The organism is Cytobacillus citreus (genome assembly GCF_018343665.1).
Lineage (GTDB): Bacteria > Bacillota > Bacilli > Bacillales > Cytobacillaceae > Cytobacillus > Cytobacillus citreus.
The window spans coordinates 57,672-173,014 of record NZ_JAGYPM010000005.1; the positions used below are offsets into that span (position 1 = coordinate 57,672).

The window sequence follows — 115,343 nt, forward strand, 5'->3', positions numbered from 1 at the left end:
TTCCTTTTCCTCAAGAATAGAAGTCCATGCTCTTGTTTCCCTTAGGCTTGCTCCATAGGCTGCATCAATGATAGCAAGGTAGTAAGCGAGTTTTGGTTTATCTCCTTTTACAATGCCAATCCCGATGGAATCTTGAATTTTCACTTTACATTCAGTAACGAAAACCTCTCCTAGATAAAACAAGCTTTTCTTTGCCGTTTCTCGAACCTTTAACATGACTAGACCATTTTCTGGCTCTTGGACAACCTTTAATAAATAAATTTGTTCAATTTCTTTTGCCAATTCCTCGGCTAATTCATCTGGGCTATTGATTAATATTTCTGTTCTTCGCTTTCTTTTCATCTATAGACCTCCAATTTGTTTTGGTCACCTTTAAGATATCTTGTTGCCAACCTGCTGAATGTTAAAAAGATGTAAAAACCAATCATAATTTGTAAAGTTTTTTTTCCTTTTAAATCACATAGGTGAAGCGATCACTTCTATATAGAATTCTTGAATATTCAAGAACCTTGCCAGATTTTACATCTATGCAGCCAGCCTCTAACTGTAAAAGAGGAATTAGACTTGAACAATTTAATAAGTTTCTTTCATATACACTAGGAAAAATAATGCTTAAAGAGCTTTCTGTTGATGTGAATTTTTCAAATCCACTGCTGCGATAGTATTGAAAAATAGAGGTAATCTGATGACCGTCTGTTTCAATCTCACGAAATATGGATTGGGGCAAATAAGAAATATGAATAGCTATTGGGCAATTATCCAGCATTCTTAATCGGCCAATTTTATAAACGACATCATGTTTATCAATTCCAAGGGCTTGAAAAATCTTTTGGTTATAAGAAATTTCTTCACAAAAAACATTCTTTGTGATTAATTCATATTGAAGTTCTTTCATTTTTTCAGTGAAGCTTACGTCCCCAGTAAGAATAAGAGGAATTCGAAGTTTGCTTTCTTGCACATAGCTGCCTTTGCCTTGTCTAGCGTATACAAGACCTTGCTCCTGGAGCTGTTCATATGCTTTTCGTACAACCATTCTCGGTACTTTAAATTGATCAGCAAGCTCGTTTTCTGAAGGAAGCTTATCGTTCGGTTTATATAATCCACCATGAATAGCTGAGGTGAGCACATCAATTAATGCAGCTTTATCACACATAAAACTCAACTTCCTTTCTAGTGAAAGTGAAACTTTATTCAGCGGTGTCTTTCTTACTGTCCGTTAATCAGCAATAAAATCTTTAAACAAAATGAGCCCTAATCATCTGACTAGGACTTTTGTTCATTACAAAATAGACTTCACGATCGGTTTTATTCTCGTTTTTAAAGCATTCACACACTCGATTCCAGGACTTTTGCTTCCGATTAATACTTCTTTTTCTCCGTATGCTCCATGGAAATCTGAGCCGCCTGTCATGATAAGATGATAATGCTCCGCAAATTGCATGGCCATTCCCTCATCCTCTTTCGTATGGAGAGGATGCCATACTTCAATTCCCTGCAGGCCTAATTCAACAAGTTCAGGAATCATTTCGAAATTTCTATATTGTCCTGGATGCGCAAGCACAGGTACACCGCCAGCATCAATAATGGCTTTGACAGCCAATTTAGCATCTACATATTCAATTGGAACAAAAGCAATTCCAGGCTGCTCACCGTTTCCTCCGCGATTAAATAGCTTTTTATAAAGATCTCCATAAATAGAATCTGTGTAGCCTGCCTCTATTAAAGCCTGCATAATATGCTGCTTATACACACCTGTACCGCCTTTAGCAATGGCTTTACAGCGCTCCCAAGTTATGCTATATCCAGCTGCAATTAAGCGTGTGACCATTTCCATTGATGCAAAGCTGCGTTTTTCAGAAAATGGCTGACATAGATGAAGAAGTGAAGCATGATCAGGCTCAATAAAATAACCTAGAATATGAACTCTGCGGTTTCTTTTAAAATCAAAACCAGAAATTTCAATGCCAGGGATGATTTCTATTTGTTTCTCTTTACCTATTTCCATCATTTCTTTTAAATCTCTTGTTGTATCATGATTGGTAATCGCTATATGACTGACTCCTTGCTCCACTGCTAATTCTAATATTTCCGCAAATGTTGAAGAGCCATCCGATATTCTTGTATGACAATGCAACTCAACCTTCATATCCCCACCCACCTTCATAACATTTGCTTATATCCTAACTTGTTACCATGTGACGAAGATTAATTTATTGTAAAATACTTGTAAAAGTCTTTTATCAGTGTTCGTTTAACAATTTTTAGAAGCTAAAATTTTTACCGAATTGCCTTTTCAATCTTCTATTTATTTTTTTATAATGAACAAGGCATGTTACTATAGATAAAGAACACTTTCTGAGAAAGGAGTGTGAGACGTTTGATTCAGAACATGACTGAAAACCAAATCACTCTTCACATCATAAAAACGTTAAAAGAAAATAAAAAAAAGGAATTTGAAACGATTCTCGACGAATTGCAGCCATATGATGTTGCTCAGATATATGAGAATCTGCCGGAAAAACATAAAACACGCTTTTTGCTTTTTATGAATGTTGATACCCTCGCTGATTTGATTCAAGAGCTAAGCAAAGAGGATCAGCTTGAGGTTTTGAATAAACTAGGAATTGAAAAAACTGGGGAAGTTCTTGATTTAATGGATAATGATGACTTGGCCCTTCTCTTGGATGATTTATCTCCTGAAAAAATAGCTTCTCTTTTATCTGGAATGAAGAAAAGCGAATCGCAAATCGTTCAGAATATCATGAATTATCCTCCGGAAACAGCTGGAAGGCTCATGACCAACCGCTTCGTTTGGATTCGAGATTACTATACGGTTTTGGATGCGGTTGGAAAGCTGAAATCTTTTGCTGAGTTTGCAGAAACAATTAATTACCTATATGTCATCGATCAAGACCGAAAGCTTGTTGGTGTTGTTTCATACCGCGACCTTCTTATCGCGGAGCCGAGTGAATTAATCAGAAATATTATGTATGAACGGGTCATTTCCGTTAATGTCATGACCGATCAAGAGGAAGTAGCAAGGCTAGTCGAAAGATATGACTTTATGGCAATTCCTGTTGTCAATGAGGGGAATGTCTTAATGGGGATTGCAACCGTTGACGATATCATTGACGTTGTTATTCAGGAAGCAAATGAAGATTTTGAAAAGCTATCTGCAACAGGAAAGTCGATTGATTTTGAAACAAAAACCTTTGTAGCGGCCTACCGAAGATTGCCTTGGCTGATTTTGCTCTTATTCATCGGGATTATATCCGGCAGCATTATTAGTGGGTACGAAAAGACATTGGAGAAAGTCGTTGCACTAGCTTTCTTTATGCCCATGATTGCTGGTATGACAGGAAATACAGGCACACAATCACTCGCTGTTGTTGTCAGAGGTCTCGCCTCTAATGATATTGATAAAAAAGTGGTTTCTAAGCTAATCATGAGGGAATTCGGTGTAAGCTTAATCATTGGCTTAATTTGTGGGGTCCTTATTTACCTCATTGCATTTTTTTGGCAAGGAAGTGCGATATTAGGATTAGTTGTAGGCAGCTCCTTATTTCTTACTTTAATTATTGGAACTTTGGCGGGAACAATTATTCCACTTATACTGTTCAAGCTAAACATTGACCCTGCTGTGGCATCAGGACCTCTCATTACGACCTTAAATGATATTTTCTCACTTGTGACGTATTTTGGGATTGCTACTTTGTTTATAAATCATTTAATGTGAAGCACGGTCACATATCCGTGCTTTTTGATATGCTTTTTTGGAAACCATCCCGTCTTTTTTTTCGTCTAAATAAATATGGATGGGAATTGATTGAAAGGTTTTTTCTTCTTTGTTACGATAAAATTGGAAAGAATGAATGGGAAACAGGTGCATGCTTAATGAATAAACCTATAAAGGTTTCAGAACGGTTCGATTGGACTTTATGTTTAATATTATTTTTATTTTTTCTTATCAGCTGTATTACGATATATAGTGGTCAGGCATCGGGACAATATGGGGATATTAATTTCGTATTAGGCCAAATTAAAAATTACATTGTCGGTGTGGTTATTGTTGCCGTTGTTATGTATTTTGACAGTGAACAAATAAAAAGACTGTCATGGGTTCTATACGGATTAGGCATTTTATTGCTCATTGGACTGTTTATAGCGCCCGAAAGTTTAGTCACGGAAACAAAGGGAGCTAAACTTTGGTATAAAACCCCTATTGGTTCGATCCAGCCATCAGAGTTTGTTAAAGTCTTCCTTATCATCGCGCTTAGTAAAGTCATTGTTGATCATTATGAAAAGTTTATAGTAAAGACGCTTAAAACAGATTTATTTCTCTTTTTTAAGCTCGGAATCGTGACTGCTGTTCCGCTTTGTTTAATTATTGGTGATGATTTAGGTACAGCGCTTGTTATCATGGCTATTTTTGCAGGAATTGTTTTAGTATCAGGAATCTCTTGGAAAATCATCGTTTCTATTTTTGGGTTAGCTGGAACGCTTGCCGGGACCATTTTCGCTCTTGTCATATACGCTCCCGAATTTTTAGAAAAATATTTAAAGGTAGATACTTACCAATTTTACCGAATATATTCCTGGCTCGATCCTGTCGGCCACAAACAAGGGGCTGGCATGCAGTTATATAATTCCATGCAAGCCATTGGATCTGGTCAATTAACCGGAAAAGGATTTAGTGAAAGCCAAGTATATATCCCTGACAGGCATACAGATTTCATATTTAGTGTTATTGGGGAAGAGTATGGATTTATCGGTGCGAGCTTTGTTATCGGTCTATACTTCCTGCTCATTTACCATATAACTAAAACAGCTCTTGATACGAAGGATCCCTTTAACACCTATATTTGTGTCGGGATCATTAGTATGATCACCTTCCATGTTTTTCAAAATATCGGCATGACCATCCAAGTATTGCCGATCACAGGTATTCCCCTACCCTTTATCAGTTATGGAGGAAGCTCTTTAATGGCAAACATGATGGCGATGGGGCTAATTTTCAGTATTAGATATCATGAAAAAGCGTATATGTTTGGTTCTGACTCTAAATATCTGGCCAAAAAGGCTAATTGAGCATTGAATCATGTCGTAGGAATGGAAATCGGTACGTTGGCCCGATTTCCTTTTTTCGTGCAAAAAAAGTCGAGCAAGTATGCCCGACTCTCTTTATTCTGATTCATTTACTTTTGCCTTAAAACTGCGAATCTTCATGATTGATCTGATAAAGAAATACAAAATAAAGCATCCTAATAAAATAAGTCCTGCTAAACTTAAGTCGATAAGCTTAAAAATAACGCTTATTAACGTAGCAATATAAATGCCGCTTAGAAGGAGGCTTATTTCTTTATTTTCATAATATCTTGTCAGCTTAGCACCGAAGGAAGAGCCAATTAATCCCCCTGCTACAAGCAACAAGCTTACTTTATAATTAATAGGAACAGTGAAAGCATAGGATAAGAAGGCTGCTGGAACGATAAGAAAAATCGTAAACAAACTCGTACCAATCGCTTTCTTTGGCTCAAAGCCTAAAAAGGAAACTGAAAGCGGCACAATAATAAAACCCCCGCCTACCCCTAAAGTTGTAGACGCAAATCCTGCAAAGGCACCTATAAAAATCATTTTTAAGAGAGATGGAGAAATGGGCTCCTCTACGAACGTAGTTGTCTTTTTCCCTTGTTTAAACATTTTCAACGCAAAATAAGATAATAACATGATATAAAATATTGGAATAACCCATTCATCCATTCCACGTTTTTCAAGAAAAATGACAAATGGACGTGCAAGCTGAGTAGATGCCATTCCACTCACACCGAGGATCAGACCATTTTTCCAAAGAATATTCTTATAGCGAATATGAGTCGTAATTCCTGAAAATGAGGTCCCTAGTGTAAATAATAAGCTTGTCGTCACAGCCTCAATCGGAGAAAATCCAAGCAACATGAGCAAAGGGGTCAAAATAAATCCCCCGCCTACTCCAAAAAATCCTGATAATACACTGATACACGCACCTAGTAAAAAAAATAATATGATAGTCATTTAAAGACTCCTTACTGAATCCGACCTTTCCTTCTATTGTAGATGATAATTCCACATAATGGGCTATTTTTTTTTAAGAGCCCCTACTGCTTGTCGGACTTGCACAGGATGTACTGATATAGTCGATTTAGTATATTGTGTTATATTTTCAATCTACGAGCTTTCTTGTCCATATTTAACACATGACGTACAATACTTGAAAATGATATACTTCACTTAGCATATTAAAGGAGAACATAATTATGTCTGAAATGATTCATGTAATTGAAGAATGGCTGATGGAATACGGAGTATGGGGACTATTTTTTGTATCCTTTGCAGATTCTTCATTTTTCCCTATTCCCCCTGATGTTTTATTAATTCCAATGGGAATATCAAATCCTGATCGTGTCCTTTGGTTTGCATTCATTACGACTGTTGCCTCTGTTCTAGGAGCCATTTTTGGCTGGTTTATCGGAAAAAAACTTGGACGACCTGTTTTAAGGTTAATTATTTCTGAAGAAAAAATAAAAAAAGTGGAAGACTATTTTTCAAAATACGGACCGATGGCCATTCTTATATCTGCTTTTACGCCTATACCATATAAAGTGTTTACGATTTTCGCAGGTATTTCTAAGATCCCTCTTCGCGTTTTGGTTATCTGGTCGATAATCGGCCGTGGAGCGCGCTTCTTTTTGGAAGCCACAATCATTGTCATGCTTGGAGCAAAGGCAAAGCCTTTTATTGAGGAAAATTTCTCTCTCATAACGATTATTGGAAGCACTCTAATTGCTGTTGCTTACATTATTTATATGATCATCCGCAAAAAAAAGAAAAAGAAATAAGGACAAAAATCCCGGATATGTTTTTCGGGTTTTTTTATATAGAATATTAATTAATAATAATTATAAATTAATATTGATTTTAATTTTGTATTTGTTATAATAAATATATAAGAAAAAGAAATGAACTTGGGAGGAATTTAGAATGGAAAACTTATATTCTGCATTAAATGTTCAAATCGCAAACTGGAGTGTCCTTTATACAAAGCTGCACCGCTATCATTGGTTTGTAAAAGGACCATTATTCTTTACACTTCATGAAAAATTCGAGGAACTATACAATGAAGCTGCTACAGTAGTCGATGAAGTAGCCGAGCGCCTTCTTGCAAGTGGCGGAACTCCTGTTGCGACAATGAAAGAATATTTAAGCATAGCAACGATTGCAGAATCCAATGGTGAAACTACCGCTGATGAAATGGTTTCTAGCTTAGTTGCAGACTATAATCAATTAAAAGCCGAGCTAAAGGAATTAGCTGAGTTGGCAGATCAACACGATCATGATGTCATTAATGATCTTGCTGTAGGATTACTCGTAAAGCTTGATGCACATATTTGGATGCTAAATGCTTATTTAGGAAAATAAGAATAAAGTGAAACTTCCATCAGTGGGGGTTTTCTTTCATCCCCCACTGATGGTTAGTTGCGACCCACAGGAAGTGGGTCACGCAGACGTTGCCACACGATGTGGCGCTTTTAGTCTGTGTTCATTTTGTGGGCCTTTACGGGCAGTTGATCCCCACTTAGGTTTCTTCAATTCTCTCGCAACCTTGAAGGGGGGGCTTACTGCCCGTTAATCTGCGATAAAAGCGCAAGTGCCTTGAATAGTACAAGCTGATGGCGCTCATAGCTAGACTATTAAAAAATGCTGGAAGAGTCAGTGAGATTAATCACTGGCTCTTTTTTTTTAGCTTATAAGAAAGATTAGGTTTATTAGAGTGATAAAGTTTTTTTGAGAAGTGTCTGTAAATAATATCGCCAATGAAAAAGCTAAAGCTTTTCGCCTAAGGACTTTAGTGCAAACCAAATTTTTCTAATTCCAAAAGAGGAATTTCATTCTATATAGTGAACTAAATAAATATCTATATATAGGATGTCGTGCTTTGAAAAATAATATTGTTTTGCTTGATATTATCTTTTACGTAGTCTTTCCGTTAATGGTGTGGAATTTGGGGCGGGATTGGCTTGGGGATTACTTAGCGATGATCCTTTCAACCGTTCCTGGCATTCTTTATAGCCTCTACCGCTTCTTTGAGCTTAAGAAAGTAAACTTCTTCGGAATTTTTTTACTAACAAATTTAATCATCACTTTCCTTATCGATGTTCTTGCTGGATCCGCCATACAGCTGCTATGGAATAATGTTATTTATTCATTTATTTTAGGCTTCATTTTCTTTGGAACCGTTTTGGTGAGGAAGCCAATTTTCCTCTATATGGCGCTTGATTTATCCGAAATGCAAGGCAATGACCGTAATGAAATGAAAGCTCTCTTCTTTGGAAAAAAAATATTAACGATATTCAGATGGATTACTGCTGGTTTTGCTCTAAAATTTATTATTCTGGCAGCGATAAAAACTTGGCTTATTCAGCAATACGGAGTGGAAGCCTTTGATAAAGGAATTATCATAAGACAAATATTAAATTGGGGCTTTACCATTGTATCTTTGAGCGGCTTTTATTTTATCAACAAGGAGCTAGGAAAGACCGCTCCCCCTGCCAATGGCGAAACACCAAACAGTGAAAATCCTTTTTTTAGAAAAACTTAGCGTTCGGCAAGTCCTTTCGGTGAATGCTTAGTCTTTCTTATGCGATCTTAATAGCAGATACAAAATCGATATTTGTATTTTAATTTAATGGTTAATAGACTGAAGCTTTCCAATTAGCTAAAATAATCGCCAAGGCTCTTTTAAAAAGTGTTATGATATTCACATTGATCATCATTTTTAAGGAGCCATGAAAAAATGAACAACTTCAAGTATTCACTATCGATTTTCATCGGTGCCTGCAGCTATGGAGTTTTGGCTTCGATTGTCAAAACGGGATTACAAGCTGGTCATACCGTTTATGAGCTAATTGGCAGTCAATATCTTTTCGGATTTTTGCTGCTTTTACTTACTATTCCTTTTATCAAACGGGTAAAGATCTCTTTAAAACAGGCTGGGGCACTCATGATGACTGGTACTGCCTTAAGCTTAACTGGGATTTTTTATGGATTAAGCCTTGATCGTGTTCCTGCTTCACTTGCCATTGTCCTCTTGTTTCAATTTACTTGGCTGGGAATCTTAATTGAAGCACTATTTGAAAGGAAATGGCCGAGCAAAAATAAGATTATTTCTGCAATCTTTCTGATTCTTGGTACCATTTTTGCTAGTAATCTGATCTCTAGCAGCGGTCAGCCTATTCAATTTGATGGACTTATTTATGGATTGCTATCTGCTATTACGTATGCCATATTTATTTTTGCAAGTGGGAAAGTGGCAGCTGGAGTACCTAGTATTCAGCGAAGTATCTTTATTACTTTGGGTGGTCTTCTGATTCTAGTATTCATTGCTGGTCCCATTCTTTTCAAAACTGGCATTCACTTAGATGGTTTATGGAAATATAGCTTATCTATGGCCTTTTTTGGAGCCATTTTCCCGATTGTTCTCTTTGCTATTGGCACACCGAAAATTGATGTAGGTCTTGCTACAATTGTTGGATCCGCAGAACTTCCTGCAGCGATTTTTGCGGCCGCGCTCATTTTAGATGAAAAAATTTCCAGTGTTCAAATGATTGGGATCGTACTCATTTTAATTGGGATTTCCATTCCACAGCTTCGATTTAGAAGTTTTTCTAGAAGTAGATTAGGATCATAGAAAAGCGGAAGCGCCTTCCGAACAATCTAAGAGCAGATTGTTCCTGCGATGATTATTCTAAGGAGCTTTCCTTAGTGCTCACCCTAAGGCAAGCACAAGATGAGCCTCTCGGAAAGGTGTTCTTTACCTTTCTGAGAGGGTTGGCTTGTGACCTCGAGGTCGACAAAAACGCGACGTCCTCCCAAAATCTTCCCTTTTGGTCGTGCGAGGTATCGCTGACGAAGCTTTCCTTGTCCTGTCGCATTGTCGACACTAGTACGTCCTGTACGTCGAGGGTAGGCGCTGAAACTAGACATTTCTCTAACTCGAAAATAGTTATTCTTTCTTATACAATCAGTAGGAGGGGAAAAAATCATGTTATTTCATGAGATCATTACATCCGAAGAGGAACTACGTTCACTATTAGGCACTCCAGGTAAAAATGCCGCCAATAAAGTAATCAATCATTTAGATCATCATTGCAAAGAGTTTATTTCGAAGTCTCCAATTGTTTTTGTTTCTACCTCTAATGCAGATGGGCATTGTGATACCTCACCTCGCGGGGATTCCCCTGGATTTGTACATATGATGGATGACCATCATTTCGTCATTCCAGAGCGACCAGGAAATAAACGGATGGACACACTTAGAAATATTTTAGAAAATCCTTATATTGGCCTTCTATTTGTGATTCCAGGATTAGAAGAAACACTGCGAATGAATGGGAAAGCGAGCGTTATCAAAGATCCAGACATACTTGAGAATATGACCGCTTTCGGAAAAACTCCTTTACTAGGAATTGCTGTTGAGGTCGAAGAATGCTATATCCATTGTGCGAAAGCCTTCAAGCGTTCCAAGCTTTGGCAACCTGAAGCTTGGTTTCCAGAAGCAGACCTGCCTTATCCACCGCAAATTCTTGCAGATCACATTAATTTACAAGAAGTAGACGTTGAAAACGTGAAAGCATCATTAGCGGAAAGCTACGAAAAGAGATTGTATTGATTTCTATATAGGCAGTCTTTTCAATTCTCCCCATTTCTTGTAAAGCAGTAGCTAGTTTATTTTTTAAAGCATAGGATCCTAGTTTCCCCATAATAAGCGAACCAGATACTTTTCCTTCACGAATTGAATGAGCCAAGCGGAGCACGTCATCAAAGTTTTCTTGAATAATCCTTGTATTAAAATGTCTAAAATACAATCTTATTAAGGGGTATCGCCAACATTTCGCGGTTATCTTAACTAGCTACAAACGTGCTATTCATAGTATACAAAATAAATCTCCTTCAACAAAAACAAACCAACGAAAGAAGAAACGTTTATTTCTCCTTTCGTTGGTTTCTTGCAATAAATTTTTATATTCCCTCTTGGTTAGATTAAATCTAATTGCTTATTTTGAACTTAGTTATCTGCTTATTAAGTTCATTTGCCAATTCATACAGCTGATTTACACTAATATTGATACCTTCAACGGAAGTAGTACTTTGTTGTATCGAAGCTGAGACTTCCTCAACTCCTGCTGCTGATTCTTCTGTAATGGATGCAACTTTTTCAATATATTGGGCCATCTCGTAACTATTATCATTGATTTGTGATAGGTAATATCCAATGTCATTTATTTGAGAAACCGTATTATTCATAGACTGTTCAATTTCAAAAAAACTCTGTCCAGTTGTTTCCATTTGCCTTGTACTACATTCTACATCGTTATAACCACTTTGTAGAGTTTGTACGACATCGGTTGATTCGAGTTGAATTTTTTCTACAATGTTTGTAATATCGAAAATTGATGAAGATACTTGCTTAGAGAGTTTTCCTACTTCATCTGCCACCACCGCAAATCCCTTTCCATGTTCCCCTGCCCGGGCGGCTTCAATCGCAGCATTTATAGAAAGTAAATTTGTTTGTTCGGCAATATCTTTGATTACTTGTACTAATTTCGAAATTTCCTTTGTTTGATTATCAAGCTCTATTACCTTCGTTACTGCATTCTTCATGGTTACATTAATCTTTTTCATATTTTGTAGGGATGTATCCATTTCTTTACTACCGTTTTTAGTCATTAATTGGACTTCATTAGAAGATTTAACAGCTTCGCTTCCATTTTCACTAGATTTTTTTATTTGTCCTTCAAAATAGCTCATTTTTTCCGCAAGCTCACTAGCACTTCTAGCTTGTGCTTCTGCTCCAGAAGATAATTCCTGCATTGTTGAAGCAATTTGAACGCTACCTTCCATTATTTCATTGGAAGAATGCCTTAACTTATGAGAATGCCCCATAACACTCTTGGATGCAGTTGCTGCACTTCTAATGAGATGATTTAAATTCCTTTGCATTGCCGTCATTGTCCCGGCCAATTCACCAATTTCATCCTTACGGTTAATATTAATAGACTGTGATAAATCTCCTTTAGCATACTCCGTACTTCTTACTCTTAAATGATTAATGGATTTAATTATTGGCGTAATCATAAAGTAAGCTAGAACGAATGATAAGATGGTTGTTATTATGACTGATATTAAAGATATTAACTTTGCTGTCTGTGTTCTTTCTACTAATGAAGCTATTTTGTTAGTCATTGTCACTTCGGTTATACTAACAACATCATCCAATTTAGTGTTAATGTCCTCTGCATAAGAATCAAACTTATCCATTACCTTGTTTCCTTGAGTGGGACCTCCATTTATGTAGGCTTGGGCCATTTCTTTACCCATTTCATAAAAGGAGTTAAATGAAGAAAGAAATACTATGTATTGATCCTCATTTGCAGCATCTAAAGATTGAAGTTGAGCAATTGTATCCCTAAAGTCTTTGGCATACTTCTCTGCTTCCGTAAAACCATCATCATACCCTTCTGCTGCCCTTGTTGCACTTATATCTGTTAACCATTGTTGGACTTGTACGGTATCAAGTTTTAGCCTTTCCACGTATAGAGTTATTTTAATATCCCTTTCTTCTAATTCCTTCGAGGTGATAGTTGCATTATTTATTTCAGCTATTAAATAAACGGAATTCCCTATGAATAAAATAATTATCCCTATAATCAATAGAAATAATTTCGTTCGTAGATTCATCTTAATCTCCTCTTTGTTGTTAGTAGTTTATAAAACATAGATTTTAATTAAAAAGTATTCAAACCGTATTACGCTAAATTTTCCGTTCCTTATTTTCCTAATATATGAATTCCAACCTAATCACCTTCTTATCAAGTTTAGTACATTTATAATAGGTAATAACATCTATATCCCTCCATTATAAATGTATATTTAATGGAAATATACCTAATATTGCAAATTGGGAAGATAATAAAATAGATATAACTATTATTTTAGGATTATAAACAGCACATCCTGGTTTTTGTGTTTTACATATATTAATTTACGAAAAGAGATTGTATTGATTTCTATTTAGGAAACCTAAAAAATTTGTTCTTTTCCATCTGACAAATTTCTATTGACATTCTTTCTTAACAGGAGTAATTTAATAAAATCAAAAATAAAAAAATCCTTGCTGAATCTTATTTTCAGAACGGGGGAACCAATAAGATAAACAGATTGTTTATCAGGGGTAAATCTTAACATCTTGTTAAGAAGGGATCTCTCAATCCCTAATCCGTCAGCTAACCTCGTAAGCATATTGAGAGAAGGGCATCGCATCTGTGCAATGGCCATTCTTACCTCTAGCTTAAGAATGGTTTTTTCGTTTTCATTTTTGGAATTTTCAATCATCATATTGGAGGAGTCATGATGGGGAAAGAAAAGGGTTTTATCGCCATTACAAGTAAGTATTTGAAAATTAGTCCACCCCAGCTTCTAGTACTTATTTTCGCTTTTTTTATTGTGTTGGGAACATGTTTAATAAAGCTTCCTTTTGCAACGGAAAAGTCCATTTCATGGGTTGACGCCCTTTTCACGACTACATCTGCTATGACAGTGACAGGCCTAACAGTAGTAGATACAGCATCAACCTATACCCTATTCGGTGAAATTGTGATTATGTGTTTAATTCAAGTGGGCGGACTTGGAATCATGTCCTTTGCTGTACTCATTTATTTGATGCTTGGGAGAAAAATCGGTTTTAAAGAACGGCTTGTGATGCAGCAGGCTTTAAATCAGACCTCATTAGGAGGAATTATAAGCCTTGTACGCAACTTATTTTTATTCTCGTTTGCAATTGAAGCCTGTGCCATGCTATTGCTTTCCCTTCGCTGGGTTCCTGAATACGGTTGGGCAAAAGGTCTTTACTATAGCCTATTTCATTCTGTTTCAGCATTTAATAATGCAGGGTTTGGCCTTTGGGAAGATAACTTAATAGGATTTGTTGGAGATCCAGTCATTAACCTTGTTATTTCACTATTATTTATTACTGGCGGTATTGGTTTTACCGTATTAATTGATTTGAAGAAAACAAAGCGCTTCCGCGAACTTTCTTTACATTCCAAGCTCATGATCGTTAGCACATTTGTTATTAATCTTGTATCGATGATAATCATTTTTCTTCTTGAATATAATAACCCAAATACACTTGGCCCGTTGTCAGGCTGGGAAAAGTTCTGGGCCTCCTACTTTCAGGCAGTATCCCCAAGAACGGCTGGATTTAATACCATTGATTTAAGCGGATTAGAGGATCCTACTGCCTTCTACATGATTTTTCTCATGTTTATTGGAGCAGGCAGTGCTTCTACAGGCGGAGGAATTAAATTAACAACCTTTATTATTATCATCCTAGCCGTCATAACCTTTATACGAGGGAGAAACCACATCGTCATTTTCAGAAAAACGATTAGTGATTCCTATATTGTAAAAGCATTAGCGATCACAATCATTAGTCTCCTTTTCATCATAATCGCTATTTTTACGTTGAGTATTACAGAGAATCAGCCTTTTATAAAAATTGCCTTTGAAGTCATGTCTGCTTTTGGCACGGTCGGTCTGACAATGGGACTTACAGGAGATCTAACTGAAATCGGCAAAGGAATCATCATATTCATTATGTTTCTCGGTAAACTAGGTCCTCTAACGCTCGTATTTTCATTTGCTCGCCGCCAACAGGAACAAAAGATTCGATATCCGCGAGAGGATATATTAACGGGGTGACTGAAACTCCCACAGCTAAAGCAGTAGGGAGTTTCCGCCGCACAGGAAGTGGCTTCTGCCCGTTAACAAAACAGACAGAGAGTGGGCTCTCTGTCTGTTTTGCATATTGTAGTGTCCTTATCCATTAACTATATATCGTAAAATCAGCTTGCCAATCTGTGATAATATCTGCTTTCCTTCATACGGAGTCTTCAGCTGATCGATCAAAACTGCCGAATATATGGTTCTATCTCCATAACGGATGATGGCACAATCATGCTCGACCCCTGGTAATTCTCCCGATTTACTAGCGACTTGCAAATCTTCTAAATCGATCGTATCGAACAGCTTTTTAAATTGCTGCTTTTCCATAATGCTAAAGGCTTTTAGAGAGCTCTCTTTAGATAAAAAGGTTTGCTGATCGATAACCTTCAAGCAGGTGACCATATCATAAGCAGTTGTCCAGTTATCTATTCCATTATTTATTGCTTCAAAATCCATCATCTTTCGGTTTAGTTCCGTCCATTTTAATTTTATTTCCTTCATGCACTTATTAATCTCACTTTTTCCTAATCTTTCTATTAATAGATTTGTAGCTATATTATCAGAGACAACCATCATAAGTGCCATTAAATCGATGATCTTTATTTTTAAATCAGCAGATAAGGCTTGCAATACCCCTGCACCATCCACTCGATCTTTTGGTAAAACCGTAATTTCCTCTTGAAAGTCGAGCAGCCCTTTATCATTTTGCCGAAATCCTTCTATTAAAATAGGTATCTTAATCAAGCTTGCTGAAGAAAATTTCCCTTCACCGTTTCTTTCTATGCGAGCATTGCCTGTTTCTATTACGAAAGCGATTCTTCCTTTACAGCAAGCAGCGACCTTCTCCATTTCTTTTTCTAAAATAGCAAAATTCATATTAATCTCTCGAACGGATCGTCACAGCTACTTGGGATCTGTTCGAATCACCTGTCACATTTTTATTGTATAGATGACATGCTACAAAATGATTTTCTTCAATTTCCTGGAATGAGGGCTTTAATGCCCCGCAAGCATCCATTGCATACGAACAACGAGTTCTAAAAACACAGCCGCTTGGCGGATTAATCGGACTCGGAAGCTCCCCTTGTAAAATAATTCGTTCCCGTTTATCCTCTACATCCGGATCCGGAATCGGGATGGCTGATAAAAGGGCCTGTGTATATGGATGAAGTGGGTTATTGTATAGATTAGAGCTTGCCGTTAATTCAACAAGATTCCCTAAATACATGACACCGATCCTGTCACTAATATGCTTCACCATGGATAAATCATGAGCAATAAACAAATACGTTAAACCCTTCTTTTTTTGCAGGCCTTTAAGCAAGTTCACAACTTGAGCTTGGACGGAAACATCAAGTGCTGATATTGGCTCATCTGCAATAATAAAATCTGGATCTAATGACAAGGCACGCGCAATGCCGATTCTCTGTCTTTGCCCGCCGCTAAATTCATGCGGATAGCGGTTCGCATGGTCTCTATTAAGACCAACATCCTCCAATAATTGATAGACCTTCTCCATCCGCTCCTTTTTATTTGGATATAATCCATGTACCTCCATCGGTTCTGAAATAATCTCCCTTACGGTTGAACGTGGATTTAACGACGCATATGGATCCTGAAAAATCATTTGCATTTTTCTATGGAAGCCAAACTTTTCTTTCTCCGTCATCTCGTGAACATTTTTCCCATCATATATGACCTCTCCCTCTGTCCGATCATATAATCCGATTATGGTACGTCCAGCTGTTGATTTTCCACAGCCTGACTCTCCAACAATCCCAAATGTTTCTCCCTTTTTGATATAGAAAGAAACATCATCAACTGCCTTTAAAATTTGTCCTTTCCCTAAAGTAAAATGCTTCTTGAGATGCTTCACTTCTAACAATGCTTCATTTGCCATGATTATTCCCCCGTCTCTTGCCAGTAACGCCTTGCTGCACATAATTCCTTTTCATATATCGTATTTTTTAAATCGATTATTTCAATGCTTTTGCCTGTATTGGGTGAATGAAGCAGTTTGCCTTCCCCATAATAGATGCCGACGTGATGAATTCTCCCTTTCCCTTCTTCGTAAGCAAAGAAAAGTAAATCTCCAGGCTTTATTTCTTCCAAGTCGACTCTTTTCCCAAAGTCAGCCTGATCATGGGCATCACGGGGAATGATGTAGCCGTTTGCTTTGCACATAGAGTAGCTGAAGCCAGAGCAGTCATAGCCAAAGCTGCTCATCCCACCCCATAAATAAGGTAATTGAAGAAATTGTTCCCCGGCGGAAACGATCGCTTTCCCATTCCCTTTTGGAAGGCTTTGCATCGATTCATAGACACCCACATCCTCCACTTTCAAGAAGCCCTCACCTGTTGGGGTTTGGACTTGTACCCATTGTTCGTCCCTGCAAATTAGCGGGAGAATCGTCTGGTAGCTTAAAGTGAGCTGGGGATTACGATAATAGTCATAAAGAAAAGCTTTTTTGGCTGAAATAACAACGACAGGACAATCGTTTATAGCCCAGTCCTCTCTCTGTATTAATTGATCCTTTGGCAGCCAGCCCGGATATCCTCCAATATCCTTAGAAGAGAACTGAGTAGGTACTAGAACATGAACCCACTCTTCTTTCTCTTCCAAAATATTTACTTCCTCTCCGTACAAAACCTGTGACTGTACTAAATTTTGATTGCAAAGCTCTAAACTGGTCTCATACGTTAAGCCCTTTAGCCAAAGGTCCACAGCAGCCGGATTGGTAATAGCGTGCTGATCCAACTCCCTTGCTGAATCGAATGACGTCCATATGGTAGCAACCGGAACATCGATTAGCCATTTATCTTTGATTGCCAAGCGAAACACCTCCTCCTATATGAACATTCGTTATCCCTAAGCCAGGTTCTTTTGGGAGGGTAATTTTTCTTCCACTGTATCTTATTCCTCCCTCGACTACTTCCTTTGCCAGCATTAAAGGCGCATCAAAATCAAAACGAGTAATGTTTTTCTTGCTAGCAGCAAAGTGAGCTGCAGCCGTGATGCCAATTCTCGTTTCGATCATACTTCCAACCATACATTCCATTCCGCAAACCTCGGCAAGCTGATTAATAATTTGAGCTTGATAGATTCCCCCCGATTTCATCAGTTTAATATTGATTAAATCGGCACTCCTTGTTTTAATGACTTCAAAGGCCTGCTTAGGCGAAAATACACTCTCATCAGCCATAATCAGTGTATCAACATGATCCGTCACTTGCTTAAGTCCAGTGATATCCCATGCTTTTACAGGCTGTTCAACGAGTTCGATATTTAAATCTAGTTCTTCCATTTTCCGTATCGCTTGAATGGCTTCCTTTGGATTCCAGCCCTGATTGGCATCAAGACGAATCTTTATTGCTTTTCCAACTCGATTTCTAATTTCGCAAATACGTTCGATATCCGTTGATATTTCATCTTTTCCAACCTTTACCTTTAGTACATCAAAGCCTTGCTGGACGTAAGAAAGAGCATCGTCTCCCATCTCGTCAGGGCCATTTACACTTACGGTATAATCTGTCTCAATTTCCTGTTTATGCCCCCCTAAAAACTGATATAGTGGAAGCTTGCATTGCTGTGATAAACAATCATATATCGCCATATCCACTGCCGCTTTAGCACTTGAATTGCCAATTAGAATCGATTGAATTTCTTGAAAAATAGACTCATATTTTAACAGGCTTTGTTTTTCTAAATATGGCTTTAATACATCATGAATAGCAGATTCGATACTGGAAAGGCTATCACCTGTAATAACAACTGTTGGTGGAGCTTCCCCCCAGCCGATGATCCCGTTATCACATGAGATTTTGACAATGATCGCTTCAGCTGTGTTGACTGTCCGTAATGCTGTTTTAAATGGTTTAATAAGTGGGACTGCTACCCGGTATGTTTCTATTTTGTCTATTTTCATTTTTACCATCCTTTTTGTCCGCTTGCGTCTACTGAATCCCACTTCCAATTATTAATTGTTTCTTTTCTGTGTTCATTTCCGCCTGAACGCCAAGAGGAATGGACACATGTGGTGAGCAATGTCCAAACTTGAATCCCTTCATTGCCGGCTTATTCGCCAATTGAGTATAATGATCGATTACTTCATCTAAGCTCAAGGAAAGTTCTCTTTCAGGAACACAATTATTAAAATCTCCAATGATAAGGCCAGCTGCATCATAAAGCTTTCCAGCCATATGCAATTGATTCAGCATTCTGTCTATCGAGCGAGGCTCTTCATTAATATCCTCAATCAACAGCAGCGCGCCCTTAGTATCGATCTCAAATGGAGTTCCAATCGTACTTGCGATTAAAGACAAATTCCCTCCAGTTATTCTTCCGTTTGCTTCTCCTTCAATCAATGTTTCCAATGGTGAGATTTCATTTGTATATTGGATAGAAGTTGGCTCAAATAATTGCTTAAAATATTCCTTTGATAAAGGATGAACATCTTCTTTCCCAATATCTGATGCAAGCATAGGGCCATGAAAGGTGACTAGACCTGTTTGGCCATGAATTGCGGTATGCAAGAACGTAATATCACTGTAGCCCCAAAAGATTTTTGGGTTATGCTTAATCATCTCATAGTCAATGTTTGAAGCAATTCTGCCTGTTCCGTATCCACCGCCTGCACAGATGATGGCCTTAACCTCTTTATCCATAAACATCGAATGTAAATCTATTAACCGATCTTCATCATTTCCTGCTAAATATCCATACTGATCATATACATGATTACCGATCTTTACCTCTAACCCTAACTCTTCTAGGAACGATAAGGATCGCTTCAAGTTTTCTTGATTGGGAGGGCTTGCAGGAGCAATAATACCAATTGCATCCCCTTTTCTTAGCCGCTGTGGTTTCATTAACATGCTGTCACATCCTTTTGTGAGAAAAGGGATGTTCGTTGGAACACCCCTTTTCTTTTTAAAAATTACATTTATACAAGCTTAATAGCCTTCTGGCTTAAGATACTGCTGCTTTTAATTTTTATCTGCCCATTTAAGCTCCGTATATCCTACTGGGTGACGGACGATGCCTGTAACAGCTTCATTTTCTAAAGTAACTTGGTTATAGAAATATAGAGGAACGATTGGCATTTCTTCAAATAAGATTTTCTCAGCTTTGTACATCATTTCGTAACGCTTTGCTTCGTCTGCTTCATTTTTTGCATCTTTAATTAATTGATCGTATTCAGCATTGCTCCAGCCTGTACGGTTCATAGAAAGGCCTGTTTGGAAGTTTTCTAGGAAGTTAATTGGGTCTGCATAATCAGCAAGGAAGGAGCTTCTTGAAAACTGGAATTTTAAAGCCTTCTGTTCTTCACCAAATACATTCCACTCCATATTTGCAAGCTTCACTTCAACCCCTAGGTTATCCTTAAACATTTGCTGAAGAGCCTCAGCAATTGACTTATGTGTATCACTTGTGCTATACGTTAATGTTACTTCTGGAAGCGTAGTATAGCCTTCTTCCTCCATACCCTTTTTAAGAAGAGCTTTTGCCTCTTCCACATTTGTTTTCACAAGATCACCAGAAGTTTCACGGAAATCCTTTCCATTCGCATCATTAAATCCATAGGCAACAAAACCATATGCTGGTTTTTCTCCCTTTTTCGTTACAAAGTCAACAATTTGCTGCTGGTCAATGGCCATTGCAAAGGCTTTACGGATATTAACATTTTGGAATGGCTCCATTGTCACGTTAAAGCGGTAGAAATAATCTCCTGCTTGGTCCTCTACTTTTGGCTTTCCTTCTTTAAATAGCTGCTCACTTAAATCAGCTGGTACTGCAGATGTGTCAAGATTACCCGTTTGGAACATTTGATATTCTGTATTTGTATCATCAACAATTGCCCAGTTGACTTTGTCTAGCTTCACTGTTCCTGCATCCCAGTATTGATCATTTTTCTCCATGACAAAATGACTGTCATGCTCCCATTCCGTTAAGTTGAAAGGACCATTTCCAACGAAGGATGCTGCTTCAGCAAACCATTTTGGATTTGCTGTTGCTACCTTCTCATTAATTGGGAAGAATGCTGGGTTCGTAATGACACTTAAGAAATATGCTTGAGGGCTTGTCAATGTTACTTCAAATGTTTTTGCATCCACTGCTTTTACCTTTACATTATCTGCAGAGCCTTCACCATTATTAAAGGCTTCTGCTCCTTCAATAAAGTAACCAAGGAACGCAGCAGGTGAGCCCGTATTAGGATCTAATAGCCGTTTCCACGCAAATACAAAATCACCAGCCGTTACATCGTCACCATTTGACCACTTCGCATTTTCACGAATATGGAAGGTATATGTTTTTCCATCATCTGAAACGTCCCATTTTTCAGCAGTTGCTGCTTCAGGATCATGTTTTTTGCCAAGGCGTGTCAAGCCTTCCATCAGGTTATTCAATGGACTCCATGAATAAGAATCAAAACCAATTGGCGGATCAAATGAGGTTGGCTCACTACTGTTGTTTAAATATAGAATCTTTTCGGCTGCAACCTCTTCCTGTTTCCCTTCGTCCTTATCCTTGTCCTTATCCTTTGGTTCATTCCCTGCATTCTGATTCGCTGTACATGCAGCAAGCACAAAAACCAATAGCCCAGTCAATAAAAGTGATAAAAACCTTTTCATTTCATTTCCCCCTTTTTTCCTAAAAATATCATGCTAGTTTTTTACTATCACAAGCTTATGATGACATCTGCTAGAAAAGAACTTACACTAGATTCACTGCTCTGAACCCCATATTTCAGGAAATCTCATCGTCATCTCTAGCTAATAAAGTGAAACTTCCATCAGCGGGGGTTTTTCGACGCACAGGACGTGGCGTTCTTAGTCGGCTTTCATCCCCCACTGATGGTTAGTTGCGGCCCACAGGAAGTGGGTCACGCAGACGTTGCCACACGATGTGGCGCTTTTAGTCTGTGTTCATTTTATGGGTCTTTACGGGCAGTTGATCCCCACTTAGGTTTCTTTGATTCTCTCGCAAACTTGAAGTGGGGGTCTTACTGCCCGTTAATCTGCGATAAATACCTTCCCTATTTCACACTTGTCAGTCTATTCATGGCACGTTCATCCTGAAGCCAGCAATCAACGTGATGATCCTGACTTAGATGAGTTTTGAACGGATATGCCCGATCACAGACTTCCATGGCATAGCTGCATCTTGCTGTAAAAGGACAACCTGCCGGCGGAGAAAATAGGTCAGGAGGTGTACCTCCAATTGGCACCAGTTCAGCACCCACTAAATCGAGACGAGGAACTGAATTCAATAGACCCTTTGTATACGGATGCTGGGGCTGATAAAAAATTTCTCTCCTCGAGCCAGCTTCAACAATTTTACCTGCATACATCACGGCTATTCGATCTGCGACCTGAGCAACTACTCCAAGATCATGAGTAATAAGAATAATCGATACACCCGTCTTCTTTTGTATATCTTTAAATAAATCTAGAATTTGCGCTTGAATCGTAACATCGAGTGCTGTTGTCGGCTCATCGGCAATCAGTACTTCTGGCTTACAAACGAGAGCCATTGCAATGACAATCCGCTGCCTCATTCCACCGCTGAACTGATGAGGATGATGCTTAAATCGTTCCTGCGGATTCGGGATGCCGACGAGGTCTAGCATTTCTAAGGCTACTTTTTTTCCCTCTTGCCTTGAAATCGATTTATGCTGCAAAATACCTTCTACAAGTTGTTCACCAATTGTAATGGTGGGATTAAGTGCAGTCATTGGATCTTGAAATATCATAGAAATATCTGCACCACGGATGCTTCTCATCTGCGTTTCCTTTAATTTTGTTAAATCCTTTCCTTTAAATAGGATTGAGCCATTTGTTATTCTTCCTGGAGGGTTCGGTATCAAGCGCATAATACTTTGCGAGGTAACACTTTTCCCACAGCCTGATTCGCCGACAATGGCTAATGTTTCGCCTTTATACAAATTAAAATTAACACCCCGAACAGCCTTAACTTCTCCCCCGTATGTTTTAAATGAAACATGGAGATCGTTTACTTCGAGAACTTTTTCCATGATGTTTACCTCCTTAACTTCGGATCAAGCGCATCCTGGAGTCCATCCCCGAGCACATTAAATGAAAACATCGTCAGAGAAATAAAGAACGCAGGGAAAAATAGCCTCCACCAATGCCCTGATAGAATAGTAGATAATCCATCACTTGCCATTGATCCCCAGCTTGCAAATGGAGGCTGAATTCCCAGACCAAGGAAGCTTAGAAATGCCTCTGCGAAAATAGCGGATGGAACGGTTAATGTCATTTGCACGATGATAGGGCCCATTGTATTTGGGAGCAGGTTTTTCCTTATAATTCTTGATGTTTTCGTTCCAAATGTCTTGGATGCTAATACAAATTCATAGTTTTTTATTTGCAAAACCTGACCTCTCACAATCCTTGCCATCCCGATCCATCCGGTTATAGTGAGGGCAAAAATGATGGTAAACAGCCCTGGCCCCATAACAACACTGATTAATATCACAATGAGCAAATACGGCAGTCCGTATAAAATCTCCACGATCCTCATCATGACATGATCTGCCTTGCCTCCTTTATAGCCAGCGAATCCCCCATAAACAACCCCGATGATAAAATCAATCAATGCAGCAACAATTCCAACGAACAAAGAGATCCGAGCCCCAAACCATGTTCGGGAAAATACATCCCGTCCCAACTCGTCTGTTCCAAACCAATGCTGGCTGGATGGAGGCAGGTTCTGATTCACAAGCTTTTGTTCGGTCATATCATGTGGAGACATCATCGGTCCAAAGATGGCCATAAAGGTAAGTAGAATAAGAAAAGTTAATCCTGCCATTGCTAATTTATTCTTTAAAAGACGCAGCCAAGCATCCTGCCAATAGCTCAAGCTTGGCCGAACAACTGCCTCTGCTTCTGCCTGATTACTCGCTTTCGGAACAAACCATTCATCCGGGATATTTGGCGCTATATGACGTTCTGGCTGTTTCCTTAATTCCATTTAGCTTCCCTCCTTTTTATGCAGCTTAATTCGAGGGTCGAGGATGCCATAAGCAATATCTACTAAAAATAGCATCATGATTAGAATCGTGCTGTAAAAAACGGTTGTCCCCATGATAACTGGATAGTCGCGCTGGTTAATACTCTCGACGAAATACTTTCCCATTCCTGGAATCGCAAATATTTTCTCAATCACAAATGTTCCTGTTAAGATGCTGGCTGCAAGAGAGCCTAGCACCGTAACAACTGGCAATAATGCATTTCTCAGTGCATGTTTAAACACAATTTTCACTGGTGATAAGCCCTTTGCTTTCGCTGTTCTAATATAGTCCTGTGTTAATACCTCAAGCATGCTCGCACGAGTCAGCCTTGCTATAATCGCCATTGGGCCAGTCGCAAGTGCTAAAGTTGGGAGAATCATATGCTTTGGACTTACCCATGTAGCAACAGGAAGTATTTGCCAATTAACTGCGATTACTTGGATAAGCAGTGTGGCCATAACAAAGTTTGGAATCGAAATCCCGAGTACCGCTATCGTCATCGCCAAATAATCGATTATGCCATTATGGCGGAGGGCAGCAATAACGCCGAGTGTGATACCTGATAGCACCGCAACAATCAATGTGATCATTCCTAATTCAAACGAAATAGGAAATCCTCTTCCTAGCATTTCATTGACAGTTTGCGATGATTTTTTTATAGATGGTCCAAAATCAAAGGTCACGACAGATTTCAAATACAATCCGTATTGAACATAGAGCGGTTTGTCGAGATGATAGAATTTTTCCAAGTTCTTTTGAACGGTTTCGTTTGTTGCCCTTTCCTCGTTAAAAGGAGAACCTGGTACGGCATGCATAAGGAAAAAGGTTAACGTAATAATGAGCCAGAGTGTGATGAGCATGGCAAAGAGGCGCTTTACAATGTATGTAGTCATCAAATAACACTTCCTAACAGAATGATGTTCTCATTGCTAATTCAACCATGACGAGCATTGCTCTATAAGCTTCAAGAATGTCCTTTGCCTGATAACGAACAATCGTTGTGTTTTCCTCAATCTCCGTTCCAGGCATGAGACCTGCCCACTCCGCCTGTCCGTAATTGGCAAATTCAATTCTTAATAGTGGATTATCAGGTGGAACAAGCGGTTTGACGAGATTTTTATTGTTTAAGGCTTCTGCTGTTTTTTCCTTTAAAAGCTCACCAGCCTTTGCAGGTGTTAATGATTTAACCGCTGAACGAGTAATCGTTTCCTTTATAACAGCAGTCGTTACATTCGGTATAAGCTGTTCTGCCTCCAGTGCTGCCCGGTCATCACCTGCTACCATTAGTACAGGAACACCATAGTAGCCGGCAACGTATGCATTAAGCCCCATCTCTCCGACAGCTACATCATTGATGTACATGTTGCGGACACCAAAAATCATCGAGTGGGACATAACTCCTCTCATCGAAGCCCTAGCATGGTAGCCGATAAACATAGCCCCTATAAAAGTAGAATCCAAATTTTGCACCATGGAATATGGCTTAACATCTCCTACTATTACTTGAGCTTCAGGATGAAGCCTTTCTATTAACAGATTATTCATTTTCGAATGGCTATCATTCACAACTACCTCTGAGCATCCTTGATCAAATGCTGCTGTTATGACATGATTCGCTTCCTCCGTCATAATCATGCGGCTTCGTTCGTAGTTATGCTTAGAAGAGTCAACATGTGTGTGATCAGCTAAGCCCGTAATTCCTTCCATATCAACAGATACAAATAACTTCATATTTAGACCCCCATTTTTTAGTTTTTTTCTATGTTAAACTTCCTTGTTGATTTCCACTGCAGGCACTCGCTTTCCGCTCCAATCAAAAACAAAATAGTATTATCAAAACTGAGCTTTAATACATTCTAATTTTTTCTTTGTTACACCATAATGTTGTTAGAAAAGCCTATGAGACAAGCGTTCAAAAAATGTTCCCAAGGGCGTTTTAAAAATTTGTCCGTACACCCCACTTGCAATTTCAACAATAGACTTAAAGCAAAGCTATTATTCTAGCGGTTTTTAAAGAAAACTCGCAGATTGGCGAGCCTTGGAAAGGCGGAGACAGAGGCGTAGTTGCACTTATACTTAATTCCTAAAATTGGCAACTACATCGAATCATCTTCTGGCTGGCAATTTATACTTTCTTAACGTGTAAATGTAAAAAATCCAGCTGTCAGAGAAAAATAATCAATCTCTAACAGCTGGATTTCATCTGCGCCAAACAGAAAAAGCAGCTTATTTATTCAATATTTGTGTATATTTAATATTCGCATTCTTAAATGCAACCATTAAAGCCTTTTGAGATGAGCCAAAATACCGGTGTTCAATCTCCTCATTCATCCGATCTACTTCTAAAATGGATTTCCCAACGAACAATGATTTTATAAATAAGGAGGTCAAAGCAATCGTTGCTGAGCATTCTGCATCGACAATTCTATCTGTATCCCTATCTATCACTAGCCCGATAAAGAAGCCATTATATTTTTGCATGATTGGATTATTCAAGGATGTTTTGCTATCTCCAATAATATAAACCGTATTCGGCTGAAACATAAAAAAATGCCTCCTGCAGAGCAAGGATATTACATGAGGTGTTCATGTGGATAACATAAACATTCATTGTAATGCATAGGCCCTTATATGGATTGTAATACAACAGAGGCAGACTGACAACCACTTAATTTGATTTTTCTAAATATTTTATTAATTAGTTCCCAAAATCTTTGATCCTATAAAGATAGGTCAATTGACTTCTACCTGACTTTTATAATTTGGAAAAACGATAGTAAATTTGAATCATTTCTTCCTCAATGTGGACAGGGATCGGTGATTTTGGGTGATTCATGGCTTCTTTTATGCTTAATCTGGACAGGGCACAAGGATTTTTGATGATTCATGGCTTCTTTCTTCCTCAATCTGGACAGGGCACTGGGATTTTTGGTGGTTCATGGCTTCTTTCTACCTCAATCTGGTCAGGGCTTCGGGATTTTTGTTGGTCCATGGCTTCTTTCTACCTTAATCTGGACAGGGTTCCGGGATTTTTGCTAGTTCATGGCTTCTTTCTACCTTAATCTGGACAGGGTTCCGGGATTTTTGCTAGTTCATGGCTTCTTTCGGCCTCAATCTGGACAGGGCACTGGGATCTTTGCTAGTTCATGGCTTCTTTCTACCTCAATTTGGACAGGGCACTGGGATTTTTGCTAGGCCATGGCTTCTTTCGGCCTTAATCTGGACAGGGCACTGGGATTTTTGGTGGTTCATGGCTTCTTTCGGCCTTAATCTGGACAGGTATCCGGGATTTTTGCTAGTCCATGACTTCTTTCGGCCTTAATCTGGACAGGTATCCGGGATTTTTGCTAGTCCATGACTTCTTTCGGCCTTAATCTGGACAGGGCACTGGGATTTTTGGTGGTTCATGGCTTCTTTCTACCTTAATCTGGACAGGGCACTGGGATTTTTGATGGTTCATGGCTTCTTTCGGCCTTAATCAGGAAAGGCTATGGGGATTTTAGCAAGTTGTTAATTTCGCTCTACATATTATAAATTAACTTTGTTAATATCAGAAAAGCCTATGGGGTACGAAAAGACGGATCAAAAATCCGCTTCTATACTCCATAGGCAATTTCAACTTTAAACAATTAGAGAGCTTGTTAATGGTTATTATTTGACTGCATTAAGTTCCTGCTTCAGCTTCTCAAGTGCATGTTGAAGAAGCTCCTCACCTGTTCTCAGCGCTTCTCCACCACCTTGCACAAAGAGATCATTTCCTCCGCCTTTTCCATTAATCAAAGGCAGCAATTCGCCGCTTAGCTTCTTCATACTGATTGGTGGATTGGCCCCTTTCGCACAGACAAATTGAAGTTTTTCATTTATTTCATTAACTAAGATTACTAATACTTCATCAGAATGAGCCGTAATGGTACGCCCAAGCTTTTGAAGTTCCTGAATGGACCGATTTTGAAAAACCTCACTAATCATTTTCCAGCCATCTGATTGTCGAGCTTCCCCAAGCAGCTCCTTCGCTTCATACTCTAGGAGGGCTCCATGTAATTCTTCTAGTGATTTTTCAAGATTTTTCCCCTGGTCAATGAGTCGTTTTGCTACCGCTGCAAGCTCAAGTTCTGGTGCATTTAACACCTCTGTTAGACTTTTCGTTACTCTTTGCTTTTGATGAAGCTGGGTTAGTACACGTCCTCCGCAAACAAACTGAATGCGAATTTTCTTTTTCTGTCTCTCCCAATCCAAGATCTTGATAGATCCCACTTCTGCCGTTGATTTCGGATGTGTCCCACCGCATCCGTTATAATCAAAACTAGGAATGATAACAAGACGGATATTTTCGGATACTGCCAGCTGCTTCCTCAGGCGATAGCTGGAAATCTCGTCTTCCGTTACCCATTTTGTTTCAATTGGCCGATTTTCTAAAATTATTTGATTCGCTAATTTCTCCGCTTCCCAAGCTTGTTCTTCTGTAAGCTCTTCGCAATTTAAATCAATCGTTAAAAATTCTTTTCCAAGATGAAAACTAATCGTTTCCATTCCGAATAATTCTACAAAAGCTGCCGTTAAGATATGCTGACCCGCATGCTGCTGCATATGGTCAAAGCGCCTGTCCCAATCAATTTCACCAGCAATTACGTCAGTAGAATCACTTAAATTTGTCTCTACATAATGGCGGATTTCACCGTCTATTTCCTCCACATCGATGACCTTCACATCATTTAAAGTGCCATTATCATAGGGCTGGCCCCCTCCAGTTGGATAAAATGCTGTCTTATCCAATACAACATACCATCTGCCTTGGTCATCCTTCTCCTGTTTAAGTAAATCCGCTGTGAAAGACTTTATATATGAATCCTTGTAAAATAGCTTGCTATCCAACGATTTAATCCCCTTTATCATAATTTTGAAACAACTAACCTATTGTTCGTTTTCCTCTTTCATAGTACTGCTTCATTTCTCTCTCAGGAACCATGCTTCCACCTGTTCCCCAGATGATGTGTGTTGCATTTTTTAAATGAGTATCCAGAAGATGATTTCTCAAATACTCCCTGCCGGCTTCCGAGTTAAATAATTCTACATAGCTAGAAAAACCAGCAAGTGCTGATGGTTCTAGGAAAATTCCCTCCGTATCAGCAAGTATAGTTAAGAGAGTAAATAGTTTTTCATCCTCGACAGTGCTAATGCCACTAATCTTATTTTCAATTACTTTTCCAATAAATGCAGATGGTCGTCCTACTGCAAGTCCGTCCGCTTCCGTTTTGTTATCTATGCCAAAGTCCTGAACGGCTACCTTGTCATGAAGCCCGGTTATTAAGCCTAGCAACATACATGGAGAATGGGTTGGCTCTATGAAGAAGCAATGGACGTTGTCCCCAAATACAAGCTTAAGTCCGAATGTGACTCCGCCCGGTCCGCCTCCTACTCCACAGGGTAAATAAACGAATAAAGGATACTCTTCATCCACCCTCCTATTCTGTTCCTCTAGCTGCTTCTTCAAACGAAGAGCTGCTACTGAATAGCCAAGGAAAAGATGCTTCGAGCTTTCATCATCGACAAAATACATATTAGGATCCTCACTAGCCTGTTTTCTCCCTTGAGCAACAGCTTCACTAAAATCCGATGCATGCTCGACTACGGTCACACCTTTTTCTCGCAGCAAATCTTTTTTCCACTGTTTAGCGTCAGCTGACATATGAACGAACACCTTGAAACCAAGCTTCGCACTCATAATACCAATGCTTAACCCTAAATTCCCTGTGGAACCGACTGCAATGGAATAGCCTGAAAAAAACTCCGTAAATTTAGGCTCTGCTAATTGGGAATAATCATCTTCCAATGTTAGCATTTGATGCTTTAATGCCAACTCCTCAGCATATTTCAATACTTCATAAATTCCGCCTCTCGCCTTGATCGAACCTGAAATCGGGAGATGACTATCACATTTTAATAATAATTGACCAGGTAACTCATTTAGATCGAATTGCTCTAATCTTTCTCGCATCTTTGGAATGGAGACAAGCGAGGATTCAATAAGTCCATTATCTTTTGCTGTTTCTGGAAAAACCTTTGCTATGTATGGAGCAAATCGAGCAAGTCTAGCTTCTGCATCCATGACATCCTCCATCGTTAACGAAGAAGGCTCTTCAGTAGATTTATACTTCGGATTTGTCCAAAATACTTCTTTTAGCTCCGTCATTTCAGACAGCAACGGATATTCATTTTTCCAGTCATCTATCGATTTCCCCTGAACAACGTCTTTTTGCATCTAAATCATCTCTTTTCTGCGTTTTTTTGGATTTTTCCCATGCTGAATGGCAAGCTCATGAGAAGCAGGTATGTGAATAAAACCTGAAGGCATTGTGTTTTGCGTAATACAAACTCTGATTACATAATATGTTTTAAAAGAAAGGAACTAATTCTCAGTAACTTTCTGGCCTGCGATCGTCAAAAACAGGAATTCTGTTACGAATCGAATCGATTTCATCTAGGTCAACCTCACCAATAACAAGCTCTTCATGATCGCTTCCCTCAGCGATGACCGCTCCCCATGGATCGATAATCATAGAATGGCCTGCAAATTTGTTGTTCTTGTCCTGACCACTTCGATTACATGCAATGACATAGCTTTGATTTTCAATTGCACGGGCTCTTAATAGCGTTTGCCAGTGATCTAATCTTGGTTCTGGCCATTCCGCCACGACAAACATCATTTTTGCTCCTTTTAAAATCGGCTTCCTCATCCATTCCGGAAAGCGAATATCATAGCAAATAAAACTTGCTGCCCCTTCGCCTTCTATCATAAACAAGGTCTCATCTTGCCCCGCTTTCAAATATAAGTGCTCATCCATCAGCTGGAATAGATGAAGCTTGCTATATTCATGGACAAGCCTGCCCTCCTTGTCTACTACGTACATTGTATTTAAAACTCCATCAGCCGTTTGGTTAGCTACAGATCCGCCAATTATATGAATTTCATGCTTTTTAGCTTGCTGCTGAAGGAATTGAATAATCTCCTCTCCCTTTTCATGAGCAATTTCATCTAAACGTGTTAGGTCGTATCCCGTCGTCCACAGTTCTGGAAGAACAACAACCGTGCACTTCTCGCTTGCTGCTTTTTCAAACCATTTTTCAGCGAGCTCCATATTTCGCTTCGGCTCACCAAAAATAATATCCATTTGGATACATCCAACCTTCCACTTCATGTTTAACCACTCCTCCTTTTACGCTATTAACCTTATCTTTCGTTATAACATTTTCTATTACTGTTGAAAAGAAAAAGAGGAAGCTGACTTTTATAGCCATCTTCCTCTTTCTGTTAAATTCTTTTATAAAATCAAATATGCAATCGGCGTTACGAAAATAATGGTTAAAATAACTCGCTGTATCCAAATCACAACAAGCTTTGGGATGGAGATTGGAATCTCAGTTGAGACAATACACGGGACAACTGCTGAGAAAAAGATAATAGAAGAAACGGATACAACGGCAATAACGAATTTAACAATTAATGCTGACTCCGTAACTAATAGGGCTGGTAAAAACATTTCTGCAATACCGAGTGCACTTGCTTTCGCTGCCAGCATTGGTTCTGGCAATTGAAACAATGCAGTAAAAGGATAAAAAATATAGCCGATCCAATCAAATAATGGTGTAAATTCTGCAAGGACTAATCCTAATAATCCAATAGACAAAATAGATGGCAAAATAGCCATTGCCATTAGCAGGCCGTCCATTAAATTGGTCTTTATATTATCAAACAAGGTAGGCGAAGCAGCTAGTGTTGCCTTTGCTTCATCCCATGCTCTTGCAAATCGATTGCCGCTTACTTTCACCTCTGGCTGTGGTGTTGACCCCTCATAATATTCATCTTTCATTTTAGATAAAGGCCAAATTCTTACTGTAACGGCTGTGACTAAAAATGTAACAAAAAGCGTCACCCAAAAATAGGTGTTCCACATATCCATTAAGCCTAATGTTTTGGCAACAATGACCATGAATGTAGCGGAAACGGTTGAGAATCCTGTTGCAATAATGGCTGCTTCTTTTGCTGTGTATTTTCCTTCTTTATAAATCCGGTTCGTGATTAACAATCCAAGTGAATAGCTCCCGACGAATGAGGCAACTGCGTCAATGGCTGATCTCCCCGGAGTTTTCCAGACAGGACGCATAACAGGCTGCATTAGGACTCCGATAAATTCTAACAAACCATAACTGACAAGAAGTGCCAGAAACACTGCGCCAATTGGCACTAGCAAACCAACTGGTACCACAAGCTTATTGAAAAGAAACGGTCCCATTGCAGGATCAAATAACCATGCTGGTCCGAAATTAAATACAAGCATAATCCCCACAAATAAACCAATGACCTTAAAAATGGAAAAAATGATATTGACCGTCGACTTTTTCCATGTTCCAGATAGAAATGGATAGATAGAGCCTGCTGCAATAATGATTAAGGCATAGTATGGCAATGCCGGTGCAGCGTATGTTTGAATATAGGAAACAATGTGGTCAAGCATAATGGAGTTTTTCTCCCCAATGGTGACAGGAACGAAAAACATAAATGCTCCAATAAAACTATAAACAAAAAACTTCCACATATCAGGAGATTCATGTAATGTCTGTAGGTTAGACCCTGTTGCTTGCTTACTCACCTGTTGATTCGCATTCATATTTAATCTCCTTCCCATTCCCTTTTTCGTGTATGAATTATGGCTTATGTTGTTTTTTGGCAAACTCGACCGGTGACAAATTGCAGCCATGCATAGACACCGGTTTTAACAGTTTCTGCGACGCTTGAATCTTTGCTCGGATCCAAACAGACGAAATCGATATGTTTAACCCCTTTGTGCTTGCCGATTTCCAGTAAGGCATCAAATAATTCTGTTGCTGTCATGCCGCCTGGAGTGGATGCTGGAACACCTGGAGCCATTGAAATATCAAGTACATCCATATCAACAGTTACGTAGATACGATCAACTTCTGTTGACAGATTATTTAGCGCTTGTCGAATCGTTTCAATCATTCCATGCTTGCGCGCTTGCTTCAATGTCACCATCTGAATTTGCTGCTCTTTTGCATAATCAATCAGAGGCTTTGCATTGAAATAGCCATGGAGCCCGATATTGATGACATGTTCCCCTTTTACAATGCCACCATCTATCAATTGTCGAATCGGCGTGCCATTTGCCGGCCCTAATTCAGCAGGATCCCTCACATCTAAATGAGTATCTAACTGCAGGATCCCTATCGTTTCGTTCGGAAAAGCATCCTTGATTCCACGGACAGAACACGCTGTCGTTGAATGATCTCCCCCGATCATACAAGTCACAGTCTGTATATATTCCGTAACTAAAGAAGCTGTTGCTTCTTGGATGCGCTGATGAGACAACAGAATGTCCGTTGTATGCATAGCGACATCCCCTGCATCCGCAACCAGATAGGAAGACAAGTCCACATCTTCATCTAAATTGTAGGTGGCAAAGCCTTTCCACATTCGCCGAAATTCAGATGGATATAAGGATGCACCCGAGACACTTATAGAAGATCGTGAAATCGGTGCTCCGTAAAGAATGAGATCTGGTGTGCCTTCTATTTCTTTAAGGGGGCGGACCCAATGATGAACATAGGTCGGTTCCCCCTCTGATCGATTCCAAGACCATTCAGGTTTTTGAAGCCAATTTTGTTTCATGATTCTTACACCACCTGAACGCCTTTTTTCCATACTGATTTAACATGGTTTACACCAAATAAATATTGTAATTCCTGATAGCTTTTCACATTCCAGAGGACTACGTCTGCTTTTTTACCTACTTCAAGTGATCCAACTTGATCTTGGCGATTAATCGCACAAGCAGCATTGTAGGTTGCAGCCGTTAAGCTTTCAGCAGGTGTGAGTCTCATAGAAATACAGGCTAGATTCATAACAAGCGGCATAGAAGTTGTTGGTGATGACCCAGGATTACAATCTGTTGAAATCGCTACAGCGACTCCACTATCAATCATTTTCCTTCCGGCTGCAGCCTGTTCACGTAAATAAAGGGCAGTTGCCGGAAGTAAACAAGCAATTGTTCCGGATGTTGCCATTGCCAGAATTCCCTCATCTGAAGCCTTTAATAAATGCTCAGCTGAAATCGCACCTACTTTTGCCGCTAATTCTGCACCACCATATGGTTCAATTTCATCTGCATGTATTTTCGGAGTCAGTCCAAGTTTTTTTCCTGCTTCTAAAATCCGCTCAGATTGCTCTGGTGTATAAACTCCCTTTTCACAGAAAACATCATTAAACTCGGCCAATTTTTCCTCAGCCACGATTGGCAGCATATGATCAATTAAATAATCTACAAATTCATCTTCTCTTCCTTTGAAATCAGGTGGAACAGCGTGAGCACCCATGAAGGTTGGAACTAAATCGATAGCATGTGCATCCTGCAGCATCTTCATGACCCGGAGTTGCTTCAGCTCGGTTTCGAGATTCATGCCGTAGCCGCTTTTTCCTTCTACGGTTGTCACACCGTGTTGAAGGAAAGAATCTAGCCTTTTTGTTGTTTGCTCGATTAGCTCTTCTTCTGTTGCTTCACGGGTCATGCGGGTGGTGGCATGAATCCCGCCGCCCGCATTCATAATTTCCATATAAGTTGCACCCTCAAGCCGCATTTCGAATTCGCGTTCACGGCTTCCACCGTAGACAACATGTGTATGAGGATCTACTAGCCCTGGCGTTACTATATGTCCAGTAGCATCAATGATTTCGGCTTCATGAGCTCTTTCTTCATAAAGATTCTCTAGCTCTGTAGTTGTTCCCACTGCTTGAATGATGCCATCCTCAAGCCATAAACTCCCGTCTTCGATTAGTCCTAGTTCAGACATTGCTTCTTTTGCTCGAGGACCTTTCATCTCCGAAGCAAGTGTGGCTAGCTGTGTAATATGTTTAATCCAAACTGGTTTTGTCATTCTTATTCATTCCCTTTTTTTAGCATCGGAATATTGACGCCTTTTTCACGTGCTGTTTTTTCTGCTAATTCGTAGCCTGCATCGACATGGCGTACAACGCCCATACCTGGATCCGTTGTTAATACACGTTCAAGACGTGCTTCCGCTTCCTTCGTTCCATCTGCAACGATAACCATACCTGCATGTAAGGAATAGCCCATGCCAACTCCTCCGCCATGGTGAACAGATACCCATGTTGCTCCGCCAACGGCATTAATCATCGCATTCAAAATTGGCCAATCAGATACAACATCAGATCCATCCTTCATACCTTCTGTTTCACGGTTTGGCGAAGCAACAGAGCCAGAATCAAGATGGTCACGGCCAATAACAATCGGCGCTTTTAATTCACCGCTTGCCACCATATCATTGATGATTTTTCCAAAGCGAGCACGTTCGCCATACCCTAACCAGCAAATACGAGAAGGCAGACCTTGGAACTGGATTTTCTCTTGCGCCATGCGGATCCAATTGCATAAATGAGTGTTATTGCTAAATTCACGTAAAATCACTTCATCTGTTTTATAAATATCCTCAGGATCACCTGATAGTGCTACCCAGCGGAAAGGACCTTTTCCTTCACAGAATTGCGGACGGATATAAGCTGGAACAAAGCCAGGGAAAGCAAATGCATTCTCTACTCCTTCATCCTTGGCAACTTGACGGATGTTGTTGCCGTAATCAAATGTGATAGCACCCTTTTCCATCATCTCAAGCATCGCCTGAACGTGTTTTGCCATTGAAGCTTTGGAAAGCTTCACATATTCCTCTGGATTTGCTTGTCGCAATTCTGCCGCAGCTTCAAGTGTCATACCAGAAGGAACATATCCATTCAGCGGGTCATGTGCTGAAGTCTGGTCAGTTAGTACATCTGGAATAAAGCCTTTGGCAATCATTTCAGGAAGAATATCAGAAGCGTTACCAATTAAACCAATTGATAAAGCTTTTCCAGATTGCTTCGCTTCTTTTGCCCATTGTAGTGCTTCATCAAGCGAGTTCGTTTTTACATCTGTATAACGAGTTTCAATACGGCGGTCGATCCGTGTTTCGTCAACATCAATACCGATACAAACTCCTTCGTTCATCGTGACAGCAAGCGGCTGAGCACCACCCATTCCACCAAGTCCAGCTGTTACAGTAATGGTGTGCTTAAGAGTACTATTAAAATGCTGCTTCGCAAGCTCAGCAAATGTTTCATATGTTCCTTGGACAATCCCTTGAGAGCCGATATAAATCCAGCTTCCTGCTGTCATTTGTCCATACATCATTAAGCCCTTTTTATCAAGCTCATGGAACGTATCCCAATTTGCATAAGCAGGCACAATGTTAGAGTTTGCAAGAAGAACACGCGGTGCATCGGCATGAGATTTAAAAATAGCAACCGGCTTTCCTGATTGGATAAGTAATGTTTCGTCGTTCTCTAATTCCTTCAGTGATTTGACAATCGCGTCAAAGCATTCCCAATTACGAGCAGCTTTTCCGATTCCACCATATACAACAAGATCCTCCGGGCGCTCTGCAACTTCTACGTCTAAGTTATTCATCAGCATACGAAGTGCGGCCTCTTGAAGCCAGCCCTTTGTATTCAGTTCTGTTCCACGGTAACGTACAACCTTTTCATTTGAAATCGTTTTCATTTTTATTACCTCCCTTTGTCTATAAATTTATTTTATAGGGAAATTTCAGATTATTATTTATAAAATATTGATTATTTTATAAATGGTTTTATATTTGTTTAATGATTTGGTATTTTTTATAAATGATTTCAAAACAAAGAAAAAAACCGTCATTTATGGACGGCAAGGAGTGGGAATCTTATAGGCAAAATTAAAGTGTCTATGTCGATAGTTTGGTTTTGATTCCCTTAGTTGGTTCTCTCCATGAAACATTAAGCGACTATTTTTATATTATTAGTCTCCTCATCTGGCATTCTAACCATCTGGGGATGATTTTTATCGAATAGTGGTCTATTTAATGGGTTTACTGACCACCTTTAGCTGATTTTTTTCAAATTGTGGTCTATTTAACTAGCTTTCTGACCACCTTTAGTTTGTTTTCCCCCATCAATGGTCTATTTAACTTGCTTTCTGACCATCTTTAGCTGATTTTTTTCAGACGATGGTCTATTTACGGTCACTCTAACCTCATTATTTATTGTTGTAACCAGATCGATAAACAGACGGTGTACATCCTTCAAGCTGTTTAAACTTAGCGTTAAAATAGGTCTGATGCGAATAGCCTGTTAATCTAGCGACTTCTTCCAACATTAAATCAGTTTCTTGAAGCAGACGTTTTGCTTCTCTTATCCGGACTTGATGGAGCACATCACGAAAAGATTGGCCAGATTCCACAGAAAAGCGGCGGCTAAGCGTACTTTTATTTATTCGAAGAGCATCGGCACAAGCAGCTAAATTCCATCCCGCATCCCAGTAATTTGATTCTATTAATTCCCTGGCCTTTTCTATAATTGTACGCGGACCTTCCTGCAGTTGTTCTTCAACCTGCTGAAGCAAACGGATTGTAAATGCAAGAAGCTCTTGTACAATTTGATGTATAACTGGCTTATGAATAATTTGATGAAAGACCTCATGATAGGCTGCTTCCATTAGAGCACTTTGGAGATTGTATGACTTCATATGCCTCCGAATTTGTGCAAGTACACTTGTTAGACGGATGCGAACCATCTCAGGGTCAGGAAATGGAGGTTCATAGGTTAAAAATTGCCGTTCAACCCATTCCTTTATAGCCTTTATATCTTGCTTTTCTAGCATTTCAATCCACTGTCGCTGCTCAAGAGGCGTTAGAAACGGATCCATTTCCCGTGGCATCATTTGTTCATTCTCCGCCAAGATTATATCGTACCCTTCAAAAAATATCCTCTTCGTCAATTGCCGCGTTTCCTGGTATTTCTCCTTCAAAGAATTTCCGGAGGGCTCAATATTGATGACAACAGCTAGCGGCTCGTCCATTCGCTCTTTCCAACGCAATAGAAATGAATGATAGACCTCGCGTAAGATCTCAATATTTTGCGTTTCCTGAACGCATAAAATAAAGTCAGATAAAGCAAATAATCGATGCTTGCTAGGAAGTGGGTATCGTTGCAGGGCATCATAAACAAGCCTATGTGTTTCCATATTCGGTGTTAAGAAAGCAACCATTGTAATTGGCACCGTATAATCTTGATCGATCAAGAAAAGGTCTGGGTAATCAATTGGATATTCATCTGCAGCATCTTCGGTATTTTGCAAAAAAGAGGGCTGTTCATTTCGTATTTGGAAGCGAAGCTGTCGAATATGCTTGATTAAATCATCTGCAGAGAATGGCCGGAATAGCACATCTTCCGCCCGAAATTGGAGAGCACGATAAGCGGTTTGGAAAATTCGTTCGGAAGAAATCCCCAACCAGCGAATTCTCCGCCTCTGCAGAATTTCGCAAAACTCCTCGCTGGCATGCCCCCATTTATCCATATCTAATATGATAAGATTCGGCCTTTGATTTGGCACAATATTTGAAAGCTCATCCATTGAATCCCATAAAGTCAGCGTAACACCTGTTAAATGTGATTCAATGATCCAGCGAATCCCCTGGGCCTCTAAAGCATCCTTCGCAAGTACATGAATATCCAAAGCCCCTACCTCCTAAATCACGATCAAATAACTTTACCTTATTATATCATCGCTCGGCCGACTAGCATCCAAATCAACAACCCGAACACGCTTTAACAATCAACACAGCCACTATAATCATGATCAATGAAAGTATATGAATTAAACAGCCACCATCCGGAGACCCTGTCATTGCTCTAGTCATTGCACTATTCAATATTCCACCTGGGTTTTTCCGCTGCTCTTTAGCTTCTAATCTTTCTCTTTCCTCCCTCGACAATTGATCACATCCTTTTTTTTATGTTAATTGAGTATGGGGTATGCGTTCAAAAAGATGAACGCATACTCTTCCTGATATCGGGACGAGGATAAAACCTTAGCCCTGCCCCATAGGCACTACTATTAAAATGGATATACAAAAGGAATAAAGATGATCATGACAATGGCTAATATCAGCTGTAACGGTAGTCCGACTTTGACATAGTCTTTAAATTGGTAGCCTCCTGCTGACATGACCATGGCATTAGTTGGCGATGCGACTGGCGTTGAAAAGGCCATACTCGCAGCAACGGCAACTCCCATTAACAATGGATATGGGCTAATTTCTAATGCTTGTGCAGCTGCAAGGGCGACAGGGGCAAATACAACAGCAGTTGCAGTATTACTAATGAATTGGCTCAGTGTCATAGTCAAGAAATAAAAGCCAGTTAAAATGGCGTATGGGCCGTAGTCACCGAGAGCATCAATAATGATCTTACTAATAAAAGTAACACCACCTGTTTTTTCCAAAGCCGTCGCTAATGGTAGCATGGCTGCAATTAAAACGACCGATTCCCAGTTTATTTTTTGATATGCATCATTCATCGAGCGAACGCAACCCGTAACGATCATCAGAAAAGCGGCTATAATCACAGCCATAACTGGTGAAATCCACTCTGTTGTCATGAGAACAAGCATGAATAACATGATTAAGCCTGCAATTGAAGCCTTTCCCGCTGCAAATGCTGTTCCCGCTTCATCTACTACTTTTCCGACTACTACAATATTACTCTGATCTTGGTCAATTAATTCAATATCCTCCCATTTTCCGTGAACGATAATCGCATCCCCGACCCGAAACTTCGTATTGGAGACATTCTCCTGAATATACTTGCCTCTCCGATTAATCGCCAGCGCATTACAGTGATATTTCGAACGGAAATGAACATCCTTTAACGTCTTTCCGACAAAATTGGACTGCGGTGTAATTAATATTTCCGTTAGCCCGAATACTCTTGAGAAGAAATTGGCGTGAATATCCTCTTTATTCTTCCATTCTAGCTTCTGCAATTGATAGTCATGACTTATTTTTTCAATCGCTTCCTGCTCCCCGAAAGCTAGAATTAAATCCTCTTCCTTTATCTGTTCCTTCGGAGTTAGCAAATGAGGAATTTTCGATTGAAATGGGAATCTTTCATTTCCTTTGCGCTTAATTGTAATAACAGTAACGCCGTATTTTTCTGGTAAATTAATCTGTGTTAAGCTCTTGCTGCTTATACTAGAGCCCTCTAGAACTTTTAGCAGAAAAAGATGATCGTATATTTTATAAAAACCAGCTAATTCCCGAGACGATAAATTTGTTGATTCCACACTTGAAAAGTCAGCACCGTTCGGCAAAAGCTTTCTTCCGAAAAACACCATAAATAAAATCCCAGTAATAAGAGCAACGATTCCGATAGGTGTAAATCCGAAGAAATGAAACCGCTCCAAATCTTGTTCTTTTAAGATTGCATTCACAACTAAGTTTGGAGGTGTTCCAATCAATGTGATAGCACCTCCTAAACTACTCGCATAGGAAAGCGGAATGAGAAATTTCGCTGGGCTTACCTTCATTTGCAATGCCATACTCATTACGACTGGTAGCAAAATGGCGACAGTACCGGTATTACTCATGAAAGCACTAAAACAGCCCACCGTTAGCATGACGATGACTAGCATCCTTATTTCACTTTTTCCACCTAGCTTGATGATTTGCTTTCCAATTTGATTCGCTAAGCCAGTATTAAAAATACCCGCCCCCACAATAAATAGACCCGCAATCATAATGACGACAGAGTTCGAAAAACCTGCTAATGCTTCCTGTGGAGTCACAATTCCTGTTATAGATAAAGCAATTAATGCAGCAACCGCAACAAGATCGGACCGCCATCTTCCAAAGACAAAGGCGATCGTTGTGACGATTAAAATAATAAAGGTAAGTATCATATCGTTCATCCATTTTCCCTCCACTTCTACAATAGCAAAAGTACTATTGGAAAAGTGGATAAAATTTGTCATTTTTTAAAAATAAATACTGATCTTCATTCCTCAATGATTATCGATTGAATTTTGCTAGATAAATAGACAGCAATATTATGTTTTATCCAATTTTCTACAGAGTGACATTAGCTCTACTAATATGATATAACCAAAGGAAGACAGCTTATAGGGATGGATTGGTATGGAAGATCGTCAAACCCAAGCTATTTTACTAGATAACTTTAATGAATTAGAACAATCATATAGAAAAGATGTAAGCGAATCTTTAGCTACTGTAAAAGCAAACACAGAAAAAATCCAATTCAATCAGCAGCTTTATTATAATGAGAAGCAAGATGCGAAAGATGTAAAACACTACTATTCATCCGTCGCCAATATTGGGGATTCTAATAATCTCTTTGCTTATTATCATGAACTAGTCAAAAGAACTCATCAACAGCGTATCCCCTATTTTATTAGTAAAGATCAATTCCTATATACTTGGGTTGATATGCAGCCTGACGGTTCTGTTAAAAGCATATATTCTGGTGAGCATAAGGATCCAAAAACGATTATTGAAGAGGACTTCGAAACGATTCGCAAAAAATACGACGAATTTCTAGGACTCCTTAAAAATAAGAAACATTTACTAGATGAACTGCACAAAAAAATGGCCAATATTGAATCTTCCATAAAATTTAATACAGAGCATATCGTCCCCCAATCTTGGTTTGGCGGAAAAGAACCAATGAAAGGGGATCTGCACCATCTATTTGTGTGCCAGCCCGAATGTAATACAGCTCGTTCGAATTTTCCATACGATGATTTTGATTTTTATGTCCCAGAATCCTCTGAAGAAGTAATTCAAAATCACTGCGGAGTAGCGAACGAGGGAAAATTTGAACCGGAAAATGGGAAGGGTGCTGCTGCAAGGGCCATGTTGTATTTCTTGCTTCGCTATCCAAAGGCGATTCGGAAACCTTTTTTACAACAAATCGATTTAGGTCTCCTTATTAGCTGGAACCATCAATTTAAAGTCACCATCCACGAGAAACATCGAAATCGAGCCATTTACCGCATTCAAGGCAATCGAAATCCATTTATAGATTTCCCGGAGCTTGCTGAGAAAATTAGATTTCAAATTTATTAAAAAGGCACAATACCAAATGGGTAAAGTGCCTCTTCCTTTTAGACAATGGTTTTATCCAACCGCTATACTCTAAATTCCCCTACCAGCATTTTTAATTCCTCTGCCACTTTTGAAAGTGCATGCGAGGATGAGGCTATTTCCTCCATAGAAGCTAGCTGTTCTTCGGTGGTGGATGAAACTTCTTCTGTGCATGTAAAGGTTGCTTCTGCTACTTCATTTACTACATGAATTGTTTCAAGAATGTATTCTCCTTCTTCTTTCAACATTTTTCATTTGGTTATAGCAGCTTGGTATACGATTTTTCATTTTGCTTCTTTTCTGATTCCCCAGAGGGTCTTTAATCGTGACCGCTTTTGGATCCTTCCCTCATTTATGGGAACGATTAAGCAGTAATCGTGACCACTTTCTGGCTCTCCCCTCATTTTCGGGAACGATTAGGCCGGATTCGTGACCGCTTTTTGATTTTCCCCTTATCCTCGGGAACGATTAGGCTTTCACCAGCATAAATTAATAAAGCTTTTTTACTTGTCATAATGGCTTATTCACGTAAATCGACCGACAGTTTACTTTTTAAAAAGAAAAAAGATTGAAAGTCTGCAAGAAAATCTTGCCTACTCTCAATCTTTTTTTGAAAATTAATAAGATACATATTTAAGTGGGTTCACTGAATTTGATCTGCTTCCGTTCCATCCTCCATGATGAATTTCGAAGTGTAAGTGCGGACCTGTTGAATTCCCTGTGCTGCCCATATTTCCTAGCTTTTGGCCTTTTTCAACTCTTTGACCATTCGAGACATTTAGGCTTTCCAAATGACCATAAACGGTCGTCATTACTTGTCCATCGATAACGTGGGTAATCATCACAACATTCCCATAGCTTCGATCATAGTTGGCACGGATAACTGTACCCGATGCTGCGGCAACGATCGGAACTGCTCCTGTTCGCCCGCCTTTTCCAATGTCAATACCTGAATGGAACTCTCCCCCTCGTTGACCAAAATGTGAAGTAAGCCTACCAGTAGTCGGGTTCATGAATGCACCACTCGTTACTGGCGGTGATGCTCCACTCGTTACTGGCGGTGATGCTCCACTCGTTACTGGCGGTGATGCACCAATCGAGCCGTTGTTCGCTGCTGCTTGCTTCTTCCGTTGCTCTTCTAGCTCTCTCTGCTTTTTATTCCATGCTGCAATTTCCTGTTTAACTGCCTTTTCCTGAGCAGCAAGGATGGCATCCTGATCCTCAAGTTCATGAAGCATCTCATGCATTTCTTCTTCATTTTTGTTTAATTGAGCTAATAGATTATTTTTTTCAGCACTTTGATTATCTAGTTTTTTCTTCATTGCTACAAGCTCTGTCTTCTTTTGATTCAATTCATCTAACTGCTTTTGAACCTTAGCCTCTGTTTGATCAAGCAATGCTTTATCCTCTTGATGAGTCTTAAGCAAATCCTTATCAGCCTGCACAAATGTAGTTACGGCACTTACCCGGTTAACAAAATCTCCAAAGCTTTGTGCTCCTAATAATACATCTAAATAATTAATAGCTCCGCCGTTTTCTTGAAGAGACCGGGCACGTTCTTTCAAAAGCTCATCACGTTTCTTAATTTGCTCCTTTAGAACAGCAATTTCCGCTTGAAGTCTTTGTATCTCTTTCTCAGCATCTCCGATTTGAGCCTCTTTTTCTCTAATTTTGCTGTTTGTGTCAGTTATTGCAAAATCTATTTCTTTAATTTCATTTGTAACGGCGGCCTGTTCAGTATTGATTTCATCCACTTTATTTTGTGTGCTGTCAATTTCTGATTGGACGCCTGAACGCTTATTTTGAACATCCTTCTTTTTATCCTCAAGCTGCTTATTTGCTTGTTCAGCATATGCAGTATCAGAAACCGAATAACTCAAGCTGCCATAACCTACAATAATTCCAATTCCTAGAATAAGAAGTTTTCGTTTCACTTAATCAGCTTCTCCCTTCTATTTAACTAGTGGCTGCTAATAATTTTTTTAACGGGCTAGTATGTAGTATTTGTTGCTTCTACTAATCTATTATTTCTAAAAACTAACATCATACAATTAAAGTCGTTTGTTGTTTGGTTATGTTGAAATCGATCATGTTAGATATTGAGGCAGATTGTAGAATTTTAAATAAGCTTATTGTGGGAAATTTACGCAAAATTGGTCAATTTTTGTCCGTTATTCACACATTTTTTATTATAACACTGTCCTATCAAAAATTAATCACCAAAATTATTACAAATATATTTCAAAAGATAGAGTTTCGTGTCGAAAAAACGTCGGAGTTCTAGTTATTTTGGAGTATACATTCGAGGTTTTTCGTGGGATTATCTTTCAACCTTTTAGAGAATTTTAAAAGGCATACCACCTGAAAACAACAGATTAGTATGCCTTCTTTTATTCAATTTCGATTTTTCCAAGAGGAATCGTTAAAGATCTTTTTTCGAAAGCGATCAATGATTAAAGCAATAAGAGCTGACAGAGTTAAGAACATAATATATGTGTTTAGATTAAAATATTGGTTATTAACGTGTATAGACATAAAAGAAGTAATCTGTTCAATGTACTCCCAGTCAACAAAACCAAAATTCTCTTTATAAGCATCAGCTAAAACATCTCGATATTTTATAAAAGCACTTCTCTGATAAACAAATGCAATAAGAAGGTAAAAAGTCATAACTAATGTACTAATAGTTAAGGTAATAGATTTAATGTTACGGTAATAGATTTAATGTTAAGGTAATGAAAGGTTCGCATCCACAAATACACTGAATAGCAAAATAACAAAAAAGAATACCCATAAATAAAATGGCGGGGTTTCCATTTCCTGATGACTGCCCGGGATTCGGAGTTATTAAATTGCTAAGCCAAAATAATGGTATTGCTAGAATATTAACTCCTAATAATATTATTTTTTCCTTTTTTATCGCAAACACCCCTATTACATTTAACTGTTCCATACAATAAAAAACGCTTGTAAATAATAGGACTCTGTTGTCTAAATAGGTTCAGCTCCCCTTTTTTTAAAAATCCCTACGAGTAGAAGAACAAAGTCCGACCAAAAATAGAAGCGGAAACATGAGCATCATTAGTGCCACCCCTGCAAATCCTTTTTATTGCATACTGGAATGAAACGACCCATGAAAATAAGGGGGCTATTGCTAACATTGTTGTTAATCCGCAAATGATATATTTCTTTTTCTTTGATTTACCGCGACTTAACATGCTGGCTACTACTAATGTAAATTAATGATTAGTATAAATAGGACTATTCCCATTGCTGAGCCAACAGCGAAAGACCAAGAAAAGAAATCAAAGAAAAAATAAGTAATGAGCATGCAAAAAATATATCCTGTCGAAAAGCCAATCATATACTTTTTTAACTTCATAATATTTGTCCACCTTTTAATTATTGAGTGTTCAGTTTTAGAACCTTAGTTGAACTATTGTGTATATGAAAATATTATTATCGATCAAGCTTTATATCGTGACCGTTTTATGCCTCTTCCCTGTTTCTCGGGTTCATTGGAGCTTTCTTTGTGACCGTTTTATGCCCTTCCCCTGTTTCTCGGGTTCATTGGAGCTTTCTTTGTGACCGTTTTATGCCCTTCCCCTGTTTCTCGGGTTCATTGGAGCTTTCTTTGTGACCGTTTTATGCCTCTTCCCTGTTTCTCGGGTTCATTGGAGCTTTCTTTGTGACCGTTTTATGCCCTTCCCCTGTTTCTCGGGTTCATTGGAGCTTTCTTTGTGACCGTTTTATGCCTCTTCCCTGTTTCTCGGGTTCATTGGAGCTTTCTTTGTGACTGTTTTATGCCTTTTCCCTGTTTCTCGGGTACTTTGGAGCTTTCTTTGTGACTGTTTTATGCCTTTTCCCTGTTTCTCAGGTTCATTGGAGCTTTCTTTGTGACCGTTTTACGCCTTTCCCCTGTTTCTCGGGTACAATGAACCCACTGGATTTCCCATGATTAATGGGTATTATAGATTTGTCATCATAAATCAACAAAGCTTAAATATAAAAATTCAATTGAAGGAAAACACATGCTAGCTAAAGAAACCTTTATTTTTACTGATCATTAGTAAAGTATATTTCTACTTTTTTATTTACAATTACCTTTTCATCCATATGAAAAGAAAAATGCCTTCTTCCTCAAGTATAATAAAAAGCTTTAAGTATTTTGTAATTCTGTTGATAAATCTCTGGCGAACTCCAATGTTGTAGCTTTTAGGCAACTTAATATCTTCATTGCTGTTGCTATCTTGTGCAAGGACAGATAAATCATTAATATAAGTTATTACCTCTACAAGACTTCTTTTCGTAAAAGAAAACTAACAAAATAACAAATACAGGTAATACCAAACATAGCAAAAATACCGGGTGTCATAGCAAAATATAAGCTAAGCGGCAAGGACCAGATAAAAGCAATGAACATTAATTTTTTGTTAGCCCTTAAGGAAGAATAGATCACTAAACAAGCTGGCAGAAACAACATTAAAAATGTGCTGATCATTGGACCATAATCTGTTAAATTAGCATAAGGGTTTAAAAAATTGAAAACAATCCATAAAATTAAACTGGATGAACCCGCTAATATTCCTATGGCAGATGACATTTTTACTATTTTGATGCACCTCCATAATTTAATCACTAAAAAGACTAATTGAATGCAAATTCTCTCTTAATAAGTTATTTATTATTTTCTTTTGTACCCTTGGTTCCCGTAGTTCTTCATCTTTAAATTTCATAAGATCATTTACCTTAATCCACTTACTGTCTATAATCTCATCTTCTTCAAGATTTAATGATCCGCCAGTAATCTCACCAGTAAAATGAAACAAAATAACTTGGTCGTTTGTGCTACTAATAAAATTATAAACACCAGTTGTGCTATTAAGTTTAACATCAAGGCCTGTTTCCTCTTTTACTTCCCTACAAGCGGTATAGAGAATGTCTTCACCATTCTTAATGCGTCCACTCGGAAAGTTCCATTTATCAATAGCTGTTGGTTTGTTTTCTTTTATGATTAAGACTTCATTATCTTTGAATATTGATACACTCGCTACTAAAACAATCCCATTTTGAGTCATTTTTTTCTCCCAAAGTTGTTAATATATTATTTATCTTTAAATGAGTTTTCAATTTCACTCTTATTTGTTGCAACTACTATCTTGTTATTATATATTCCTACAATATTAGAGATCAAAATGATTAAAAAAATTGTTTAATAAAGTAAACTGGATTTAAATATTCTCCTGTTGCCATTTTTATTTTCTCATTCCAATGCAGAGAAGCACCATATTTGAAGAAGTTTTCTTTTAAATACATACCTACTTCGGGTTTGAATAAGTCGGAAGAAATATGAGTTTCCATATAATTTTGAAGCTGAGATGCTGTTAATTCACCTAGTAAATAGTCCTGGTAAGTGCCAGGGGCTAAAGAAAAGTGCATTTTTGATGCCCAATCAGGATAGCTTGTATCTTCAGGAGGATTCATAAATTGAATATCTTTTACTAATTCCCACCATAATTTATTTAAATCCTGGTCAGGATTTTCGTATAATTGTCTTTCGAAAAAGGTAAAGGTCATAATCCATCTTGAAGAAACTAACATTTGACGCTGCAGCATTTTTTCGATGGCTGGAATTTCATCTGTTAGGTGTTCTTCTTTTAATCCTAAAAAACGTTTTTGCCATTCTAAATTTTTATTTAATCGTCCAAAAAACAATGCAATTGCTTCCGTAGTTAATGAGTGTGAATGGAAACGCAGAATGAAAGGTAAGCTTTGATCGATATATTTAAAATAAGCAGCATGGCCGAACTCATGGAGTAAAGCAGTCGCCCAAAATACACTTTCATCCATATTTACTAAAACTCTTATATCCCCTTTACGATCAATATTCGTACAAAATCCAAATGGATTTTTATTCTCACGAGGATACAGATCACTCTTTTTAAGGATGTCTTCAATATCTAATCCCATAGAGCTAAATGTATCAATAACAACCTTCTCTAAATCCTTACCTTTGTAAAATTGATCTAAGTCCACCCCTCCTGCTGAAGGAGCTTCTTGAAAAAATGGATCAGCATAATGCCAAGGGCGCAGTTCTTCTTTTTTTATATTCATTTTTCTTGCCCGTTCTTCGTCTATTTCATCTTTAATGATACGGAATGGTTCATCTGATAAATCTTTTAACTGTTTAAACGTATCAAAAACAGTATCGATATCCAATTCTTGAGTTGATAGGCTCATTTGATAAAAATTATCGAATCCCAATACTTTTGCATCTTTATTTCTTTTATGTATTAATTTCAAAAGGTTCTTTTCAATTTTCTTTCCGACTTGCTTACTAGCAAGCCATCCTTCTTTTCTTTGTTCATTTTGATTACTGTTTTTAAGAATATCTAATAGTACGTTATTTGTTACTTCTTTCCCTTCAAACGTAGGTCTAAATGTATTAAATACATTTGAAATCTCTTTTTCTAGTTTTATGGTTTCAGCCAGTTCACTTTTATCAAGCTGATTTTTAACCATTTTATTATATAAATCGTCTAATTGGCGTAATTGAATATGAGTAAGATTTTGCTCTTTTCTAAGTGATATTACCTTATTAAAAGTTTCCTGCTCAGAAAAATTAGCAAAATAATCACTTAAAGACTTTTCATGTTTTTCGCTCCACTCTTTTTTTCCTGTTGTTGCAGACATCCAATTATTAAATACAACTGGTTTATAAAGTGTCTCCATATTTTTATTTTGTTCAGTTAAAAATTTATCTACTGCTTGGGAAGACATTAGGCTCATTACCTCCTCAATCCAAATAAGTCTAACTATTCAAAATTATACCATGAATATTTATTTCTTCTTTAATGATCCTTGTAAATAAAAGAAAATTGACGACCGATTTAGCTACTCACACCCTGCTTAAGCTAAAAACGAAGCGAAACTTTAAGAAAGCAAATGATGCCTTAATACACTCAGACCAAGGGGTTCATTACACACACACCCATTTTTAAAAATTAGTAAATAAACTGGGATTTCGCCAATCTATGTCAAGACGAGGAAACTGTTGGGATAACGCTCCTCAAGAATCTTTCTTTGGCCATCTTAATGATGAAGCCTCTATTAAAACATGTACAAATCTGGAAGAATTAAGACGTGAAATCAAGCAGTATATGATTTACTATAATCAATGGAATTAAAAAAAGATGACCCCTCGCTCTGTACAGAGATCATCTTCATAAAGCAGCCCAACTTTTTTTTAATGTCCTTACAAAGGGTACATTTTAAACCCTGTTTCCCTTTTTGCATAATTACAAAATATATACTATGGCGCAAGCCAGTGTGCCTGTCCCCTGGCACTTTAAAGCACTGGGGGACAATCACCGTTTTATCTCAGATTAACTAGCAGTAAGCCCCCACTGATGGAAGTTTCACTTTATCCCGCTTTCCTCAATTCCATATCCCCAGACCGTTTCAGCTTATTCCAGCCCACGCGCTTTCCTTTTAGTGCGGCAAGGATGGATTTCCATGTGACGAAAAGGATTAGGTATCGATAGATGTACCTTTGTATAATCAGGGTATAAAGTGGTTTCAGGCTTAGCTTCTCGAGCCTGAAGGCAAATAAACAAACCATGAGATCGAAGGTAAAGTAGCTGAAAAACACTAATAATGCTTTATTAACATCGCCAAATATGATAGCTAATATAAACAATAAATCTAAAATTGGTGTAAATAGTGGCACGATAAATTGAAACAGCAGCATATTAGGAAGTGCAATGAATCCTAGTGATTTGTGCTTTTTACCTCCAAAAGCTTTCTTATGCTTCCAGAAGCACTGCAAAGTTCCAAAGTTCCATCTAAATCGCTGCCTAATAAAATCACCAACCGTTTTCGGCGCTTCCGTATAAGCATATGCCTGTTCATCAATCACAACTTTATATCCTTTGCGCAGGATCTTTAAGGTCATATCTGTATCCTCTGCCAATGTATCGGATGTAAAATAACCAAGCTCTTCAATTACCTGTTTGCGCCAGGCACCGATTGCCCCCGGGACAACCGTGACACAATTAAGGGTCGCAAATGCCCGCTTTTCCAGATTAAACCCAGTTACATATTCAACATGCTGCCAGGAGGTTAATAAATTGCGCGCGTTTCCAACCCTCACATTTCCTGCTACGGCAGCTATATTATCATCGGCAAAATGGCGGACAAGCAGTGATATTGCTTCAGGTGAAATAATCGTATCGGCATCAATGGCAATCATGATGTCACCCTCCGCCTTCTTGATGCCCATATTAATGGCCGAAGCTTTCCCTCCGTTTTTCTTATGAAAAAGATGAACCTTTTCATTGGCAAAGAAATGATCAGAAACAATCGAAGAAGTCCGGTCCTTGGAACCATCATCAACAACGATCACTTCAAGGTTTGGATAATCGCTTTCCAAAATCGACTGTACCGTCCTGCTGATCACTTTTTCTTCATTATAAGCTGCGATTATGACACTAACAAATGGCTGAGATGAATGTTCTGCCTTCGGGTCTTTCACCCGTTTTTTATGTTTCAAGGCTAACCATACAAGGACCAATAGACGAACAACCAAGATAAAGATCGCACTACACAGCAAAATCAAAACAAAATGATCAAAATTCGAGATGATAAACAAAATCAATTTGTTGCTCTGCATTAATGGCTTTTCCTCATCTGCGACAGGAGGCATGATGGTATTTTTGCTTTCATCCATTAGTTCGCTGATTGTCACAAATTGATAGCCTTCGCTTTGCAATTGTTCAATCATCTCAGGAAGTGCCTGAACAGTTGCCTTCCTGTCCCCGCCCCCATCATGGAGCAAAATAATATCGCCGTCTGATGCCTGCTTCATCACATTGTCAACAATGGCCTTGCTGTCACGCAGTTTCCAGTCCTTTGAATCAATATCATAATTGGCAGTAATATATCCCATTTTCGTTACATCCTGCATTCTTTGAAAATGCGATTGCATATACTTTGCCTCTTCATCTCCATAGGGAGACCGATATAATAAAGATGAGCGGCCGGTAATACTTTGAATGACACGCTGGGTACTATTCAGTTCAAGCTTTAATTGCTCATCAGATATGCTGTTTGTATTAGGGTGTGAAAACGTATGATTCCCAATTTCATGGCCGTCCTGATAAATCTGCTTCACAATATCCTGGTGGAGCATAGCCTTTTTACCAATAATAAAGAACGAGGCCTTGATATCGTATTGTTTCAGGATTTTTAATATATCTTCTGTATATTCCGGATCCGGGCCATCATCAAATGTCAGGACAATTTCTTTTCCAGCTGGTTTACTTAAACGTTCAAACTCGGAAGCCTTTGGATTTTTCACATATGATTCGCTTGTTATAAAACCAGAATCATCAAAATGGAGGCTGCGTTTGCCCTCTTTCCAATCCTCTTTGGCGCGGAATATATTTCCCTCTCCATAGCTGTAAATATTGCCTCCATTCTTGACAGTAAGCAGCTCTTCCGTTTTATGCCCTTTTAGAATATCCCAAATCGAGGGATCCTCAGTTCCCAATCTCCATAAGGCAACACCCTGAGCTCCGGCTTCTGCAGACATCTTCAATTGGTTGTAGAATGTCACACTGTCCATAAACCAAATTTCATGGGCCTTGTTGTTTTCCATATATTTAAGGTAAGGAGTCTGGCTCATATCATCCCATTGTATTTCCAAGTCAGCTGTTTCCGCCAGCCTGGTGACATCGTCGAAGGAAACTGTTTCTCCAGCTTGCTGTTTCTCCCAGTCCCAATCATAGCCATAATTGGCCAAGCCAACAATCAGCTTGTCTTTTGATATTTGCGAGAGATTTTTCTTAAACCAGGACGAAGAAGCAATCGGGCCCGGATTAAGGACATTCTCATCATAGGACATTAAAATAATTTGATCAGCATACTTTTCCAGCTCTTTGTAATCGAATGCTTCATTTGCCGGGGGAACGTCTATCGATACGGAAAGTCCGTCTGCATGAAAAACCTTATAAAGATCTCGCATAAAACCTGTCAGCAAATCTCTGTCATTTTTGCTGATATTCTCAAAGTCAATATTGATTCCATCATAGCCATGCTTTTTAATTTGTCCATGCAGATTTGTTATCAATTTCTCTTGTGCTTCAGGTGATGTTAATAATTTATGTATAGTATCCTGGTTCCACTCGCCATTTTTCGCATTATTGATCAGCGGCACAACCTTAACGCCATTCTTTTTGGCCAAATCTCCTATTTCCGTCTGAATATCGCTTTCCAGCTCCAAATTAGCATTTAAATGAAACCATTGGGGAACGAGTACATCTATCTTATCGATATTTTGCCTGAGTGATTGCTCACTGTTTGGATCCCAATTAACGTAAAATGCGTACACATCATTGTTATATGTCATTTTTTCCTGTAAAAACTTTTCAGTTGCATCCGTATTTAAAGAGACCCCTTGAACAGAGGTATTGGTTCCAGATGGACTGATATGTGACATTTGATTCGTTTCCTTTGTCTCCAAGCTAGGCAGAACCGGATTAAAATAAATGCCTAAACCCGAAAAGAAGATCAGCAAACAGGAAAGTACGACAAACAGAACGGAAGACCATATTAATAGAGTCCATCTTTTCTTCGTTTTACTTTCAAAAATAAAGTTATCCGCTTCAGGCTGTAAATTCGTTTTATTATTCTTTTTATACATTTTTTGCTACCTACTTTGTTTAGTTATTTTTCGTTGGCACACATACCTTTGACAAAGGCTTGCTTTTGAATAATTCCTTTTTGCCTAGAAAACAGAAACATGTTTGTTCAATTTTTAACAAATGGTGCCTTGGATAAGCGAATTCCTTTCCTTATAAGGGTAGCAATAGATTTTTATCCAATAAATATGCTAATATATTCAGTTTGCTATCAGGTGTATCTGGCTTCTAACGTTATCCCCATATATTTTCCTTGTAATGTAATTTGTACAAAGTGCCTAGTACTTCCATAGTAAAAAACGGTAATTTCCTTAAAAATAAGGCACTGGATTAATGATTAGAGCAAAAATATCCAACTTTATGACGGTTGCAGATTAGTTGTTCCGGCCATCTTTAAGAGTCTTTTTTTTAAAATAAATATTATATGAATGTATTATTAAGAAATAAGGGCCCTCCCTCCTAGCCCGGTTAGGCTAGATATGCATGATTATTTACAAAAGTAATCAAATTGTTAATTATTCTAGTAATTTAGACGAATGCATGTCTATTTTTTCACATGATAAAATGAATCGAGATTAGCGCAAGGGAAGTGAGAGAATGGAACAGGAACACAAACCTTCTAAGAAAAAAAAACGGGGAATTGGTTTTAAAATTACCCTTGGAATCATATTGCTCCTTATTCTGGGTGCAGGAGTTTACGGGTTCACAGTATATGACTCTATTGCCAATACCTTCAACAAAACTCATAAACCACTAAACCGAACAAATTCAAAGGACCGTGTCGTCAATTTGGCCGAGAAAGACCCATTCTCTATTTTGCTGCTGGGTATCGACCAGCGCGATGGAGACCGTGGGCGCCCGGATTCATTAATGCTATTAACTGTAAACCCTGATGATCAGTCAGTTAAAATGGTCAGCATTCCCCGCGATACATATACAGAAATACCTGGGAAAGGAACAAAGGATAAAATTAACCATGCTTATTCATATGGCGGGGTTGATATTTCGATCAAAGCAATCGAAAACTTACTGCAAATACCGATAGATTACTACGTGAGTGTAGATATGAATGGTTTTAAAGACATTGTCGATGCTGTTGGCGGTATCTCAGTTAATAACACATTAGATTTTACTTATGGCGGCGTCCACTACCCTGTAGGCCAGCTGCAATTGAACGGCGAAGAAGCCCTTAAATATGCCCGAATGCGCCATTTAGACCCTGAGGGTGATTTTGGGCGGCAGCAGCGCCAGCGTAAAATCATTCAAGCTGTTATAAAAGAAGGAGCATCTGTAAAAACACTAGCAAACTATGGAAGTATTTTAGATGCCATCGGCAATAATGTGAGAACGAATTTAACCTTTGATGAAATAAAAAGTATTCATGCGAACTATAAGAATGCACTGCATAACTTTGATCAAATTCAAATTTCCGGCAACGGCAAAGAAATGGATGGTGAATATTACTATTTTATTCCAGAAGAAGAACTTGCAGAGCTGTCTAAAACGCTAAAAAAGCATTTAAATATGGGATAGATTTTCCACCAAGCCGCAGACTGCCCGCACTGCGGCTTATTTAATTTAAAGAAAAAACTTTTTTAGCAAGATTTCTCCTTCTTTTCTTCTCATCAACTGCATACTATGAATCAAACGATTTCGATATTGGGATATAGAAACGATCTGAGTTTAGAGGTTTTAAAACAATCAAACAGGCTGGAGTGAATAAAACATATTTATATGAAAAATGATTACTCGAAGGCGATAAAAAAGATTTTCTTACTATTATGCATTATTTTACTTTTGTCTCTAGGGGTATTTGAAATAAGAGTTTCGGATGGGCTAAACACTGATGAAATCATTACTCAAAGTTTATACGATGAATGGTATTTTCAGCAGCCAACCTGGGCGATCACTCAGTTTCCCAAAAACAGGAAAGATTTTAGCAGCGAAAGTTATGCATGGGGCTGGAGCTATGTTGCTAATTCTTTAATTGATATGTACAAAGCAACGGGAGATGAAAAATATTTAGAATTTTTCATTCCCCAGGCGGAACACATTACCACCCAGACAGATGAAAAACTAGGCATAGAGAGTTTTACCAACTCGGGATTGTCTCTCCCAGCCTGGTCGGATAGAGGCCACTATACCTCTGGAAAGTTTAATTATACATACCCTGTCCATACGGGAATGATTACTTTGCCCATTTTACGATTTGTGGATGTAGTGAAAGAAAAGAATTTAAGTGAATATAGGGCGATTGCAGATAAATTTTTATTGGCAAGCGGAGAAGCTTTGACTATTCATAATAAGCCAAATATGTGGAGAAACTTTTCTGATACGGAAGGATTTTATAGAGGACATTCCTATGGCGAGGGGTACGTTTCTGAGGCAAATAAAATCGGAGTTCCCAACAGGGTTTTTGCCTATTTAGCAGCGTGTGGGCTATATGATAAGCTGACGGGCGGGGAAGTATATACTCAACGAATAGAAAAGAGCCTCCGATATTTTAAAAACTCTTTAATCCATTATGACAAGAATTTCGATTCGTATTATTGGAGTTATTATGCAGCAGGAAAGTATCCATCTGGCTGGGAAGATATTAGCCATGCTGCATTGACAGTTTACGGATTATTTATCCTTCATGAAGAAGCTGGGTTTAAGGTTTTAACAGATAAAGACTTTGTAAAGTTTAAAAATATTGTTTATAAGATGGTAAATGACGATGAACCAACAAAAGTAAGGAAATACATTCATAAAAGAAATAATGAAAAAGAGATTTATTATAGTAAAGAAGAAAATGCATACTATTATTCAGTATTAAGATGGGCTTTTTTAGGTATGTACGATAAAAAAATGTTAGATCGTTTAGAAGGTGTTTATCAGGAGTTATATCTTCGAGAAAACTATTCTAATATTGGGTTGTTTAGTATAGCAGCATACCTTAACACAAAGAGCAAATTAAAAGATTAGAAAAACTTGGCATTCGCCAAGTCCTTTTTGGCGAATACCTTAGTTTTTATTATGCGATCTTATTAGCAGATATTTAATTGAACACACACTTTACGTTAGTACATTAATAGACTTAAACTTTCCTATTAGCTTAAAAAAGAGTGCCTGGCCCCCGCTGCTTTAAAGCATACAGCAGCGGGGGCCAGGCACTCTTCATTTAAATTTGATTGGCAGTCAATTTTTGAATTGTTCTACCGGTTCTATACGAGTCTTCAATTGATAAGGCTTGCTTATCCTGTGCTTTTAATGTACTGCTGAGAAGCCAGAGGGCGATACAAGAAAATAAGAAGCCATGTGTCATTAATACTGTAAAAAAGCCTGAATTTACAAATGCCATAGCTGGAATGATGATAACAGACACGGATACCGAAACAGGGACTCGGACTGAAACGCTATCTAAGAGTTTAAGTGTGTAGCCTAAGAACACAGAGAATAAAATGACACCGAAAAATCCAAAGTTTGCATAAGCGTTTCCGATGTATCCAACGTTTACACCAAACTCTTTTCCGAAATATGTGTTGGAAATTAAATGCAATATATTTGCTTCTCCATACGGATTATCAATTGCAAAGGATAAGAGTGAATTTGACAGCATGATAAATGGATTTTCCTGAAAGAAATCATAATAAATAAAATGCAGCTGAGCTGGAACGAAGAATAAACGTCTAATAAAAATAGATGGTGTTAATATATCCCCATTATAATGGAAAAGCGCGTATGAAATCATAATAATGAAGATGCTTCCAATTGCGAAATAAGGAAATAAGCGATTTACTTTTATCCGGTTTAATATAAAATGGATTCCAAATATTAGAAATGGAGCGTACAGATAACTTTTAAATCCAGACATGCCAAATAACAGAAGTTGTGCAATCGTTACAATAATCACAGGATTGCGTTTTTTGTTATATAGAAAATAAGCTAATAATAGCGTATTGACCGAGTATGCTTGCCAAGTTAAAAAGTATCCCATTAAAAAACCCTTACTTTCAACATAGCCATCTCTTACTTCATAAACATCGGCTAAATTAAAACTCAGTCTTGTAAAACCGCCATTAATAATCAAATTTGCAAACACATACAAAGTAATAAGAGAAAGTACTGCTATCAATACTGTTCTTCCCTCTAAAATATAAAATACTTTGATATTTTTAGAGAACTTCACAATAAACATAACAATAAGTAAGCTCAACAGAGCCATATAAATAAATTTTCTTGGCATATCTGCCATTGCATAATAGGAAAGCATCGGGGTGATTAGAATAAAAAACAGAATATAAATGACAGAATAACTAGGCATTTTTAACTTTGGGAACCAAACAGTAATAAGTAGAGACAACAGCAGAGTCAAAATATAAGATTCAATTAATTTCTCATTTGTAAGATTTAAAGCAAATCCGCCATAGACAGGATTGACAAAATTTACATATGTAAAATCTAAACAGAACTTAAACAATAGAACTAATAAAGAAGTTGTTATTATTTTATTCATTCATAACCTCCTACCCTACAAGATAAGATAAAGAAAACTCGCCGATTGGCGAGCCTTGGAAAGGCGAAGACAGAGACGTAGTTGCACTTACACTTAATTCCTAAAATTGGCAACTACGTCGAATCATCTTCTGCGCTGGCAATTTATACTTTCTTAATGTGTAAAGAAAACTCGCCGATTGGCGAGCCTTGGAAAGGCGAAGACAGAGGCGTAGTTGCACTTATCGCGCTCATACATGCCACGTCCTCTCAAAAGCTTCTCTTTTGGTCGTGCGATGTATCTCTGACGAATCTTTCCTTATCCTGTGGCATTCGCCCGACTAGGACATCATGTCCTTCGCACTTAATTCCTAAAATTAGCAATTACGTCGAATCATCTTCTGTGCTGGCAATTTATACTTTCTTAATGTGTTAGAAAAACTTGGCGTTCACCAAGTCCTTTCGGCGAACGCCTTAGTTATTCTTATGCGATATTTTCACTAGAATCAATATGATTGATAAAATTTCCTTTAGTAAGTTAATCCTATTAATCTTTCCTGGTATTAGCCAAAAAAGGGGACTGACTCCCTCAATAATCATTCATACTGCTAAAGTGCTTCTTACTGCTTTTTTTACTGTTCTTATAACACGGATCTGCTCTTCTACAGTCATATTCGATCCAGAAGGCAGGCAAAGGCCAGTGGCAAACAGGTAGTCGGATACACTGCAGGCAGCCTCATGGGGATAATACTTCGCCCCTTTAAATAGGGGCTGCAGATGCAATGGTTTCCAGACTGGGCGGGCTTCGATATTTTCTTCAGCCAGTGCATTTATCAAATCCATTGGCGAAATGCCGAGCCTTTCTTGATCGACTGTCACCGCTGTTAACCAGCGGTTTGACATGGTTCCCTCAAGTTCCGGCATAAATTCCACCCATTCTAATACGCCTAGCGATTCTGTATAACGTTCAAAAACTGCACGCCTGGCAGCCACCCGCTCATCCAGTACTTCTAATTGGGCCCGCCCAATACCAGCAAGAATATTGCTCATACGATAATTAAAACCCAATTTGCTATGCTGATAATGAGGAGCGGGATCGCGGGCCTGTGTTGCCAGGAAACGGGCTTTTCTCAAGGCCTCTTCATCATCTGAAACAAGCATGCCGCCTCCAGAAGTGGTAATAATCTTATTCCCGTTAAAAGAATAAATACCAAACTTCCCAAATGTGCCGCTTTTCCGTCCCTTATAAGAAGAACCCAAAGACTCGGCAGCATCCTCGATGACCGGTACCCCATATTGGTCACATAATGACACGATTTCTTCCATTTTTGCACTCTGGCCATAAAGATTAACAACGATCACAGCTTTTGGCAGCTTGCCTTCATTCTCTGCTTCTTTTAGGGCTGCTTCCAGGGCTTGTGGAGACATATTCCAAGTGTCTGGTTCGGAATCGATGAAAACAGGCTCGGCACCCTGGTAGATAATAGGGTTTGCGCTTGCGATAAAGGTTAAGGAAGAACAAAACACCGTGTCTCCCCTATTTACATCCAACAGCTGCAGCGCTATATGAATGGCGGCGGTGCCTGAACTGAGCGCAGCGGCACCATTCATCCCGACGTATTCTGCCATCTCTGTTTCAAATGCGTCTACATTCGGTCCTAATGGTGCAATCCAGTTTGTTTCAAAAGCGTTATGAATGTAAAATTCCTCTCGTCCGCTCATATGGGGAGAGGAAAGGAAAATACGATCTTCCATCATATTTCAACTCTTTTCTAAATGGTTTAAGAGACCTTTTTTCTGAAAATGTAATAGTTTAAAGCTGACTCAGAAGTTTTATTGTAACTTTTTGAAATAACTAAATAGCATTAAGGGCCACAATGCAGATAAGGCCAAGGGCTAAAAACCAACCGCATACGAATGACCAGCGCTCTGAGGCTAAGTCCGATCATGGACCCTAATGCTCCTGCCTGCTGAATCCAATCTGCTGGCAAAATAAAAGCTCCCCAGCCAATTAAGGAGCCAAATGCCATTGCCCATACCCATGATGGTTTTAGGCTTTTTGTTAATTCTTTTCTTTCTTCCAACTTCTATCACAGACTTTTATAGAATGAAGTTTTAAGAAACAGATTACTTTCTATTATTTAATTTACTGATAATATATGGCCTCTTGCCAGATGGAAGAGGTTTTATCGTCTCAACGACATTTATATTGATAATCGCTTCGTTGCCTAAAATCGCCTGAAATCTCTCGGTAAGTATATCATTTGTCTGTTCCCTTAAGTTATTTACAGGGACAATTAGTAATTTAAAGACTTTTTCATTTTCCTGTATAAATTGGTACTGTAATACATTTTCAATGTCTCTCATTGCACCATTGATAGCAAATGGGGAAACCCGTTCACCATTTGTATCGAAGATAGTTTCCACTTCCCGGCCAATTACCTTCTTTAATATTTTTCCGTCAAAACCGCATTCACACTTATTTTCATAAATACCTAAGTCTCCTGTATTGTAACGAATTAGTGGTAATGCATGAGAATAGAGATCAGTAACAATAATTCTTCCAATTTCTCCAGGGGCTGCAGGAACGTCCTTGTCTGTTTTCAACACTTCAATTTCAAAACTGGCATGATTAATATGATGGTTGCCTTTATGACATTGATTAGCTAAAACACCAAACTCCTCGGTGCTATATCTGCTCGTAATATTGCAGCGGAACAATTTCTCAATTATAATTTTTTGCTCCTCTAGCAACGGTTCAGCCGTAGTAATAATTCCTTCTATTGAAAAACTGTTATAATCGTCACCTTTTTCTAAACAATACTTAGCAAGAATGTACAGGGAGGACGGATAGCCAATAACTACTCTAACATTATCCTTTAAGTGGTTTCTGTTAGTTTCTAGCCAGTTTTTATTAATATTTGTTGGATCAATGAGTATTTCGTTTTGCAAAAACAATGTGGTTTTTGATTTTGCTTTTGTCACTCTAATATAAGCATGTCTTTTACCTATTTCATATGCGGATTCACGGCCGAAGTAAATTACCTCAGCTTTCTGTCGATATTTTTTCTCAGGGGTCAGCAAATAGGTAAAAGGAGTTCCGTATGAACCAGAAGTAGTTGCTTTTATGAGATCGTTCGCTTCGTATTTATTAGATAGAAATTCATCAAAATTTTCCTTCAATATACTTTTGTTAATAACCGGAAATTGGTGTAGATTGGATCCGTTAATTTTAGCGTAAAACTTTGTAGTGATTTTAGCATGATTTAATAGCTCGGATAGTCTTTTATTCCGCATCTCCATAGCTTTTACATCATTATTCATAATTCTGGAAATGTCAGTGATATGATTCTTTATAGGCTTCCCCTTCATACTATCCATCAGGCCAAAAGCCCGGTTCCTTACGATTTCACCTATATTCAACTTCTTTCTCCTCCACTTATCATAGTTTCCAAGGAACCATTGACATAAAAGGGTTTCTATCGTTTTACAAATCTCTCATCCCCTGCACCCTTGATAAGAACAATGATTTGCATTGCAGTGTTGTCAATACATCCCTTTTCTCTTTTATTAAATTAGTATGGTGTAATTCCCTCTATAGTTATCTCAGGCTTAACACTGCTTTTCGTATATTCATTGATAATATATGGGGTCTTTCCTGAAGGAAGCGTTGGAATGCTGTCTAATATTTCAATGGATATATCCGCATTTTTACCTAAAATCCTTTTAAGGATGCCCTTAATCTTTTCATTATCTTGATAATTTTCATCGACAACTAATTTCATAACATATTGTTTTTGCGTTTTTTGCACAAATTGATACTTCTTCACATTCTTGACATCCTTCATTTTCACATTTATTGAAAATGGAGAGATTTTTTCACCTTCAGGAGTCAGGCTCATTTCTATTAAGCGGCCTGAAATGTATGTCAAAAACTTTGCTTTCATCCCATTCTTGTTCACCAACTTATAGCAGCCTAAATCCCCTGTATCGTATCTGATTAAAGGCATTGCAAAAGAATAAATATCCGTTACAACGATTCTTCCTTCCTCCCCCTCTTCACAAGGGTCATCAGAATCCAATTTCAATATTTCAAGGTAAAATGTCGCTTCATTTACACGGTATGACAGGTCATGTGGATTTTGAACCGCCACCAAACCAAGCTCCTCTGTCGCATATCTTGTATGAACGGGACAGCCAAAGGCTCCTTCAATCGTTTCTCTCTGATAATCCAATAATGGTTCAGCAGTAGTGATAATACCTCTAAGATTGAAAGACGAAGGAGAATCACCTCTTTTAAGACAAAAATGGGCAATCTCATATAATATTGAAGGAAACCCGATAATCACTTTCATTTCTTTCAGCTGTAATCTGATTTTTTCAAGGAACTCTTTATTGATTTTGGTTGGATCAATGTGCAGCTCATTTTGCAGAGCAAGGGACATCTTTCCTTTAGGATGTGTCGCGCGTATAAAACCATGTTTTACACCAAAGTAAAAATTAGTTTGTTTACTAAAGTAAAGGACCTCTGCAATCTGACGGATCTTTTTTTCTTTTGTCCGGTAAAATTTCATTGAGGTACCATGCGATCCTGAGGTAGTGACACTATATAGGTTATCAATATCATGATCATCTGAAATGAAGACATCAGGATTTCCCCTAATGATCGCTTTATTCACAACAGGAAACGAGCGGATATTAATATCTCCTTTGATCCACTTGTAGTAAGGAACCGTTTCTGCTGCATGTCTTAGTATGGAATGAAGTTCTTGACTAGAAGCAGTTCTTTCCATCTTATTTTCAATATCCTTTAAATTCCCGGCTATTCCTTTACGAAAAATTTTATCTGCCAGGAAAAACGCTCTATTACGAGCAAGCTCTAAAAAATTCATATTAGATAAGTCATAATACTTCTGCATATTTCTGTCCAACGCTATTTATATGTTCTGCCGGAACACCGGCAACTCTGCAATTGGCTTCTATATCCTTAGTGACAACTGCTCCGGCACCGACAGTGGTATTTTTTTCGATGATGATACTTGGCAATATCGCTGCGTTTGTACCTACTAAAACAGAATCCTTTATGACTGAATACCCTGATACGTTACAGCCCGGATAAATTCCCGTATAGTTTCCAATCTTCACATCATGTCCAAGTGTCGCATTAAAATGGACAAGATTAAAATCGCCAACTTCGACATTAGCTGACATCACTACATTTTCTGAGAGAATGTTTCCTTTTCCAAGATTCACAGAATCATTTATTTTGACACTTGGGTGGATGAGATTAGGAAAGAAAAGATAAGGATTGCTTTGTACTCTTTGATAAATGGTCTCTTTTACTTTTGGGGAGGCTATGGCAATAAGGATATTCGAAAAGGTTAATATACCCTTCAGCTCTTCAGTAGTCCCCAGCACTCTAACACCGTTAATGATTTCACCCGAAGGAGTGTAATCATCGAAAAATCCTGCAATTTCCCAGTTTGCCTCATGCTGGGCCTTTGCTTTTACCGTTTCCAGTACTCCTCTTCCCAATCCGCCAGTTCCAATAATATAAGTAGGAATTCTATTCATTCTAACTCTCCTCGTCCCCTTTAAATCTTGTTACCATTGAATTTGAAGCAGTGTTAACTCCTTCCGACTTGATTACCTTGTAAGCGGTAAGGGCGATGATTTTGATATCCAGCAGCAGGCTCCAGTTTTCAACATACCATACATCATACTCAAATTTTTCTTTCCAAGAGATTGCATTCCTGCCGTTTATTTGCGCCCAGCCCGTTAGACCGGGTTTGGCATTTAACCGTTTTTTCTGCTCTTGATTGTATAGTGGAACATAATCTAATAAAAGGGGACGTGGGCCCACAATGGAAATGTCGCCTTTTAAAATATTTATTAGCTGCGGAAGCTCATCCAGGCTATATTTTCTAATGAAATTGCCAAAGGATGACTGCCGCAATTCATTTGGAAGCAAATTGCCGTCCCTGTCTTTTGTGTTTTTCATAGACCGGAACTTTATGATTTTAAAGGGCTTGCCGAATTGTCCAGCTCTCTCCTGGATAAAGAAAATGGGCCTTCCCAAGAAAATCAGGACTGCCAATCCTATCAATACAATCGGGATTAAAAATACAATTAGCGTTATAGATGCAAAAAAAATATCAATGAATCTTTTAATAACAATCATGTGATTACTCCATTAAAATAAATTTTAGTAAATTGGCTTTTAATAGCCTCTAGATTGCCTTATACATTTTTTCAGCTAATTTCTCTAAAGAATGATTTTCTTCCACAAATTTTTCACCATTCAATCCCATTTGAACTCTTTTCTCCTGATCAGAGTTTTTTAAGTAAAGAATGCTTTCCACTAGTTTTTCAGGCATATCAGGCTGAATACTTACCCCGCACTCGGCTTCTTTAGCGAAATCATAGCTTGTATCCACTGCAAAAATCATTGGTTTTTTACTGAGCATATAGTCAAATAGTTTATTAGAGCTAATTCCATACTTAAACACTGGTGTGTATTTTAAATGGAATAAACATAAGTCTGACTGGTTCAGGATATGAGGTACTTGTGTGCGGTCCACTTTATTTAAAAAGGTTATATTCGAGCAGCCTGTTTGCTTGAACATATTGATTAGATTGTTCTTTTCCGGACCTTCCCCAAGCAATAAGATCTGTGTTTTTACTTTATGTTTTTCTTCTGCAGCAGCCAGCAAAGGAGCGGCTTTTACTACCGTGTCCAAACCATTTGCTGTACCATGCGAACCTGCAAAAGTAATAATAAAATGGTCCTGATATTTTTCAAAAAATTGTTTCGCTTCTTCTGCTGTAAAGTCATGGGACATGCTTTCTCTGTGCCAATCCAGGTCTATACCGTTTGGAATGTATAATATCTTTTCCTTCTTGATGCCAAGCCGGGTGATATATTCATCGGCATTGGGCAAAACTGAAATAATTTTGTCTGCTTTTTTATATAAAAACTTTTCTATAGACTGAAATACTTTTGTTACAGGAGATTTTTCCTTTAACGCGCCTAAATCTATTAATGTTTGCGGCCAAAGATCTCTAATCTCAAAAACAAATTTCGCCTTTAGTTTTTTCGATAAAAAATATGCTGCAAGCCCTGTAAACAGATGGACGGATGAACCAAGAATGACATCAGGAGCGCCTTCTTTTTTACTAATGGCAATTCCGCTTTTGTAAGCCCGATAGGCAAAAACAATTTGATTCCATAAACGGGCTTTTCCATTTGTATAATATTTTGGGGTTTTTATATGTACACGGTCATATCCTGATTCATTTTCCTTAATAAAAAATTCATTTGGGCCATAATCCTTTGTTTCAACAAATTGATTATGCAGAAAACTGGCTGAAAACAATGAAACTTGGGCTCCCAATTTAGTTAAATATTTTGCAAATCCGGGATGTCTCCCTAGTTTCACCGCATGATGGTTTAATATCCAAATTCTCATATCCTCACGACCTAACTTTCAACTCATTAGTTATTAATAGCTGTTGCTAAAGAAAAAAAAGCCGCCTACAACACGCAGGCAGCTTCTTTCTCAAAAAACTTTATGATCTCTCTGCTGATTTTCTCTGACGCTTTGCCATCTCCGTACAGTTGCTTCGAGTAGTCAGCTGGCTGAAACTCTTGAATAATGGCAGCCAGGTCTTCTTCTAACGGATCTACGAGGCGGTTACAACCAACATCCACTGTTTCCACCCATTCCGTTTCAGGACGCAGTGTTAAACATGGTACTTTGGCAAAATAGGCTTCTTTCTGCACACCGCCGGAATCTGTTACAATCGCTTTTGCCTTTTTCTCCAGCAGCAGCATTTCTAAATAAGATACAGGTTCAATCACCCGAATATTGGCTGCGCCATCAAGAAGGTTGCCCATACCGTATTCTTGCAATTTATGTTTTGTTCTTGGATGTAAAGGTAAAAGCACCTTTTCATCAAGCTTCGCAAACGCTTGGAAAATAGCTGTCAGCTTATCTTTAGAATCGGTGTTCTCTGCACGGTGAATCGTAGCAAGGATATACTCCTTTTCTCGAACACCAAATTCCTCCAAATGATATTTTTCTTCTGCAATTGCTGTATTGTAAAGTACCGCATCATACATGACATCACCGATCTTCACAACGTTTTCAGTAATGTTTTCCTGCTTAAGATTTTCTGCCGCTGTTTCAGTAGGCGGGAAAAGCAGGCTTGAAACGTGGTCTGTTAAAATACGATTGATTTCTTCAGGCATGTTTTTATTAAAGCTTCTCAAGCCGGCTTCGATATGGATAAGCGGAATGTGAAGCTTGCTCGCTGCAAGAGCTCCAGCAAGGGTTGAGTTGGTATCACCATAAACCAGGACGGCATTCGGGTTTTCTTTTAAGATGACTTCCTCAATCATTTTCAGCATCTCACCGGTTTGTTTGCCATGTGAGGCCGAGCCAATGCCCAAATCATAATCCGGCTTTGGGATATTTAATTCTTCAAAAAAGATTCCTGCCATATTGTAGTCGTAATGCTGGCCTGTATTCACTAATATTTCCTTAGCATGTTTCCGGAGCTCACGCGATACTGGGGCTACTTTCACGAGCTGCGGACGCGTTCCGGCTACCGTTAAGATTTTCATTTCCGATTCCCCTTATATGATAAAATTCGATAATTTTTTCTACTGCATAATCCTGATCTTCCTTCTTTAATTCAGGATACATCGGCAATGAAATAGCTTCCTTCGCAGCTTTTTCAGTTTCTGGCAAGTCGCCTTCCTGATATCCAAGATCCTTAAATACCGGCTGGACATGCAATGGCGTTGGATAGTAAATCATCGTGGCAATTCCTTGTTCTTTTAAAAAACTTTGCAATTCATCCCGATTTGGCACGCGTAAAGTGTACTGGTGGAACACATGATAATTGCCTTCTTTTTCGATCGGTGTCTGGATCACATTACTTAATTTTTCATTCAGCTTCTCCGTGTAATATGCCGCTCTTTCCCGGCGCGCTTCCGACCATTTATCAAGATGAGGGAACTTCACGTTTAGAATGGCAGCCTGCAACTCGTCCAGCCGGCTGTTATACCCCAGCACATGATGGTAATATTTCGGCTTGCTTCCATGCACACGAATGACCCTCGCCTTTTCCGCAAGATCTTGGTCGCTGGTTACAACCATCCCTCCGTCACCATAGGCTCCTAGATTTTTGGTCGGGAAAAAGCTGTAAGTAGCCGCTGTTCCAAGCTCGCCAACATTTCTGCCATTGTACTTTGCACCAATGGCCTGCGCAGCATCTTCGATCACAGCTAATTGATGTTTATCGGCAATCTCTTTGATTTTATCCATATCAGCCATTTGCCCGTACAGATGAACCGGAATCACTGCTTTTGTTTTCGGAGTAATAGCCGCCTCTATTTTGGATGGGTCAATATTAAATGTGACAGGATCAATATCGACGTATACAGGCTTTGCGCCGGCACGGGCAACTGCTCCTCCTGTCGCAAAGAAAGTGAATGCGGTCGTAATGACTTCATCGCCTTCTCCAACACCTGCAGCCTGAAGTGCAATATGAATTGCATCGCTGCCGTTGCCAACACCAACCCCATAGGCAGCATTACTGTACTTCGCTATATCCGATTCAAGCTGCTTCACATTATCACCTAAAATAAAGCGTGAAGAAGACATCACTTCATCAAGCTTGTGGAAGACTTCTTCCCTCATGGATTGATACTGTTCAGATAGATCGAGCATTTGAATTTTCATTTTTGTATACCTCTTTTATGTTTGTTTGATTAAATAGATTATTATATGCATTAATCAGCTTTTCACTTTCAGTTTCCCAATTATACTCAGTTTCTACCGCACTACGTCCGTTTCTTCCCATTTGCTCTGCTTCTTCTGGATTATCATTGAGATAGTTAATCGCAGCGCCTATTGCTTTAGCATCCTTAGGGTCGACACAAAACCCGCATTTGTGCTTTTCAATAATTTCACGCCATAAGGGAAAATCAGAGCAAATAACCGGAATTCCTGCTGACATGTACTCGAACATTTTTACGGGAAGTGAGTACTTAAAGGCTTCGCTCCCTTCGAGTACCACTAATCCTGCCAAAGAATCCTTCAGCAAATCGTTAATTTCCTTTCTTTCTAAATAACCTAAGTACTTTACCTTCTCTGTCTTATCATCAATGAACCGAGCTTTATCCACCTGGTTAAAAAAAACACCAGCCAAGTTTAAGCTGCAGCTGGTATAATGGATTGCCTCTTCCATCGTATATAAACCTCTGCCTGCCGATAACCCGCCGATATAACAAACATCATTTCTTTTGTGAATATTGCTTTTAGATGACTCTACTATTTTTTCTATTTTTGGATAGTTTCTAATAGAAATCCTTTCGGTATTATACTTTTCAAATTTTTCACTAATATGAGGTGTAGCACATACAATCAAGTCAAACATCCTGGAAGTATTTTTCTCAAATAGATCTACTATCATAGAAAGCGGCTTTCTTAAATAGTACGGGATATATTTCTTTCTAAAGATTTGCAGAGGTACATCTTCATGTACATCATAAATAACCTTTTTTCCAGAGGACTTTAACTTTGTGCCTATTAGAATAAGTTCCGGATCATGAAAATGATAAACATCAGCATCTATTTCCACTGCTTTTTTATATACTGCACGAACGGTCTTTGTCACTCTTACAAGACGATTTCCTTTTCCTTTAGGTATTCCATGTACAAAAACACCATTAATTCGTTCTGTCGGTGCATTAGGAGCAACCAGGTGAACTTCATTGCCCGCTGCTGCAAGAGATTGACATTCTTTTACAAATATCCGGATATCATTATAAGCATGAACTGTAGTTATATGGCAAACCTTCATTTAAATCCCCTTTTTGTAATCAATATTTCGATCATTATCTTTTTAGTTCAATAATAATCAAGATATACAAAATAATATAACAGAAGCTCATTATGCCTCCGTACAAGCTTAATGCTGTATTAAAGTCTACCTTAAAGTAACTAATTGCAGCGAACAAAATAATGATTAATACAAATCTAAAAATGTCCCATAAAAGCTGATATGTTTGTTTGGAAAGAATATTTAATGTCTGAGACAATGGACTGACAACAAATTGTGTCAGAAACATAAATGATAAGATTCGGACTATTTCTCCTGCTCCAGACCAATCTTCGCCAAATATAAAGCCAATAACTGCCTCACCTAAAAAAAATAAAAGAGAAATAGGGATTGCCCCTAAAATAAATAATTTCTTACTCGTTCCAAAAAACAATTTGAACAATTTTTCTTTATCGTTATTTTGATATAAATTAGCCGCTTCGCTATAATACACTTGAGCTATTGCGGTACTGATCAGCAATAGCGGCGAAAGGATTAATCTCTGTGCTAATGCATAAAGACCAACAGAAGCAGATCCATAGATCCCTCCCAGAATAATAGGAACTAATTGCAGGGAACTGCTATTAATGAAAGAAGCAACGCTAGTCACAAGAGGATATTTTTTATATTTTATTGCTACTTCCCTTATGTTTTGCAGCGTAATATGTTTTTTGTTTTCCTTTATGAACCTCCGCATAGATCTATAAATACTTGTTGCTCCAAAACTTCTGCCCAAAATATCTCCTATTAATAAACTAAGAGAAGTAGGATTAAGCATTCCAAAACCAAGCTGAGTAAAAGACATGATAGCGCTTTTGCTCATTTTGGAAAACGCCAATGGCTTATACAATTTGTATCTTACAGCAAAATAACTGGAAATATTGTATAAGCCGTCTCCCAAAAGAGCCAAAGGAACTAACCAATAGAAAAACTTAAACTCAAAAGCTGTGTCAGGCAGAATAGATAGAAAAAATACGATCATATAGAATACGATGTTGGTACATAACAAAACCAACAGGCATAAAACCAATATATTCGCTACTTTTTTTTCATTAGATTCTAAAGGAATTGTCATTTCGTATTTTAATGATGAAAACACATTAAAAATTGCTATTAAAGAAATAAAGATAGCTAATTGACCAAAAGAATCCGGACTGTAAATTCTTGTTAGAATAGGGGAGGTGACAATGATCAATAATTGTGCACCTATATTTCCGCTTACAAGCGTTGCAATGCTTCTCCAAAATGAACTCACTGAAAATATTTTTTTTAAACGAGTATTCAAGTTATTTCTCCGTATAAATAATATTTAAAAAATGTACAGCTACTATAGACTATAAACAGTTTCTTTTATATCCTTAGCAAAAGTATTTCTTGTATCAAATACTAACTTTGCCTGATCTGCAATCAAATCATAATTAAAATCACTATGATTTGTCGTAATCAAAACCAAATCAGCATCAGAGAGATTAACTTCTTCAAGATTATAAGCTTTTACTTTCTCCCCATTCAGCCTAAACTCCCCAACATGCGGGTCAACCGCCGTCCAATCCGCCCCAGCCTTCGTCATCCTGTCTAAAATCGGCAATACCGGAGATTCACGGTAATCGGCAATATCCTTTTTATAGGCAACACCTAATACGAGAATCTTTGCTCCATTAATCGCTTTTCCCTTCTCGTTCAGAATCTCCATGCATCGCTGAACAACAAAGTCAGGCATGCTGTCATTGATTTCGCCCGCAGTTTCAATCAAACGGGTATGATAATTATATTCGCGCGCTTTCCATGTCAAGTACCATGGGTCGATTGGGATGCAGTGCCCTCCGAGGCCAGGTCCTGGATAGAATGGCATGAATCCATATGGCTTTGTTGCGGCAGCGTCGATGACTTCCCAGACGTCAATGCCCATTTTATTGCAAAGGATGGCCATTTCATTTGCGAGTGCGATATTGATATTGCGGAAAGTATTTTCAAGAATTTTTTCCATTTCTGCTACGGCAGGGCTGGATACCTCGTGCACTTCCCCTTCTAAAACGGAACGGTACATGGCGGCAGCTGCTTTTGTACAGGCTGGAGTCATGCCGCCAACAACTTTTGGCGTGTTTTTTGTTTTGAAGTGTTTATTGCCGGGATCGACGCGTTCCGGAGAATAGGCCAAGAAGAAGTCCTCCCCGCAGACAAGTCCTGCTTCTTCCAGGATTGGCTTGATCAGTTCTTCGGTTGTACCAGGATAGGTGGTGCTTTCGAGAACAACGAGTGTGCCTTTCTTGATATGTTTGGCAATTGCTTTTGCTGAGCTTTCCACATATGACATATTTGGCTGTTTATAAATATCGAGCGGTGTCGGGACACAAATCGCGATCGCGTCGACATCATTCATAAAGTGATAATCAGATGTCGCCATTAACTTTCCAGCTGCAACCAAGGCTTCAAGGTCAGCCGGAATCACATCGCCTATGTAGTTTTGCCCTTTGTTTACAGCCTCTACCTTTTCTTGCTGGACATCAAATCCAATCACATTGTAGCCTGCTTTTGCTTTTTCAACCGCAAGCGGCAGCCCGACATAGCCAAGGCCGACAACTCCGATTGCTGCGGTTTTAGTATGGAGTTTTTCAATCAGCTCATCTGCTAATGTATTCATTTTTACTTCTGTTATCATACCAACACTTCCTTATACATGTTTATTGGTGTATTGTATTCCGCTGATTGATAGAAAGCCAAAACGAGTTCGAGTGCTCTTTTTCCATCCTCACCCGTTACCAAAGGTTTCCTGTTGTCTTTCACTGCTTCGATTATATCCAAAATGATCTGCTTATGCCCCGTGATTCCCCAAGGGTCGGCTTTAACTTTTTCAAATATTGTTTCAGCTTCGGTTTCAGGCATGCCATCAATATTCAAATATTCAAAGTAAAGAGCATTCGTGCCGCCGATTTTGACAGTACCCTTTTCACCGAAAATCGTAATCGATTCTTCGAAGTTGGAAGGATAAACAGTGGTAGAGGCTTCTACAATACCGAGTGCCCCTGATTCAAACCGGATCACACCGGCAGAAACGTCTTCTGCTTCAATATCCCGGAGCCGGGTTGCTTCCATACTGAATATTTGTTCCGGCTGCCCCATGAACCAAAGCAATAAATCAAGATTGTGAATAGCCTGATTCATTAGCACCCCGCCGTCATATTGCTTTGTTCCCCGCCATGGCGCCTGGTCGTAATACTCCTGATTTCTGTTCCAATTAACCTTGGCACTGGCATGGCTGATTTTCCCGAGCATTCCTTTATCGATGATTTTCCGTAGCTCCATTACAACAGGACGGAAGCGATTGGGATGGACAACCGTCAGCTTTACATTATTCTTTTCTGCTGCCTGAATAATGCGGTCCGACTCTTCCAGGTTCATGGCAATCGGCTTTTCAAGGACAATATGTTTTCTCGCCGCAGCCACCTGCTCGGCAATTGGTGCGTGGAAGCCGCTTGGTGCGCAAATGCAAACGGCATCAACCGCATTGTCCTCAAGCATCTCACTTAAATCTGTATAAGGTGCCGCTCCATATTGTTCAACATAAGGAGCCATGGCAGACTCTACTTGGTCGCAAACAGCTGTTAATTTTGCTGCCGGAATACTGGTTATAGCTGCCGCATGTTTTTTGGCAATGAATCCGCAGCCTACAATTGCAAAGTTCATGTTGGTATTCTCTCCTTCAGTTCACTTAAAATGGTGTCTTAATACGCTTACTTGCCTATGACCGATAGTTGTTTTGCTCTGTTATTCACAAGCGTTAACACATAGTCCTTTAAATCATTTTCGCTAAAGGAATGGAAATTATTAATCAGATTCGTCACCATTTCATAATTGCTGAGAGATGACTTTCCAATGAGAATCTTTGGATAAATCGGCACATCATTCACTTCATTTTCATTCAGCAATTCCTCAAACATCTTTTCACCAGGCCTGATACCTGAGTATTTAATCCCGATTTCCTCTAAGGTGTACCCCGATAGTGTAATCAGGTTTTTAGCAAGATCGATGATTTTGACGGGTTCGCCCATATCTAGAACGAAGACTTCTCCGCCTTTCGCCAATGATCCTGCCTGAATGACGAGCCGTGATGCTTCGGGAATGGTCATGAAGTAGCGGGTCATTTCAGGATGCGTAACCGTCACCGGACCACCGTTCTGAATTTGTCTTTTAAACAGCGGGATGACGCTTCCCCTGCTGCCAAGGACATTGCCGAAACGGACGGCCACAAACTTTGTCTCGCTTTGCTGCGCCAGCTGCTGGATGACCATTTCGGCGATTCGCTTCGTGGCACCCATCACGTTGGTAGGATTAACTGCTTTGTCTGTTGAGACAAGGACGAACGTTCCGGCCCCAAACACATCTGCTGCTTCGGCTACATTCTTTGTCCCGAACACATTGTTTTTCACCGCTTCCCGCGGATTGTATTCCATTAGCGGAACATGCTTATGTGCAGCAGCATGATAGACGACATTCGGCCTATGCTCCTCCATAATTTCCATCATTCTGTCACGGTCCTGGACATCGCCAATTACCGGCACAATTTCAATCGATTTGGCATATTTATTGCGCAACTCCATATCAATCTGATAAATGCTGTTTTCGCCATGACCAACCAGCACAATTTTTTTCGGTGAGAATTTGCACACCTGACGGCAAATTTCCGAGCCGATTGAACCGCCAGCCCCGGTGACAAGGGCAATTTTGCAGGAGACGTATTCGGAGATACTGTCAATATCAAGCTCCACCGGCTCACGGCCCAGCAGATCCTCGACTCCCACTTCACGGAATTGGCCGACGGTCACCTTTCCAATCATGACGTCTTCAATCTTAGGCATAATTTGAGTTTTTACTTTCGTTTTTGAACATTCGGCATAAATCGTGTTCAATTCATGTTTTCTCAATGATGGGATTGCAATCACGATGTTATCTATTTTGAATTTTTCAGCAACTTCGGCGATATGATCGGTTGACCCGGCAATAGGAATGCCCATAATATGTAATTTGTATTTTCCTGGATCATCATCAATAAATGCTGCCGGCACAAGCTGCAGCTCAGGATTATTGAGGAGCTGGCGCGCCACAAGAGTCCCGGCCTGACCTGCCCCAACAATCAGTACTCTTTTCATATCCTGCTTCGGTTTAATATAGCGGTTGTGGTATAATCTCCAGGAGAAACGCGATCCTCCTATTAATAAAACCATCAGCATCCAGACTGTCAGCATTATGCCGGGGTAAATCGTAGCCTGCATCATAATCTTAACAGCCCCCACTGCTAATACAGAAAGGGTAACGGCATATAAAATCCCTTTCATTTCAAGGATACTGGCATATTCCCAAGCCTTGCTGTAAAGAAGGAAACACGATGCGAAAAAGTGATAGCTAACTAGCAATACGGAGGCACTTAACACTAGATTCTCATAATTGGGCGTGCCTGCCACCGGACGAAGATGATAATAGCTTAAATTAACTGCAAAAAAGACAATAATTGAATCTAGCCCTGCCAGCAGTAGCATACGTTTACGATAATTCATCTTTATCCTCCCCTTCCAATTTTTGTTAAAATCGTTAATTAGATAAATTGATTTTCAAAATTAAATATCTAATGAAAAAACCCATTCCGAAAAATGTGTCCTTTCATTAAATATTTAATAAAGCGGGCATCTAACCCCCCCTCACACCACACCACCGACAACAACGTGTCTAAGGCCTGCAGATTCGCATCCCACAGCATGATCGAGTACCTCCATCGGTAACGGATTAGGAGACATCGCCGTATATATTTTTCTGACTAAACTGATTTGTAAACACGGAATTAATATCGTAAATATAGTATTAAGAATGGATTAAGTTTAAAAGATTCCGAGTAACTTCTTTTTTTTCACCTGCTGCGGAACTTCTTTATAAACGTTTTTCCCCTCAATTAGCAAGCCAGCATTTTCCTGAAAAAAGCACACCATGTCGATGCCGTAATCAGATTCAATCACTTCATAGGCGTTTGCCATGTGAAACGCCCGGTTATGTATGTTATGTGCATCAGAAGCAATAAAGTGGATCAGATTTGCAGCGATCAGCTGATGTGAAAATTTCTTTACATTTTTCCCGAACATACCGCTGATGCTGGATGCTGTCAGCTGCGCAAGCGCGCCCTTTTTAACCAAATTGTAAAGGATTTCCGGCCGCTCGACCATTCCCTGGTTTCTTTCCGGGTGGACAATAATCGGAACAGCCCCCATATTTTGCAGATCAAACAAGAATTGCTCTGTATATCGTGGCACATGGCCGGAGGGAAGCTCAATGAAAAGATACTGTGTTTCATTTAAAGTCAGGAGCTCTCCCTTTTTAAAATCTTCAAGAATATCCCCATGGATGGCAGGCTCCTGTCCCGCAAGGATTGTCAGCGAAATACCTTCATCCCGCAGCTCTTTATTCAGCTCTCTCACTTTCTGAAAAATGATGTCCTTTGGGTTTTCAAAGAAACGGTTTTTATGGTGGGGGGTCGCAATCATTATCCGGATCCCTTCTTCGACAGCATGCCGTGCCATTTCCAGGCTCTCTGCCATTGTCTTTGCCCCGTCATCAAGACCGGGAAGGATATGGCTGTGAATATCAATCATTGCAGCACCTCCTTTGTTTTGTTACCGGTGTGTCGATCTAGCTTTTAGCCGCCGTAGTAGTAGTAGTCTTCTTTTTGGGCTTTTTTATGGTTAAGCACTGCTCCCAAAAGCTTCCCATTTGCTTTTAAAAGAAGCTCTTTCGCCTTATTCACCTCATCAATCCCGCTTTTCGCACTATACATCACAAGAAGAATGCCCTCACAAAGATTGGCCAATATTTGTGCGTCAGTCACCGCAAGTGTCGGAGGTGTGTCAAAAATAACGATGTCGAATTGCTCCTTTGCTTCCTGAAGAAACTGCTTCATCGCTTTTGACCCTATAAGCTCAGCAGGGTTCGGAGGAATCGGTCCGCTTGTCAGAACAGATAAATCTTCAATACCCGTGTGCCTTAAAGATTCTTTCAATGTCCTTTGCTTTGTAAGAACGGTTGTAAGGCCCAAGTTGTTGGCTAAATTAAATGTATAGTGAACCGTCGGCTTTCTTAAATCAGCATCCACAAGCAGGACCCGCTTTTCCTGCTGGGCAAACACCACCGCTAAATTGGCAGCTGTTGTCGATTTGCCCTCCTCAGGACCTGCTGATGTGATCATCAGGGAATGGATGTCCTCATCTACTGCGGAAAATTGAATGTTGGTGCGGATGGTCCTGTATTGCTCTGAAATGTGCGATTTAGGATCAGCTGAAGTAATGAGTTTTCGTTTGTTTGCGAAAGCTTTTTTTTTCTTTTTAAATTTAAGAACCAACTGTCTCACCCCGAGTTTCTGAACTATTGGCCAAGCTGCTTGATTCCATTTCTTTCATGGAATCTTCTATGACAGAAATGACACCAAGGACTGGCAGCCCGATTAATTTCTCAATATCGTTTTCGCTTTTGATTGTGTTATCAAAGTATTCAAGGAGAAAGGCTAGTCCTACTCCTGCCATTAGCCCAAGGACCAAAGCAATGGCAATATTCGAGAGCGGCTTCGGTTTGATTGGCGATTGCCCTCCTGAAACATCCGCTTTTGCAAGGATACTTACGTTATCGACATTCATGATTTCAACAATTTCCTGCTGGAATACTTTTGCAGTCGTATTGGCAATTTGTGCTGCAGTTTCAGGGTTTTGATCTTGGACCGAGATATTGACAACCTGCGAATCTTTCTCACTACCAACAGTAATCTTTCCATTAAGCTGCTGAGCTGTCATATCCAAATCCAGTTCTTTAATGACCAAATCGAGGATGGCCGGACTTTTAATAATGACGTTATAAGTATTGATCAATTGAAGATTTGTTTGTACCTCGCCTGGATTGTAAGGTACCTCTTCATTTTTGGACTTATTTACAAGTATTTGTGTTGACGCCTGATAGAGTGGAGTTAAAACAAAATAACTGACAACGCCGCTGATTGCCACCGCTATAATTATAATTGCCAAAATCAAGCCCATGCGCTTTCGTAAAGTTGCCAATAATTCTTTTAAACTGATTGTTTCCTCCATAATGCCTCCAATGTCTAAGTTTGTCTTTTTCTCTGTACCATATTGATTTTAAAGTGCTGATTATTGTCATACTTTGCAAAATCCACTAGTAATTTGTTGCTATCCTAATTGAAACGCATAAAAAATCACAGCAAAAGTGCATTTAGTATTATTTGCTTTTGACAAGAGGAATTGAAAACGGCGAACCTGAGTATTATGTAACGACACATATTAAGATAAAGTAAAATGTTATTTCCTTCCCCGGCATAGTGGACTAGAGATCGAAATAAACAGGATTTCCCTTTTAATAACAGGTAATAAGTATCAGAGTAGATATAGCATAATAGGAAAAATTACCCTATTAGGAAAACAACATGGCAAAGGCCAGCGGCAGGATTTTTTTATAAAAGATATAATGTTATATGTTTGTTAAAGTAAACCTTACAAATAACCCAGCTTTTTCACCCATCATTAGTCTTGAATATTTAAATTTTTTTTGTAAAAGTATATAAAGTTTATTGTAAATACATTATTTTTCTAGAGCATCAAAGGTCATTGCCGGGATTTTTATATAGAATTGCATCTATATTCCCAGTAGTGAAAGCGGTAACAAAATTTTTAATTTTTAAAAAATGGGCATGTCCTGTTCATTATGCGATTGTCCATGAAATTGTTCTGTCATAGCATTTAAATGCATATCATGAAATTTGGTCAATATACTTTCATTTGTTATTTTTTATTCCTTCCATAATAGACTACGCCACTTACAAATTTGCTTGCACCAAAACAAAGAAGGAAGCAATATTGTGGTTACTGAGTGCTTGAGCTTTCAATCTCAAAATTTCACGATATTTAATCACAAAAAACCTTCTGAATAAATGAATTCAAGCAATATTGCGCAAATTCATTATTCAGAAGGTGGCTCTCTTTACGGTAAAGGTGTCAATCAATCTGTCCGAGGCGTCACTTGGCATAGATGACATTCTTTTGTTTCTTTCTGGGCTGAAGAACCCTCAGCCGCAGCAATCGCAACAAAACTGGGAACCATCATACATATGAGTGATAACCCTATTATTGAATTTTTCAATCCCATAACCTGTTCCCTCCTCGTTGAAATTAAGCAAAGCATATAGAAGATTATCAGTTATTAATTCTACTTTGAAACAAAAAAAAGGAAGACCCATCTGTTCCAAAACGGATTGGCCTTCCTCCTTTTTGCTTTACCATGTACAACAATTGAAGCCCCTATTAATCTGCACATCCAAACAAAAATCTGAACTTATTTCTTGTTTGCTTCTAATGGGGCAGGACTTATACTTTGATCATTCGCTGTTAAATCGATGCCGTAGTCTTTTGCAAAAACCATATGAGTTTCGACTAGAACATCTTCCTTATTTTCGTCTAAATTGAATACCCTTGCTCCACGAAGCCTGTTTCTTTCATCACCTGAAAGACCATAAGTACCAAAGCCAACGCTGCCGCCATAGCCAAGTAATACGCCATAGTAATTACCATGATATGTATTAATATGGTCATGGCCGCAAAAGACGCCTTTGACATCTCCTCTGTCTAAAATAGATGAAAACATTCCACTATTAAAAGGACCAGGACATTCACCTTCATTTCTTTCTCCGACAATCGAGTGTTTTTTCACAGCACGCAGATGGGCTGCGTCCGATCTATCATCAACACTTGAAAACCACATAAACCGATGTTCCCATAGGGGAATATGTATAAACATAAGGGAAGGGATTTTACGACCGAAGCTATTTTCCAGTTTCTTGGAGGCTTCATAATACCAATTCACTTGGTCACCACGGAGCCAGTCCCATGTAGGATATCCTTCGAAATCTTGTCCGGCCATTGTTTTAGGAGCATATCTGCCACTGTCAAGCAGCCAAAGATTGAAAGCAGCGTCATTTCCTTTAGAGTTATTGATCAGCAAATTCATATTTCCTGTCCCTGTGATTCCCTTTTCGCTAGGTTTGTTCACATTGTATTTGTAAGACATATAAATCTCAAGCATATCTGCCTCATCAAGGCCACTGTTCGGTGTAGAATCCTCATCATGATTTCCGTATGTAATGGCCCATTTAATCCCTCTCTTTTCCATTGGCTGTGCAACATTATTAATAGCTTGCTTGGTCTCCAGAGGGGTGTCAGCGCCGCCAGTTATCACGTCGCCATTTATGACAACAAAGTCAGGCTTTTCAGCATCAAGAACCTTTTCCATTAACTCAACTGTTCTGCGGTCAATATTTTCATCATCCTGTGGATCATTGAATTGCACAATCTTGAATTTACCGTTGGAATTAAACTGCAGCTTCGCATTTTCATTCGTTTTAGCTAATGCAGTTGACCCGCTGAATAAATTTCCCGGAAGTCCAGTCGCTCCAAGTGTTAAGGCAAGTGTACCCATTCCGCCAATTTTAATGAATTTTCTTCTGTCCAACGAATGATTGTCCTCTAGTTTACTCATCTAAATCCTCCATTCTATCTATTAAATAACCTCTTATTTATCATAATTCGACAATATAAATAGATGGTTAATGCAACATAAAGGATTCATAAATAAATATGAATATGTGATCGTATTTATTAAATAAGCATTCCTAAATGCCATGACTTTCCAACTATACTTAAAAAAGAAATCTCCATACATTTTCTGGTTCCTTTCATTGCAAGGAACTATTTTCCTATAAAAATTCTCCATCTAACTATTTTTGCCCAAGACTTTTTAATCTATTTTCTTTACTTTTCGATCTGAATTTTAATATTTATTAACATTTTACTTACATGGCTCAGTTGGTCTCATAGCAGCCAACAATAATAGCACAACACCTGTCAGGGTAATGAGCTAAGTAAGACGAGTTTGTTCTATTTTTTGATTTCATTATTTAATTTTGTAAATTCCACAAAAATATTATAAAGATTCAGTTAATAACCTGCCATTTCTATTTTAATAAGCTACGATAAAAACGAATTAATCATGCAATCTTGTATGAAAAAGGGAAAGGAGAATCTTTATGTTTAATGAGAAAAAAGGAAAAAAAGGGCTTGGAATTAAATTGAAATGCTTGACTGCCGCGGTTGCACTTGGGGTGGCCCTTACAGCAGTAAGCCCCTCTGCATCAGCGTTAGCTAAAAACGACGACAAGCCAAAATTCGAATTTGGAATTGTCCCAGATGCTCAATATTGCGACTGTGACGCGAACGGTACACGCTACTACAGGAATTCATTGGACAAACTGTTGGAGGCCTCTCAAACATTTAACAGGGAAGATGTCGATTTCACCGTTCAATTGGGTGATTTAATCGACCGAAACATTTCTAGCTTCTCAAGCATTCTTCCCATCTACAACACAATAGAAGGTCCGAAATTTCATGTGCTTGGCAACCATGACTTCCCTGTGACAACAGATCAAGTTGTCGACATACTCGATATGCCAAACCAATATTATGATTTCAAATACAAGAACTGGCGCTTTGTTGTGCTTGATACAAATGACCTTAGCCTCTACGCAAATCCTGTAGATTCAGAAAAGTATCAACAAGCCCAAGCTATGTACAATTCGTTAAAAAATAATAATGAAATCAATGCACAAACCTGGAATGGCGGAGTCAGCAATGAACAATTAACATGGCTTCGCGGTGTACTCGATAAAGCAGCACAAACAAACGAAAAAGTCGTTGTATTCTCACATATGCCCGTATACCCTAAAAATGAGCACAATGTGTGGAATGATGAAGCAGTTATAAATGAACTTGAAGCAACCGGCAATGTCGTAGCCTATTTCAATGGACATAATCACGCGGGCAATTATGCGGTTAAGAATGGAATTCACTATGTAAATCTCAAAGGGATGGTGGAAACCGCTGACACGAATTCCTACTCGGTTGTACGTGTTTACAAGGATCGCTTAGAAGTCGATGGCTATGGACGTGAAACCGATCGAGTGTTAAAAATCCAATAGTATAGTAATATATTGGCTCACGAACCTATATGGAAAAGAGCCTTCCTTTTTATGTCTACTTCAAGTCATTAAACTTTTGAATGATTATTAGATAGAGGAGTGATCAAGTTGAAGAAAATCGTTGGCTTATTAGCTATACTGCTTTTTTTCATAACCCCAGTAAGCACTTCTTTTGCCATTGAACCATTAGCAAAAGAAAAAACAATCCATGTAAAAGTGATGTCCTACAATATCCATCACGCTGTAGGTGAAGACAATGTTTTGGATTTAGAACGAATTGCCAGTGTTATTGAAAATTCAGGTGCGGAAATTATTGGACTGCAAGAAGTGGACAATCATTGGTCAGAAAGAAGTGATTTTGAAAATCAGGCGAAATGGTTAGCAGACCGCTTAGATATGCATTATACATATGCCGCTAACCTGGACCAGGATCCCCTTAACCCTGGAGAACCCCGCCGTCAATATGGGACAGCCGTTTTAAGCAAATATCCTATTATCAAGGAGAAAAACTACCCATTGACGAAGATTGGTCATACAGAACAGCGCGGGTTATTAGAAACCGTGATTAATGTAAAGGGACATCACCTAAATTTCTATAACACCCACTTGGCTTTAACCACTGCTGAACGTGAAGTTCAAATAAAAGAAATGATTGAGATTGCTGGTGAAACAAATGGTCCTAAAGTAATCATGGGTGACTTGAATGCAAAGCCTGACAGCAATGAAATGCAGCCACTTTTCTCTCAATATAAAGATGCCTTCGCCGATCAAAATGATGCCTATACGATTCCGGCTAGTAAGCCTACGAGCAGAATTGATTACATTTTCACTTCTAACGAAATACAAACAGCCAACGCAGAAGTAATCTCTACTTTAGCATCAGACCACTTACCAATCATTGCTGAACTGACATTAGACCAATCGGTATTTAAAAAAGGCAATTAAGCAATAATCAAGACGAAGCCCCTCTGGTCAACATACAGAGGGGCTTCGATGGCAACTGGCTGGCCTTGCAGATTGATAGAGGCCCCTATAGCTTTACGCCACCACTTTTCAGTGATTTTGCCTTTGATATGAATTAACCACAAAAAATAATAATATATAAAAATCGAACTAGTTAACAATAGGTGTTTTATACTATTCATTCCTTTAATGTCCACTCTACTCATATTAGAAAAACTTGGCGTTCGCCAAGTCTTTTTTGGCGAATGCCTTAGTTTTACTTATGGGATCTTATTAGCAGATATTTAATTGAATACACAAAATGCTCACAGACGATGCCTGACACCATTTGCAATTTAGCCCTTCTCCTTAGGTGGATTAGGCACCGGTTTTTGTTATATAATGCAAAACTCCCCTGGGGAATATCCCAGGGGAGAGTTTTGTGGAGATGTTATTAATATTGTAATGTTACGTCAGCCATGACAGGGTAATGATCGCTCGGGAATTGACCATTCTTTTGATAGTTCACTATTTCAATAGTCTTTGCTGTGACATTTCCTTTAGAAAGAATCCAATCGATACGGTTATTCGGTCCACCGCCAGATGGATTATTGAATCCATTAAATGTTCCAAGGTCTTCATTAATTCTAGTTTCGGCTGTCATCCATAAATCCGCAAATGCCCCTTCTGCTGTAAGGATCTGATAAGGCTTGGTATCAGGATTTGCATTAAAGTCGCCTGTTAATAAAATAGGCAGCTCTGGATTAAATTCTTTGATTTTTTCTACAATCAATGCAGCGCTTTTTTCTCTTGCTTCCTGTGAACGATGGTCAAAGTGCGTGTTTATGAAATAAAATTGTTGACCGGTTTTTTTGTCTTGAAATTTCACCCATGTGACCATACGCGGAATGGTGTTGCCCCATGATGTAGATCCGATCACATCTGGCGTATCTGACAGCCAGAAATGGTCGTATTCTATCGGAGAAAACCGGTTTTTGTCATAGAATACAGCCATGAATTCGCCTTTGCTGCCGCCTTCTCTGCCTTCGCCAATCCAATCATATTTCGGTAAATCTTCATCTAGCTCCTTAATTTGTTCATATAAAGCCTCCTGGGTTCCAAAGATATCAGGTTTTTCGTTGTGAATCAACTGACTGATGGTAGGCCGTCTTTCATCCCAAGTGTGCGGTGATGCATCAGAGTTATTTTTATACCTTAAATTATACGTCATTACTTTTAAATCCATCTCAGAAGCTTGTTCCTGATGAGTGGAAGCAAAGGCCTCCGAAGAACCTGGAAACAAATTTCCAATGAGCATTAGAGCAAACGACAACAGAAAAACAGGTTTTAATACTTTTTTCAACTTATTTCCCTCCTATGTTTGAACTACAAACAAATAATAACAAGCTAATATAAATGATCGATTACAATAAGGTAAAAATTTCCCCTTGACTATGTTAAACATAAATAAAGTCTAGTAAAGGAAGTAGTTTTCAACATGCACCTTCAAAAATAAAAGAACATCTAAAAAGATGCCCTTCGGCGTGCTTATCATTAACAGAAAAGGTTATTTGTTACAGCCGATTTCAACTCTTGCACTTAAACGGAGAATTAGAAAGTTATGAAAGCAGTTATTTAAGAATCCTCTATATTTATATCACTTCTATATTCAAGAAGATCACCTGGCTGGCAGTCTAATGCCTTGCATATAGCTTCTAAAGTTGATAATCTAATGGCTTTTGCCTTCCCATTTTTCAGTATAGAAAGATTAGCCATCGTAATCCCGACTTTTTCTGAAAGCTCTGTCACACTCATTTTTCTTTTTGCTAGCATCACATCAATGTTGATTACCATAGCCATATTTGTCACCTCAAACTGTCAAATCGTTTTCTGATTTTTGTTTCATAATGCACCTTTCTATTGTTTTTGCAACTATAACATAATGTGTAATTTATCGTTTTGCAATAAAAATTTATTAATTATTGATGTGATTATATCATATTATCAATTATGATAAAAAGAAGGTAATCGTTATTACGTATAGAATTAAAATAGTGAGGTGAAATCAATGACGGCAAAAAACAATGTCAAAGCCACCATTCGTACCGTTTGCTTAGAGGATGCGACAGCAGTTTTAGCTTTGCAACGTGAAATTGTTAGTGAAGGTGAATTTTTTATTTCTGTAATAGAAGAATACAACAAAACGCTTGAACAATATCAAGAATGGATTCAAAAATTAATAGAGAACGAAAGAGAAGCAATGTTAGTAGCTGAAATGGATGGTAAAGTGGTTGGATTAATCGTGTTCTCTTCTCAAAATCGAATACGCTTGTCTCATACTGGTTCTATTACCATGATGATTGGAAAAGAACACAGAAATATGGGGATAGGTAAGTTATTATTAAAAGAGCTGTTAGCTTGGGCACAGCAAAATCCACTTATAGAAAAAGTAAGCTTAGGCGTGTTCTCAACAAATCAGAGAGCGATCGCTTTATACAAAAATATGGGATTTATTGAAGAAGGACGTAAGATCAAAGAATTCAAGTTAAATGACAATGAATATATAGATGATATTCTTATGTACAAATTTGTTTAGATGTCTTCTACAATTAACAAAAAGGACCGAACAGGTCCTTTTTCATTTATTTTTTTTATAACCATCATATATCGCATCCCAATCAAGAGGCCTTGCCATTCTATTTTCAACGTAATCTAATGGCTTAAAGCCATATTGAGCATAAAGAGAGTGGGCATCTCTTGTGGCAAGTTGAAAGCTTGTTCCTTTCAAATTAGGGTGTTCTATGATCACACTCATTAACCATTTACTAAGTCCTTGGCCTCTATATTCTGGAAGTATAAAAACATCGCCAAGCCAAGAAAAGCGAACAAGATCGGATACAACCCGTGCAAAGCCAACCTGTTTTGGAGAACCAATTGTCGGATTTCCTTCATAAATACCATAACAAATAATAGAATTATCAATGGATGCAATAACTAATTCCTTCGAAATGCCCTCATTCCAATAAGACTCTTTACCTAGATATTTATGTATTACTTCTATATCCAAAAGGCTTTTGTCCGTACTTATATAATAACCATTATTACTTATCAACTCTGCGTGCTTATTCTTTAACATTTCATTTACCCCCATGCAAGGTTATTAATTAAATATTTTGATTATTTTTCATATATATTGCCCTTTTTTCATTCAAAGATTACATGTAAATTAGAGCTTAAGAGATTTATATATTTCTCCTATTAATCTATTCATTTGCTGTACACCTAAATCAGTATTTGTCATAATGACAGCACCAGTCTCTAAATATGGATATGCCACCAACATACATTGAAATCCCTTGCCCCAGCCAAGTGAAGAAATTTCAACCTCTTGCTCTGATCCTTCTAAAAATACCCCAAGTCCAGCCTACTCTTTACAGCCTTGAGAGGTCAAAATGTCTTTTGCTTTACTTTTTGATAGACCTATTTTGCTATCGCCTTTTAAGGAACGCATTAATTCAAGCACCAATATTGCTAAATCAGATGCCGTTGTCCAAAGACCTACCGCAGATGATAGGGATATATCGGATATTTCCCTTCGACTATTTTGCCATCTTTATTATGACCGCATGAGAAATCTTCACCTTCTATTTCGTGCACATTTTGCATTAGATAGCTTTTTTTCATATTTAATGGTTTAAAAATATGTTCATGCATGACTGATTCAAAAGGCTCGCCCAGGAAATCTTCAATCACTTGTTGAATAGTAATCCCCCTTACTAACTTTATCATTAGAACGCAATGCAATTGTTAAAATCCTCTTAAAGAGAAAAAGGAGTTATTGAACATCTTCCTTGTTTTATATCCAATCTAAAATTACCATTATTTTACCACAACCTCCATATTCATTGTTTAAATCAAATGGAAAATATTAATGGAATAAAAAAGGCTTTACTCCAATAGAAGCAAAGCACCAAGTTGTTAAAGAAAGAAATCTTTACTCCTTATAAAAAGGCTATGTTAATGAATGATGTTGATTTATCGTTATAAGAAAGGAACTCCTAATTCACAGGAGTTCCTACATTATTTCTGACCGAATGAATAGGCAAGAGGTCAAGGGTGATCTTAGCCGAAAAGGTTTTTGCTGTTGCGTAGCGTTTTTACCCCCACAGCGCATAGCCAAGAACTCAAGGTAAATGCCTTGGGTTCTTGAGCTGCATACAAAAATTCAAGCTATTATTATTTGACCATTCCTATAAAACACTAAGTTTTTCGTCCTGCACATCACTAATAAACATATGACCAGGGGCATGGGTAATCATAAGTGAAGGTTTACTTTGTAAAGCAACGGCTTGAGGTGTCACGCCACAAGCCCAAAATACAGGTATCTCACCTTCCTTAATAGTAACTGAATCACCGAAATCAGGTCTTGAGATATCAGCTATACCAATTTGACTTGGATCACCGATATGAATCGGTGACCCATGTACAGATGGAAAGCGAGAGGTAATTTGAATAGCGCGAATAGCGTCTTTATGTGACATTGGGCGCATACTTACAACAGTTGGTCCTTCAAATATACCTGCTTTTTCACATGGAATATTCGTCTTATACATTGGGACATTACAGTGTTCTTCGATATGTCGAATTGGAATCCCACTTTCAATTAAGGGTGTTTCGAATGTAAAACTACAACCTAATAAGAATCCAACCATATCATCTTCCCAATATCCTGTTATATTTGTTACTTCTTCAGTGTACACACCATCCCTGTAAATACGATATTTAGGAATATCCTTGCGAATATCAGCATCCTTAGCAATTTTGCTTGGATTGAAAGATCCAGGTTCTGTTACATCTAATAAAGGACAGGACTTTGGATTTCTCTGGCAGAATAGCAAAAAGTCAAAGGCGTATTCTTTCTTTAATATAACTAAATTTGCTTGTGCGAATCTTTTTGACATACCGGCAGTTGGTCCTGTAATTTCTTGTTTACGAATAAGTTCTCTTATTATATTTGGAGCCATCCTGTCTAAGTTTAACATGTGAAATCTCTCCTTCTAAAACAATCACTACTTGAATAATTGCGGCAGTTGTTCAATTAAAGTCATAACTCCTAAATATCCCATGATAACTACGACAAGGCCACCTGTAATCGTTAACCATAGTGGATGTTTGTAATTCCCCATGATATCCTTCTTATTAGCTGCGATTAATAACGTACCTAATGCGATTGGTAAAATAAGAGCATTCAGAGCTCCAACGACTAACAAAATATTAACAGGTTGTCCAACAAATACAAACGTTACAGTTGATACTATTATAAATAAGATAATAATCCAATTATGATATTTTTCGATTACCGGACTAAATGAGCGGATAAATGAAACAGATGTGTATGCAGCACCTACTACTGACGTAATGGCAGCAGCCCACATTATCACCCCAAACATTCGATAGCCAACTTCACCTGCAGCAAGTCGGAATACTGAAGCTGGAGGATTGGATGGATCAATTGCAAGACCTTGAGAAACAACTCCAAATGCTGCTAAAAATAACGCGACACGCATAACACCTGTAACTGCAATACCTGTTACAGAACTTTTTGTCACTTCAGGTATTGATTCAACCCCTTTTATACCTGCATCCAATAGACGATGTCCACCAGCGAATGTAATATATCCTCCAACTGTTCCACCAACTAGTGTCACGATGGCAAATATACTAATTTTTTCTGGCATAAATGTATTCTTTATGGCTTCTCCAACAGGTGGTGAGGTAGTGAATGCCACATATACCATTAAGATCATCATTACAAACCCGGCAATTTGAGCAAATTTGTCCATTGCTTTACCTGCTTCCTTAACTACAAAAATAAAGATAGCAAATACAGCACTAATAATTGCACCTGTTATCGGATCTATCCCTATCATTGCATTTAAACCAAGACCAGCACCTGCAACATTTCCAATATTAAATGCAAGTCCACCTAATACAATGAGAGCAGCTAAAAACACACCCAGTCCAGGTAAAACTTTGTTTGCAATCTCTTGACCGCGCAAGCCTGATACAGTAATGATTCTCCATATATTCAATTGAACAAATACATCTAAAATTAATGAAATTAAAATAACAAATGCAAAGCTGGCTGCCAATTGCTCAGTAAATACTGTCGTTTGAGTTAAAAAGCCGGGTCCTATCGATGAAGTAGCCATTAAGAATGCTGCACCAAGCAAAACACTCATACTAGCTTTCTTTTTAGCTTTAGCTGTTCCATTTTTTTGTTCTGTCATAAAGGTGTCTCCATTCTATTAAATAATTAATGAAATGGTAATATTTTGTTTTTTCAACGTTTCATGGATGTATTTAGCGAAAGCAAGTGCATGTTCACCATCTCCATGAATGCAAATAGTGTCTGCTTTTAAAGAAACTTCCGTATTTTGCTGAGAAGTGACTTTTCCTTCTGTCACCATTTTCACCACTTGTGATACAGAATGTTCTTGATCTGTTATTAAAGCGTCAGATTGAGAACGAGAAGTTAACATACCATCAGATTGATATGTACGGTCAGCAAAAACCTCATGTGCTGAACGTAAGCCAACCTTTTCTCCCGCTTTCGTCAATTCACTTCCAGCAAGTCCAAATAAAATTAGTGATGGAGAGATGTCATATACTGCTTGGGCAATAGCTTCAGCAAGTTTAGGGTCTCTTGCTGCCATATTGTACAAAGCACCATGTGGTTTAACGTGCTGCATTGTCTCATTACATGTTGATAAGAACCCTTGAAGAGCGCCAATTTGATAAACAACCATATCATATGCTTCTTGAGCTGTAATTTTTATTTCGCGACGTCCGAATCCATTTAAATCTGGCAGGCCAGGATGTGCACCAATTTTCACACCATGTTTAATGGCAAGTTCCACAGTTTCCCTCATTACTCTTGGATCACCTGCGTGAAAACCACACGCGATATTTGCCGATGTTACATATTTCAAGATTTCTTGTTGTTCACTGAGTTTATATGGGCCAAAACTTTCCCCTAAATCACAATTTAAATCAACATTAAACATTTCTTAGCCCCTCCATTATCTTAATTTAGACAGCTATCATACCCACCCTAAAAGTTAGCGTTTACACGCAAAAGTGTTTTTAGTTCCGAATTAAGGAATTTTAGTTTTGAAATGCAAATTTATCTTATCATAAAAATAAATATCTGAATAGATGTCATTATTAAAGAATTGAAAATATTAAAACGAGTGTTACTTTTGAAATTTCCACACTTGTTTTTTTATTTTTTGATAATTATAATTTTAATTATCCGCTTTAAGGAACATTAGTACCGAAATTTGAAACTATTGGGGGTGTTGAAATGAATCATTTTTTCACCGACGCCATCATCAAACCTTTAGGTGATTCTGCACTGATTGTACAGATTGGCGAGGGAATAAGCCCATCTATACACCAAAAGGTCCAAGCATTGTCAGTGTTGGTGAATAATTATCCATTTGATGGGTTTGTTGAGTCGGTACCGGCTTTTAATAATATAACAATTCATTACGACCCTGTCGTAGTGTATCAGACACAAATGAAAAACCTTGTAAGCAATCATTTTCCATTGACTCCTTTTCAAATTGTTTCCTCGAAAGTGAATGAATTATTTCAATATATTGATGAAACGCAAAACTTTGCAGCAAGACTAGTTGAGATTCCTGTCCTATATGGTGGGGAATACGGTCCTGATTTAGATTACGTAGCTTCGTATCATAAAATATCTGCAGAAGAAGTGATTCGAATTCATACTCAATGTGAATGTTTAGTTTATATGATCGGATTTGCTCCTGGATTTCCATTTATGGGAGGAATGAATGAGGAAATTGCAACGCCTCGCAGAGAAACTCCTAGATTATCGATTACACCCGGGTCAGTCGGAATAGCTGGGAAACAGACAGGTATTTATCCACTAGAAACACCTGGAGGCTGGCAGATTATTGGGCGTACTCCACTGGATTTATTTCGTCCAGATCTTTCGCCGCCGACGTTACTGCAAGCTGGAGACAAAATAAAATTTGTCCAAATTTCTCCTGAAGAATATAACGAGTATAAGGAGAGAAAGCAATGACTGTAAGAGTACTTAATAAAGGACTGCTAACAAGTATACAAGACTTAGGAAGATACGGTTTACAAAAATATGGGGTAATTGTTAGTGGAGCAATGGATAAATATTCGCTAAGAGTGGCAAATATATTGGTTGGGAATAAAGAAAATGAAGGTGCTCTTGAGATTACATTATTGGGTACGTCCCTTCAATTTGAAAATGATAGAGTAATAGCTATAACTGGTGGAGATTTATTTGCTACGATTGATGGTGAAAGAGTAGCAACGTGGCGGCCAATTTTGGTGAGAAAAGGCTCTATATTACAATTCAAGTCACCTTTAAAAGGATGTAGAGCATACGTAGCTTTAGCCGGGGGTATTGCTATTCCGGAAGTAATGGGCAGTAAAAGCACATACCTTCGTGCAGGAATAGGCGGATTTAATGGCAGAGCTCTGCAAAAAGATGATGTAATCGAATCCGGTGTGATGAATAAATTTAGTACTTCGTTGTTTAATAAATTGGATAAGAGAAATGCCGACTTTAAGTGGACAGTGAATTATGATGCACTCGTCAATTTACAGCAAACTCAGACAATACGTGTGATAAGAGGAACGGAGTTTAATCGATTCGATGAAAAAAGTAAAAGAACCTTTTTTAATGAACCCTATACATTAACGACTCAAGCGGATCGGATGGGTTACCGAATGGAAGGTCCCCCGCTCTCTTTAGCAGAAAAATTTGAATTATTATCCGAAGGAGTAACACACGGTACTATACAAGTGCCACCAAACGGACAGCCAATTATTCTAATGGCAGACCGTCAAACAACAGGTGGCTATCCAAAAATTGGTCAAATTATTTCTGCTGACTTACCGAGTTTGGCGCAGTTACAACCGACTGCAAAAATACATTTTAAACAAATTTCACATGAAGAAGCAGAAACTGAATTATTAAAGAAAGAACAAATTATAAATGAGATAAAAATAGGTATCCGCTTTAAACGACTTTAAATATGAGAGGGATTCTGCTGTCTATGCAGGATATAAAATACCGCCATTTTATGATTCAATGGTTGCAAAATTAATTGTACATGGGAGTACAAGAGAAGAAGCTATTGCGAAAATGCTTCGTGCTTTAGACGAGTTTATTGTAGAAGGTGTTTCAACAAGAATTCCGTTCCATAAAACACTTTTACAAAATGAAGTATTTTTAAGTGGAAACTTTAATACGAATTTTCTTGAAACATATAGTTTAGATATAAAATAATAATAAATTGAAACCATCCTCTATTTATTCTGAAAAACAGAAGAATAAAGGATGGTTCTTTATGATTTGATATATCCTAATCGTTCAGAAATTTGCTCAGCCGCCCGCTTTACTTTTTCTGCGAAACTAGGTACATTTTCATTTTGATAATTAGCTTCAATACCAGCAATACTAATTCCGGCAATCACTTCACCTTTATGATCGAAGATAGGGGCAGCGATCGCAGATGTATGATTCTCTAATTCAGAATGACTAATCGTGTAACCATCTTTTTGAGCTTGTCTAATCGTCTTATATAAATATTCCTTATCAGTGATCGTCCCCATCGCAAAAGGTTTTAGTTCAACTGATTCAATATATTTATCTATTTCTAGATTCGGTAAAAATGAAAGAATTACTCGAGAACAAGCCCCAGCGTATAACGGACTTCTTCTGCCAATTGCCGTATATAATCGAACCTTCTGATTTATATCGATTTTTTCAATATACATTGCTTCATTATCTTGTTTAACAATTAGATTAATGGCTTCATCTACCTCATTATGCAGCTCTTGCATAATTGGTAGTGCAATTTGCCGAATATCAAGTCTTGAAGCAACTAGATGGCCAAAATGAAGAAAGATTAGACCTAATCGATATTTTGAATCTATCCCCTTCTCTAAGAATCCCATTTCCTCTAAAGACATTAACATACGATAGACAGTTGTTTTCGGTAAGCCGGATAAATCAATAATTTCTTGGAATGTTAACTGTGCATGTTCTATATATAAATTTAAAATATCCATTGAACGGACAACAGTTTTATTCTTACTATCCATTACTTGTCTCCTTTATGTAGATACTCTCCTATATATTATTGATAACTTTATATTGAGCCACTACTAAACTATTTGATGATAAATCGGAAAAAACGATGGTCAATACGGCCTAATACAATAATATCAAATTTTTGAAAAAGAAGGAACAATTCCTATGCCGATTTGACAAGCTGAAGATATATAAGATCCATTCTTAATCCAATTTAACAAATATGTTAATGATAAATTTCTATAGTGATTAATAAAAAATATTAAATAAGAAACTTATAGGATTTAGTTATTAAATATATCAGCTAGTATGAGCAAATTATTTATTCAAGAAAAGGGCTCTTTTAACTTCTTCTTTTTGTGAAATGATCTCGTTTTTTATAGCAATTTTTTCATCTTTTTCATCAATAATTGTTTTTTGCTCTGTAATACGTTCTTGAAAACTGCTCTGAACATCTTCCAATTCTTTTATGCGTTTCATTCTATTTATTTTTTACTTTTTTTGTTAATCCACATTGAAAAATCAACTGTTGGTTTCTATATTAGAATTGCAAGTTTGTAACATTTTTTTTCCTAATAAAATAAAACAATAATTAAAATCTCTTGACTTATAACCAACATTCCTATTCCTAATACTAATCCTCCGAAAAACATAAATTTATAAACACGCCACGAAAAGAAAAACCAACCCTAAATTGCACAAACTCCTAATAGCAAGTTAAGTGTTCAGGCAATAATCGTCTGTGTACCAAATACACCAGTCTTTTTAATCATTTTTGAGCCAAAACCATAACAAATTGTCAAAGAAACTACCATAAAAACAACATAGATAGCTAATGCTACGTCACCGTTTTCTAACGGCATATGAACATCACCAATAAGGTATGATGATTTACGAAGGGAATACCCTTCTAACATACATTTAATGAAATTCAACCAATTGTCAGGTTTATGAGTTCGATAAAGAGTGTAGAGGTTACATCTGTAAAAGTTTTTCCGCAGTCCTTACAACGATACCGTTGTCGTTCAACTTCTTTGAGACCAAGTTTCACCATATATTTTCCGAAACGCACGACTTGTTTAGAACCACATTGTACACAATTGTAACCATCTTTGTTTCAGTTACTTCTTGAAATACTGGTTCACTTGCTGAAAATGACGCAATAGAATTGATAAAGAATTCTTTTAAACGGTGTTGTTCTGCCTAATTCAATTTTTTAATTTCTGCTATTAACTCTCTTAACGTCATTGTAAACCCTCCAAACAAACGTTCTTTCTCTTATTATTGAACATTTGTTTGTTTTAATCAAATATCAACAGAGTTATTTAACCTAGCCTATAAAAAAGGAAATTTTCCATTCTTTCTTCACCAGACAGCATATCTTTAACTTTATATTGATTATTTTTCACTTCCTCTTCTCCGATGATGATGACGCTGCGAATATTTTCCTTGTTTGCTTTATCTAATGCCTTTCCTATCTTTTTGTTCCCCATTTCAAACTCAATCTTGTATCCTTGACCTCTTAGGTATTTTGCGACTAATAGTGACTCTTTTGGAGTATTTAAAGGAATTACATAATAATCCACATCTGGACGATTTGCGTTTTTTTCCTTTGATTTATTTAATGCAGTATAGATCACATCTAATCCAAATGATATTCCCACTGTTGAAAAGTTCTCGTTTGTTCCGATTAATCCACCGATTGCATTATCATATCTTCCACCACTGCCAATGCTGGACTTAATCGTTTTATCAGAAAGAAATATTTCATAGATCGTGCCGGTGTATATTTCTAGCCCTCGTGCTAAAAAGGGATTAAATACACACTGATTATTAATACTTAAGACTTCCAAGTATGCTTCTAACTCTTTGAGTTCACCTAATCCTTGCTTAACTTGTTCGTTTTGGTCAGAAAACGGCTCAAAATAACGATAGTTTGTATTATTTTTATCGGCTAAGAACTGATTCATTAATTTGACCGTTGCAGGTGGAAGCCCCTGTTCAGTAAGCTCGGAGGTAACAGCTTCCAATCCAACTTTTTCAAGTTTATCAAGGATTAAAACGACTTGATTGATTTTCTCCGCTGGCGTTCCAAGCACTTCAAGCATTCCAGTCAATAATTTTCGATTGTTATATTGAATCGTGACATTCAAATCAAGTTTGCCGAATGCATCAAATGCCATCATCATTAATTCTGCCTCAGCAATTTGAGACTCAACTCCTACAATATCAACATCACATTGTGTAAATTCACGAAACCTTCCCGTTTTGATTGGACCATCCCTGAATACTTTACCGATCTCATACCTTTTAAACGGCATCTTAATCGTTGGATTCATGGCGACTACTTTTGCGAATGGAATCGTGAGATCGTATCGCAATGCTAAATCTCTTTCTCCCCTGTCTGTCAAGGTATACATTTCCTCTAATATCTCAGCACCACCACCATACTTAGACGCAAGCAGCTCTGTATAATTTAGAATCGGTGTTTCCAAGGGCTTACATCCGTATTGGATAAATACGTCTTCTAATGTTCTTCTAATATTTCTTCGAACAACCTCCGCTTCTGGTAAATAATCCTGTGTTCCTTTTACATTTTGATAATCCATTTTTTTCATCCTTCTTCGCCTCCTGTAAAAAATAAAGTAAAACTTCCATCAGAGGGGGTATTTTTTCATCCCCCACTGATGGTTAGTTGAACCAATCACGCTCAAAACGCCACGTCCTCCCAAAAGCTCTGCTTTCGGTCGTGCGATGAAATGCGGATGAAGTACTCCTTGTCCTGTGGCTTTCGCCTGACTAGGACATCGTGTCCGTCGTCGGGCCTTTACGGGCAGTTGATCCCCCACTTAGGGTTTCTTTGATTCTCTCGCAACCTTGTAATGGCGGTCTTATTGCCCGTTAATCTGCGATAAAAATAAAAAACCGCACTCGATTTAAGTTTATAAACTTAATCAATGCGGTTTCATGATAAATAGCCATCCTATTTACGATTTTTAAAAATCGAATAGCACGGCTATCTGATATGATGATGGAATTGTGACAGGGTTAAAATATTTTTAAAAGACTGCATGTTTGCCACCTCAAATTTCCATTTAATGTATCATATTTCAGGTTGGATTTCAAATACTATTTTTAAATTTTTTTCAAATTGGCTGATATAGGCTAAAAACCTCATCCCAATTCCAGTGTTCATAGTACCAAGTTCCAGGATTCATATTTTTAATCCAGATTTTCTGGTTTAATCCATTTGAATCGGCAATCCAAACTTTTGCTTTTTCTCTATCTGTTCTTATCCAGATTAATTTATTCTCATTATTTATAGATTGTGGGCGAAAATCTCCTTCCTTTATTGAAGGTGAAGTTATTTTCTGTGCAGTCTTTGTGTTCAAATCAACCTTATATAGAGAAGGCAGTGGTCTTTGATTAACATCCACCCATTCACTATCAATAGAACGCGAAACGAAGATTGAATCATTAGTCTGCCATGTCAAATCTCGATAAACATATCCTTTAGGTGTGTAGTCGGAAAAACTACTTTTATCTATATTTGCAACTTTTAATTTCTTATTTGTTATAGCCATTCGGCTGAATCCTTGAATATACCCTAAGAAGTTTTTACTTGGTGCCCATTGAAACCATTCATCATAATCTAACATCTCATCTATTTTATAAAAACTCTGCCCATCATTAGAAAGAACACTCAATGTATTACTATCAGCCGATAGAGATGCTGTCGGAACTAGCTGAAATGCAATCCACCTGCGGTCATTGGACCATTTAAACTGGCTTGTTCCATAAAAATATTCATTCTTTCCAACAGCGATTGTGTAAAAATGTTGAGATTGATACTGTTTCTTATTGTGGCTAATTAATATTTTGGATAACACTATATCTGAAAAAACACTTTCACCAGCTTTAGAAGAGGTTAATAAGCCTGTTCCATCAGGTAACCATGAAAAATTTATTATTCCAGAAGCAATCTTTAGAGGTTTATTTAATGATGTATCATCAATTATCTTTAAAACATTATCGGATTGAAATCCAAGGGTATTTTGATTTGGTGCCCATTGAAAATTCGCCCTCACATTTGAATAAACTTTAAAATGACTATTTGATTTTACATGATACAGCCAAAGGTCCCCTTCATAATCTTTTGATTCTCGAATATAGGCAATCCAATTGCCGTCAAAAGACCACTTTGGAAATTTTGCCTTTACGTCATTGGTAATTTTCATTTCCTTCAGACCAATTTTAATCCATAGATCATTGCTCCTAATAAATGCTGCTCTCAATCCTATGTTGGATTCTGCCGAAACAAATGAAAGAGGTTGAATACTTAATATAATAAAAGCAAGAACTATTATAATTCTTTTCATCTAATCATTATCATCCCTTTTCTCTTCAAACCTAGCTTCTATATTCTTCCCCTCACCTACATTTTTACTAATTAGAAAAAAAAACAGCGATCATAGTCGCTGCGAGTTTAATCACCTTCTATAGAAGGCATCGTTTCTTAATAATAGTCATGTGTTCGCTAGAAGACCGTTGGGGCGGAACCGGCTCATTTTTATTTCATCTATAAATCTGCCGTGAGCTTTTATACTGCCTTTCTTTTTTCCTTCTACTGTAAAACCAAATTTTTCATACAAGGCCTGTGCACCAGGATTCGTTACAAGAACGCCAAGTCCCACTCTTTCAAGCATTAGCCAATTGTCTGCAAGATCAAGAGCCTTTGTAAGTAATGCTTTCCCAATTCCTTTTTTATGATAGTCACTGTCTACGCCAATAAATAAATCCCCCGAATGCGAAAATCTACCTCGTCCTTGAGTTAGACCTACAAAGCCAACAACATTGCCATTAAGCTCCGCAACAAATTCAAAATGATTATCTCCCAGGTTACGCAACCTATTTTCGACAGCATCTACTCGCATACTTGGAAGAAAAACCATATATTGCAGAACAGCTTCCTGTGTGCAGATGCGATGAATTGCGCTAGCATCATTTATCTGTACAGGACGAATATTTACTTCCACCACAATACCCCCCTTTTCAATGCCTGTTTTAGAAAATTCTTGATATTTATCAGAAATTCCTGCCTAGGTTGCTGAGTTAGTGACTTTCAAACTTATTTCAGAATCAGGAGGCAATATTCTTGATGCTCGTATTATCAAGAAATTTAAAGTAAGGAAGAAATATTCCTATTAATGATACTGTACAAATAATTGATCCTATTAATAGGTACATTGGGCGTATCCCCCAGAATTCACCTAAAAAACTCCCTGCCAATACACCTAATGGCATTGCACCTCTAATGATAAAAAGTCGAACAGAGGATACTTTCCCCATTAAATGATCTGGTACAGTTTGTTGACAAATCGTTATATTATGCACTCCAAAAAACGCCATAGCTATTCCAGCAATAACCTCCGTAAAAACCGCAAAAATTATACTGTTAATTATACCTAACGAGATAAATGTTCCCCCCCCAATAACCAAAGCTCCTAACATTAAAACCCTGCGACTCTTATATGTAATTTTTCCAACGAGTAGTGAACCAATCACATAACCTAAAGGGAAAGCAGCCATAAAATATCCGTATTCGGCATAGCTCCCTGATAATTCCTTTGTTATATAAGGAAGATTAATAACCATCGTTACCCCTACTCCAAATTGTACAAACGCTAAAAATACTCCTAACCAAACGATTACTGGCTGCTTTAAAAAGTAGGAAATACCTTCAATAAAATGTTCCAGCCATGATTTCCGTACACTTTGGGAAATTTTCACCTCATGTATAAAAAGCAATAAGGTTCCACTTGTAATCAGTATGGCACTAACAGAAATTAGTGTCGGTTTTACACCGATGTACTCAACAATGAGTCCTCCTAATATTGGTGCACAGAAAGTCATTAATCTTACCGTTCCATCTATATAAGCATTAGCTGTACTAAGTTGGTCTTTTGACACAATGGTAGGGGTGATCGCTTGATTTGCAGGTGTATAAATTGGAGTGATTAAGCCTACTATAATTTGAACTGTATAAATATGCCACGCTTCAAGGTTCCCAGTTATGAATGTAACAAGTGGTATAAGGAAAATGATGCCCCTTGACCATTGAGAAAATATCATTGTCCATTTTCGACTCCATTTATCAATAAACGGACCAATAAACAATTGAAGGATAAGAGAGGGTAAAAAATATAGCAGCCACATACTTCCCAATGCCATGGTAGAACCTGTAAGTTGATAGATAAAAATCGAATTGCAAAAGGTACCGAAAGCACCGCCTAATTCAGAGATAGCGTTGCCTATCCAAACAAAAACAAATGAACGATTCTTTAAAATATTGTTGCTCAAGGCCCATCCCATCCTTAATACTCATTATTTATTTAAGAAGAAGTTTAGTTCTTCAGATAAAAATTCAACAGCTTTCTTTTTAAGTGAATACTTTGATCCAATAATTTCTACTAATTTAGCTGCTCTAAGAATCTTAAGATGATGATGGATAGTAGATTTACCTATGTCTAATTGAGAAGTAATATCTTGTAAAGTACGGTCATCTTCGTACAGCAGTTTAACAATTCGCAGTCGAACCTCATCTCCTAATGCCTTATGTTTAAGCACTAAAAAGTTGTTTGGCGTATATCGATCATTTGGGGAAATGCTTTCATTTGCTATAGGATAATAAAAAACTTTCGCCCCCTCTATATCCGCTTCTATATTCCATGGGCGATAAATATATTGAGGGATTAAAAGGACATGATTTACAGTAGGCTCAGGCCTATACGTAATCCCTCCAGTTGACCATTCAACAAGTTCTTCAGGATTCATTTTTTCTCTCATTTCTCTTTTCGTTTCATAATCTGTTTGCAAGATTCTATTTATTAGCTCTGAATCTTTCTCTATAACTTCGCCATACCATCCTGTCATAACGCTAATAAGATGTTCTTTCAGGAGGTTACCCTCTACTTTACAAATGAATTCTATATAGCTAGGAAAAAATGGGTTATTATTGGTTAGCTCTTTCATTTCATTAATAGCTGATTCTTCACCTAATGCAGCATTTTGTCTTACTGTTTGAAATTTTAAGCCTATAAAAGGTAAACTAATATACTTTAAGTCTGTAAGAGGCATTTCCTCTATGTAGGAAGTAAACTCTTTTAAATGAGAAAAGTCTCTTGTATGTAACAACTGAAGTAAAGCTTTCCAAGTATTATTTTTTTCAACGAAGTCCAAATTATCTAATAATTCATTTGATAAAGATTTTCTTATATCTCTCCAATACTTCACTGGTTTTTCTAAAGTTTTTATAAGTGGAGTATTCGTAATAGCTGCTATACCCAATGCACATTCCCACAGTAAGGAGTATTTTAACTGAACTTGGTATGTTTCTCTTTTTCTGCTTGTAAAATTCAAAACATCCATATTAAACACCTCGTTTATTATTTTTCTTTTCTTATACAAATTCTATACTTATCGAATTTGAAATTCAATATTTTTAGAACATTTTTTATTAGTCTATTGTTAAAACAAAAATAAACCCATTTTTTATTTAAATGGGTTTTCTAAATCAAATGCTTATTGAATTTACCTTATTAGATTCATTCGTATTTCAATTTCAGATAAAAATCAACCATAAAGCGAAATGATTGCTGCGCTGATTTAACATCATACTTCGGAGAGTATGGATCACTAAATCCATGTTGTCCGTTAAATTTACGAATCTCAATCTTTTTTTCATCTAAACATGATATTAAATCGTCCACATTAAATGATGGCTCTGTTTCCGGAAAAAATAGCATCGTAGGACATTTTGGATTAATATCTGTATAATTCCTAATTCGCGAACCATAGTATCCAACCATTCCATCGAGACATTCTTCTTCACTGCATAACCAGGCAATGGTTGCCCCAATACTAAATCCGAGAAGATATACTTTTTTATACTTATCTTTACAATCTAGTATTACATTTTTAATTTTTTCAGAAGCATTCATAAAGCCTATATTCCCGACAAAATGACGATAAGCAGCTTCCTCTTGAGAATAATCATAAGGTGCTTCTTGCCCCAATAAATTTGGACAAATAATATCAAAATGGTTTTCTGACAACCGTTGACAAACATGTTCCATATGCTTGTTAATCCCATAAATTTCATGAACGACAATGATAACAGAGTCTGATTTATTCAGTATGTTTATCAATTTGTACCCCCTGTTAATCCTTTTCAGATTTACCCGAAGTGATATCGTCAAATGGAGTATATTCGTTACTAGGCAGTTTTCTCTTTCTTATCGCTTTAAATACAGCAAATCCAACAGCAAACACTAAAACTCCTGTGAAAAAGTAAGCCATAAAAACGCCTCCTATTTCCATTATTTCACTAAAGAAACTGATTTACGAATCCATTATTTTACTGGTTACAATAAAGCCCTAATCTAATGGAATACCTTAGTTTTTATTTCCATTACCCTGTTTTGTCTTTTTATCCTTATCATCACCCTGATCTTCATCTTCAGCAAGAATTTCCTGTTCCTCATGAAATTCGACTCCGGTTTGTCCAGATATCTGATCGAATGGGGTGTAGAAAGGCGTTACACTTCTTTTCTTAACAAAAACCTTATAAAAACTAATCATAACGATTATTACAATAACTGCCGGAAATCCAATTGCCATTAGTTCCATCGGATTCATGAACATTGCCCCTTTTTGGTTCTCATCATTCCGTCATTTTAGTTTGTGAAAACCCTATGATTGTTTATTCTTAATCTCTTCCAGCAAGGAAATGATTTTTTCATTCTGCTCAATCATTGTTTCATTTTGGCTTCTTATTTTTGCAAAGTCAAACACAAAAACTAGTAAAATGATTAATGCGAACCACATATTAACACCTCATACATTTTCTTCAATTTTATCATAAAGGTTTGAAAATTTATGAGTTATACCTAACAGGAAATTCATTTTTACAGATACATATTAGCTATAAAAGCTCGCTATTACTTTTGCTGCTGGATAAATTAATAATTGCCCAATGAGAGTTCCAAGCAATTTCGTTCCTATTAATAGAATGACAAGAGCTTTAACATCCCCATAAGGCCGTTTATTTCTTATTGCTTGATCGGTGATAATGGCAGATTTAGGATCGACTAATAAGGTTAATAAGATGGTTGCAACACCATTAATCATCCCAGACGAGGCTGAGGCGGCCAAACGATGCTCTTCTTCTACAAAGAAAGCTGCATAGTAGGCAGACATAACACCTATCGTATATATAGCTGTTATCATCGTATTAAGAAGTAAAAATCTCTTCGGAATCTCCCTATATCTTAATCTAAAAAACATTTTTTTCTTAGGCTTAGTTGTACTTTTTACTATACGTTTAAGATTAGAGATACTTAGCGCCTCTACCACGATGGCTGGAACGGATCCTTTTGTTTCAAGCCTATCAACAGCCTTTCCGAATAATTTAAGAAAGGTAGGAATGAATACGACTCCTACTAGCGTACCAACTGTCGCTGAAAAAATGACGAGGCGAATATCTTGCAAAGGATCGATTCCCTTCGAAATGCTTATTCCTATTAATGTACCTATTAATGGTGCTTGAAACATATTGGCTGTTCTTGATACTAAAACAAAAATATTAAATAACGAAATAGACAGCGCATACTTCCCACTTTGAACGGAATTAAGCCGGACAGAGTAAGCCAGTGTATCTATTAAATGTATGACGAAAGTGAACCCCATGAGACTAAATAGCACAACAATTCACCTCAAACATTATTTTTTCTCGATTTTATGATCATGAAAGATGGTCTCCGTTTTTCATTTATTAATTTTGGCATTTTCTCTAACCCAGTTGGAATTGACTGTGGCTCTATAATTCTCTCAAGCACAAGTCCATTGTCTATAAGAGTATTTATTAAAGTTGATATGGTTCTATGGTACTTCACAACACCATCAATATACCAATATTGCTCTCTTCTTCCTTCTTCTTGATAATTATCTAAAGCCCAATGTCTTTTGACTCCTTCATTATCCTTCACCCAATTATTCATTTCATTTCTAGCTGTTACGATAGGATGCTCTATTGAAAAAACAAATTCACCATTATGTTTTAAAAGCTCACTAATATTCTTAATAAGATTTGAGTAATCCTCTATGTAATGAATAGCTAAAGAACTTATAATTATATCAAATTTTCCTTTTGGGAAATCCATATCTTCAATTGGTGTACAAATATACTCTATTTTATCGTGCTCGTTATTCTTTTTAGCTTCTTCAATCATATTTCTAGAAATGTCTAAGCCTATGACATCGGAAGCGCCTTTTTCTATACAATACTTGGAAAAGTGGCCTGTCCCACATCCTAAATCTAAGACAGTCTTATCCTTCAGTTCAGAAATGGCAGATTTAATGGCAGGCTGCTCAACAAAATCATTATAGGTTATTCCACTTTCACGTAATGACGTATATTCTTTAAAGAAAATTGGATGATCATAAATGTTTTGTTTCACTTTTCTCTCTCCCCTTTAACATTCATCTCTATTTCCTTAATTCTGGGAACAAATCAAAAATACCTTTATTAACCTAAATAGAAAAAGCGATCTTCCTGTTGAAAAATCGCCTCTCTCTTAAGATAGATTACCAGTTGTTATTTTCCCTGATGTTTTCTTATTATTGCTCTTCGGTCTCTGACTTTGGCTGAGTAAAAAAGAAGATGAAGGTCAGGATGCCTAGAGCTAAAAGAAAAACACCGTTTTCAGATAATCTAATCGTAGGTAAATCATTTAAAGCCATGTTTATCATTCCTTTTCTAATTTTTTAAATAAAGTCGGGTCAATATCAAAATGATTAGAAACAATCTGGTGAAAAAAATTATAATGTTGTCTTAATATTGGAAGAGTCGGCTCATTTACTTCTTCTCCAAAGATCGGACCACTAACGTCAACGGAAAACCCTCCCGGCCTAACTACAACACTAACTAATCTAATTTCGTCGATAATTAATAAAATGGCGATAATCACATCAATAACATCTACAAAGGCATTCAATACTCTATTGCCACATTTCCCCTCTAACCTGCTTCGTCCAAAGATTGGTCCACTTAAAGAAACACTAAATCCACCAGGAATCACAAACACTCCTACGATCGTAATTTGACCTGATAATAATAAAAATGCTGTAACAAGATTTAAATCACGCTGAAGAGAAGCAATCACTTGAATATCTCTCTGTATATTTGTGTTTCCCAAAGTAAGCACACCTCATCAACATACTATTCGGAATAACCCAAAATGACATTGATCAAAAATGCATAAGATGAAACCTTTGCAAAAACAGAAAAAAGACACATAGCAATCGTAAAAGGCCATGTGTCTTTGTAATTGTCCATACGAAAATGTTCGCAGTACTCTCAGCTGATTAAGAATAATTATTTCTATTATTTATATGGAGTGGGTAAAATCACTTTTTTACCTATCTGGATCCTTTGTATGCAATACTCGAGGACGCTTGTGTTTCAAAGGAATCGGCGACCTTAACAGAACATCTCTAAAGGCACGGTTATTAAACGGAATAAATGGCCAAAAATACGGAACCCCAAAGGAGTTCATTCTTGTTAATAGAATGATCAACAAGCAGCTTCCAATGATAAATCCGTATGAATGGAACATACTCGTGACAATCAATAAAGCAATTCTAATAATTCTGTTAGCAAGACTCATTTCATAGCTTGGTGTTGCAAAAGTACCAATTGCAGCAATTGCAAAATATAAAATAACTTCATTGATAAATAAACCAACTTCAACTCCTACTTGTCCAATCATTAAGGCAGCAACAAGACCAAGCGCTGTCGCTAACGCAGAAGGGGTGTGTATAGCAGCCATTCTGAGCATATCTAATCCGATTTCAATGATTAGGAATTGAATAATTAATGGTACATTCGTTGAGGTATTTGGTCCGATATAAGATAAGCTCTTAGGCACTAATTCCGGCTGTATCGCAAATAAATACCAAAGCGGCAGCATGAATACGGACGCCCAAACGGCTAGAAAACGAACAAAACGCAAATAAGCACCGACTATTGGCTTGTTTCGGTATTCTTCAGCATGCTGTAAATGATGCCAGAAGGTTGTTGGCGTAATAATGACACTTGGTGAGCCGTCAACGATAATACATACATGTCCTTCGAATAAATGTGTAGCAGCGACATCTGGTCTTTCTGTATATCTAACTAAGGGATAAGGATTCCAGTGTCGTCCGGAAATAAATTCTTCAACCGTTTTTTCAGCCATAGGCAGTCCATCTGTTTCTATCTTTGTAAGCGAATCTTTTATTTTTGTAACCAGCTCTGGATCCGCAATATCTTCAATATAACTGACGACAATATCCGTCTTTGAACGCTTTCCCACTTGCAAATATTCCATTCGTAATGTCCTATCTCTAACTCTTCTTCGTATTAATGCTGTATTAAAAACAAGGGTTTCAACAAAGCCATCACGTGATCCACGCACAACTCTTTCAATATCTGGCTCTTGTGGCCCCCTTACCGGATAGGTACGTGCATCGATTATTATGACTTTATCGACACCATCAACGACGAGCGCTGTCGGTCCGGCCAAAACGGCGTCTACTACCTTTTCTAATTCATCTGTCGTTTCTACTTCTACATATGGTATATACGTCTTTACAAGCTTTGAGAGTATGTCACCATCTAACTTTTCTTTGTCTAATCTAGCGAGTAATCTCATTATGTAATGAAGAATATCATCCTTAACAAAGCCATCGACTAGATAAAAAGCCATTTTCCGCTCTGCATAGACAACATCAAGCTGAATGACATCAAAGCTTTTTTCGACTCCAAGAGCTTCTTTTAAAAATGTAATATTTTCATCAATATGGTTGCTTACTTTCTTTCCTTTTTGTTCCAAAATATCACCTCGGAAGTCCATTCCAATCTTTCCCTTTCATTCTCTTCAACAGCTTTAACATCCATAAAAAAATTCATACCAGTTATTGGTATGAATTCTTCCCCCCCCGTTAAAATGGCAAGAAAATCTAAAAAAATAAACAAAATCATTATTAATAAAGGCTGTTTTCGTAAAGTTTGTTGTTTTTAATGCAATTTTTATTTAACTATCTGAGTTGATTGGAGCGGAGGGCACTTGACTCCTGCGGGAATGGAGGGAAGCGTGAGACCCCACAGGCGCAAGCGCCGAGGAGGCTCACGTCTCTCCCCGCGGAAAGCAAGTGACCGCAGAGGAAATCAACGGGCAAAATTTGAAGGCAAAAGCAACAATATATGCGAAAAGAGCTTTAATAAAAGAAGTCCCTTATTTTCCTAAAAAAAACCAAAAAAGACACATGGCGATTTTCAATATAAAAAGCCATGTGTCTTACATAAAATATTATTGTATCGTCCTAAAAAACTCTATATAACATATCAATTCACTTCAATACTTTAGAGCTTAATTATCACTACCTAAAGCCATCGACCTTTTTAATGCCTCGAGCTCCTGTTTTAACTGTACGTTTTCCTTTTGAATCGCTGCTAATCTAGCATCATTTATTGAATCTATGTCAGTCTCGGGAGGTAGAAGGGAAACTTTATACCAAATTTTTCCTTCTGAAGCTTCCTTTGGTATACTTTTATTTAAACTTGCTTTTGGATAAACTCTTTTAATATACTCCATTTCTTCTGTAGATAGACGTAACTCTCTAATATTGACGCCTTGATCAAAAGATTCTGCCAAAAACTCTTTAAATTTTTCTTCTTCCTTATTCTTCATCTTAACCCCTCCCCCTTAATTTAACCCCACTTAATGGGATCTTTCACTTGACCTCCAGAGTATTCTATCGATTTTTCTACTAGAACATCCATCGCATCAATACAATATTTCACGACTTCATCACTTAGATTCAAACAAGATAGTTCTGTGCAGGCGAGAATAACACAACAGCAACTCTCTTTATCAACAAGGTCTTTTATGATTTGTTCAATTGCATTCACATCTACTGCCAAGTCACTTTTTATATTATATATTGTATTCATAACTTGTTCTTGATAGACCTCATTTGGAGTAATCAGCTGCATATTATAGTTAAGACAGCCATGTCGATATATTCCACTGCTTACTGTGCCATTTGTAGCTAGAATCGCAACCTTGCTTTGATCTCCATATTTTTGATGAATTTTTTTACAAGTCTCATCTATCATATTAATAATATTAATAGAAGTCATTTCTTGCATTTGCTCATAGAAAAAATGAGATGTATTACATGGAATCGCTATATTTTCAACACCAGCAGCTTCTAGCAGTTTGAAATCTTTTGCAACTGCATTCAAAAATGTTTCTTCCTTCTGATTTATGATCACATCTGTCCGATCTGGCAATGTGGCATGGTTAAGAATGACCATATCGATATGCTCTTGATCAGCATTTGCTACTGTATTTTCAATGACCTTTTCAAAAAAAACAGATGTTGCCATGGGCCCCATCCCACCAATAACTCCTAAGCTTCTTTTTTGCATAATTCATCCTTCTACCTTTTTATATTAATGACTTTTTTATATTGTACCAAAAAAATAAAAGCAAAAGAAATACTAGACATGACCTCCTTCCAAAGGTCTATGCTCTTTCTTTTGCTCTTATCCTTAATTTTCATTGTTGACAACAATCATAGCATGGCTGCCTAGTTCTTCATAGCTTTTAAAGAACGCGTTAGCATCATAGGTCACTTGACCTTTCAGCGGGTTCATGGCATGTACGTTCTTTTCATCATAACCATTCAATACAACGGTATGTAAGTTTACAGGAGCAATAAACTTCTCTCCTGAATCATGAAAATACCATGAATATTTTAACTTAGGCTTTCCTAAATCCAGTGTTACCCAGACAGCTACAGGAATCCCTTTATCAAGCTGTTCAATAATTTCTTCCCTCGTGCTCCCACTTATATCAACAGGCTTAGCGTCCGCATTAATAGCAGCTAAATATTTATTTGCTGCCTCTACAATAGGAGGGGCATAGGTAAAAAACCCGCCTTTTTCGCTTCTAGGATTCCCTGCATATGCTTTATATGGATTAGCCCCATACCGCTTTGAATTCTTGTAATTAAATGGCTGTTTCGGCAAATATTTATCGGCCATTTCCGTTTTTGACACGTTATAGCCATACGTATTTAGTATCGAAGTTAAGGAAGTGATTTCACAGCCATGGGGAAGCTCCGGCAGCTGCTTCACTGTTTTAACAGGAATAAATACTTCTGTTATGTCCATTTCACCATTTTTTGTCCAATCATATCTTTTCACATATGGAGGTACGTCTATTTTTGTAATGAACTCAATGTCTGAAAAATCAATTTCCTTACTGCCAATACTGTTCACTTTCAAGGTATTAGACACAATATTAATCGTAGCAAATACGACAATTACTAGGCCGGTAAAAATAGTGATACTTACTACTTTCTTCACTTATATCTATCCCCTAAAAAAGTGATAAAGACTTTTTTACATTTCTTTAAAGAACTTTTTATACCATACAAGGAAAACGTATACTGTCCAAATATATCTAGCATAATTATGCTTTTTCGTATAATGTTCATCCAAATATCTCATCAGCTCATCAGTATGGAAGAATTCCTTTGCAATATCGGATTGGAACATGTCTTTTACGATATTATAGTATTTTTCCTCCTGGAGCCAGAAACGAATTGGCACAGGGAACCCAACCTTTGGCCTGTTTGCCCATTCATCTGGGAGAACCTCACTTGAAGCCTTTCTTAAGGCATACTTCGTATCTTCTCGATTCACTCGAAGAGAACTTGGAATGTTTGATGCCATAGACATCACTTCTTTATCTAAAAACGGAACACGTAATTCAATGGAATGAGCCATACTCATTTTGTCAGCCTTTAAAAGGATATCGCCAGGCAGCCAAAGCTTAAGGTCAAGATATTGCATTTTCGTCACATCATCTTTACCCTTCACTTGGTCAAAAACCTGTTTCGTAATACTTTGTACAGTAGGGCCATTTTTATACCCATTCTTTAATACTTTAAAAGCATCTTCCTCTTCAAAGACCTTCGCTTGTCCAATAAATTTCTCTTCAATCTTTTGTCCTCCCTTTACTAGGAAAGTAGTGATTTTGTTTTGCGGAAGGGCGCTGCCTACCTTTGAAAGTATGCGTCTAATAGAGTATGGAACCTTTTCGTATTTTTCTAATTTCGCTGATTTTTGATACCATACATACCCGCCGAAAATCTCATCTGCTCCTTCTCCAGAAAGTACAACCGTTACATGCTCTCTAGCTAACTTTGATAAAAAGTATAGAGGCACGGAAGAAAGATTCGATTGTGGTTCATCCATATGATATTGAATGGTTGGCAATGTTTCAAAGCACTCATCAGCATTCATGAGCTTTCGATAGTTTTCAATGCTAAGAATATCTGATAGTTCCTTAGACAAGTTCGTTTCATTAAAGATTCCTTCATAATCCTTAAAACCAATGGAGAAGGTCTTGTTCGGCTTCAATAATGCCGTAATATAGCTTGAGTCGATTCCACCTGATAGGAAAGAACCTACCTTAACATCACTGATTTTATGATAGTCAACCGATTCACGCATTGTTTCGTTTATTTGATTAATATAATGATCTAAGCTATTCTCATTCTCATCAAAATTCACATTCCAATACTGCTTAATCTCCATTTTTCCTTTTTGGTAAATCATATAGTGGCCAGGCTTAAGCTTGTACACACCTTTAAAGAACGTTTCATCGAGGACTGAATATTGGAAAGTAAGATATGGCATTAAAGCATCCTTGTTTAATTCCTTTTTAAATGCTGGGTTCTTTAAAAATGATTTAATCTCTGAACCAAAAATAAAGGAGTTATCTGCTGTATTTTGCGTATAATAAAGAGGCTTAATTCCAAAAAAATCACGTGCTAAAAGCATTGTTTCCTTTTTCGTATCCCAGATCGCAAAGGCAAACATCCCTCTAAGCTTTTGTAATAAATCTGTGCCATACTCCTCATAACCATGGATTAACACTTCACTATCCGTGTCAGTCTTGAAAATATGGCCTTTCTCCAATAAGTCTTTTTTCAATTCTTGATAATTGTAGATTTCACCGTTAAAAATTAAAACACAGCTTTTATCCTCATTAAACATCGGCTGACCGGCTTCTTCTGATAAATCAATGATGCTTAAACGTCTAAAGCCAAATGCGACATTCTCGTCTGTATAAGATTCTCCACTGTCAGGACCACGATGAATGATTGTGTCCATCATTTCGTTTATCGTATTCTTTTTATCTATTTCTGAATTTGAATGAGCAAAACCAACAAAACCGCACATTTTTATATCACCTTTATATAGACTCCGTTAAACCTTTATTCTAAATAACAAAGTCCTAATTTTATATTTCCCTAAGAACAAACAATATCAAAAATATAATGGATAGCCAACCAATAACCCATCCACAGCTTAAAGAAAACTCGCCGATTGGCAAGCCTTGGAAAGGCGAAGGCAGAGGCGTAGTTGCACTTATCGCGCTCATACATGCCACGTCCTGTGGCATTCGCCCGACTAGGACATCCTGTCCGTCGTACTTAATTCCTAAAATTGACAACTACGTCGGATCATCTTCTGAGCTGGCAATTTATACTTTCTTAACGTGCAAAGAAAAACCTCCAATGATGGAAGTTTCCCTATAATTTTGGCATTGTTAAACAAGGTTACTGTTTTCTGAAAGGCCTGTGGGGCACGCGTTCAAAAAGTGATCCAAAAGGCGGATCAAAAATTTGCCTGCATACCCCACAGTCAATTTTAAAGAAAACTCGCCGATTGGCGAGCCTTAGAAAGGCGAAGACAGAGGCGTAGTTGCACTTATCGCGCTCATACATGCCACGTCCTCCCAAAAGCTTCTCTTTTGGTCGTGCGATGTATCGCTGACGAAGCTTTCCTTATCCTGTGGCATTCGCCCGACTAGGACATCCTCGTAAAAGCTATCGCTTTTCCTTCGTGCGATGTTAATCGCTATCGAAGCCTTCCTTGTCCTGTCCGTCGTACTTAATTCCTAAAATTGCCAACTACGTCGAATCATCTTCTATGCTGGCAATTTATATTTTCTTAACGTGCAACAAAAACCATTAACATAGCTTTATTTTAAACCATTTCTGTTTGACTAGATACTCGATTTCGAAGAGGCAGGAATAATTTTTCTTTAGAATAATCAACTTTTATTTCCCCTAGCTGATGTAAAGCAACTTCAGCTCCATGATCCATTCCTTGACAGCCTGCCAAAAGAATTAAGTCTCCTGCTTCCGCTTTAGATAGTGCTTCAGCGATGGCATCTGGAAGCTCATCATATAAATTCACATTAATTTTTGCTTCCCCCATAACCTCTTCAAACACTTGCTGCTCTTCATCTGTAACCTTGTCCTTAGCGGCCACATGGGAAATGCTTTTCGTCGCAATGATTTTATTAAACCCAAGCTTCGGCGCCCAGCTAGCTATCGTCTCAGCATTTTCGCGATTGACTGTTGGACCTCTCTCTCCCCTAATGGCATAGACGAGATGAAGCTTTTTATATTCCATAAACTTTAATGTTTCAAGCGTTACATTAATATTTCCAGTATTAGCAAAATGATCATCAATGATCTTCATATCATCTTCAAAAATAAACTCAAAGCGTCTCTCGACTCCACCGAAGGTTTTCAATGTTTTTTGGATCGTCGAAACGGATACACCTGAGAGCAAGGAAACGGTAATCGCCACCATTGCATTATAAACAGAATGCAGCCCCGGAACAGCAAGCTCAATATCAAATTCACCTGGGATATATTCTGTATCCTTCACTTTAAAGGCCTTTAAAATTTCAACAGTAAATTTACCTCTTCCGGTTGTTAAATCTAAATTTTTGCAATGAATATGCCCTTCCTTGCTCTTAACACCAAATGTGATGACTTGAGCTTTTGTTTTATCGACTAAAGAAGCGGAATAAGGGCAATCTAAGTTCAGAACAGCAAAGCTATTTTCACTGGCATTTCTAATTAAACTTGATTTTATTTCAAAATACTTTTCAAAGGAGCCATGGGAGTCGATATGCTCACGGCTAACATTGTTAAGCGTTACAATATCGTAATCTACCTGCTCAACCCGATGCATTTCTAGTGCCTGTGATGAAACCTCCATGCTGACATGGGTAACATCTTTTTCAACCATTTCATTTAAATAGTATTGTAAATCCAGAGATTCTGGTGTTGTAAGCTCGGAAGGGATAGTGGTTTCATTAATTTTAATAGAAACCGTTCCTATTAAGCCTGTCTTGAATCCTTCATTCTCCAAAATGGCATTTGTCATATAAGAAGTAGTTGTTTTTCCATTCGTTGCCGTAATTCCAATCATCTGAAGCTTCTTAGACGGATGGTTGTAAAAGGCTGCTCCTAATTGAGCAAGAGAAATTCGACTATCTTCAACTAAATATTGTGGAATATCAATTCCCTCTTGGAACTCCTCCACAACAGCCGCAACAGCTCCCTTTTCCACTGCCTGGGCAAGATAATTATGCCCGTCCGTTTTATATCCTCGTACACAAACGAAAAGGTGTCCTTTTGTAACCTTTTGAGAATGATAGGATATTCCAAATATATTTAAATCCTTGTCATTAAGGACTCGTTTGACCTTTATTGATTGTAGAAGTGTTTCTAGCTTCATCCTTTTCTACCTCTTTTCTGCGACATGTAATGATCGCTTTTGTTAGGTATGTTCCTTATCGCTTTTTCAAAAATTTACCCGCAATTTTTTTAAAGCAGGTAATACCAGGCTTAGGATCGCTCCAGTCCCAAATCGCATAAGCCTTCTTCTTCATCAAGGAAACAAATACTTGTTTTCTCGTTAACTGCCCTGTCTTAATATAGCCTTTAATCGCCAGCATGTCCTCATAGGCATACCAAAATACTCGATGCTTATCCTCTTTAACCGCATATGGTTCTAAAGGTGCACCTGTTAACTCACGGTACGTAAGATACGGAAAGTTCACTCCTACCTTATACAGTAGGTTGTTAAGATTTGTAATCCTTGCATTAATCTCAATTAAATAAAACTTCCCTGTTTCAGTGTCCTTTTTAAACTCAATTTCTGCAAACCCTTTATATCCAATCGCTTCGAGAAACGGAGCTCCAATATCGTACAGCTCTTGCACATATTTTTGCTCTGTATAAACAGAAGCACCAAAATTTATAGGGTATTGACGATGCTTTTGACATGTAACCCAGTGGGTCACTTTTGAATCTTGGTTTAAATAGGCATCAAATGTATACATGTGGTCATCAAAGCCAGGAATGATTCTCTGAACAATGACTTCTAAGTCGGCATTCTGCGCTTTTTCCACAGCCGCAAGCAATTCCTCTCGATTGTAGACCTTAAAAAGCTTCTTTCTAAAGGTTGCCACAAAGGTAGGGGAATCTGTAGGCTTTACGATGCAAGGATACTTAATGATTTCCTCTACTTTTTCAATATAGTTCTCTTCATCTATTCTAACCGTTTCCGGAACTGCCATTCCATGTTCAATGGCTAAGGAATGAAGTGTTTCCTTATTCATTACTTTCGTATATAAACCCTTTTCTGTCTGAGGGATAGAATAGTATTCTCTCAATTCATCCAAATACTCATCAATGATTTCTACATATGAATCATGACAAGGTATTAAAACCGGGGTAACGATTTGCTTTTTTGCATAATCTATTAAAAAACGAACAAACCCTTTTGGATCTTCTTTATAGTAAGGGGCAATCAGCCTCTCAGAACAATATTTAGATTCTGAACCATATCTATCATTTTCGTTATAATCCACAGCAACAGTAGGGATGCCATGAACTCCTAAACAACGAATTGTACTTAAACCAATATAATAATTACAGCCTAAAATTACAGCCTTATTCAAACTCTCATCTCCTTGAATATCTTATATAAAATGATATTCTTCAATATATAGATTTTGTCATAGAATTGCGTAACCATGCAAGAGATATAAAATAAATTCAGCCGAATTGCATAGGTAATTTCCGGAAGCTTAAACATAGATTTAAAAAATAATGTTGCCTTTTCCTTTGTTTAAACTTCTTTATGCCTCTCATACACTGATGTAAAATTACACTTTGTCAGCTAGTTTGATTGATTTATCAGCCAATTAATGAAAGAAACAATCTTTTTGAAATAAGCCATAAAAAAAGAAATGATCTCGCTAAAAAATCGAGATCATTGAATAGGTTTATTTATACATCTATAGATATACGGAAACCGCTGTGAGGATTTTGTCCGTATTAGCAATATATAGTCCAAATTACATTTTATTTTCCGGGTTCACAACTTTATTAGCCAAGTTACATTTATAGAACGCTTAAGTTTATTCCTCATTTATTTCCTGCTTATAAAATATTGTTTTACTTGATTTAACAGAATAAATTCGATATAAAATAAACGCAATAATTGATAAAATCACACCTGAAATATAAGGAAGTCCAGCCTGAATTGCAAACAACCAGCCCCCTAATGGCGGACCAATAATTCTTCCTAAAGAATCGAAGGAGGACAGTAGTCCTGTTGAACTTCCGTGTCCAGCTACGGATTTTTTCGTAATTAGTGCTGAAACACTAGGTCGAATAACACCATTCCCAATACCAAAAATCGTTAAAAATATGGCTGCCGTAGTGAAGCTATTAACAAGTAAAATAAGCCCGAAGCCAATGGCTGAGACCACTATTCCAGCTTGTATTACCGCTCCTTCTCCATATTTTTTCGTTAATCTACCGACTAAACCGCCCTGTACTATTGCACTGGCAAGTCCCATTATCATAAATATATAACCTAATTGCACTGTTCCTAAATCTGCTTTTTTAGCAGCGAAATAGGCAAAGGTAGCTTCTAAGCCAGACAGAGATAGGGAAATAAATAGCTGCAGAAAAAATAGAATAGATACAGAGCCAGTAAACGCACTCCATCTTGAGCTTTTATTTTCAGATTGCTTCTGTCTTTTTTCTTTAGGCAATGATTCCTTTAAAATCACCAACACTAAAATAAAAGTGATCGCAGATGTCACACCTGCTAGAAAAAAAGGCATTGTTAAGCTTATTTTTGAAAACACGCCGCCAATGGCTGGACCAAAAACAAACCCTAGCCCTGTTGCAGCACCGACAACCCCCATTCCTTTCCCGCGATTCTCTTCAGAAGTAATATCTGCTACGTATGCCATGACTGTCGGCATATTAGCAGAGGATAAAATACCTCCAATTATTCTTGCGGCAAACAGCATCCAAAGCTGGCTTGAAAAGGCTTGGAGGAAAAACGAAAGCGATAATCCTGCGATGCCCACTAAAATAACGGGTTTGCGTCCAATCCGATCAGAAACCTTTCCCCAAAACGGTGCAAAAATGAGCTGCATTAACGAATAAACAGCCATCAGCCATCCTAGTTCAGCTGGACTTGCACCAATTTCCTCAGCGTAGAATGGCAGTACAGGAATGATGATACCGAAGCCTACCATAACTAAAAACATAACTAGAAATAATATAGGTAATACTCTTTTAGTTTCCAACTGATATCTATCCCCTCAGAAAAGCGTTATTCACATATTTTACTGTTTTGTGGTATTATTTTCTATACTTTATCATTGTATACTACCAATCCATTTTACAAAAATAGATTGCATTAGAAAAACTTAACGTTCGGGCAAAGATTCGTGCGACCTTTTTTGCAGTAGTTTTTTTGCACAAAAAAGAAGCAATTACCTCAACAAGTAATTACTTCTTTTTTTAACAAGTTATTGTATACCTTAACTCCCCGATGATCCCCCAGCAGATGCGGCTGCAGCTGCACTCGCCGCAACAACCGAAGCTTGCTGTGCCTGGATCATTGCCTGAATGGCTGCTGTTAATCCAGTTGAAGCGCCAATGTATTCCTGTGAAACAAACACTGCTGCTGCAACGATAGCCATATCCTTATACCATTTAAATTCTTTCATTTCTCTAAGTTCGAGGGCATATGAAATTGCTTCTTTTAATTTTCCCGAAAGTGCAATCACACATAAGGAAGAGTAATGCATTTGCTTTACTTTCAGACCACTTCTACTCAATTCATCCTTCGCATAGATTACATCACTAACTGTTTCTTTACTGAATGCTCCATTCATAACGAGCATATTCGCCATGAACTGTAAGTCATTCCCTTTATAAAATCCGTTTTCATTTAATGTTTTGTAATACTGTTCCGAAATATGAACAAGCTCCTCCACCTGACCTTCCTGCTTCGCAATTATCGCGGCTGCAGGATAATCATCATGCGAGGTAAGAAAGCGATGATACTTCTTCATTTCTTCGTGAACTGCATGAATCCTACGTGGATCCATATGATCTTCCATTAAAAAAGCAGCAATATAGGTAAAAACGGAACTGCGGAACCCCGCTGAACGAAGAGTCTCATAATTGCGATGCAAACGACTAACCTCTTCATCTGGAAGCTGTCCATTTGCTAGAATGAGTCCAGTCATTGGGAAACAAATGCTTCTTAAAGGCGAAAAGAACGATGTACTCTTTTTCACAAGATCCGACACTTTCAAAAAGGCAGTCCCGTCAATTCGTTTTCCTTTAGCTGCAAATTGCGATGCAGTCATCAACACTAGACGTCGATCCATCCAACTCCCGACTGCCTGCTTTAACACCTCTACGTTTTCTTCAAGTAATGCTTTTTCCATTCAAACCACTCCGTTTTTTAATTAGAAAAACTATGCGTTCGGCAAATGCCTTAGTTTTTCTTATGTGATCTTTTTAGCAAGGACTTTATTGAAAAATACAATTTCACTACATAAACATTCCTTTTAGCCAAAAGTATTGATACTTTTAAATACGAATAAAATTAAAAAAGGATTCCAGTAACTTGAAGATTTCGTTTTATCTTACATTATTCATAATCTTATAAACCTTTTATATATTGTTTGCAAGGTCTAAAGGATTTTTGGTAAGTTTAGGATGAACTATTTTGTTTAGAGGTGCCTATTCAATGAAAAAAAACTGGGCTAAAAATATTAAAAATGTTATAATCCACCCATTTACGCTGATCATGCTTTTTTTGTTAATAAAAATAATTGCTTTTCAGATTGTTATTTTTGATAACAAATCATTTTTTCATATTTTAATAGTCGAGTTCCCAATGTG

The 115,343-nt window shown here is 37.9% G+C and carries 99 protein-coding genes, 5 pseudogenes and 2 riboswitches (2 of these 106 cut by a window edge); of the genes and pseudogenes, 19 read left to right on the forward strand and 85 right to left on the reverse strand.

The annotated features are described in order from the left end of the window. The 3 genes from phnG to KHA94_RS20685 form a co-directional block, all read right to left on the reverse strand. Nucleotides 1–342, reverse strand: partial view of a phosphonate C-P lyase system protein PhnG gene (gene phnG, locus KHA94_RS20675; protein ID WP_213104020.1) — the 5' portion only. The gene continues 84 nt to the left of window position 1, outside the view; 342 of the gene's 426 nt are visible here — the first part of the coding sequence; it begins with the start codon at nt 340–342; its stop codon lies off the left edge, out of view. Between the two features lie 109 nt (nt 343–451). Continuing rightward, a complete protein-coding gene (locus KHA94_RS20680) occupies nt 452–1,153 on the reverse strand; it encodes a GntR family transcriptional regulator (protein WP_213104021.1) in 702 nt (233 codons plus the stop codon). Between the two features lie 126 nt (nt 1,154–1,279). After that, nucleotides 1,280–2,146, reverse strand: coding sequence for a PHP domain-containing protein (locus KHA94_RS20685; protein ID WP_213104022.1), 867 nt, complete (start codon nt 2,144–2,146; stop codon nt 1,280–1,282). A gap of 231 nt (nt 2,147–2,377) precedes the next feature. Between KHA94_RS20685 and mgtE the strand changes: the two genes are divergently transcribed. Together mgtE and KHA94_RS20695 are read left to right on the forward strand one after the other, a co-directional pair. Then, nucleotides 2,378–3,736, forward strand: a complete 1,359-nt coding sequence (gene mgtE / locus KHA94_RS20690; RefSeq protein WP_213104023.1) for a magnesium transporter — start codon at nt 2,378–2,380, stop codon at nt 3,734–3,736. Between the two features lie 158 nt (nt 3,737–3,894). Beyond that, a complete protein-coding gene (locus KHA94_RS20695) occupies nt 3,895–5,088 on the forward strand; it encodes an FtsW/RodA/SpoVE family cell cycle protein (protein WP_213104024.1) in 1,194 nt (397 codons plus the stop codon). A gap of 93 nt (nt 5,089–5,181) precedes the next feature. Here the strand turns inward: KHA94_RS20695 and KHA94_RS20700 are convergent, their stop codons facing one another. After that, a complete protein-coding gene (locus KHA94_RS20700; RefSeq protein WP_213104025.1) occupies nt 5,182–6,051 on the reverse strand; it encodes a sulfite exporter TauE/SafE family protein in 870 nt (289 codons plus the stop codon). Between the two features lie 242 nt (nt 6,052–6,293). On the opposite strand from KHA94_RS20700, the gene KHA94_RS20705 reads away from it, so the two are divergent. The 5 genes from KHA94_RS20705 to KHA94_RS20725 all read left to right on the forward strand — a co-directional run bounded on the left by KHA94_RS20705 (nt 6,294) and on the right by KHA94_RS20725 (nt 10,705). After that, nucleotides 6,294–6,875, forward strand: a complete 582-nt coding sequence (locus KHA94_RS20705; protein WP_213104026.1) for a YqaA family protein — start codon at nt 6,294–6,296, stop codon at nt 6,873–6,875. Between the two features lie 142 nt (nt 6,876–7,017). Further along, nucleotides 7,018–7,455 carry a Dps family protein gene (locus KHA94_RS20710; RefSeq protein WP_213104027.1) on the forward strand — a complete coding sequence of 146 codons (438 nt, stop codon included), beginning with the start codon at nt 7,018–7,020 and terminating at the stop codon, nt 7,453–7,455. Nucleotides 7,456–7,972: 517 nt separating this feature from the next. Then, nucleotides 7,973–8,635: a VC0807 family protein gene (locus tag KHA94_RS20715; protein ID WP_213104028.1), complete on the forward strand. Its 663-nt coding sequence runs from the start codon at nt 7,973–7,975 to the stop codon at nt 8,633–8,635. Nucleotides 8,636–8,830: 195 nt separating this feature from the next. Continuing rightward, nucleotides 8,831–9,724 (forward strand): EamA family transporter, encoded by an 894-nt coding sequence (locus KHA94_RS20720; RefSeq protein WP_213104029.1) that lies wholly within the window; start codon nt 8,831–8,833, stop codon nt 9,722–9,724. Nucleotides 9,725–10,078: 354 nt separating this feature from the next. Next, complete coding sequence (locus KHA94_RS20725; RefSeq protein ID WP_213104030.1) at nt 10,079–10,705, forward strand: pyridoxamine 5'-phosphate oxidase family protein; 627 nt, start codon at nt 10,079–10,081, stop codon at nt 10,703–10,705. A 4-nt stretch (nt 10,706–10,709) separates the two neighbouring features. Here KHA94_RS20725 and KHA94_RS20730 read toward each other — a convergent pair. Together KHA94_RS20730 and KHA94_RS20735 are read right to left on the reverse strand one after the other, a co-directional pair. Further along, a pseudogene (locus KHA94_RS20730) lies at nt 10,710–10,928 on the reverse strand (Tn3 family transposase); the annotation flags it as partial. A gap of 154 nt (nt 10,929–11,082) precedes the next feature. Next, nucleotides 11,083–12,774, reverse strand: coding sequence for a methyl-accepting chemotaxis protein (locus KHA94_RS20735; RefSeq protein WP_213104031.1), 1,692 nt, complete (start codon nt 12,772–12,774; stop codon nt 11,083–11,085). 424 nt (nt 12,775–13,198) lie between these two features. After that, nucleotides 13,199–13,348, forward strand: a riboswitch (cyclic di-AMP (ydaO/yuaA leader). Nucleotides 13,349–13,446: 98 nt separating this feature from the next. Here KHA94_RS20735 and KHA94_RS20740 point away from each other — a divergent pair. Continuing rightward, a complete protein-coding gene (locus KHA94_RS20740; protein ID WP_213104032.1) occupies nt 13,447–14,796 on the forward strand; it encodes a TrkH family potassium uptake protein in 1,350 nt (449 codons plus the stop codon). A 117-nt stretch (nt 14,797–14,913) separates the two neighbouring features. On the opposite strand, the gene KHA94_RS20745 is transcribed toward KHA94_RS20740, so the two are convergent. The 21 genes from KHA94_RS20745 to KHA94_RS20845 form a co-directional block, all read right to left on the reverse strand. After that, the gene (locus KHA94_RS20745) at nt 14,914–15,696 is read right to left on the reverse strand and encodes a serine hydrolase (protein ID WP_213104033.1); all 783 of its coding nucleotides are present in this window, start codon (nt 15,694–15,696) and stop codon (nt 14,914–14,916) included. 1 nt (nt 15,697) lies between these two features. Next, nucleotides 15,698–16,720, reverse strand: coding sequence for an ABC transporter ATP-binding protein (locus tag KHA94_RS20750; protein WP_213104034.1), 1,023 nt, complete (start codon nt 16,718–16,720; stop codon nt 15,698–15,700). 2 nt (nt 16,721–16,722) lie between these two features. Then, the gene (locus KHA94_RS20755) at nt 16,723–17,652 is read right to left on the reverse strand and encodes a C40 family peptidase (RefSeq protein WP_213104035.1); all 930 of its coding nucleotides are present in this window, start codon (nt 17,650–17,652) and stop codon (nt 16,723–16,725) included. Beyond that, a complete protein-coding gene (locus KHA94_RS20760; protein WP_213104036.1) occupies nt 17,636–18,745 on the reverse strand; it encodes a dipeptide epimerase in 1,110 nt (369 codons plus the stop codon). Before KHA94_RS20760 ends, KHA94_RS20755 begins: the two co-directional genes overlap by 17 nt. Nucleotides 18,746–18,773: 28 nt before the next feature. Then, complete coding sequence (locus KHA94_RS20765) at nt 18,774–19,694, reverse strand: S66 peptidase family protein (protein ID WP_213104037.1); 921 nt, start codon at nt 19,692–19,694, stop codon at nt 18,774–18,776. A 111-nt stretch (nt 19,695–19,805) separates the two neighbouring features. Further along, on the reverse strand, nt 19,806–21,452 hold the full coding sequence (locus tag KHA94_RS20770) for a peptide ABC transporter substrate-binding protein (RefSeq protein WP_213104038.1): 1,647 nt from the start codon (nt 21,450–21,452) through the stop codon (nt 19,806–19,808). Nucleotides 21,453–21,856: 404 nt separating this feature from the next. Beyond that, nucleotides 21,857–22,855 carry an ABC transporter ATP-binding protein gene (locus KHA94_RS20775; protein WP_213104039.1) on the reverse strand — a complete coding sequence of 333 codons (999 nt, stop codon included), beginning with the start codon at nt 22,853–22,855 and terminating at the stop codon, nt 21,857–21,859. A gap of 5 nt (nt 22,856–22,860) precedes the next feature. Next, nucleotides 22,861–23,814 carry an ABC transporter permease gene (locus tag KHA94_RS20780; RefSeq protein ID WP_213104040.1) on the reverse strand — a complete coding sequence of 318 codons (954 nt, stop codon included), beginning with the start codon at nt 23,812–23,814 and terminating at the stop codon, nt 22,861–22,863. After that, nucleotides 23,815–24,747, reverse strand: coding sequence for an ABC transporter permease (locus KHA94_RS20785; protein WP_213104041.1), 933 nt, complete (start codon nt 24,745–24,747; stop codon nt 23,815–23,817). Between the two features lie 13 nt (nt 24,748–24,760). Next, entirely contained in the window at nt 24,761–25,585 is an 825-nt protein-coding gene (locus KHA94_RS20790) for a M55 family metallopeptidase (RefSeq protein ID WP_213104042.1), read from the reverse strand. Nucleotides 25,586–26,080: 495 nt separating this feature from the next. After that, nucleotides 26,081–26,398, reverse strand: coding sequence for a DUF3870 domain-containing protein (locus KHA94_RS20795; RefSeq protein WP_213104043.1), 318 nt, complete (start codon nt 26,396–26,398; stop codon nt 26,081–26,083). A 1,107-nt stretch (nt 26,399–27,505) separates the two neighbouring features. Then, nucleotides 27,506–28,726, reverse strand: a complete 1,221-nt coding sequence (locus KHA94_RS20800; protein ID WP_249365661.1) for an alanyl-tRNA editing protein — start codon at nt 28,724–28,726, stop codon at nt 27,506–27,508. Nucleotides 28,727–28,760: 34 nt separating this feature from the next. Further along, the gene (locus KHA94_RS20805) at nt 28,761–30,113 is read right to left on the reverse strand and encodes a D-serine ammonia-lyase (RefSeq protein ID WP_213104045.1); all 1,353 of its coding nucleotides are present in this window, start codon (nt 30,111–30,113) and stop codon (nt 28,761–28,763) included. Between the two features lie 154 nt (nt 30,114–30,267). Then, nucleotides 30,268–31,050 (reverse strand): carbon-nitrogen family hydrolase, encoded by a 783-nt coding sequence (locus KHA94_RS20810; RefSeq protein WP_213104046.1) that lies wholly within the window; start codon nt 31,048–31,050, stop codon nt 30,268–30,270. A gap of 123 nt (nt 31,051–31,173) precedes the next feature. After that, on the reverse strand, nt 31,174–32,448 hold the full coding sequence (locus KHA94_RS20815; protein ID WP_249365670.1) for a YjiH family protein: 1,275 nt from the start codon (nt 32,446–32,448) through the stop codon (nt 31,174–31,176). A 116-nt stretch (nt 32,449–32,564) separates the two neighbouring features. Continuing rightward, the gene (locus tag KHA94_RS20820; protein WP_213104048.1) at nt 32,565–33,539 is read right to left on the reverse strand and encodes an agmatinase family protein; all 975 of its coding nucleotides are present in this window, start codon (nt 33,537–33,539) and stop codon (nt 32,565–32,567) included. A 5-nt stretch (nt 33,540–33,544) separates the two neighbouring features. Next, nucleotides 33,545–34,801, reverse strand: coding sequence for an imidazolonepropionase (gene hutI / locus KHA94_RS20825; RefSeq protein ID WP_213104049.1), 1,257 nt, complete (start codon nt 34,799–34,801; stop codon nt 33,545–33,547). 2 nt (nt 34,802–34,803) lie between these two features. Further along, the gene (gene hutU / locus KHA94_RS20830) at nt 34,804–36,477 is read right to left on the reverse strand and encodes a urocanate hydratase (RefSeq protein ID WP_213104050.1); all 1,674 of its coding nucleotides are present in this window, start codon (nt 36,475–36,477) and stop codon (nt 34,804–34,806) included. A 510-nt stretch (nt 36,478–36,987) separates the two neighbouring features. Further along, the gene (locus KHA94_RS20835; protein WP_213104051.1) at nt 36,988–38,466 is read right to left on the reverse strand and encodes a response regulator transcription factor; all 1,479 of its coding nucleotides are present in this window, start codon (nt 38,464–38,466) and stop codon (nt 36,988–36,990) included. Nucleotides 38,467–38,539: 73 nt separating this feature from the next. Then, on the reverse strand, nt 38,540–38,725 hold the full coding sequence (locus tag KHA94_RS20840) for a hypothetical protein (RefSeq protein ID WP_213104052.1): 186 nt from the start codon (nt 38,723–38,725) through the stop codon (nt 38,540–38,542). A 122-nt stretch (nt 38,726–38,847) separates the two neighbouring features. Further along, nucleotides 38,848–40,698, reverse strand: a complete 1,851-nt coding sequence (locus KHA94_RS20845; RefSeq protein ID WP_213104053.1) for an SLC13 family permease — start codon at nt 40,696–40,698, stop codon at nt 38,848–38,850. 226 nt (nt 40,699–40,924) lie between these two features. Between KHA94_RS20845 and KHA94_RS20850 the strand changes: the two genes are divergently transcribed. Beyond that, nucleotides 40,925–41,872 (forward strand): endonuclease I family protein, encoded by a 948-nt coding sequence (locus KHA94_RS20850; RefSeq protein WP_213104054.1) that lies wholly within the window; start codon nt 40,925–40,927, stop codon nt 41,870–41,872. A 62-nt stretch (nt 41,873–41,934) separates the two neighbouring features. Here the strand turns inward: KHA94_RS20850 and KHA94_RS20855 are convergent, their stop codons facing one another. From KHA94_RS20855 to KHA94_RS20875, 5 genes are all read right to left on the reverse strand, one after another. Next, nucleotides 41,935–42,138, reverse strand: coding sequence for a hypothetical protein (locus KHA94_RS20855; RefSeq protein ID WP_213104055.1), 204 nt, complete (start codon nt 42,136–42,138; stop codon nt 41,935–41,937). A 369-nt stretch (nt 42,139–42,507) separates the two neighbouring features. After that, nucleotides 42,508–43,824 (reverse strand): murein hydrolase activator EnvC family protein, encoded by a 1,317-nt coding sequence (locus KHA94_RS20860; RefSeq protein ID WP_213104056.1) that lies wholly within the window; start codon nt 43,822–43,824, stop codon nt 42,508–42,510. 1,295 nt (nt 43,825–45,119) lie between these two features. Next, nucleotides 45,120–45,272 carry a hypothetical protein gene (locus KHA94_RS26075; RefSeq protein WP_249365662.1) on the reverse strand — a complete coding sequence of 51 codons (153 nt, stop codon included), beginning with the start codon at nt 45,270–45,272 and terminating at the stop codon, nt 45,120–45,122. A gap of 1,249 nt (nt 45,273–46,521) precedes the next feature. Further along, nucleotides 46,522–46,968, reverse strand: a complete 447-nt coding sequence (locus KHA94_RS20870; RefSeq protein ID WP_213104057.1) for an NUDIX hydrolase — start codon at nt 46,966–46,968, stop codon at nt 46,522–46,524. A 121-nt stretch (nt 46,969–47,089) separates the two neighbouring features. After that, nucleotides 47,090–48,670, reverse strand: a complete 1,581-nt coding sequence (locus KHA94_RS20875) for a M3 family metallopeptidase (RefSeq protein WP_213104058.1) — start codon at nt 48,668–48,670, stop codon at nt 47,090–47,092. A gap of 95 nt (nt 48,671–48,765) precedes the next feature. Between KHA94_RS20875 and KHA94_RS20880 the strand changes: the two are divergent. Next, nucleotides 48,766–49,077: pseudogene (locus tag KHA94_RS20880) on the forward strand (integrase core domain-containing protein); the annotation flags it as partial. Nucleotides 49,078–49,313: 236 nt separating this feature from the next. Here KHA94_RS20880 and KHA94_RS20885 read toward each other — a convergent pair. Next, on the reverse strand, nt 49,314–52,592 hold the full coding sequence (locus KHA94_RS20885) for a trifunctional glycoside hydrolase family 18/polysaccharide deacetylase/glycosyltransferase family 2 protein (protein ID WP_213104059.1): 3,279 nt from the start codon (nt 52,590–52,592) through the stop codon (nt 49,314–49,316). Nucleotides 52,593–53,187: 595 nt separating this feature from the next. Here KHA94_RS20885 and KHA94_RS20890 point away from each other — a divergent pair. Then, nucleotides 53,188–54,123 carry an LCP family glycopolymer transferase gene (locus KHA94_RS20890; protein ID WP_213104060.1) on the forward strand — a complete coding sequence of 312 codons (936 nt, stop codon included), beginning with the start codon at nt 53,188–53,190 and terminating at the stop codon, nt 54,121–54,123. A gap of 201 nt (nt 54,124–54,324) precedes the next feature. After that, on the forward strand, nt 54,325–55,557 hold the full coding sequence (locus KHA94_RS20895) for a hypothetical protein (RefSeq protein ID WP_213104061.1): 1,233 nt from the start codon (nt 54,325–54,327) through the stop codon (nt 55,555–55,557). A gap of 196 nt (nt 55,558–55,753) precedes the next feature. On the opposite strand, the gene KHA94_RS20900 is transcribed toward KHA94_RS20895, so the two are convergent. The 20 genes and pseudogenes from KHA94_RS20900 to KHA94_RS20995 form a co-directional block, all read right to left on the reverse strand. Beyond that, nucleotides 55,754–57,088 (reverse strand): O-antigen polymerase, encoded by a 1,335-nt coding sequence (locus tag KHA94_RS20900; protein ID WP_213104062.1) that lies wholly within the window; start codon nt 57,086–57,088, stop codon nt 55,754–55,756. A gap of 578 nt (nt 57,089–57,666) precedes the next feature. Then, nucleotides 57,667–58,824, reverse strand: coding sequence for a DegT/DnrJ/EryC1/StrS family aminotransferase (locus tag KHA94_RS20905; protein WP_275950920.1), 1,158 nt, complete (start codon nt 58,822–58,824; stop codon nt 57,667–57,669). A gap of 103 nt (nt 58,825–58,927) precedes the next feature. Continuing rightward, nucleotides 58,928–59,150: pseudogene (locus KHA94_RS20910) on the reverse strand (APC family permease); the annotation flags it as partial. Nucleotides 59,151–59,193: 43 nt separating this feature from the next. Next, a complete protein-coding gene (locus KHA94_RS20915; RefSeq protein WP_213104064.1) occupies nt 59,194–60,489 on the reverse strand; it encodes a phenylacetate--CoA ligase family protein in 1,296 nt (431 codons plus the stop codon). Nucleotides 60,490–60,641: 152 nt separating this feature from the next. Next, nucleotides 60,642–61,985: a phenylacetate--CoA ligase family protein gene (locus tag KHA94_RS20920; protein ID WP_213104065.1), complete on the reverse strand. Its 1,344-nt coding sequence runs from the start codon at nt 61,983–61,985 to the stop codon at nt 60,642–60,644. Next, on the reverse strand, nt 61,969–62,640 hold the full coding sequence (locus KHA94_RS20925) for a NeuD/PglB/VioB family sugar acetyltransferase (protein ID WP_213104066.1): 672 nt from the start codon (nt 62,638–62,640) through the stop codon (nt 61,969–61,971). The genes KHA94_RS20920 and KHA94_RS20925 overlap by 17 nt, the downstream gene beginning before the upstream one ends. A 1-nt stretch (nt 62,641) precedes the next feature. Next, nucleotides 62,642–63,238: a sugar transferase gene (locus KHA94_RS20930; RefSeq protein ID WP_338030852.1), complete on the reverse strand. Its 597-nt coding sequence runs from the start codon at nt 63,236–63,238 to the stop codon at nt 62,642–62,644. 58 nt (nt 63,239–63,296) lie between these two features. Next, entirely contained in the window at nt 63,297–64,535 is a 1,239-nt protein-coding gene (locus KHA94_RS20935; protein WP_213104068.1) for a glycosyltransferase family 4 protein, read from the reverse strand. Between the two features lie 65 nt (nt 64,536–64,600). Beyond that, complete coding sequence (wecB, locus tag KHA94_RS20940) at nt 64,601–65,692, reverse strand: non-hydrolyzing UDP-N-acetylglucosamine 2-epimerase (protein ID WP_213104069.1); 1,092 nt, start codon at nt 65,690–65,692, stop codon at nt 64,601–64,603. Beyond that, complete coding sequence (locus KHA94_RS20945) at nt 65,628–66,815, reverse strand: DegT/DnrJ/EryC1/StrS family aminotransferase (protein WP_213104070.1); 1,188 nt, start codon at nt 66,813–66,815, stop codon at nt 65,628–65,630. The genes wecB and KHA94_RS20945 overlap by 65 nt, the downstream gene beginning before the upstream one ends. After that, on the reverse strand, nt 66,787–67,938 hold the full coding sequence (locus KHA94_RS20950; protein ID WP_213104071.1) for a glycosyltransferase family 4 protein: 1,152 nt from the start codon (nt 67,936–67,938) through the stop codon (nt 66,787–66,789). The genes KHA94_RS20945 and KHA94_RS20950 overlap by 29 nt, the downstream gene beginning before the upstream one ends. Before the next feature lie 34 nt (nt 67,939–67,972). After that, a complete protein-coding gene (locus tag KHA94_RS20955; RefSeq protein WP_213104072.1) occupies nt 67,973–69,241 on the reverse strand; it encodes a lipopolysaccharide biosynthesis protein in 1,269 nt (422 codons plus the stop codon). Between the two features lie 42 nt (nt 69,242–69,283). Next, nucleotides 69,284–70,615, reverse strand: coding sequence for a nucleotide sugar dehydrogenase (locus tag KHA94_RS20960; RefSeq protein WP_213104073.1), 1,332 nt, complete (start codon nt 70,613–70,615; stop codon nt 69,284–69,286). Continuing rightward, nucleotides 70,612–71,640: a Gfo/Idh/MocA family protein gene (locus KHA94_RS20965; RefSeq protein WP_213104074.1), complete on the reverse strand. Its 1,029-nt coding sequence runs from the start codon at nt 71,638–71,640 to the stop codon at nt 70,612–70,614. The genes KHA94_RS20960 and KHA94_RS20965 overlap by 4 nt, the downstream gene beginning before the upstream one ends. 47 nt (nt 71,641–71,687) lie before the next feature. Continuing rightward, the gene (locus tag KHA94_RS20970; protein WP_213104075.1) at nt 71,688–73,508 is read right to left on the reverse strand and encodes a polysaccharide biosynthesis protein; all 1,821 of its coding nucleotides are present in this window, start codon (nt 73,506–73,508) and stop codon (nt 71,688–71,690) included. Between the two features lie 318 nt (nt 73,509–73,826). Beyond that, the gene (locus KHA94_RS20975; protein ID WP_213104076.1) at nt 73,827–74,591 is read right to left on the reverse strand and encodes a tyrosine-protein phosphatase; all 765 of its coding nucleotides are present in this window, start codon (nt 74,589–74,591) and stop codon (nt 73,827–73,829) included. Nucleotides 74,592–74,635: 44 nt separating this feature from the next. Further along, nucleotides 74,636–75,334: a CpsD/CapB family tyrosine-protein kinase gene (locus tag KHA94_RS20980; RefSeq protein ID WP_213104077.1), complete on the reverse strand. Its 699-nt coding sequence runs from the start codon at nt 75,332–75,334 to the stop codon at nt 74,636–74,638. Further along, nucleotides 75,324–76,070 (reverse strand): YveK family protein, encoded by a 747-nt coding sequence (locus KHA94_RS20985; protein WP_213104078.1) that lies wholly within the window; start codon nt 76,068–76,070, stop codon nt 75,324–75,326. The genes KHA94_RS20980 and KHA94_RS20985 overlap by 11 nt, the downstream gene beginning before the upstream one ends. A 925-nt stretch (nt 76,071–76,995) precedes the next feature. After that, nucleotides 76,996–77,142: a hypothetical protein gene (locus KHA94_RS20990; RefSeq protein ID WP_213104079.1), complete on the reverse strand. Its 147-nt coding sequence runs from the start codon at nt 77,140–77,142 to the stop codon at nt 76,996–76,998. Nucleotides 77,143–77,328: 186 nt separating this feature from the next. Beyond that, nucleotides 77,329–78,528, reverse strand: coding sequence for a metallophosphoesterase family protein (locus tag KHA94_RS20995; protein ID WP_213104080.1), 1,200 nt, complete (start codon nt 78,526–78,528; stop codon nt 77,329–77,331). Nucleotides 78,529–79,075: 547 nt separating this feature from the next. Between KHA94_RS20995 and KHA94_RS21000 the strand changes: the two genes are divergently transcribed. Together KHA94_RS21000 and KHA94_RS21005 are read left to right on the forward strand one after the other, a co-directional pair. Continuing rightward, nucleotides 79,076–80,023 (forward strand): metallophosphoesterase, encoded by a 948-nt coding sequence (locus KHA94_RS21000; RefSeq protein ID WP_213104081.1) that lies wholly within the window; start codon nt 79,076–79,078, stop codon nt 80,021–80,023. A gap of 108 nt (nt 80,024–80,131) precedes the next feature. Then, nucleotides 80,132–80,968: an endonuclease/exonuclease/phosphatase family protein gene (locus tag KHA94_RS21005; RefSeq protein ID WP_249365663.1), complete on the forward strand. Its 837-nt coding sequence runs from the start codon at nt 80,132–80,134 to the stop codon at nt 80,966–80,968. A gap of 47 nt (nt 80,969–81,015) precedes the next feature. Further along, a riboswitch (cyclic di-GMP riboswitch) is annotated at nt 81,016–81,100 on the reverse strand. Between the two features lie 319 nt (nt 81,101–81,419). Here the strand turns inward: KHA94_RS21005 and KHA94_RS21010 are convergent. Then, the gene (locus KHA94_RS21010) at nt 81,420–82,328 is read right to left on the reverse strand and encodes an endonuclease/exonuclease/phosphatase family protein (protein WP_249365664.1); all 909 of its coding nucleotides are present in this window, start codon (nt 82,326–82,328) and stop codon (nt 81,420–81,422) included. Nucleotides 82,329–82,600: 272 nt separating this feature from the next. After that, nucleotides 82,601–82,825: a helix-turn-helix domain-containing protein gene (locus KHA94_RS21015; RefSeq protein WP_213104082.1), complete on the reverse strand. Its 225-nt coding sequence runs from the start codon at nt 82,823–82,825 to the stop codon at nt 82,601–82,603. A gap of 208 nt (nt 82,826–83,033) precedes the next feature. Here KHA94_RS21015 and KHA94_RS21020 point away from each other — a divergent pair, with 208 nt between their 5' ends. Beyond that, on the forward strand, nt 83,034–83,561 hold the full coding sequence (locus KHA94_RS21020; RefSeq protein ID WP_213104083.1) for a GNAT family N-acetyltransferase: 528 nt from the start codon (nt 83,034–83,036) through the stop codon (nt 83,559–83,561). A gap of 42 nt (nt 83,562–83,603) precedes the next feature. On the opposite strand, the gene KHA94_RS21025 is transcribed toward KHA94_RS21020, so the two are convergent. From KHA94_RS21025 to KHA94_RS21050, 5 genes are all read right to left on the reverse strand, one after another. Continuing rightward, nucleotides 83,604–84,101, reverse strand: coding sequence for a GNAT family N-acetyltransferase (locus KHA94_RS21025; protein ID WP_213104084.1), 498 nt, complete (start codon nt 84,099–84,101; stop codon nt 83,604–83,606). Between the two features lie 422 nt (nt 84,102–84,523). Then, nucleotides 84,524–84,754: a hypothetical protein gene (locus tag KHA94_RS21035; RefSeq protein WP_213104085.1), complete on the reverse strand. Its 231-nt coding sequence runs from the start codon at nt 84,752–84,754 to the stop codon at nt 84,524–84,526. Nucleotides 84,755–85,215: 461 nt separating this feature from the next. Beyond that, on the reverse strand, nt 85,216–86,007 hold the full coding sequence (locus KHA94_RS21040; RefSeq protein ID WP_213104086.1) for a putative hydro-lyase: 792 nt from the start codon (nt 86,005–86,007) through the stop codon (nt 85,216–85,218). Nucleotides 86,008–86,034: 27 nt separating this feature from the next. Then, nucleotides 86,035–87,255, reverse strand: coding sequence for an NRAMP family divalent metal transporter (locus KHA94_RS21045; protein ID WP_213104087.1), 1,221 nt, complete (start codon nt 87,253–87,255; stop codon nt 86,035–86,037). 18 nt (nt 87,256–87,273) lie between these two features. Beyond that, entirely contained in the window at nt 87,274–88,032 is a 759-nt protein-coding gene (locus tag KHA94_RS21050; protein ID WP_213104088.1) for a LamB/YcsF family protein, read from the reverse strand. Between the two features lie 299 nt (nt 88,033–88,331). Between KHA94_RS21050 and pxpB the strand changes: the two genes are divergently transcribed. From pxpB to KHA94_RS21065, 3 genes and pseudogenes are all read left to right on the forward strand, one after another. Next, complete coding sequence (pxpB, locus tag KHA94_RS21055) at nt 88,332–89,081, forward strand: 5-oxoprolinase subunit PxpB (protein WP_213104089.1); 750 nt, start codon at nt 88,332–88,334, stop codon at nt 89,079–89,081. Beyond that, nucleotides 89,078–90,067, forward strand: coding sequence for a 5-oxoprolinase subunit C family protein (locus KHA94_RS21060; protein WP_213104090.1), 990 nt, complete (start codon nt 89,078–89,080; stop codon nt 90,065–90,067). The genes pxpB and KHA94_RS21060 overlap by 4 nt, the downstream gene beginning before the upstream one ends. A gap of 10 nt (nt 90,068–90,077) precedes the next feature. Next, a pseudogene (locus KHA94_RS21065) lies at nt 90,078–90,323 on the forward strand (acetyl-CoA carboxylase biotin carboxylase subunit); the annotation flags it as partial. Between the two features lie 59 nt (nt 90,324–90,382). Here the strand turns inward: KHA94_RS21065 and KHA94_RS21070 are convergent. The 25 genes and pseudogenes from KHA94_RS21070 to KHA94_RS21185 form a co-directional block, all read right to left on the reverse strand. Further along, nucleotides 90,383–91,141 (reverse strand): IclR family transcriptional regulator, encoded by a 759-nt coding sequence (locus tag KHA94_RS21070; RefSeq protein WP_213104091.1) that lies wholly within the window; start codon nt 91,139–91,141, stop codon nt 90,383–90,385. A 307-nt stretch (nt 91,142–91,448) separates the two neighbouring features. After that, nucleotides 91,449–91,610 carry a hypothetical protein gene (locus tag KHA94_RS21075; RefSeq protein WP_213104092.1) on the reverse strand — a complete coding sequence of 54 codons (162 nt, stop codon included), beginning with the start codon at nt 91,608–91,610 and terminating at the stop codon, nt 91,449–91,451. Between the two features lie 245 nt (nt 91,611–91,855). Further along, complete coding sequence (locus KHA94_RS21080; protein ID WP_213104197.1) at nt 91,856–91,993, reverse strand: hypothetical protein; 138 nt, start codon at nt 91,991–91,993, stop codon at nt 91,856–91,858. Beyond that, nucleotides 91,994–92,378, reverse strand: a pseudogene (locus tag KHA94_RS21085) (transposase); the annotation flags it as partial. It lies immediately after the preceding gene. Between the two features lie 77 nt (nt 92,379–92,455). Further along, a complete protein-coding gene (locus KHA94_RS21090; protein ID WP_213104093.1) occupies nt 92,456–93,748 on the reverse strand; it encodes a histidine--tRNA ligase in 1,293 nt (430 codons plus the stop codon). Between the two features lie 528 nt (nt 93,749–94,276). Beyond that, complete coding sequence (locus KHA94_RS21095) at nt 94,277–95,509, reverse strand: translocation protein TolB (protein ID WP_213104094.1); 1,233 nt, start codon at nt 95,507–95,509, stop codon at nt 94,277–94,279. 147 nt (nt 95,510–95,656) lie between these two features. After that, complete coding sequence (locus KHA94_RS21100) at nt 95,657–96,166, reverse strand: GNAT family N-acetyltransferase (RefSeq protein WP_213104095.1); 510 nt, start codon at nt 96,164–96,166, stop codon at nt 95,657–95,659. A 103-nt stretch (nt 96,167–96,269) separates the two neighbouring features. Continuing rightward, the gene (locus tag KHA94_RS21105) at nt 96,270–97,490 is read right to left on the reverse strand and encodes an MFS transporter (protein WP_249365665.1); all 1,221 of its coding nucleotides are present in this window, start codon (nt 97,488–97,490) and stop codon (nt 96,270–96,272) included. A gap of 24 nt (nt 97,491–97,514) precedes the next feature. Then, nucleotides 97,515–98,558, reverse strand: a complete 1,044-nt coding sequence (locus KHA94_RS21110; protein ID WP_213104097.1) for an ArsR/SmtB family transcription factor — start codon at nt 98,556–98,558, stop codon at nt 97,515–97,517. Nucleotides 98,559–98,734: 176 nt separating this feature from the next. Further along, nucleotides 98,735–99,337, reverse strand: coding sequence for a dienelactone hydrolase family protein (locus KHA94_RS21115; RefSeq protein WP_213104098.1), 603 nt, complete (start codon nt 99,335–99,337; stop codon nt 98,735–98,737). Between the two features lie 13 nt (nt 99,338–99,350). Continuing rightward, entirely contained in the window at nt 99,351–99,488 is a 138-nt protein-coding gene (locus KHA94_RS21120) for a hypothetical protein (RefSeq protein WP_213104099.1), read from the reverse strand. Nucleotides 99,489–99,584: 96 nt separating this feature from the next. Then, nucleotides 99,585–99,827, reverse strand: a complete 243-nt coding sequence (locus tag KHA94_RS21125; RefSeq protein ID WP_213104100.1) for a DUF3951 domain-containing protein — start codon at nt 99,825–99,827, stop codon at nt 99,585–99,587. A gap of 54 nt (nt 99,828–99,881) precedes the next feature. Then, complete coding sequence (locus KHA94_RS26345; protein WP_275950921.1) at nt 99,882–100,016, reverse strand: hypothetical protein; 135 nt, start codon at nt 100,014–100,016, stop codon at nt 99,882–99,884. A gap of 93 nt (nt 100,017–100,109) precedes the next feature. Beyond that, nucleotides 100,110–100,892: a lipid II flippase Amj family protein gene (locus tag KHA94_RS21130; RefSeq protein ID WP_213104101.1), complete on the reverse strand. Its 783-nt coding sequence runs from the start codon at nt 100,890–100,892 to the stop codon at nt 100,110–100,112. An 11-nt stretch (nt 100,893–100,903) separates the two neighbouring features. Beyond that, nucleotides 100,904–101,647 carry a class I SAM-dependent methyltransferase gene (locus KHA94_RS21135; RefSeq protein ID WP_213104102.1) on the reverse strand — a complete coding sequence of 248 codons (744 nt, stop codon included), beginning with the start codon at nt 101,645–101,647 and terminating at the stop codon, nt 100,904–100,906. A gap of 288 nt (nt 101,648–101,935) precedes the next feature. Next, nucleotides 101,936–102,385, reverse strand: a complete 450-nt coding sequence (locus tag KHA94_RS21140) for a hypothetical protein (protein WP_213104103.1) — start codon at nt 102,383–102,385, stop codon at nt 101,936–101,938. 219 nt (nt 102,386–102,604) lie between these two features. Beyond that, nucleotides 102,605–104,083: a spore germination protein gene (locus KHA94_RS21145; RefSeq protein WP_213104104.1), complete on the reverse strand. Its 1,479-nt coding sequence runs from the start codon at nt 104,081–104,083 to the stop codon at nt 102,605–102,607. 516 nt (nt 104,084–104,599) lie between these two features. Then, nucleotides 104,600–104,920 (reverse strand): hypothetical protein, encoded by a 321-nt coding sequence (locus KHA94_RS21150; RefSeq protein WP_213104105.1) that lies wholly within the window; start codon nt 104,918–104,920, stop codon nt 104,600–104,602. Nucleotides 104,921–104,940: 20 nt separating this feature from the next. Continuing rightward, nucleotides 104,941–105,663 (reverse strand): cysteate racemase, encoded by a 723-nt coding sequence (gene cuyB / locus KHA94_RS21155; RefSeq protein WP_213104106.1) that lies wholly within the window; start codon nt 105,661–105,663, stop codon nt 104,941–104,943. 123 nt (nt 105,664–105,786) lie between these two features. After that, on the reverse strand, nt 105,787–106,605 hold the full coding sequence (locus tag KHA94_RS21160; RefSeq protein WP_213104107.1) for a C39 family peptidase: 819 nt from the start codon (nt 106,603–106,605) through the stop codon (nt 105,787–105,789). 36 nt (nt 106,606–106,641) lie between these two features. After that, on the reverse strand, nt 106,642–108,489 hold the full coding sequence (gene asnB, locus KHA94_RS21165; protein WP_213104108.1) for an asparagine synthase (glutamine-hydrolyzing): 1,848 nt from the start codon (nt 108,487–108,489) through the stop codon (nt 106,642–106,644). 810 nt (nt 108,490–109,299) lie between these two features. Then, nucleotides 109,300–110,850, reverse strand: a complete 1,551-nt coding sequence (locus tag KHA94_RS21170) for a Mur ligase family protein (protein WP_213104109.1) — start codon at nt 110,848–110,850, stop codon at nt 109,300–109,302. A gap of 55 nt (nt 110,851–110,905) precedes the next feature. Then, entirely contained in the window at nt 110,906–112,078 is a 1,173-nt protein-coding gene (locus tag KHA94_RS21175; protein WP_213104110.1) for a carboxylate--amine ligase, read from the reverse strand. Nucleotides 112,079–112,540: 462 nt separating this feature from the next. Further along, complete coding sequence (locus tag KHA94_RS21180) at nt 112,541–113,728, reverse strand: MFS transporter (protein ID WP_213104111.1); 1,188 nt, start codon at nt 113,726–113,728, stop codon at nt 112,541–112,543. A gap of 237 nt (nt 113,729–113,965) precedes the next feature. Further along, nucleotides 113,966–114,883 carry a DUF4003 family protein gene (locus tag KHA94_RS21185; RefSeq protein ID WP_213104112.1) on the reverse strand — a complete coding sequence of 306 codons (918 nt, stop codon included), beginning with the start codon at nt 114,881–114,883 and terminating at the stop codon, nt 113,966–113,968. Nucleotides 114,884–115,188: 305 nt separating this feature from the next. On the opposite strand from KHA94_RS21185, the gene KHA94_RS21190 reads away from it, so the two are divergent. Next, a protein-coding gene (locus KHA94_RS21190) for an LTA synthase family protein (RefSeq protein WP_213104113.1) crosses the window boundary here: on the forward strand, nt 115,189–115,343 show its 5' end (the start). Its footprint extends 1,699 nt past the window's final position; 155 of the gene's 1,854 nt are visible here — the first part of the coding sequence; the start codon lies at nt 115,189–115,191; the stop codon falls past the right edge of the window.

Excerpts from the sequence above, each read along its gene's own strand:
- KHA94_RS20745 (WP_213104033.1), bottom strand. The coding sequence starts at position 15,696 with ATGAATTTTGCTATTTTAGAAAAAGAAATGGAGAAGGTCGCTGCTTGC.
- KHA94_RS21000 (WP_213104081.1), top strand. The coding sequence starts at position 79,076 with ATGTTTAATGAGAAAAAAGGAAAAAAAGGGCTTGGAATTAAATTGAAA.
- KHA94_RS20770 (WP_213104038.1), bottom strand. The coding sequence starts at position 21,452 with ATGAAAAGGTTTTTATCACTTTTATTGACTGGGCTATTGGTTTTTGTG.
- KHA94_RS20905 (WP_275950920.1), bottom strand. The coding sequence starts at position 58,824 with ATGATGGAAGATCGTATTTTCCTTTCCTCTCCCCATATGAGCGGACGA.
- KHA94_RS20960 (WP_213104073.1), bottom strand. The coding sequence starts at position 70,615 with ATGATAACAGAAGTAAAAATGAATACATTAGCAGATGAGCTGATTGAA.
- KHA94_RS21185 (WP_213104112.1), bottom strand. The coding sequence starts at position 114,883 with ATGGAAAAAGCATTACTTGAAGAAAACGTAGAGGTGTTAAAGCAGGCA.
- KHA94_RS21045 (WP_213104087.1), bottom strand. The coding sequence starts at position 87,255 with ATGACAGAACAAAAAAATGGAACAGCTAAAGCTAAAAAGAAAGCTAGT.
- KHA94_RS21090 (WP_213104093.1), bottom strand. The coding sequence starts at position 93,748 with ATGAAAAAAATGGATTATCAAAATGTAAAAGGAACACAGGATTATTTA.
- KHA94_RS20820 (WP_213104048.1), bottom strand. The coding sequence starts at position 33,539 with ATGAAACAAAATTGGCTTCAAAAACCTGAATGGTCTTGGAATCGATCA.
- KHA94_RS20885 (WP_213104059.1), bottom strand. The coding sequence starts at position 52,592 with ATGTATAAAAAGAATAATAAAACGAATTTACAGCCTGAAGCGGATAAC.
- KHA94_RS21110 (WP_213104097.1), bottom strand. The coding sequence starts at position 98,558 with ATGGATGTTTTGAATTTTACAAGCAGAAAAAGAGAAACATACCAAGTT.
- KHA94_RS20925 (WP_213104066.1), bottom strand. The coding sequence starts at position 62,640 with ATGAATAGAATTCCTACTTATATTATTGGAACTGGCGGATTGGGAAGA.
- KHA94_RS20870 (WP_213104057.1), bottom strand. The coding sequence starts at position 46,968 with ATGACTCAAAATGGGATTGTTTTAGTAGCGAGTGTATCAATATTCAAA.
- KHA94_RS21120 (WP_213104099.1), bottom strand. The coding sequence starts at position 99,488 with ATGGCTTACTTTTTCACAGGAGTTTTAGTGTTTGCTGTTGGATTTGCT.
- KHA94_RS20695 (WP_213104024.1), top strand. The coding sequence starts at position 3,895 with ATGAATAAACCTATAAAGGTTTCAGAACGGTTCGATTGGACTTTATGT.
- KHA94_RS21050 (WP_213104088.1), bottom strand. The coding sequence starts at position 88,032 with ATGTTTAATGTTGATTTAAATTGTGATTTAGGGGAAAGTTTTGGCCCA.
- asnB (WP_213104108.1), bottom strand. The coding sequence starts at position 108,489 with ATGTGCGGTTTTGTTGGTTTTGCTCATTCAAATTCAGAAATAGATAAA.
- hutI (WP_213104049.1), bottom strand. The coding sequence starts at position 34,801 with ATGACAAAACCAGTTTGGATTAAACATATTACACAGCTAGCCACACTT.
- KHA94_RS21150 (WP_213104105.1), bottom strand. The coding sequence starts at position 104,920 with ATGAAGAATAAGGAAGAAGAAAAATTTAAAGAGTTTTTGGCAGAATCT.
- KHA94_RS20740 (WP_213104032.1), top strand. The coding sequence starts at position 13,447 with ATGGGGAAAGAAAAGGGTTTTATCGCCATTACAAGTAAGTATTTGAAA.
- KHA94_RS26075 (WP_249365662.1), bottom strand. The coding sequence starts at position 45,272 with ATGAAGTTAAAAAAGTATATGATTGGCTTTTCGACAGGATATATTTTT.
- KHA94_RS20945 (WP_213104070.1), bottom strand. The coding sequence starts at position 66,815 with ATGAAAATTCAAATGCTCGATCTATCTGAACAGTATCAATCCATGAGG.
- KHA94_RS21080 (WP_213104197.1), bottom strand. The coding sequence starts at position 91,993 with ATGCCGTTAGAAAACGGTGACGTAGCATTAGCTATCTATGTTGTTTTT.
- KHA94_RS20970 (WP_213104075.1), bottom strand. The coding sequence starts at position 73,508 with ATGAATTATCGTAAACGTATGCTACTGCTGGCAGGGCTAGATTCAATT.
- KHA94_RS20805 (WP_213104045.1), bottom strand. The coding sequence starts at position 30,113 with ATGCAAAAAGACGTTGTTCAGGGGAAATCGATAGATGACTGGAAAAAT.
- KHA94_RS20935 (WP_213104068.1), bottom strand. The coding sequence starts at position 64,535 with ATGAGAATTTGGATATTAAACCATCATGCGGTGAAACTAGGGAGACAT.
- KHA94_RS20810 (WP_213104046.1), bottom strand. The coding sequence starts at position 31,050 with ATGAAGTGGAAGGTTGGATGTATCCAAATGGATATTATTTTTGGTGAG.
- KHA94_RS20900 (WP_213104062.1), bottom strand. The coding sequence starts at position 57,088 with ATGAATAAAATAATAACAACTTCTTTATTAGTTCTATTGTTTAAGTTC.
- pxpB (WP_213104089.1), top strand. The coding sequence starts at position 88,332 with ATGAATCATTTTTTCACCGACGCCATCATCAAACCTTTAGGTGATTCT.
- KHA94_RS20890 (WP_213104060.1), top strand. The coding sequence starts at position 53,188 with ATGGAACAGGAACACAAACCTTCTAAGAAAAAAAAACGGGGAATTGGT.
- KHA94_RS20680 (WP_213104021.1), bottom strand. The coding sequence starts at position 1,153 with ATGTGTGATAAAGCTGCATTAATTGATGTGCTCACCTCAGCTATTCAT.
- KHA94_RS20920 (WP_213104065.1), bottom strand. The coding sequence starts at position 61,985 with ATGCAGAAGTATTATGACTTATCTAATATGAATTTTTTAGAGCTTGCT.
- KHA94_RS20845 (WP_213104053.1), bottom strand. The coding sequence starts at position 40,698 with ATGAACGATATGATACTTACCTTTATTATTTTAATCGTCACAACGATC.
- KHA94_RS20735 (WP_213104031.1), bottom strand. The coding sequence starts at position 12,774 with ATGAATCTACGAACGAAATTATTTCTATTGATTATAGGGATAATTATT.
- KHA94_RS20720 (WP_213104029.1), top strand. The coding sequence starts at position 8,831 with ATGAACAACTTCAAGTATTCACTATCGATTTTCATCGGTGCCTGCAGC.
- KHA94_RS20875 (WP_213104058.1), bottom strand. The coding sequence starts at position 48,670 with ATGTCTTCCCAAGCAGTAGATAAATTTTTAACTGAACAAAATAAAAAT.
- KHA94_RS21025 (WP_213104084.1), bottom strand. The coding sequence starts at position 84,101 with ATGTTAAAGAATAAGCACGCAGAGTTGATAAGTAATAATGGTTATTAT.
- KHA94_RS20700 (WP_213104025.1), bottom strand. The coding sequence starts at position 6,051 with ATGACTATCATATTATTTTTTTTACTAGGTGCGTGTATCAGTGTATTA.
- KHA94_RS20780 (WP_213104040.1), bottom strand. The coding sequence starts at position 23,814 with ATGGAATTAAGGAAACAGCCAGAACGTCATATAGCGCCAAATATCCCG.
- KHA94_RS20710 (WP_213104027.1), top strand. The coding sequence starts at position 7,018 with ATGGAAAACTTATATTCTGCATTAAATGTTCAAATCGCAAACTGGAGT.
- KHA94_RS20815 (WP_249365670.1), bottom strand. The coding sequence starts at position 32,448 with ATGTGGAAGTTTTTTGTTTATAGTTTTATTGGAGCATTTATGTTTTTC.
- KHA94_RS26345 (WP_275950921.1), bottom strand. The coding sequence starts at position 100,016 with ATGTGGTTCGCATTAATCATTTTACTAGTTTTTGTGTTTGACTTTGCA.
- KHA94_RS20795 (WP_213104043.1), bottom strand. The coding sequence starts at position 26,398 with ATGTTTCAGCCGAATACGGTTTATATTATTGGAGATAGCAAAACATCC.
- KHA94_RS20750 (WP_213104034.1), bottom strand. The coding sequence starts at position 16,720 with ATGGCAAATGAAGCATTGTTAGAAGTGAAGCATCTCAAGAAGCATTTT.
- KHA94_RS21125 (WP_213104100.1), bottom strand. The coding sequence starts at position 99,827 with ATGAATCCGATGGAACTAATGGCAATTGGATTTCCGGCAGTTATTGTA.
- KHA94_RS21145 (WP_213104104.1), bottom strand. The coding sequence starts at position 104,083 with ATGGACTTCCGAGGTGATATTTTGGAACAAAAAGGAAAGAAAGTAAGC.
- KHA94_RS21035 (WP_213104085.1), bottom strand. The coding sequence starts at position 84,754 with ATGATAAAGTTAGTAAGGGGGATTACTATTCAACAAGTGATTGAAGAT.
- KHA94_RS21070 (WP_213104091.1), bottom strand. The coding sequence starts at position 91,141 with ATGGATAGTAAGAATAAAACTGTTGTCCGTTCAATGGATATTTTAAAT.
- KHA94_RS20975 (WP_213104076.1), bottom strand. The coding sequence starts at position 74,591 with ATGATTGATATTCACAGCCATATCCTTCCCGGTCTTGATGACGGGGCA.
- KHA94_RS20850 (WP_213104054.1), top strand. The coding sequence starts at position 40,925 with ATGGAAGATCGTCAAACCCAAGCTATTTTACTAGATAACTTTAATGAA.
- KHA94_RS20990 (WP_213104079.1), bottom strand. The coding sequence starts at position 77,142 with ATGGGATTGAAAAATTCAATAATAGGGTTATCACTCATATGTATGATG.
- KHA94_RS20855 (WP_213104055.1), bottom strand. The coding sequence starts at position 42,138 with ATGTTGAAAGAAGAAGGAGAATACATTCTTGAAACAATTCATGTAGTA.
- KHA94_RS21170 (WP_213104109.1), bottom strand. The coding sequence starts at position 110,850 with ATGAAGCTAGAAACACTTCTACAATCAATAAAGGTCAAACGAGTCCTT.
- KHA94_RS20685 (WP_213104022.1), bottom strand. The coding sequence starts at position 2,146 with ATGAAGGTTGAGTTGCATTGTCATACAAGAATATCGGATGGCTCTTCA.
- KHA94_RS20895 (WP_213104061.1), top strand. The coding sequence starts at position 54,325 with ATGAAAAATGATTACTCGAAGGCGATAAAAAAGATTTTCTTACTATTA.
- KHA94_RS20950 (WP_213104071.1), bottom strand. The coding sequence starts at position 67,938 with ATGAAGGTTTGCCATATAACTACAGTTCATGCTTATAATGATATCCGG.
- cuyB (WP_213104106.1), bottom strand. The coding sequence starts at position 105,663 with ATGCAAAAAAGAAGCTTAGGAGTTATTGGTGGGATGGGGCCCATGGCA.
- KHA94_RS21095 (WP_213104094.1), bottom strand. The coding sequence starts at position 95,509 with ATGAAAAGAATTATAATAGTTCTTGCTTTTATTATATTAAGTATTCAA.
- KHA94_RS20760 (WP_213104036.1), bottom strand. The coding sequence starts at position 18,745 with ATGAAAATAGACAAAATAGAAACATACCGGGTAGCAGTCCCACTTATT.
- KHA94_RS20965 (WP_213104074.1), bottom strand. The coding sequence starts at position 71,640 with ATGAACTTTGCAATTGTAGGCTGCGGATTCATTGCCAAAAAACATGCG.
- KHA94_RS20705 (WP_213104026.1), top strand. The coding sequence starts at position 6,294 with ATGTCTGAAATGATTCATGTAATTGAAGAATGGCTGATGGAATACGGA.
- KHA94_RS21075 (WP_213104092.1), bottom strand. The coding sequence starts at position 91,610 with ATGAAACGCATAAAAGAATTGGAAGATGTTCAGAGCAGTTTTCAAGAA.
- KHA94_RS20985 (WP_213104078.1), bottom strand. The coding sequence starts at position 76,070 with ATGGAGGAAACAATCAGTTTAAAAGAATTATTGGCAACTTTACGAAAG.
- KHA94_RS21040 (WP_213104086.1), bottom strand. The coding sequence starts at position 86,007 with ATGTTAAACTTAGACAGGATGGCTCCAAATATAATAAGAGAACTTATT.
- hutU (WP_213104050.1), bottom strand. The coding sequence starts at position 36,477 with ATGAAAACGATTTCAAATGAAAAGGTTGTACGTTACCGTGGAACAGAA.
- wecB (WP_213104069.1), bottom strand. The coding sequence starts at position 65,692 with ATGAAAATCTTAACGGTAGCCGGAACGCGTCCGCAGCTCGTGAAAGTA.
- KHA94_RS20765 (WP_213104037.1), bottom strand. The coding sequence starts at position 19,694 with ATGTTAATGAAACCACAGCGGCTAAGAAAAGGGGATGCAATTGGTATT.
- KHA94_RS20785 (WP_213104041.1), bottom strand. The coding sequence starts at position 24,747 with ATGACTACATACATTGTAAAGCGCCTCTTTGCCATGCTCATCACACTC.
- KHA94_RS21015 (WP_213104082.1), bottom strand. The coding sequence starts at position 82,825 with ATGGCTATGGTAATCAACATTGATGTGATGCTAGCAAAAAGAAAAATG.
- KHA94_RS20775 (WP_213104039.1), bottom strand. The coding sequence starts at position 22,855 with ATGGAAAAAGTTCTCGAAGTAAACGATCTCCATGTTTCATTTAAAACA.
- KHA94_RS20995 (WP_213104080.1), bottom strand. The coding sequence starts at position 78,528 with ATGAGTAAACTAGAGGACAATCATTCGTTGGACAGAAGAAAATTCATT.
- KHA94_RS21060 (WP_213104090.1), top strand. The coding sequence starts at position 89,078 with ATGACTGTAAGAGTACTTAATAAAGGACTGCTAACAAGTATACAAGAC.
- KHA94_RS21020 (WP_213104083.1), top strand. The coding sequence starts at position 83,034 with ATGACGGCAAAAAACAATGTCAAAGCCACCATTCGTACCGTTTGCTTA.
- KHA94_RS20725 (WP_213104030.1), top strand. The coding sequence starts at position 10,079 with ATGTTATTTCATGAGATCATTACATCCGAAGAGGAACTACGTTCACTA.
- KHA94_RS20790 (WP_213104042.1), bottom strand. The coding sequence starts at position 25,585 with ATGAAGTTATTTGTATCTGTTGATATGGAAGGAATTACGGGCTTAGCT.